The organism is Streptococcus sp. HMSC062B01 (genome assembly GCF_001811085.1).
In the GTDB taxonomy this organism is placed as follows: domain Bacteria; phylum Bacillota; class Bacilli; order Lactobacillales; family Streptococcaceae; genus Streptococcus; species Streptococcus gordonii.
This window is the reverse complement of sequence record NZ_KZ672782.1, coordinates 45,745-136,443: the sequence shown is the minus strand read 5'-3', so window position 1 is coordinate 136,443 and position 90,699 is coordinate 45,745. Positions and strand designations below refer to the sequence as shown.

The window sequence follows — 90,699 nt, the reverse complement described above, 5'->3', positions numbered from 1 at the left end:
ATATTAACTTTAGCCATGAGTTTCCTGACTTGGTAAAGCGTTTAAAGAAAAATAGAATTACAGAAATTCAGTATCGTAGAGGTCTAGTCTCTCCATCGAATTTTTATGAAGATCTTCGTCATTGGTTTGCGCCAGTTGGTCAGGATAAGCTAGATATAATCGCAAAGGATTATGAAACGAACGAAGAAACTCCTTTAAATAATTACCAAGAATTCATTGATTGGTCCAAAGCGGAAGCTAAAAAAGCACAGGAAAGCATAAACGCAAATAGGAAAAAAGAGGCAAATTAATATGCCACAAATTTGCGAAACATCGTTTATCAACAGGCTTTGACTGAAACGGGTAATAAGGATCTAGCACTAGATAGTTTAAAAGCCTTTGATAGCGGAAACTAAAAAATCACAGGAAAGGATAAAAGCAAATGGGGAAAAAGAGACAGATTAATACAGATCAAATTTACGAAACATCAGTTCGCTTAGATGCGGCAGTAGCGTCAGGAGGTCAAAATGATGCTTCAGAGTGGGTTGATGATGAGTCTACAGAATTATTTTCAGACTGCAATACCTTATTGGATGAGGCTTCAGCAGATATTCATACTACGGTAGAGAATCTTAATAACTATTTAAATTCTGTAGCAGCAGAATTTGAGAAAGCTGATTCAAAAATGGCAAAATTAATTTCTGCAAATAATGGATTGGAATCTATCCCAATGGAAGATAAAAATATTGCAGAAAAGAATAAAATTCGCTCGAATGATTATTATAATCAATTGAAAAAGAGCAAATAATCGTTATACTTTTATCCTATTTTATCTTTCATATCGTAATCGGATACAGGAACGATTTCTTTTAGGTTGAGCGATTCTTCTCTAGCGCTTATTGGCTGTGCAGTCAGCTATTCTTCACGAGATGCATACAATGGAAAAAGATAGTCTATCGAAGAAATAGTATGCCTGGGGCTTTTTGTTCAGGCCTATTTCTATTTGAAGTTGCTATTCCACCTGAACATCAATTCAGGTGGTTTTCTTTTACCTACCATATCTCAGTCTCTATCTAGCACCTATTTTTCATTTAGTATATAAAGAAAATTTCAGGTGATGCACTAAGCCTAAAACAAAAAACAAGCTAAAAGGACTTAGTCCTAGCCAATGTAGAACTAAATCCTTAATTCAAATTATTTTGCTGATTTTTAAGGTTGGGGTATCTGAGCCATTTCGCAAACTCAGTCGAGGACATATTCTTTGATAGCTTCTGCGACTCCGTGCTCATTGTTGCTTTTGGTGACAGCATTTGCCTCGGTTTTGACTGTTTCAGGGGCATTGCCCATAGCGACGCCGAGTCCTGCCAGTCGCAACATAGGAAGGTCATTGAAATTGTCTCCGATTGTCATGACCTCTTCTAGTGGCACTTGGTAGTGCTGGGCAATTTCGTACAAGGCTTGCTCCTTGGAGACATGCTTGGCCGTGACTTCCATGTAGTTGTCCTTAGAGAGATAGAAGGCTGTCTTGGGAAAGTCTAAGGTCTGTAGGTAGTCATGGAGTTTCTGGATGACAGGCGCTTCGTCGATAAGAAGTAGCTTATGGATAGGGATTAGCACATCCAGTACTGGCAGAAGAACATTCTGAATGACTGGCTGCTCACCTGTAATAGCTGCCTCTATCTGTACCCACTTATCCAGACGGTCAGCAATCCAATCCTTGCCAGAGTAGAGATTGATGGACACACTAGGAAATTCAGCTTTGACCAGTTCTAGAAAAGTGCGGATCTTTTTCTTGTCTAGAGGGTGCTCGATAATGGTCTCGTAAGCTTGCGGGTCACCCTTGATGACCAGAGCACCGTTGTAGCAGGCCAGCGGATTATCTCCCAGCCCCAGCTCACGGGCAATGGGCTCCATACCCAGAGGTGAGCGGGCAGAAGCCAGTACGAAAGGGATTTGTTCTTGGTTTAGCAGGGGAATGATGTCTTTGAGGTCAGGATCTACTTGGTGCTGGTTGTCTAAAATGGTACCGTCAATGTCGCTGATAATCAGGCGAATCGGTTGGCTTGTCATGGCTCGTCCTCCTTTGTAACGAATGAACTGATTTAATAAATGATCTGAAGCTTGTCTCCTAGCTTATCTTGGACTTCAGGGCTGGGCTCTTGGTCCGTGATCCAGTAGTCAAAGTCGTTGACATTCCCCAGGATGTACTTAGACTCTTTCTGCCACTTGTCTTGCTCGGCCAGCAGAATCTTAGTCTTGGCGTGCTTCAAAGCCAGTCTTTTCAGGTGAGCATCAGCCTCGTCTTCAAAGCTAACCAGACCATCAGAGACACTAGCTGCCCCGATAAAGGCAATGTCAAAGGAAATCTGCTCTAGCAGCTCTGCTTCATTGAGCGCGTAGTAGAATCGGTTTTTTGGATAAAATTTTCCGCCTAAGAGGTGAAAGTCTACTTTGTCCTGACTGCTCAGCATGATCGCATTATCCAGCGAGTGGGAGTAGATTGTCATAGGCTCCTTGATGCGCTGTGCCAGATGGAGAACGATGGTTGAGACATCAAAGAAGGCAATCTGCCCCGGCTTGAGAAAGTCGTGCGCTTTTCGAGCTATAGCCTTTTTTTCTTGGCTCAGCTGTTTGAGACGGTCGTTAAAGGAGGGGATTTGCTGGTTAGTGTCCAGTGGGATAATACCTCCGTGAGTGCGTTGCACAAGCTTACGCTCGCTCAAAATCGAAAAATCTCGTCGGATGGTATCTTTAGAAACCTGAAAATGCTCAATCATATCCTTGGCTGATAGCTGTTTTTTCTCAGCCAAGAGCTCTAAGATTTCAGCCAAGCGTTGTTCTTGGTACATACTAGTCCCTCCCTGTTTGTCTAAAAAGAGTATAGCACAGAGATTAAGTGTTTTCAAGTTTCTTTAATGCTTTGTAAGTCTTTTGGCTCGGAGTATAAAATAAACAATCAAAAAAAACCAAGCAGTGCTTGGCTTTTTGGGTATTATAATGTTCGAAATAGCTTTATGATTATGGAGTTTGGACGTTAACTGTTCCGTCGCTTCCAACTTTAACATCGACACCGCCACCTTGTACGTGAACGCCGTCTTCGTTTACGTTAACATTTCCATTGCTATTAGCATTTTCATTGCCAGCTTCAACAGTAGCTGAGCCATCGCCGTCAGCTTCTACTTTAGCGTCATCAGTTTCTACGTTAACGCTGCCACCGTTTTGGCCTCCGTTAACCTTAACTTTAGCTTTGCCGCTTTCAGAGGATGCTGAGCTGTCTTCTTTGCTTGAAGAGCTGGCCTTAGATGAAGAAGATACGCTTGAGCTTGAGCTTTCTTTTGTATCCTTGTCTGCAGAATTTCCGCAGGCAGCCAAAAAGAAGAGTGAAACTAGTGTAATTAGAGATAAATAAATTGTTGATTTTTTCATCATATCCCTCCTTCTACTTACATAGTATATGATTCAAGCTTTTGACGCAATAAAAAAATGGATATGACATTGAATTATCATACCTGCTTAATAATTTCGTTACATAAAATACAGAGGAAAAACAGATAAAAGACAGCGCTATCAAGGGTTTGACTTGTTTGCTCTTTGTTTGTCTATGTAATATTATTGTAACATATATAAATATTTATCAGAATGTAAAAAAGTTGTTTGGAGCGTTGAGAGATAAGTGTTGGCTGGTAATTTAGTCTACAAATTGTAAAACCGCCTAGGTTAACTAAGCGGTTTTAGATGTTACAAAATCTTATCGAATTTCTCAATATAGAAAAGAGAAGCAGTCATAATCAACGTTAGAATCAAAAGACCAATAATGGCAGGTGTCCAAGATTGGAAGAGGTCAAAGCTGAAACCAAAAAGGCTAGGTCCTAATGCTGCAAGGATATAACCACCTGTTTGAGCCAAACCAGATAATTGAGCTGTTTGTTCAGGAGTGCTGGTCTTAAGAGAGAAGGTTACCATAAGATAAGGGAATAGGGCGCTGACTGCAGCTCCAAGAAGGAGATTGAGGATCAGCCAGTAAAAGAAATTGCTGGTCGGAATTAGGAGCATAGAGACACCAATGAGTCCAGAAGCTGCAACGCAAGATATCATGATGAGGCGTCCACGAGCGGATAAACGAGCTGTGAGACTTGGTATTGTCATAGAAAATGGCAGGCTAATCAAAGAGAAGATCGAAGCGAGAATACCCGTTGCATCTTTTGATAGACCAGCTTGCAAGGCCAAGGTTGGTAACCAGGTCACTGCTGTGTAAAAGAGCAAGGACTGCAAGCCACAAAATACGATGAGGGCCAAGACTTTTTTGTTTTTCAGCAGGGCGCCGATTGGATGATTTTTGCCTTTTCTTGCTAGGAAGTGATTGTGTTTCGTATTAGGGAGCCATACCAAGAGTGCCAAGAGACAAATGGCGCTTAAAGCTAAAATTAATCCTTGCCAAGAGGTGGCACTAACGATAGGAACAACCAGAGCAGAAGCTACTGTAATCGATAGGCTCATAGCGGAGATGTAAAAGGTCGTTAAAAGACCGATGCGTTCGGGCTGATTGGCTTGAATGATGCTAGGCAGCAGAACGTTTAGTAAAGCAATAGCTGCTCCTAGGATAATAGTTCCTACATAAAGGAAGGGGAGATTAATGATCCGGATAAGAGATCCGATTGTCAAGATGATTAGGACCATTGTAAAGAGTTTTTCAAGCCCAAATTTTTGTGCCAAGCGAGGGGAGAAAGAGGAACAAAGGGCAAACATGACTAGAGGTAAACTGGTCAAGAGCCCGAGTGAGCTGAGTGAAACGTGGAGGCCATCAGCTATATCCGATAGGACAATCGGCAAAACGGCAAAAGGTGTCCGTAAAACAAGCCCAACCATGATAATGCCTGGGACAAAAAATGCAGAATGTTTTTTCATAAAATTCTCCTCAAACAATAGTTTTCTAAGTGTTTAATACAAAGTTCTTACTTCATCAAGTCTAAAAAATATTGGCTGATGGTGGCCTCATCGATGGGATTTCTTTGTTGCAGCCACCAGGATACAGTCTCAACAAAGGTAGCTGTTACGTGATTTTTCAAAAAATCTTGTGGCAGACGGGCCTTGTTCATCAAGCCTTTTTCCTGAATTAGAGGGAAGAGGTAATGTTCCAGCTCAATTTTCAGGCGATTGATAAAGTAGGTATTTTTTGCTAGAAGCAGAGTAGCGATTCGATCCTGATTTTTCCGAAAATGATAGAAAATATGGGCGGTCGCTTCAAATAGGTCCTTTCCATCAGGACGCTCAAGAAAGGTGTGCTGGAAGAGCTCTTGACAGAGCTCCTCTAGCAGGGCTTCTTTGGTCTCGAAATGAGCATAAAAAGTCGACCGCCCCACATCGGCCAGGTCGATGATTTCTTGAACAGTGATGGCTTCATAGCTCTTACGATGCAAGAGGCTGAGAAAGGCTTGGTAAATGGCTGCGCGTGATTTTTTTACTCGTCTGTCCATAGTATTTCCGAACAAAATCAGTCTTTTATCTCTTATCTGACAAAGCTGGTGATTTGCTTCTTGTTTCCTTTTCTAAAAAGATGGATAATAGAATCGAACAAAGTGTTTGCTTTTGAATATATTATACTATAAAAATGTCAGATGTCACAGAGGGTTGCCATGAAATCAAGTCAAAAAATGATGATTGCTTTTCTTTTGAATTCGTCCTTCGCCATTATTGAAGTTATTTTCGGTTTGTCCTTCAATTCCAGTGCTGTCTTGGCTGACGCCGTCCATGATACAGGGGATGCATTGGCAATTGGCCTGTCAACGCTTTTAGAAAAGATTTCCAATAAAAAAGAAGACAGCCGTTATACATTGGGCTACAAGCGTTACAGTTTGCTGGGAGCCATTCTGACTTCCATTATTTTGATTATAAGTTCGCTCTTGGTCCTCTGGGAAAATGTTCCCAAGATCTTCGCCCCAGAACCTGTCGATTATAACGGGATGCTGGTCCTAGGAATTGTGGCTATTTTGGTTAACTTGGCAGCCAGCAAGGTGGTCAGCCACGGCCATAGTCACAATGAGTCTATTCTCAGTCTGCATTTTCTAGAGGATATTCTGGGTTGGCTAGCGGTTATTTTAGTGTCTATCGTCTTACGATTTACGGATTGGTATTTCCTAGATCCCTTGCTATCTCTGTTAATTGCTGTCTTTATCCTCAGTCAGGCTCTTCCTAAGTTTTGGGATAATATCAAGATCTTTCTGGATCATGTTCCAAGCGATATTGATCTGGGTCAGCTCTATCAAGAACTGGGGAGTCTAGACAATGTTCAAGCTGTTGCTCAACTCAACGTTTGGACGACAGACGGTATTGACAAATACGCCATGATTCACATTTGTCTAAAAGAAACCGAGAAAAGCCAAGAGACCAGACAGGCAGTTCACCAGCTGGTCAAGTCTTTTGGCATCGTTCGAGCCACTATTGAGTGCGATGAAAGCATGGACGAACATCAGAAACATGGAGAACTTTAGTCTGTCCTTGGCCGAATAAGAAATTCCTTATCCTAGCATTTTAAGAAGGAAGTCCGTCATTTGCTGCGGGCTTTCTTTTTTTCCTCTAGCAATCCACATTTGCACGACGCCAAACAAGGCGTTGGTCAGATATACGGAATTGTATTCTTTTTCAATCTGACTGAATTCCTTATTACTGAAGCGTTCTTGCAACTCTTGGTGAAGCATCATTTGAAACTTGTGTCTTAAAAAGGTTTGGATTTCCCTTGTTCCATTTTCCGACAGAAGGGCAGAGAAAAGGGGTTCGCTTTCCAGGAAGTCGAGGACATTTAAGATGGCCTGCTGTCGGTCATTGTAATATTCCTCAAAAATCGTTTCAAGTTTTTGAAAGAGGCCTTGCTGATAGCGTTCGATCAAGTCGTACTTATCCTTATAATGAGTATAAAAACTGCTTCGGCTGATACCTGCAGTTTTGGCAAGCTCAACGGTTGAAATATATTCAAAGCTTTTTTCTTTCAATAGTTGGACCATAGCTTGTTCAATGGTCATCTTGGTTTTCTTTCTTTTATTACTTTCCATTTTTTTCATCCTTTCGAACAAATTTGTACAGTATGTCTAATTTTAGAATTCTTTAGCTTGTAATAATTTTGGATTGGTGTATAATCTAGTATATCAAAATTTAGACAGTATGTATAATTTTTTTGGAGGTAAATATGTTAAAAGAATGGAAAGCTATTTTTAAAAAACCAAGCTTTATCATTGTAATGTTAGGTGTTTCTTTGATTCCAGCCTTGTACAATGTGATTTTCTTAAGCTCTATGTGGGATCCGTACGGACAAGTAGAGAACTTGCCAGTGGCAGTTGTTAATCAGGATAAGGCTGTGACAAGTTCAGGGAAGACCCTAGCGATTGGTGACGATCTTGTTTCCAGCCTCAAGGAGAATAAAAATCTGGACTTCCACTTTGTCAGTAAAGAGGATGCCAAAAATGGCTTGAAGAAGGGTGACTACTATATGGTAGTCACTCTGCCGAGTAATTTGTCAGAGCGGGCAGCCAGTGTCCTAAGTGGCGAACCTAAGCAAATGAAAATTGATTATCAGATCTCGAGTGGTCGGAGTTTCATTGCTGGTAAGATGAGCGACTCAGCCATGACTTCTTTAAAGCAGACGGTAGCGCAAAACGTGACCAATACTTATACAAGTGCTCTATTTAAAAATATGGGAGAGCTAAAGACGGGAATGGATAAGGCCTCAGATGGAGCCCAGCAATTAGCTTCGGGTAGCCAGCAGTTGGGTGCGGGTAGTCAGACCATTACGGATAACTTAAAAACTCTGAATCAGGCCACAAGCAGTTTGGCAGATGGAGCGGTTCAATTAAACTCAGGTTTAGAAACCTATACAGGAGCCGTTGCACAAGTATCAGCAGGACTGAATCGCTTCTCAGAAGGGTTAACAACTTATGCAAATGGGGTAGCTACTATTGCATCGGGTGCCAATCAGCTATCGGATCGTTCAGCTGATCTAGTAGGAGGTGTCCAACAACTCACTCAATCAAGTGCTGGTGTCCAAGCTTTGGCTAGCGGAGCGTCCAAGCTCAATACTGGTTTAACTGCTCTGAAGGAATCGGTAGATATGAGCCTTACTAGCAATCAGGAAAATGTCAGCAATTTGACAGCTGCTCTGAACCAGTTAAATGCAAGCATTCAGGCGTCTCTCTCAGGAACTTCAGCTTCAACAGAAAATATTGAGGCATCCTTGACGAATATAGCAGCGTCTGCTCAAAACATCATCAATGACAATCAAGCTGTTAAAACAGCTGCCCTAGCCAATGTCCAAGGGACGAGTGCATATCAGAGTCTTTCTGAAGAGGCTAAGGCGGAGATTGATGCGGCGGTTAGTGGTAGTCAAGCGGGTAGTGATCAATCTGCTCAGGCTATTTTATCAGAAGTGATGACCATGAAGACCAGTCTGGAAGCAGGAAAGACTGCCAGCCAAACACAGTTGGCTCAGCTGGGGGCTGTCTCTAATCAGGTATTGCCACAAGCAGCCAACATGATCAATGGTCTCTATGGTGGCTTGTCAACGGTTAGCGCTGGCCTTGAAACAGCTAGCGGGGGAGCTGGTCAAATTGCTTCCGGTGTAGATAGCTTAAATGAAAAATTATCAAGTGGCGCCGGTCAATTGGCTCAAGGAGTGACGGATTATACAAATGCCGTCAATAAACTTTCTGAGGGAGCTAGTGGTTTAGCGGCTAATAATTCTAGCTTACTAACAAACTCAGCAACTCTATCAGCTGGAGCAAGTCAATTGGCCTCTAAATCACCTGAACTGACAGCTAATTTCGGGAAATTAGTAGATGGTGCAAGCCAATTGGCTAATGGATCAGGAAAACTGGTCGATGGTAGCAGTCTGTTGACGAATAAGCTATCATCCTTAACAAGTGGGAGCGAGAACTTGGCTAGTGGTCTGACAGAAGCAGGTGACAAGCTATCAACAGTCACAACTAAGGAGGATAATGCCAAGATTCTAGCAGATCCACTTAGCCTTCACAAGACAGACCGAGATAAGGTTGAGAAAAACGGAATAGGGATGGCTCCTTATATGATTTCTGTAGCCCTCTTTGTAGCTGCTATTTCAACCAATATCATCTTTAGCACACTTCCTTCAGGAAAAGAACCAAAGACCAAATGGGAATGGTTCAAAGCACGCCTAGAAGTAAATGGCGTAATTTCAGTTGTAGCTGGGGTGTTGGTTTACGCTGCTGTCCATTTGATAGGACTATCTGCCAACCATGAATTGGCAACTCTTGGTTTGATTATCTTAACCAGCATGACCTTCATGGCTCTTGTGACTGCCTTGGTAACATGGGATAGCAAACTCGGAGCTTTTGCTTCTCTGATTCTCTTGCTCTTGCAGCTGGCCTCTAGTGCAGGGACCTATCCGCTTGAGTTGACCAATAAGATCTTCCAAGCCATCAATCCTTGGCTACCGATGAGTTACTCGGTATCTGGTCTTCGTCAAACCATTTCTATGGGGGGACAGATTGGGGGACAAGTCGGCTTCCTGATGATAGTCTTAGTGCTATTTATGGCTGCTGGAGTCTTGGTCTATCAAACAGATAACAAAGAAAGAGTCTAGTCTTTTGACGGAATCCTAAGAGGAAAAGAGAGATCTGTCTTTCTTTTCCTTTTTATCTAAGCAACATCTCCTGAAAAGGGAGATGTTTTGTTTTCTTTAAGTTTTTTTTAGATTTCTTTTAAGCTTTGCTACTTAAAATAACCAAGTAAATAATCAAGCAGCTAGAAAGGGAGATGTCCTATGGCTAAAAAAACATTTAAAGATAAATTCCAGCGATTTGAAACAAAATACGTTATTTCAAAGGAGGTTTTAGCAAATTTGCTGACGGAGTTTGAGGAACATATGGTAGAAGAAGACCATGCTTACTCAACTATCAGCAATCTTTACTACGATACTCCTACCTTCCAAATGATTCGTGAATCTCTAGAAAAACCTTATTTTAAAGAAAAATTGCGGGTACGGACTTACGATGAAACACCATCAGAAGACAGCCAGGTTTTCTTGGAAATCAAAAAGAAAGTGCGAAAAATCGTCTATAAGCGCCGGATTTCAACAGACTTGCTGGCGGCGGAGTCCTATCTAGCGGGTAATCGAGGTCAGACAGATGATTCACAGATATGCGAGGAGATTGACTGGCTCATGGCTCGTTATCAAAAGGTTCAGCCCATGATGTATATCTACTATAATCGCTATTCCATGAAAGGCATAGAAGATCCAAATGTTCGGATTACCATTGACTATGATTTGACTTATCGATCAGAGGATTTAAGTTTATTAGATGGCAAGCATGGGGACAAGCTCTTACCAGAAGGCTATGTCATTATGGAAATCAAGGTTTCAGGAGCTTATCCGCTTTGGCTGAGTGAGATTTTGGACCATCATCAGGTCTTTCCAAAATCCTTCTCTAAATATGGCGTAGCCTATAAAAAAACCACAGACCACAAAGGAGTTGTAAACCATGCTAAATCAATTATTTAATGACGTTTTTACCAGTACGGCTGTAAAACCATTGACCATGCTAGAAGCAATTGGAGTTGCCTTAGTCTTAGGTTTGGTTGTGGCCAAGGTCTACCAGTATAAAACGGTCTACAGCAAGTCCTTTGTCATGAGTCTAGCCCTATTGCCGGCCTTGATTGCCGTTGTCATCTTCTTGGTAAATGGTAGTCTGGGTGCTGGGGTTGCTGTGATGGGGGCCTTCAGCTTGATTCGTTTCCGTTCGGCTCCAGGTGGCGCCAAGGAGTTGGTCTCAATTTTCCTGGCTATGACGATCGGGATTGCGATTGGTATGGGCTACCTGGTCTTTGCAGGAGCTTTTACCTTGATTATGTCTGTAGCGATTATCCTTCTTGAAACCATCAACTTTGGTCAAATGAAACACTCTATCCGCCAGCTGACCATTGTTATTCCTGAAAGTTTAGATTATGAATCTATCTTTGATGATATTTTTGATAAAGCGACCAATCATCTGGAATTAGCCTCAGTGAAAACATCAGACATGGGTAGCTTGTTTAAACTCAAGTATATCATCCAACTCAACGGCAAAATGACAGAGAAAGAGTTGATGGATGCTCTGCGGACCCGCAATGGAAATCTAGAGATTGCTATCAGTCGATTCATCACAAAAGAAAATGAATTATAAAAGAAATAGAAAGAGGCCTATCATGAAAACAAGTAAAAAAACAATATTTCGAAAAGTAAAGCTGATGGTCCCACTGGTTCTGTTGACAGCCAGCTTGGGAGCCTGTAGCTTGATTAGTAAGTCCAGCGCTGCTAGCACTAGCACAACTACTAGTTCAACCACTAGTAAAACGTCCTCAAGCAAAGCCTCAACAGCTTCAACGAGTTATTTCACTGATCGGGACCAAGACGCCTCATATGACGAATCTAGTGCTACAAAGGTAAGTCTAAGTGGCTCAACAGCTAAGGTGTCTGGAGACGGTGCGAAAGTATCTGGGTCAACTGTAACAATCACAGCTGCTGGTACCTATGTCCTGTCTGGAAGTAGCGAAAATGTCCAAATCGTGGTGAAAGCAGGAGACCAAGACAAGGTCCAAATCGTCTTGAATGGTGTGACCATGAAAGGGACTGACGCAGCGATTGTTGTTGAAAGTGCGGATAAGACCTTTATCACCCTTGCGGAAGGAAGTAAGAATAGTATTGCCGACTCTGCCAACCACACCAATACAGACTATGATGCAGCCATATACAGTAAGGATGACCTGACTTTCAATGGTTCTGGTAGTTTGACGATTGAAGGAAATTATGGCAATGCAGTCGAGTCGAATGATGATTTGCGTATTACTGGCGGAACCTATACAGTCAAAGGCTATAAAAATGCTCTTTCTGCCAATGACGCGTTGAATATCAAGGATGCGACCTTGAATCTGACGGCAACCGAAGATGCTCTTCACGCTGACAATGATGAAGATACGACACTTGGAAATCTTTATATCCAGTCCGGTACGATTACCATTAATGCTGGTGACGACGGAATGCACGCTTCTAATGCAGCAGTGATTGACGGCAGTACGATTACAGTTGAGTCAAGTGTTGAAGCACTCGAAGGAACCAATGTGACTATTAATGGAGGGAAATTAGATCTTTCTGCCTCTGATGATGGTATCAATGCTTCTAGTAAGGTAACTGGAGCAGAGATCTTTATCAAGATTACGGGAGGTGACATCAAGGTAGAAGTGGGACAAGGTGACACTGATGCTCTTGACTCTAATGGTGATATCATTATGACAGGAGGGAATCTAGACATTACTTCTACAGTCTCTGCCTTTGACTTTGACGGAACAGCTACATACACTGGTGGAACCATTACAGTCAATGGTGAAACTCGATCTGAAATCACAGCTGATGGCCCTGGCGGAGGTGGTGCCCCAGGAGGTAATCAGGGAGGCGGACCTGGTGGACATTAAGGTCAACTATAAAAGTTTCAAATAGAAATAAAAAACTCCTCATTCCAGCTGGAATGAGGAGTTTTTGCTATTCATCAATTCTGATAGACATCGTCTCCGTATCTACTGTCGCCTGAGCACCGATGGTAATGGTAAAGAGTGGCTGAGTATGGGCAAAGTCCAAGTCATAGAGGACGGGAATTTGTTTGAGAATCGGATGTTTGTCCAAGATATAAAGGAGTAGCTCCTCTGTCATCTGACATTCTTTTGGAAAGCGACCGATGAGAAGGGCCTGTGGGTTAGGATAGGCCTGAAGCAGGGCAGCTAGATTGCGTTCAAACTCCACATAATCATCTTCCTCCGCCTCTTCAACAAAGAGGACATAGTTCTCATCTGTCGGGGCATAGGGGGTGCCACGTAGAAGCGAGAAGGTAGAGAGATTACCACCAATAACAGTGGCTTGGGCTTTTCCATGGTTGTAGACTTTCCACTCTGTCTCATGGAAGGTCAGTGGCGCATCGGGCAGATACCAAGCATTGTCGCCCCATTTCTCACTAGGAGTCAATTCATAAGAAGTATGGCTGACGGCCTTGAGCCAGCTCTCGGTCTGATAGTCCTGCAGGGCATCCATTTTAAAGCTGGAGTAGGACGGTCCCATGTAGGTTTTCACGCCGGTCTTACTATAGATAGCGTTGAGCAAGGCTGTTGTGTCCGAGTAGCCGCAGAAAATCTTAGGATTTCTAGCAATCAACTCAAAGTCCAGATAGGGCAAAAGCTCATTGCAGTTGAAACCGCCGATGGTGGCCAGAATGGCATCAACGGAGTCATCCAAAAAGGCAGCATGAATGTCTGCCACCCGGCTTTCGATGGAGGCAGAGTCTAACATATCATTTTCCAGATAATGCTCCGAAAAAGACACGATAAATCCTAGCTTTTCCAAGCGCTCCTTGGCGGCTAGATTGGCCTCAAAGCCACCGATGTGTTCAATTGACGCTGAGGGGCTGACAACCCGAATGTGCATACCAGGTCCGAGTTTTTTCATAGAAAGACCTCCTGTTTAAAATGACTATATTATACAATAGAACGTTCCGAAAGACAAGGCTAGCTAGGACAAGAGGATGGGAAGTAAATCAGTCAGTTTTTCGACAGTCCAGTCAGCTCTTTCTTCAAGATTTTTGACTTGAGCTAAACGACTGAAGCCTTGTTTGATCCAGATAGTTTTCATGCCTATTCTTTTGGCAGGAGCGATATCATTATCCAAGCGGTCACCAATCATAATAGCTTGATGAGGCAAGCAGTTAGTCTTTTGTAAGGCCAGCCTGAAAATAGCGGGGTCGGGCTTGGCCAGCCCAAATTCCGCAGAAGAAAAGATAGCGCTAAAGTAGTCTAAAATCCCAAAATCCTTCAAGCGCTCTTCTAGGCCAGGTAATTGATTAGCGATAATTCCCAATTTATACTCTTGCCCCAGTTGCTCTAATATTTCCTTGGTTTGCGGATAGAGAGTCTCTAAGTCCGTTCTCCAAGCTGGGCGCTCAAGTCCGTAGAAGCTTAAGGCTTCTAAGTCGCCTTTTTTATTTTTTCTAAAATGGCTGAGCATCTTATCATAGAATTCCTGATAAGAAATATCTTTTCCAGTGATGGCGGTTTTTATTCTAGCTTCATAAGCTTTGTCTTCATCGACTAGAGTTGAACCTATATCAAAAAAGAGCCATTGAATCTCTTGATAATCTTGTTTCATAGCCTTATTCTATCACAAAGCCTTTCTTTTCAAGCTAGGAGGCTGTGATTTTTTGAAAAAGAGGCTTTTCAAGGAGAATCAGGGTCATTTTAGAAGCTTTGGCGCATCATTTTTTAAAAGTTATTTATAATGAATGTATAGAAATCCGAAGGCAAGAAAATCTTTTTAGCATTACACAAACTTTTTTGAGAGTATGTCTGTCTCCTGAAAATGCAATCTCTAAACTTCATTCAGTTTCCCCTTTCGATAGCCTTCGGATTCTATTATTTTAGAAGAAATAGAGGGTTAATATGAAAAAGAAAGCAATTTATTTGTACGTGTGTTGGTTGATCTCTGTCTTTGGTGGACTGCTTAGTCTCTGGGACCTTCTTGCAGGAAAAAGACTAGAGAATCCCGCAGAAGTTATGCAGCTAAAAGGTGAGGTAGCCCAGCAGTATAATCGGTTTTATGATGCGGTTTTTGATTTGAATCATAGTATGAGTCAGGTTCTGATTCTATTTGTGGGTCTTCTTTTATTGGCGACAGTACTTGTATTGCTGATCAAGGAGAAGCTACTTCTAGCCAACATCCTATACTCCGCCTACTCGGTCTTTAGCATTCTTGTTATGGCTTATGATTATCTGTCTTCTCAGCCACTCTATCATTATTTTAGTGATCCAGCGATTCGTGAATCAGTCATGATGATCCCTAAGGCTGTAACCATAGTCGGACTCTTACTGAATATCCTCTTTTTAGCTATTGTCCTCTTTTATACCTGGCGTCAGCAGAAGGACTTGGAAGTGAAAAAGGAGCCTATTTAAAATTTGACAAATAAGATTTATCGGCTTACAATTTTAAGAAAAGGATAGATGTTATTTTTAGTTTTAGGAGGATAGAATGGCAAAGGTTTCCTTAGTTTATATTAGTTTAAGTGGGAATACAGCAAGCTTTATCAAGCGTCTGACGGCCTATTTGCAAGAAGGCCACGCGGATCTTGAAGTAGAACAGGTCAATATTAAGGATCTGGTCAAAGAGGGCCAAGATTTCTTTGCTATGGACAATCAGTTTGTAGCCTTCTTGCCTACTTATTTAGAGGGTGGAAATGGAGTTGATTCTGGTGATGTTGAGATTTTAACCAATGATTTAGCAGCCTTTATTGAATATGAAGAAAACTATAAAAAATGTTTCGGTATCGTAGGAAGTGGCAACCGTAATTTCAACAATCAGTATTGTTTAACGGCCAAGCAATATTCTCAACGTTTTGGCTTTCCTCTGCTAGATACTTTTGAGCTTCGTGGTCTGCAAAATGATATCAGCCGTGTTGGTGATAAGATCGCAGAACTCTATCAGCTTTAAATTAGCTCACATCAGAAAAGTAAAAGCACGTCTCTTAGATTGAGACGTGCTTTTTATTTATTTTAGGACTAGGACTTGCTTAGCAGGAACAACATAGCTGTCAGCCAAGGGAGCGATAGCCTTGTGGCTACTAATGGCTGGATAGGATAGAAAGACTTCCTGACCTAGTTCGTTTTGGTAGGTCTGATCTTTTGAACCAAAGTTGATCAAGATGGTCATTTGTTCATCTTGCTGTGAAATCTGATATCTGACAAGTGAATCATTGAGCCATTCAACTTGGCATGCCTCCAAGATTTCTTCTCGGCTTTCGAGACTGAGTAGAGGGTGTTCTTTTCGGAAGCTGATTAATTCACGAATGAAGTCAACATCTTCTTCGTAGTTGAGTAAGCTTTGCCAGTCCAGACGATTAATAGTATCTGGGATGTTGTAGCTATTATCTAGCAAGTCTTTGTGGCGGAAGAATTCTTGCCCACTATGGAGGAAAGGAACTCCCTGAGCAAGCAAGACCAAGTGTAAGGCCAAGCGAGCACTTGCCAAACGTTCTTTTTGACTGATGTTTGGATCTTCCATTTTAAAGTAGTCAAAGACAGTCGCATTGTCATGACACTCAGTGTAGTTAATAGCCTGTTGAGGACTTTGGAAATGGCTTGCTGTTTCTAAGCCGACATTAGCTGTTAGGATATTAGCCATGCTGGAAGTCCATTCAGAGCCAGTCAGCCTTTGCTTGTTTAAGATGGTTTCTTTGATGGTATCACGGAAATTATCGCTGAAAAAGCCATAATCAGTCAATTCTGCCGCCTTATACTGGTGGGCTAGGAGGTCTGATTCCAAACCAGTCGCCATTTTCCAGCCTTCTCCGTAGAGATAGACATTTGGGTAGCTCTCTTTAAGCTCTTCTGCTAGCTCATTCATCGTTTGGATATCTAAGATACCCATGAGGTCAAAACGGAAGCCGTCAAAGCCATAGAGATTCACCCATTGCTTGACCGAATGCTTGATGAAGCGACGGACCATGGCTCTTTCACTAGCAACATCGTTACCACAGAAAGTTCCGTCAGTTCGTTGTTTTTGCTCATCCAAGCGATAGAAATAACCAGGAACTATCTTTTCAAAAGCAAAGCTATCCGCATCATAAACGTGATTGTAAACAACGTCCATGATCAGACTCATATCTGCCTCATGGTAGGCTGCGATAGCTTCCTGCAATTCTAGAATGCGTGCATAAGGATCCTCTGGGTCACTGGCAAAGCTGCCTTCTGGAACATTATACTGAACAGGATCATAGCCCCAGTTGTAGACTTGTTCAGGGTGTTTCTCATCTACACTACCAAAATCATAAACAGGCATGAGCTGGATATGGGTGATTCCCAGATCTAGCAAGTGTTGCATACCAATTTTGCGTTTGCCTAGCTTGGGAGACTCTGTCAGCGCTCGGAATGTGCTAGGTTCTTTAAAACCAGCATCCTTTTGGCTAGAGAAGTCGCGAACACTCATCTCGTAAATGACGGCCTTGGTTGGGCTTAGCTGGGTCTTGGCCCGCTTGACTCCAGTTGTATTGAGTAGTTTCTTTGGATCAATAATAAAGCTAGCACCAGAATTGGCTTCAGAAGAGAGGGCATAAGGGTCGTGTACTTCTAGCCACTGACCATTGACCTTGTGAAGATAGGTGTAGCTAGCTTTCTCCCAATCACCGGGAATCATTGTTTTCCAAACGCCCTTTTCCTGACGAAGGAGAGGCCAGATAGTCTCTTTGCCATCTTTTTTCAACTTGATAAGGACTTGTTCGGAAATAGGAGCCCAAAAGGCAAAAGAAGTAGCCTTCGAGGTATAAGTTGCACCAAGATCATCTTGATCGTAGTCAAAAGTTTGATCAAAAATCTGTTCTTGGACAATATGTCGGAATGCTAGAACAGTTTTATTGCGGTCCTGGTCGTAGACGAGGTAATGCTGTTCCAAATCGATATCTTCTTCCAAAGTCAGGGTGTAGAGGCAATGTTCGGTAGAAGATTTGCATGTTTGAATAGTCAGAGGAATCACCTGGTCGTCAGATTCCAAAGTGAAGGATAGGTCCTTGGCATCATAAATGATGGGTAACTGAAGATTAATCAGTCGTGTGTTATCTAAATAAGCTTGAAAGGTTCTAAAAGACATAAATCTCCTTTATACAAGATAAGATAGCTCCCAAAGCGCGTGCACTATCAGAGGCCACTAGTAAAAATAATTAATAGTAAGTATAAATGATTGACAAACATAAAAATGCAAGGCCAAAGAGAAGTACAACCGTAGTTTAATTTGAATGGAACTACGGTTGTCATTTTTTATTTGGGATTGAGGCCCTATTCTTGTGTTTTTAACATTTCGGTTTACGGTCCGATGAGAATACCAATTTACCGTTCGATAATCTTATGGGAAATCAACTGGCGATAGCAGATTTTCCGATTTTCCTTGCTATCATTGATGATCTGAAGGATGGTTTGGAAGGACACTCTACCCAGTTCTAGGGTATTAATATCAACATAGGCAGCCAAGTCTAACTTTGGCTCCACCGAATCAAAAGAAAGGACTGGGATAGTTAAGTTTTGTGAAGAGAGAAAATCGCAAACACCAGATGCCAGCAAGCTATCTGTAGTGATGATGGCATCAATATTTGGATTTTTTGCTAGCAAGCGCTTGGTAAACTGGTAACCTTTTTCTTCCAAAAATTCTGTGACAAAGGCAGTGCTCTGAGGATCTAATTCCAGCTGATGCTCTTTTAAAGCATTTTCGTAGCCAGTATAACGGTCTTGGGTTACAAAGAGCTTTTTAGTTCCTCCGATAAAAGCAATATGGCGGCAACCTTTTTTAATGAAATATTCAGTTGCATCAAATCCTGCTTGGATGTTATCGTTATCAACCAATGGAATAAAAGGAGAAAGAGATTTTCCTAGGATAAGGAAGGGGAATTGCTCTTCGTAGGCCATCCGAACCAGAGGATCGTTTTCTTCGGCGTAAAGGAAAATAAGTCCGTCCACCCGACGGCCGTGTACCATTTGAGAAATGGCTGTCATCCGTTCTTTCTCATCTTTACCGGTAGCAATCTGAATAGCGTATTGGTGCTGAGAAGCTACTTGTGAGATCCCTCTCAGAACAGATGGAAAAAATGGATTTTGATAGAAAGCATCTGAATCATCTGGTAAGACGAGGCCGATGACCTGAGTATAACTGCTGACCAGACTGCGGGCATTTAGATTTGGATGGTAATTCAGTTCTTTCATAGCCTTGCGAACTCGTTTTTTTGTCTCCTCACTAATCGTAGACTTGTTCTGGATAACACGGGTTACAGTTGAGGGCGAAACCTCAGCTAGTTTGGCAACATCTTTAATAGTAACAGGCATGATGACCTCCTAATTTTCATCACGGAAATGCGTACGATAAAAGGTGATAACAAGGAATAATACAAAGAGAATATTTTGAATCATAATCATGGTAGTCAAAGGCTGACCCAAGATGCCAAAGAAGACGGCAATGAGAGTCGGAAGTCCCAGACAATTTAGAGTGAAATGATAACATTCCTTGAACTTTTTAAATGAAAAGAGTTTAGATTTTTTAGTTAGATAAAGGAAGAGACTGGCTCCAAAGGTCACAATGAAGAAGTTAAAGGTCAAGAGCAGGCCAGACACCAAAAGTAAAAATAGACTGATAATCAAACGGTTTTGCTGGAACCAATCTTTGGAGATGGCCTCGCTCAAGCTTTCCTTATCCTTTAAAGCTTCCTGATTGATAGCCTGGTAACGAATGGCAGCCAATTCTTTCTTGCTTTTACTGATCAGGAGATGATCCTTGTCAAAATAAAGCGTTAACTTGTCTCCTGGTCGGGTATCCTTGTGATGTCCGATAATAACCTGGCCGTCTTTATTTTTTTGTACACCAAAATGACTATCATAAGTTAGTTGGCCGTCTTTGATCTGAACATGATTGCTAAGCTCTCTCATAGCAGACTCATCTAAAGGCTGAAAAACTTGATCGATAAAGGTATCTAATGGATAGCTCTCTTTGGCAGCTGTCTGCAATGCCATAGGAATCAAGGTCAAAGAAATTAAGAAAAGACTAGTAAAAATCAGTTGGAACCAAGACAAAAGCTTGCGGTTAGCAAAAGCTTTTTTAAATTGAAAAATACTTGAAAAATAATTAAAAGGGTAGGGGTACATAGTAGCTCTTTCTAATTTTTATAGTCGTCCGACAAAAAACAGGGTGGGACAAGATTATCCCTTGTCACCACCGCTTGTTAAACCAGATACAAAGTTCTTTTGTAGGAAGAAGAATAAGATACAGATTGGAAGAGCTGTTAAGATAGCTCCTGCGGCAAAGAAGGCGATTTTCATATTTTTAACATCGCTGACAAATGTTCTCAGACCGACTGCAACTGTAAAGAATTCTTTATCCCGAAGGAGGAAACTAGATAAGATATAGTCTCCGAATGGTCCCATGAATGCCCAAAGTGCTTGTACAGCAACCATTGGACGAACCAGAGGAAGGACGATTTGCCAGAAGCGTCGGAAATGACCGGCACCATCTAGTTTAGCTGACTCATCAAGAGAGATTGGAACGGTATCAAAGTAACCTTTCATCAGCCAAGCATTCATTGGAATTCCTCCACCAACATAAAGGAAGATGAGGAACCAGTTTTGGTTCAAAGCATTCAACATCAAAGCCATGACGAAGAAGGCGGTGAGGGCAGCAATGGTTGGTACCATCTGGATAATCAAGAAGAAGACCAAACTTTGCTTGCGGGCGATGAAGTTATAGCGGCTGTATGCGTAACCAGCTAAAACTACTATACTGGTTTGCACAATCATTGTCAAGACGGCAATGATGACCGTATTGAGGTACCAGGTTCCGTAGAGTGTTTCAGAGAAGAGCCTGCTGAAGTTGTCAAAACTCCAATCGATATTAAAATCAAGTTTGAAGGCGACAATGTTACCAGTTTTAAAGGCTGATGTAATCGTAATTAATAGAGGATAAATAATGATTACTGACAGAACTACGAGATACAGGTAAGTCAGAAAATGATTAAAGTGACGTTTTAATTTTACAGAATTATTCATCTTAGACGTCCTCCATGTCAAATGCGTGTAGTTTCTTGAAAGCAATCATTGAAATACCGATAACGATAATTGAGATAATCAAGGTTACGGCTGCGGCCATTGAGTACTGAGGTGCAGTACCAGTAGTTAAACGATAAATCCAAGAAATCAAGATATCTGTTGAACCAGCGCCTCCACCGACACTACCAGGTCCACCCGCATTAAAGAGGTAGATGATAGAGAAGTTATTGAAGTTGAAGGTATACTGACTGATAAGAGTTGGCGCAGCAACAGCTAAAATCATTGGTAGCGTAATGTTGCGGAATTTTTGCCAAGCATTTGCTCCATCAATATAAGCAGCTTCATACAAATCATTTGGAATGGATTGCAGAATTCCCAAAGTTAAGACGTAGATGTATGGGAATCCTAGCCAACCTTGCATCATAATCAAGGCAACCTTGGTCCAAGTAGGATCTGTTTTCCAAGGGATGAGGGTATTGTTCAAGAAAGGCAATACCTTGCTAAGCATAGGAATAACTTGGGTGTTGATGGCACCGATACTATCATTAAACATATTTGAGAAAGTCAAGATTGTAATGAAAGCTGGTACCGCCCAAGGAAGTAGGAAGATAACACCGAAGATGCGTTTTCCTTTGATAAAAGGCTGGTTAGCAATAATAGCTGTGAAAATACCGATAACAATTTGTAAAGTTGAAGCACATAAAGCCCAGATGATGGTCCAAGATAGGACAGAACCAAAGGCTGAACGGAAAGTGCTGAGACTCCAAATATTGCTAAAGTTTGTCAAACCAACCCAGTCAAGCAATTTAGTTGGTGGCAAATGTTTGAAATCATAGTTTGTAAAAGCAATCAGAAGAGTTACCAATACAGGGAAAATGATAGCAAAGGTCATAGCTACATAAGAAGGGATGATCAGCAAGTATGGGAAACCATTCTCATAGATGCTGTGAATCATTTCTTTCAGAGTAGTATGAACCGGAATACCGTTATTCCAGCGTTTAGCTGTTGTGTGAGCGTCCTTTAAGTTGAAGGCATAAAATAGGAAATAAACCAGTACGATAATTAAGTGGAAGGCACCACGGATCAACATAAAGAGGGAGTTGTCGCGTCCGCGCATTTCACCAAGTGTGATAAGATTTCCTAGCTCACCAGAAGCGATCGCAAAGAAATAGATTAGAAAGGCCAGTGTCACACCTAAGAAGATGAACCCCTTGGCTTTCTGTTTGTTATAAATTTGTCCAAGTCCTGGAATCAGGGACAGCAACAAGGCTTTACTTGGGTTCTGTTGTCTAGTCATATTTGTCTCCTGAATAAGATTCAAAGAGGGGCTAAAAATTTTGAAAGCAGAGAATATAAAACTAAATGTTAGAAAATATTTCTCTTTTTTCAAAATTTTTAAGAAACCCGTAGTTGTTTTAATAGATTTTTTAATAAAGAAGGGGTAGGGAAAATTCCCACCCCTAGAGTTCTTTATTATTTGTTAGCGTATTTTTGAGCGATAGTATCTTTGATTAATTTCACTGCATCGTCAGCAGCAGTTTTAACGTCTTTTTTACCGCTTACAGCATCGAACAACATAGTTTTAGCTGGATCCCAAACTGTACTCATTTCAGAGATGTTTGGCATTGGTTGAGCTGATTGGAACTGTTTAACAACTGCGTCTGTCAGTTCATCTTTCTTGCTTACTGCGTACTCGCGAGCTTCTGTGTTAGCAGGTACTTCGTTAGTAGCATCGTAAAATGCTTTTTGTTGATCAGTTGAAGTCAAGAAGTCAACGAATTTTTGAGCAACTTCTGGGTTTTTAGCACCAGTTGGGATAACCCAAGCTTTACCACCACCGAAAGCAGCGTATTCTTTTCCGTTTGGAAGAGTTGGGATAGTTGAAACACCATAGTTTACTTTAGCTTCTTTCAAAGCAGATGCTTTCCATGGTCCATCGATGATAGCAGCAGTTTTACCTTCTTGGAATTGTGATTGGATCAAGTTTCCAGCGCCTTCAGTATCTTGCATTCCTTTAGGCCATTTTGCATACCAAGTTTTAGCGTATTCGATACCTTTAATTGCACCTTCATTAGCAAGACCGATATCTTTAGGATCTTTACCATTGTCACCGAATACATAACCGCCGTTACCAGCTAGAAGTCCGTAAGCGTAGTAGAAGTTTGTCCAGTCAGCAAGGAAGGCAGATGTTTTACCATCTTCACCAGCAAATGCATATTTGCTGTCTTTAGCAAGCTCTTCTAATTCAGCAAAAGTAGTTGGAGCTTTTGAAATCAAGTCCTTGTTGTAGTACATTACAAGAGTTTCGATAACAGCAGGTGCTCCGTATGTTTTACCTTCTGTTGTTACTAGAGATTCAGTAGTTTTATCTGTCTTACTATCTTTGCTTAATTTTACTTCGTTTAATTGTCCATCTGTACCGAGGCTTCCTACGCGGTCGTATGGAGCCATCAAAACGTCTGGAGCTTTACCAGACTGGTTGTCGAGTGAAAGGTTGTCCAATCCACCCATTTGGTCACCAGTTTTAATAGTAACTTTAGAACCAGTTTCTTTTTCAAAAGCTGCTGCAGCTTTCTCCATGTAAGCCTTGTACTGCTCTTCAACATAAACAGTAACGTTTTTATCACCAGATTCAGATGATTTAGTTGAAGAAGCCTTGCTACCACAAGCAGCTAAAATAAAGCTAGCTAAAGCAACAGTACCCAATACAGCAGCACTTTTAAGAGCTTTGTTTTTCATGTTTATTCCTCCTAAGAATAAAAAAAGTAATAATTTACATTTAAGTTTACGCAAACGTTTTCTTAAACTGAAAAAATTATATCACAAAAAGTAACCGTTTGCAAGATATTTTTCCAAAAAATCAAAAAAATATTTTTTATCCGACAAATTATTTGTCAATATTATAGAAGAAAAAAAGAAAAGTTAGATGATTCTCTTGAAGAATTGAAAAAATTTTTATAAAATGGTTGCATAGAAAACTAAAAACAGATATAATCGAACTACGCAAACGTTTTCGTTGAACAAAACGTAGATTTTAACTAAGAAAAATATTGAGGTGACAAGATGAAAGAACGTCAAAGTGGTGTTCTCATGCATATTTCTTCTTTGCCAGGGAAATACGGAATTGGATCTTTTGGGAAAAGTGCGTATGATTTTGTAGATTTCTTGGTAAGAACTAAGCAACGCTATTGGCAGATTTTGCCACTAGGCACGACTAGCTATGGAGACTCTCCTTACCAATCTTTTTCTGCTTTCGCAGGAAATACTCACTTTATTGACTTAGATCTTCTTATAAAAGAAGGTTTGCTTCAAGAAAGTGATTTAGATGGTGTGGATTTTGGAAGTGACCCTAAGGCCGTTGACTATGCTAAGATATTCGAAGCACGTCGTCCACTATTGGAAAAAGCTGTTAAAAATTTCCTTCAAAGTTCTGATTTGAAGACTTATAAAAAATTTGTGGCAGACAATGCCAACTGGTTAGACCTGTATGTTGACTACATGGCAATCAAAGAGCACTTTGATTTGGCGGCGTGGACAGAGTGGTCTGATGAAGACATTCGCCTGCGTAAGCCAGAGGCCTTGGCTGATTACCGTGAGCGCCTGAGCGAACAGATGGAATACCATCGTGTCACTCAATACTTCTTCTTCCAACAATGGCTAGCTTTAAAAGATTATGCGAATAAGCATCATATTGAGATTGTCGGAGATATGCCAATCTATGTAGCGGCAGACAGTGCTGATGTTTGGGCACAACCACATTTCTTTAAAACAGACGCTGTTGGTAAACCAACTTGTGTGGCAGGATGTCCGCCTGATGAATTCTCAGAAACAGGCCAACTTTGGGGGAACCCGATCTATGACTGGAAAGCTATGGATAAAGATGGATATTCTTGGTGGGTTGAGCGCTTGCGCGAGAGCTTTAAGATTTATGACATCGTTCGTATTGACCATTTCCGCGGATTTGAATCTTATTGGGAAATCCCAGCGGATTCAGAAACAGCTGCAACTGGTAAGTGGGTAAAAGGACCTGGCTATGCTCTATTTAAAGCTGTTAAAGAAGCTTTGGGAGAACTGAATATCATTGCGGAAGACCTAGGCTTTATGACTGATGAAGTTATTGAGTTGCGTGAGAAGACTGGTTTCCCAGGAATGAAGATTTTGCAGTTTGCCTTCAATCCAGATGATGAAAGCATCGATAGCCCACACTTGGCGCCTCATAACTCAGTGATGTATACAGGAACTCATGATAATAATACTGTTCTTGGCTGGTATAAAGATGAGATTGATGATCCAACACGGGAATACTTAGCTGTTTATACCAACCGTAAAGAATATGAAACAGTTCCTCATGCAATGCTCCGTACGATCTTTGCTTCTGTCAGCTATATGGCGATTGCAACCATGCAAGATTTACTGGAATTAGATGGTTCTGCAAGAATGAACTTGCCATCCACTATTGGTGGCAACTGGCAATGGCGTATGACAGAAGACGAACTGTCTAAAGAAGTAGAGGCAGAGTTACTCTCTCTAACAACTATTTATCGTCGAATTAATACAAAACTTAAACCCAAAAACAATGTAAATCAGAATTCCAAAGGAGAAAAAAATGTCTAAATTACAGCAATACGTACAAAACGCGTATCAAAAAAACATTGCTGATTGTACCAATGAAGAACTCTATACAGCTCTTTTGAACTATACAAAAGAATACAGTGCAACTAAACCTGTCAATGATTCAAAAAAGAAATTGTACTATATTTCTGCTGAGTTCCTGATTGGTAAACTCTTGTCAAACAACTTGATCAACCTTGGCCTTTATGATGATGTCAAAAAAGAATTGGCTGATGCAGGTAAAGATTTGATTGAAGTAGAAGAAGTAGAATTAGAACCATCTCTTGGTAATGGTGGTTTAGGCCGTTTGGCTGCCTGCTTCCTTGATTCAATCGCAACTCTCGGTTTAAATGGAGACGGTGTAGGTTTGAACTACCACTTTGGTCTCTTCCAACAAGTGTTGAAAAACAATGAGCAAACAACAATCCCTAACTTCTGGTTGAGTGACCAAAATTGGTTGGTAAAATCAACTCGTAGCTACCAAGTGCCTTTTGCAAACTTTACTTTAACTTCTACACTCTATGACATTGATGTACCAGGTTATAAGACAGAAAAGAAAAACCGTTTGCGTCTCTTCGATCTAGATTCTGTGGACTCTAGCTTGATTGAAAAAGGAATTGATTTCGACAAGACAGATATTGCTCGTAACTTGACTCTCTTCCTTTATCCAGACGATAGTGACAAACAAGGTGAACTTCTTCGTATCTTCCAACAATACTTTATGGTTTCAAATGGTGCGCAATTGATCATTGATGAAGCAATCGAAAAAGGAAGCAACTTGCACGACCTTGCGGACTATGCAGTTGTACAAATCAATGATACTCACCCTTCAATGGTTATCCCTGAATTGATCCGTCTCTTGACAGAACGTGGGTTGGAATTTGACGAAGCTGTAAACATTGTCAAGTCAATGACAGCTTATACAAACCACACTATTCTTGCAGAGGCTCTTGAGAAATGGCCACTAGAATTCTTGGAAGAAGTTGTTCCTCATCTTGTTCCGATTATCAAGGAACTTGACAAACGTGTCAAGAAAGTTTACAAAGATCCTGCTGTCCAAATCATTGACGAAAATGACCGTGTTCATATGGCTCATATGGATATCCATTATGGATACAGTGTTAACGGGGTTGCGGCTCTCCACACTGAGATCTTGAAGAACTCTGAGTTGAAAGCTTTCTATGACATCTACCCAGAAAAATTCAACAACAAAACAAACGGTATTACTTTCCGTCGTTGGCTTATGCATGCTAACCCACGCCTTTCTCACTATTTAGATGAGATTCTTGGTCATGGTTGGCACCATGAAGCAGAGGAACTTGAAAATCTTTTGTCTTATGAAGATAAAGCTGCTGTCAAGGAAAAATTGGAAAGCATCAAAGCTCACAACAAACGTAAATTGGCTCGTCACTTGAAAGAACACCAAGGTGTGGAAATCAATCCAAACTCTATCTTTGACATCCAAATCAAGCGTCTTCACGAGTACAAACGCCAACAAATGAACGCTTTGTATGTGATTCACAAATACCTTGACATCAAGGCTGGAAACATTCCTGCTCGTCCAATTACTGTCTTCTTTGGTGGTAAAGCAGCTCCTGCTTACACAATTGCGCAAGATATTATCCACTTGATCCTTTGCTTGTCAGAAGTCATTGCAAACGACCCAGCAGTAGCTCCACACTTGCAAGTAGTCATGGTTGAAAACTACAATGTTACTGCAGCAAGCTTCCTTATCCCAGCGTGTGATATCTCAGAACAAATCTCACTTGCTTCTAAAGAAGCTTCAGGTACTGGTAACATGAAATTCATGTTGAACGGAGCCTTGACTCTTGGTACTATGGATGGTGCAAACGTGGAAATCGCTGAGTTGGTTGGCGACGAAAACATCTACATCTTCGGTGAAGATTCAGAAACTGTTATCGATCTTTATGCGAAATCTGCTTACAAATCAAGTGAATTTTACGCTCGTGAAGCTATCAAACCGTTGGTTGACTTCATCGTTAGTGATGCTGTTCTTGCAGTAGGTAAGAAAGAACGCTTGGAACGTCTTTACAACGAATTGATCAACAAAGACTGGTTCATGACTCTCCTTGACTTGGAAGACTACATCAAAGTCAAAGAGCAAATGCTTGCTGACTATGAAAACCGCGACGCATGGTTGGATAAAGTTATTGTAAACATTGCTAAAGCTGGTTTCTTCTCAGCTGACCGTACGATTCAACAATACAATGATGAAGTGTGGCATTTAGATAAATAAAAAATTCTTTTGGATAGCCCCATCAGTTAGGCCTTGATTCTGACTGATGGTTTTTTGTTTTTCGAAGGATAAAGACATGAGCTTCCTAGTTAAAGGGAGTAGGCATATAGAAAAAGAGGAAGAAATGTCGCATTTTTCTGCTGTTTTATGACCTTATATTTGATTTTATGTATAAAATTTATTTGTCGTGTTTATTATGTATGGATTGCATAAAAATTAGATGAAATATCCTTGACAGTGTTATAGAAGAATATATAATATAAAGTAAGGGATTGTGCCCAAATATAAAGGAGGAAAATGTTGTGAAAAAGATGAATAAAAAGCTCTTTCATGCATTTATGACGCTGTTGTTAATAGTATCGGTATTCATACCTCTACTAAAAACAAGTTACACAGTTAAAGCGGAAGAATTGCCGTCAAACAGCTATACGATGACAACCTCTCCAACCATTAATAATAATCGGTTGGTTGATGGTGCCAAGTATGGTGAAGGAAAGTTCTATCTGAATCCGACCTACAAGTTTGATAATTCTGCAACTTTGAAAAACGGGGACTTTATGGTTTATAAAGTGCCAAAAGAGTTTAAAGTTGAGCGTGACATCACGACAGATATCTATGCCAAGGATGGAGCCACTAAAATTGCAGAACTGCAGACAAATGCTGCAACTAATTCTGCTACAGTGACCATCACTAATGAAGAATACTTCAAAAATCTGACAGAAGATCGTGAATTGACTGCTTTATTCACTGTAGTTTGGGCGGATGATGTCGAGTTAAATAAGGAATACAGCATTGATATTCCTGGTGCCGGGACATACAGATTGACTCGTATCGTACCAGATGATGATCCTACTGGTTATACCAAGTGGGGTGTCCAAGATGCTGATGATCCTAATTATGTTAACTGGCGTATTCGTATCAATCGTTACGTAAAACCTGTTACAGGAGTTAAGATTGAGGATACAATCCCTGAAGGTCAAGTCTTAGCAAGTGAAATTACTGGATATTACTTTACTGAATGGAATAAGGCTGAGGCTCGTCCAAGACTGGATGCTTCACATGTAAATGTTACGGGTACAAATTCTTTCACTATTACTCCAAATGGTAATGGTGACTTGAGTACACAAGGTCTGTATGTTTTGTACCGTACTCGTTTGACTGCTCCAGTTGACAATACCACCAAGAAAGCTTTCAACAATGTGAAAGTGACAACATCAGATGGTGTATATGATGTAGATGGCTTTGCTCCTCTAACAACTACTGAAGGAATTGGATCAGGTGCTCGCCCTTCTGAAGTTGAATTTGAAGTTACAAAGCAACTGAATGGTGGAACATTGAAAGGTGATGAATTCATCTTCCAATTGATTGATCCAGATGGCAAAGTGGTTGAAACTGCCAAAAACAACAAAGACGGACAAGTTAAATTTAAAGCAATTAAATTCTCAAAGGCTGGTACTTTCAAATACCAAATCAAAGAAGTGGATGAGAAAGAACCAGGCTATGTTTATGATAACAAGACCATTAATGCTGAAGTTACAGTAACAGATGTCTTTGGAGAAAAGTTTGCAAGTGTTAAATACGACAACAAAGTATTTGTAAATTCTTACTCTGCTAAACCAACTACAGCAATTATTGAAGCAATTAAAGTTTTGAAAGGCAAAGCCCTTGAAGCTGACAAGTATGAGTTCGAGCTCAAAGAAGGCGATACAGTCGTTGGTGCAGCTAAAAACAAAGCAGATGGTTCGGTAGTTTTCCCAGCAATTGAGTATACTGCTGCAGGCCCTCATACATATACAATTACTGAAAAAGCTGGTAATGAACCAGGTGTGACTTATGATACGGCTTCACACACAGTAACCGTAGATGTTGCGGATAATGGACGTGGTCAGCTTGAAGCAACTGTTCCAGCTGAGAAGCCAGTCTTCACCAATACTTATGCTGCAAAACCAGGTAAAAAAGTAATTGAAGCTAAGAAAGTTCTAAATGGTAAAGAACTTGAGGCCGACAAATATGAGTTCGAGCTCAAAGAAAACGACAAAGTCGTTGGTACAGCTAAGAATACTGCAGATGGTTCGATTAGTTTCCCAGAAATTGAATACACTGAGGCAGGGACTTATACTTACACTATGTCAGAAAAAGCTGGTAATGAACCAGGTGTGACTTATGACAAAACTTCACACACAGTAACTGTAGATGTTGCGGACAATGGTCAAGGTCAGCTTGAAGCGACTGTTACAAGTGAAAAACCAGTCTTTGTAAACGATTATGTTGCAAAACCAGGTAAAAAAGCAATTGAAGCTAAAAAAGTTTTAAACGGTAAAGCCCTTGAAGCAGATAAGTATGAGTTTGAACTGAAAGACTCTGAAGGAAATCTTGTTGACACCGCTAAGAACAAAGCAGATGGTAGCATTACTTTCAAAGAAATTGAGTATAAAGGACCAGGCCTTCATACTTATCTCGTCTCAGAAAAAGCTGGCAAGGAAGAAAACGTTACCTACGATACAAATACTCACGAAGTAACTGTAGAGGTTGCGGATAACGGCCAAGGTCAATTGGTAGCAACTATCACTAGTGAACAACCAGTTTTCACTAACACTTATACAAAACCAGCTCCAGCTGCTGATACCATTACAATTGAAGCAACAAAAACTTTAGTTGGAAAGGAATTAGAAGCAGGTAAATATGAATTTGAATTGAAGGAAGGCGACAAAGTCATCGGCACGGCAACAAATGCTGCAGATGGAAAAGTTGTATTCCCATCAATCACATATACAGAAGCAGGTACACATACCTACACTGTTGCTGAAAAAGCTGGCAATGAAGAGAATGTTACTTACGATACGACAGTCCACACAGTAACCGTAGAGGTTGCAGACAATGGCCAAGGTAAGTTGGTATCTACAATTACTGGTAATAAACCAGCATTTGTGAATAAATACACTGCACCAACTCCACCGCCAACTCCAAATCCGCAACAACCAACTCCAGCCACTGCAACTATTCAAGCAAACAAGGTCTTGACTGGTAAAGAGCTGAAAGATGGTCAGTTTGAATTTGAGTTGACTTATCAAGGTAACGTAGTGGATACTGCTAAGAATAAAGCGGATGGTTCGGTAACCTTTAAATCACAAAGCTTCACTTCACCAGGTAAGTATGAATACACTATTACTGAAAAAGCTGGTAATGAAGCAGGTGTGACTTATGATAAGACAGTTCACAAAGTGACTGTAGAAGTTGCTTATGATACGAATGGTAAACTTGTAGCGACCGTTACTGGTAGCGGACCAACCTTTACCAATACGTATGCTGCCAAAACACCTCCAACATCATCTGAAGAAAAACCAAAACCATCAGGTGATAAGCATGAAGATCCTAAGAAGGAAGAACCTAAAAAAGAAGTGAAGAAAGAATTGCCTAAGACAGGAACAGCTGAGTCCTCAGCCTTCTCTGTTCTTGTTGGCTTCCTGCTTCTTGCAGCTTCAGTCTTCTTATATCGTACTAAAAAGGTTAATTAATCTTTGGGTTTAAAAAGAAAGAGAGCGATGGAAAACCTTCATTAAAAAGGTTTCTCGCTCTCTTTTTTATTTAAAATAGTCCTAAACTATGATATTTTGATATAATGGTGACATGAGTAGAATTTTAGATAATGAACAAATGATGGATGAAGAAATGGTGGAGCGCACGCTTCGACCACAATATCTGCAGGAGTATATTGGTCAAGATAAGGTCAAGAATCAGTTGAAAATTTTTATTGAAGCAGCAAAACTAAGGGATGAGGCTTTGGATCATGCTCTTTTATTTGGCCCTCCTGGACTGGGGAAGACGACCATGGCTTTTGTGATTGCCAATGAGCTGGGTGTGAATATCAAGCAGACTTCGGGGCCGGTTATTGAAAAAGCAGGAGATTTGGTTGCTATTTTAAATGATTTAGAGCCTGGTGACGTTCTTTTTATCGATGAAATACATCGTTTGCCAATGGCAGTAGAAGAAGTCCTCTACAGTGCTATGGAAGATTTTTACATCGATATCATGATTGGTTCAGGGGATGCTAATCGTAGTGTCCATCTTGATTTGCCACCATTTACCCTCATAGGTGCAACAACGCGTGCAGGAATGTTGTCCAATCCTCTGAGAGCTCGCTTTGGTATCACAGGGCACATGGAGTACTATGAAGAAGCTGATTTGACTGAGATTGTTGAGCGAACGGCAGAAATTTTTGAGATGGATATCACTCATGAAGCAGCTAAAGAACTGGCTTTGCGTAGTCGTGGCACCCCTCGAATTGCCAACCGTCTATTGAAGCGCGTCCGGGATTATGCTCAGATTATGGGTAATGGTTTGATTGATGAGACGATCACAGATCAAGCTCTTTCCATGTTAGATGTGGATCATGAAGGTTTGGACTATGTCGATCAAAAAATTCTGAGAACTATGATTGAGATGTATGGTGGTGGTCCAGTCGGTCTAGGTACTTTGTCAGTAAATATTGCTGAGGAGCGTGAAACGGTCGAAGATATGTATGAGCCTTATTTGATTCAAAAAGGCTTTATCATGAGAACGAGAACGGGTCGCGTTGCAACTCGAAAAGCCTATGAACATTTAGGTTATGAATATATGGAGAAATAGGCTTATGGAAATAGAAGAGAAAAATCTTCTAGACCTTTTCTATGCTGATCAACATCTAATGACTATTGTAAAGATTATTCGAGACTTAAATTTACAAGATAGCTGGCTGGCAGCTGGAAGTGTTAGAAATTTCATCTGGAATCATTTATCCGATCGGGAAAAATTTGATTTTGAAACAGATATAGATGTGATATTCTTTGATCCGACAGTCTCTTATGAGGAGACGTTACAAATTGAGAAGCGCTTGAGAGAAGCTTATCCACTCTATAGCTGGGAAGTAAAGAATCAAGTTTATATGCATATTCATAGTCCTAATACTAAGCCTTATACTAGTTCACAGGACGCTATGAGTAGATATCCAGAAACCTGTACCGCTCTTGGTTTACGTTTATTAAAAAATGATGATCTTGAGTTATTCACGGCTTATGGCTTGATTGATCTTGTTAACTTTCAAGTCAAGCCCACACCGCATTTTTTAGCGGATGAGGAAAGGATTAAACTTTATAGAGAACGTTTGGAAAAGAAAAAATGGCAATCTAAGTGGCCTAGGTTGGACATTTATTTGCCAGAAAAAGAAACTTAAAATTGCTTTAAGATAATTTTAAGTTGGCTCGAGTATACTGTAATCATAAGTTAAGGATACTTAGCTTGAACTCCTAAAACTTTTCTTTTTCATAATAATCTCCCTAAAAGACCACCCATCAGGTGGTCTTTTCCTGCTTATTTGGAAAGGAGAAAAATGCTAAATTGGCAGAAAAGCGTCCAGTTTTTTTGGAGGTCAGCAACCTATTTAATGTCATTTTCTGATATAATTAAGAAGAGGTATTTCTATGAAGAAAATTGTATTTGTTTGCTTGGGCAACATCTGTCGGAGTCCGATGGCTGAATTTGTTATGAAAAGTTTGACTGATAAATTTCATATTGAAAGTCGGGCAACTTCTAATTGGGAACATGGAAATCCAATTCACCAAGGAACTCAAGCAGCTTTGAATGAGCATGCGATTATATTTGATGTTGAAAAAACTTCTCTGCAGATGTCTGAAAAGGACTTTGCCTTCTTTGATTATATCGTTGGTATGGATGCTTCCAATGTGGCCGATTTAAAAAAGATGGCCCCTCGGAAATATCAGGATAAGATATATCAGTTTATGGATAAAAGTGTACCAGATCCTTGGTATACTAATGATTTTGATGAAACTTATCGGCTGGTTCAAGCAGGCTGTGAGCGCTGGCTGGAACGTTTGGATGGATAAAAATGGATAAATTAAAAGAATTTTATAATCGTTACCAGCATTATTTGACAAGAACAAATTTTGAGATAGCTGCTGTTACACTAATTGCTTTGTCTGCGATTTTAGTTTTTACTTCTAATATTCCAGATAAAGGGGTGCTTACTCTTGATAAGGGGGCTATTAAGTATGATGGCAGTCTGGTTCATGGAAAGATGGATGGTCAAGGCACTTTGACTTTCAAAAATGGCGATAAGTACGAAGGAGATTTCAAAAATGGAATCTTTGATGGCAAGGGGAAATTTACCTCTAAGAGCGGTTGGAAGTACGAAGGTGAGTTTAGTAAAGGCCAAGCGGACGGCCAAGGCACTCTAACAACCGAGCAAAAGGTCGTTTACAAAGGAAAGTTTAAACAAGGAATTTATCAAAATGCGCATTAAATGGTTTTCATTAGTAAGGATAGCAGGTTTGCTTCTCGTTCTACTCTATCATTTCTTCCAGGGAGTGTTTCCTGGAGGCTTTATTGGGGTGGACGTTTTCTACGCATTTTCTGGATTTTTGATCACCTCACTCCTGATTGATGAATTTGCTAAACGTCAAGAAATTGATATTTTAGGATTTCTAAGACGACGTTTCTATAGGATTTTTCCGCCTCTGGTCTTTATGATTCTGATCACTCTGCCGTTTACCCTCTTCATTCGCAAAGATTTTGTGGCTGGTATTGGAACGCAGATAGCGGGTGCCCTAGGTTTTGTAACAAATTTCTATGAAATTTTATCGGGCGGTAGCTACGAGAGTCAGTTTGTACCTCATTTATTTGTACATACTTGGAGTTTGGCACTTGAGGTGCATTATTATATTTTGTGGGGATTGGCAGTCTGGTTCTTGGCTAAGAAAAGTCGAAGCCTCGGCCAATTTCGAGGGATGATTTTTCTGATTTCGACAGGGATTTTCTTATTTAGTTTTCTGTCCATGTTTGTAAGTAGCTTTTTCACTAAGAATTTTTCTTCACTTTATTTTTCAAGCTGGACACATATCTTCCCCTTCTTTGCTGGGACAGCTTTAGCTACAGTTTCTGGTGTTCAAAATGTAGGGGCAAATTTCAAGAAACTAGAACAGTCTTGGAGCATGAAGCAGACGATAGCCACTATTGGTGGTGGTTTTGTTGTCTTAATTCTTCTAACCTTCCTGCTTCGTTTTGATAATATCTTCACTTATTTAGTTGGCTTTCTCCTCGCAACGATAGCTGCCTTGGTTATGATTTTGGGTGCTCGTGTTCTCCATGAAAAGACACCTAAGCTGGAAGAGCCGATCTGGGTCACATTTATTGCTGATACGAGTTACGGTGTTTATCTCTTCCATTGGCCTTTTTACATTATTTTCAGTCAGCTGATGGGGAATGCAGGAGCGGTAGTATTAACTACTCTTCTATCCTTTGCCTTTGCAGCAGTCTCTTTCTATATTTTAGAGCCTGTATTAGCAGGAAGAAAACCAGATTTGTTTGGTATTAAGCTCGATGTAAAATCAATTGCGAGACCGATTTTTTATAGTCTGATCCCTTTGGGGCTCATCTGCTTCTTTATCATCTTTACTTCCCCTAAAGTTGGAGCTTTTGAGGAAGACTTAATGATTAATGCCTTAAATCAAGCGGATAGTAAGATGCAATTAACTCGTAGCCAAGCGGATCAAACAACAGCTACTGATTACAATGTGGCGCCTGGAACGACCTTGATAGGTGATTCTGTAGCTTTGCGAGCTAATGACTGGTTACAAGAAGCTATTCCTGGTGTGCAATTGGATGCAGCTGTCAGCCGAAATCTGGAATCAGGTTTAGAGGTTTATCAAACAGATATTAGCAACAAGGTTCTTCTACAAAATGTAGTCCTTGCTTTAGGTGCTAATACAGTTCCTAATTACGAAGAAGTGCTTAATAAACTGGTTGAAAAACTTCCAAAAGGACACCGTTTAATCTTAGTGACTCCGTATGATGGACGAGTTGCTGGAGATGAAAATAGCGATCTAGTAAAAACTCGGCAGTACCAATTGGAATTGGCGAAGAAATATGATTATGTCTACGTAGCAGATTGGTATCAAGCAGCTATTGATAATCCTGCTATCTGGTATGGAACAGATTACGTTCACTTTGGCACTGAGGCACAAAGCATTGCTGCAGGTGGTCAATTATATGCTCAAACAATCAAGGCTACACTTGATGAAGCTAATCAAGGTCCTGTCAAACCTTAATTTAATGATGAATATAAAGGCCCGAGCTTCGGGTTCTTTATATATAATATATGAAAGCGCTTACCTAATTTTTACAAGCTTCTGTGAAAACATGTAAATGAATCTATGTGAAATAAAATTATTATAAAATTTGATTTCACAAAAAAATAGAGGTAGTCGCAGCAATAAATGGAGATTGAAATACATTTCACAAACAATAATAAAAAAGTTTGTGAAATGTAAGCGAAAGTGTTTACAAAGGAAAGCAAATGGGTTATAATGAAATTGTGAAAAAATTAACAAAGGATAAATTCCTTGAAAGCTATGGAGGAAAATATGGCTGATAAAAAAACTGTGACACCTGAGGAAAAGAAACTCGCAGCTGAAAAGCATGTAGATGAGTTAGTACAAAAAGCCTTGGTTGCTCTTGATGAAATGCGCAAATTGGACCAAGAACAAGTCGACTACATTGTAGCTAAAGCTTCTGTTGCAGCACTTGATGCCCATGGAGAATTGGCACTTCATGCTTATGAAGAAACAGGTCGTGGAGTCTTTGAAGATAAGGCAACAAAAAACCTATTCGCCTGTGAACACGTGGTAAACAACATGCGTCACACGAAGACTGTTGGTGTTATCGAAGAAGATGATGTAACAGGTTTAACTTTGATTGCTGAGCCGGTTGGTGTTGTCTGCGGGATTACTCCTACAACAAACCCAACTTCAACTGCAATCTTTAAGTCTTTGATTTCATTGAAGACTCGTAACCCAATTGTCTTTGCTTTCCACCCATCTGCTCAAGAATCATCTGCTCATGCAGCTCAAATCGTTCGTGATGCAGCAATCGCAGCGGGTGCTCCTGAAAACTGTATTCAATGGATTACGCAACCGTCTATGGAAGCAACTAGCGCTCTTATGAACCATGAAGGAGTGGCAACAATCCTTGCAACTGGTGGTAATGCAATGGTGAAGGCTGCCTATTCATGTGGAAAACCTGCCCTTGGGGTAGGTGCCGGAAACGTACCAGCTTATGTTGAAAAATCCGCTAATATCCGTCAGGCAGCTCATGATATCGTTATGTCTAAGTCCTTTGATAATGGTATGGTCTGTGCCTCTGAGCAAGCTGTTATCATTGACAAAGAAATTTACGATGAATTTGTAGAAGAATTCAAGTCTTACCATACTTACTTTGTAAATAAGAAAGAAAAAGCTCTGTTGGAAGAATTCTGCTTCGGTGCTAAGGCAAACAGTAAGAACTGTGCTGGTGCGAAGCTTAATGCAGATATCGTAGGTAAGCCAGCAGCTTGGATTGCAGAACAAGCAGGATTTACAGTTCCAGAAGGAACCAATATCCTTGCTGCAGAATGTAAAGAAGTTGGCGAAAAAGAGCCGTTAACTCGTGAAAAATTATCTCCAGTTATCGCAGTTTTGAAATCTGATAGCCGTGAAGACGGAATTAACAAGGCTCGTCAAATGGTTGAATTTAACGGTCTTGGTCACTCAGCTGCCATCCATACTGCAGATGAAGAATTGACTAAAGAATTTGGTAAAGCAGTTAAAGCTATTCGTGTTATCTGTAACTCACCTTCTACTTTCGGTGGTATCGGGGACGTTTATAATGCCTTTTTGCCATCATTGACACTTGGATGTGGTTCTTACGGACGCAACTCAGTTGGAGATAACGTCAGCGCCATCAACCTCTTGAACATCAAAAAAGTCGGAAGACGGAGAAATAACATGCAATGGATGAAACTTCCTTCAAAAACATACTTTGAACGTGACTCAATTCAATACCTTCAAAAATGTCGTGACGTAGAGCGTGTCATGATCGTTACAGACCATGCTATGGTAGAGCTTGGTTTCCTAGATCGCATCATCGAACAACTCGATCTTCGTCGTAATAAGGTTGTTTATCAAATCTTTGCTGACGTAGAACCAGATCCAGATATCACAACAGTTGAACGTGGTACAGAGATCATGCGTTCCTTCAAACCTGATACAATCATTGCACTTGGTGGTGGTTCACCAATGGACGCAGCTAAAGTAATGTGGCTCTTCTATGAACAACCAGAAGTTGACTTCCGTGACCTTGTTCAAAAATTCATGGATATCCGTAAACGTGCCTTCAAGTTCCCATTGCTTGGTAAGAAGACTAAGTTTATCGCAATCCCAACAACATCTGGTACAGGATCTGAAGTAACACCGTTTGCCGTTATCTCTGATAAGGCTAACAACCGTAAATACCCAATCGCTGACTACTCATTGACTCCTACTGTAGCCATCGTAGACCCTGCTTTGGTATTAACGGTTCCAGGATTTGTTGCTGCTGATACTGGTATGGACGTATTGACTCACGCAACAGAAGCATACGTATCTCAAATGGCCAGCGACTACACCGATGGTCTTGCCCTTCAAGCAATCAAACTTGTTTTTGAAAATCTTGAAAGCTCTGTGAAGAATGCAGATTTCCATTCACGTGAAAAGATGCATAATGCTTCAACTATTGCTGGTATGGCTTTCGCCAATGCTTTCTTGGGTATTTCTCACTCAATGGCTCATAAGATCGGTGCGCAATTCCACACTATCCACGGTCGTACAAATGCTATCTTGCTTCCATACGTAATCCGCTACAATGGTACACGTCCAGCTAAGACAGCGACATGGCCTAAATACAACTACTACCGTGCTGATGAAAAATACCAAGATATTGCTCGTATGCTTGGCTTACCAGCTTCTACTCCAGAAGAAGGTGTAGAAGCTTACGCAAAAGCAGTCTACGAACTTGGTGAGCGCGTTGGTATCCAAATGAACTTTAAGGCTCAAGGAATCGACGAAAAAGAATGGAAGAAACATTCACGTGAATTAGCCTTCCTTGCCTATGAAGACCAATGTTCTCCAGCTAACCCACGTCTTCCAATGGTTGACCATATGCAAGAAATCATTGAAGATTCTTACTACGGTTACAAAGAACGTCCAGGACGTCGTAAATAAGTACATGGCTGAAGGAGTGAAAAACTCCTGTAAAGATCATAAAAAAATCCCTCGCTCGCATGAGTGAGGGATTTTCGTATATTGATCAGCAAAAGAGTTTCAATATTCCCCAAAAGGGCTTTATGGAATGATAACAATAAGCAGATCTTATCTAGATTTTGGCCCCTTGTTTGGTAGTTTGTAGACAGTTTTGCTTGTTGAAAAGTTGAGAATAGGATGATTTTATCTGAATGGAGTAACTTCTTTTATCCTGGTTAATGAATTTAAAAACCAGATGAGTTCATATTGCTCATCTGGTTTGTTTAGATTAATAGGCTGGCTTTTGATTGGCAAACATCAACTGAAATGGTGTTTGGATCAAATCCAGCAGTAGTTTACTGTATGTCTTTGGACACAGGCTTTCTTTTATGTTCCCTATTTCGTCTGAATTCGTACCTTAGACAGAAAAATAGGATAGTTGGAACTAATAGATTAGGAAGGTTGCCAATTTTCAGAACATGCATATCGTTTAATACATAAAAAATGACATAGACAAGATACAAGACAGTTATAACTATTTCTTTTTTAGATAACATAATGGTCTATTTTTTTCGTCTAGCTAAGTCACTACCAATAACATATGCAGCAGCGAAAATTCCGACTAAAACTCCTAAATCACCACCTTGGATTTCTGCCAAGCTTGTCTCAGTTAGTGTTTCATATTTATCAATGCTATTGAAATTACTCATGTTATTCTCCTTTTATATAAGTATAGGGTTTTAGCGGTTAATTAAATAACCTAGGCTTAGTCCAGATAGAGCTGCTACTCCAATTTTCCATACAGCAATACCCGCAATAGTAGCAGTGAAGAATTCTCCCCCTTCCACATTCATCAATTCATCTTCAGTTAGGGCTAGGTAGTGGTTTTCAATTGTTGTCATATTTTCCATTGTATATTCTCCTTTATTATATAGGTTGCCAACTGTTAAGTTGGTAGAAGTGAAGCTAGCTTTAGGACTAGCGGTTGAGCCTTATCTCATCTATGGTCTAGAGAATGAGAAGTGCAAATCTAGAGGACCGTCGATTTCCTGAAGGGGCTTGGCGTCTAAAAAACCATAAGGCAGGCATGGCAACTCCGCCACTTGTTTCTTCTAACTCTTGTTTGGTTAGTTCTTTGAATTCTTTCATTATTATCTCCAATCTTTTAGATTTTGAAAAATAGAGGCCAGAAAAGTGGTAATAAAAACATCTTGCTACTCCTTTACAGTTTGTTAAGCGATTTTGCTTACACTTAACTATTCGCAGGAAGATGAGAAAAATGAAAAAGAAAGTAAAAAAATTTAAATATCTTATGAGAGCTTTGTTATGTATAGAAAGTAAGGCAAGAAGATAAACATAAAAATTTTCAAGTAGCCTCAAAGAATAGATGTTATCAACCATGCTACTATATAGGATTTTACGATTATCAGGTTCTTTTCGTTTTTCCAAAAAATATTGAAATGTTTAAAGGGATTTATGAATATGTGGTTTGGGTTCTGATGAATTAGTCATTAAATGGTAATACAGAAGGATTGAAGAGAAAGTACTTTCTAAAAATAAAAACATATTGAAACTAATTGCAATAAATGTTAAGATAATGAATGTAAAGGCTTACAAATAATGAGTAAGGAGGATAGGAATCAAATGGAAGAGTTGAGACATAAGTTAATTGTGTCGTGTCAGGCTCTACCAAACGAACCATTACATAGCGACTTTATCATGGCTCGTATGGCAGTGGCGGCCAAAGAAGGAGGTGCTAGCGGAATTCGGGCTAACTCGGTTATAGACATCAAGGCGATTAAAGAAGCGGTGGATTTGCCAGTTATTGGGATTATCAAGAGAGATTATCCAGACGCTCAAGCTTTTATTACACCAACTATGGTGGAAGTAGATGAGCTGATGGAAGCCCATCCGGAGATTATCGCTTTAGATGCGACAAATTCTAGTAGACCTCAAGGAGAGAGTTTAAAAGCATTTTTCCAGAAAGTGAAAGAAAAATATCCTCAGCAGCTTTTGATGGCTGATTGTTCAACTCTTGACGAGATGCTGGAAGCTGATCGAATGGGATTTGATTTTATCGGAACAACCTTGGTGGGCTATACTAGTCAGAGCCAGGGAGATAAGATTGAAGCCAATGACTTTGAAATCATCCGAAAAGCTTTAGCTGAGATTCAGCACCCTCTGATTGCTGAGGGGAATATTGATAGCCCTGAAAAGGTGAAAAGGGTTCTAGAGCTGGGAGCCTTTAGTGTGGTAGTTGGATCTGCCATTACACGGCCGCAGCTGATTACAAGGAAGTTTGCAGACGCAACGAAAGAATAGAAAAGAGGAAGAATATGTCAAAATTAGAAAAATATGAAGGTGTCATTCCAGCTTTTTATGCTTGTTATGATGAAGCAGGGGAAGTAAGCCCAGAACGTGTTCGCGCTTTGACTCAGTACTTTATTGATAAGGGAGTTAAGGGTGTCTATGTTAATGGTTCTTCTGGTGAGTGTATTTACCTCAGTGTAGCAGACCGGAAATTAATTTTAGAAAATGTCATGGAAGTGGCTAAGGGTAAACTGACAGTTATCGCCCATGTGGCTTGCAACAACACTAAGGACAGTGTAGAACTGGCTAAGCACGCTGAAAGTTTGGGTGTTGATGCCATCGCTGCTATTCCTCCTATTTACTTCCGTTTGCCGGACTATTCTATCGCTAAGTACTGGAACGATATGAGTGCAGCGGCTCCGAATACTGACTTTGTCATCTACAATATTCCACAGCTGTCTGGGACAACCCTGACACCAGCCCTCTATGCAGAAATGCGTAAAAATCCACGAGTTATTGGGGTTAAAAACTCTTCTATGCCGACTCAAGACATTCAAATCTTTGTCGCAGAAGGTGGGGAAGATCATATTGTCTTTAATGGACCAGATGAACAGTTCATCAGTGGTCGTGTTATTGGCGCAAAAGCTGGAATTGGTGGGACTTATGGGGTGATGCCTGATTTGTTCTTGAAATTGAATGAATTAATCAAACAATCCGATTTTGAAACAGCTAAAGAATTGCAATATGCAATCAATGATGTCATTTATAAAATGGTCAGTGGTCGAGCAAATCTTTATGCAGTGATCAAAGAAATTCTACGTCTAAATGAAAAATTAGATCTTGGTTCTGTAAGAGAACCACTAGAACCTTTGCATGAAGAAGATCTGGTAATTGCAAAAGAAGCAGCAGAACTTATTCAACACGCACGAAAAGAATTTTTATAATAAATATGGAGATATGTTATGGGTACAACAGGATTTACAATAATTGACTTAATTATCTTGATTGTTTATTTACTTGTGGTGTTGGTTGCAGGTATCTATTTCTCTAAAAAAGAGATGAAAGGAAAAGAGTTCTTTAAAGGAGATGGTTCGGTTCCTTGGTATGTTACTTCGGTATCCATTTTTGCCACAATGCTAAGTCCGATTTCCTTCTTGGGACTCGCTGGTAACTCTTATGCAGGTAGCTGGATTTTATGGTTTGCTCAATTAGGGATGGTAGTAGCTATTCCACTGACAATTCGTTTTATCTTACCTATCTTTGCACGGATAGACATCGATACGGCATATGATTACTTGGATAAACGTTTTAATTCTAAAGCACTTCGTATTATTTCAGCACTCTTGTTTATTATTTATCAATTGGGACGTATGTCTATCATTATGTACCTCCCATCAGCTGGTTTATCAGTATTGACAGGAATTGACATCAATATTTTGATTATTTTGATGGGGGCAGTTGCAATTGTTTATTCTTATACTGGTGGTCTAAAATCCGTATTATGGACAGACTTTATTCAAGGTGTGGTTCTGATTAGTGGTGTCGTTGTAGCTTTATTTGTACTGATGGCTAATATTAAAGGTGGCTTTGGTGCAGTAGCAGAAACATTAGCAAACGGGAAATTCCTTGCTGCAAATGAAAAACTTTTCGATCCTAACTTGCTTTCAAACTCCATCTTCTTAATTGTGATGGGTTCAGGCTTTACAATCTTGTCTTCCTATGCTTCATCTCAAGATTTGGTTCAACGTTTTACTACAACACAAAATATTAAAAAACTTAATAAGATGTTGTTCACAAACGGTGTCTTGTCACTTGCAACTGCAACAGTCTTTTACTTGATTGGTACAGGCTTGTACGTATTCTATCAAGTACAAAATGCAGGTAGTGCAGCTAGCAATATCCCTCAAGACCAAATCTTTATGTACTTTATTGCATACCAGTTACCAGTAGGTATCACAGGTTTGATCTTGGCAGCGATTTATGCAGCAGCTCAATCAACTATTTCAACAGGTTTGAACTCTGTTGCAACTTCATGGACATTGGATATTCAAGATGTCATTTCTAAAAATATGTCAGATGATCGTCGTACGAAAATTGCACAATTCGTATCTCTAGCAGTAGGTTTATTCTCAATTGGTGTTTCCATTGTCATGGCTCACTCAGATATTAAATCTGCATACGAATGGTTCAATAGTTTCATGGGACTTGTACTTGGTCTACTTGGTGGTGTATTTATTCTTGGATTTGTTTCTAAAAAAGCAAATAAACAAGGTGCTTATGCAGCGCTGATTGTATCAACCATCGTCATGGTATTTATTAAATACTTCCTTCCTCCAACAGCTGTTAGCTACTGGGCATATTCATTGATTTCAATCTCTGTATCAGTAGTTTCAGGTTATATTGTATCTGTTCTTACTGGAAATAAAGTATCTGCACCTAAATATACAACGATTCATGATATTCCAGAAATTAAAGCGGATTCAAGTTGGGAAGTTCGTCACTAATAGAAAAGAGAAAATAATATGATTATTTCCGAACAATCTGATTTTAGACGATATGCTTCTGTAAATAAACATTTTTCAAAAGTCTGTGATTTTTTAGAAAATACAAATTTGACAGATTTAGTTGATGGAAAAATTGATATTGACGGAGAAAATGTTTTTGCAAATTGTATGATCTATCTAGCTGATGGAGTTCCAGGAGCTATTTTTGAAACTCATAAGAAATATTTAGATATTCATATTGTTATTGAAAATACTGAAAAAATGGCAGTAACTTCCCCAGTTCGTGCCCAGTCACGTGTACCTTTTAGCGAAGAAAAGGATATTGCTTTTTACGATAGCAAAGACTATCAAATTGTTGAATTGCTTCCAGGGAATATGTTGGTGACTTTTGAAGAAGATCTTCACCAACCAAAAATTCATTGTAATGATGAACCTGTTAAAAAACTTGTTATCAAAGTTTTAAACGAGGAAAAATAAAAATGAAAAAAATATTTAACAAGTACAGACGCAGGTACTACCTGGAGTGTACCGGAATATTTGAAATTTGATTCAAATCCAAGTTATGAAACACAATTATCAATCATCAATTATAGTCAATTGATTGATGGGAAAAGGCTGTCATTTTAAGTACTCCAAACTCCACAAATGTTCGTAAACACGGACAAATTTGGATTGGTCTAATTAATGATGATAATACAATTGATTGGCGTTATCATCACGATGTTGATTATAGTAACTATGGATACTCATATTCAACATTGACAGAGTTACCGAATCATGAAATTGGATTGATGTTTGAAAAATTTGATTCATGGTCTCGTAATGAACTTCATATGAAAAATGTTGTACCATATATAACATTTAAAATTGAAGATTTGAAAAAGAATTAAAGCTGAAATTTAAAAATATATAGAAAGAGGATAAAAATTATGGTAAATTACGGTATTGTTGGAGCTGGATATTTTGGCGCTGATTTGGCTCGCTCAATGAACAAAATTGAAGATGCAAAAGTGGTTGCGGTATTTGACCCAAATCACGGAGAAGAAGTTGCTCAAGAGTTGGGATCAGATGTTTGTGCAAGTTTAGATGAACTTGTAGCACGTGAAGATATTGATTGTGTGATCGTAGCTTCACCTAGCTACCTTCACCGTGAACCGGTTGTGAAAGCTGCTCAACATGGCAAACACGTATTTTGTGAAAAGCCAATTGCATTGTCTTATGAAGATTGTAAAGCCATGGTTGACGCATGTAAAGAAAATAATGTTATCTTTATGGCTGGTCACATCATGAACTTCTTTAACGGTGTACACCATGCTAAAGAATTGATTACTCAAGGAAAAATCGGTAAAGTTCTTTATTGCCATGCCGCTCGTACAGGTTGGGAAGAACAACAACCAACTGTATCATGGAAGAAACTTCGTTCTCAATCTGGAGGACATTTGTACCACCATATTCATGAATTAGATTGCATTCAGTTTATCATGGGAGGACTTCCTGAAAAAGCGACAATGGTAGGAGGCAATGTATATCATAAAGGTGAAAACTTTGGTGATGAAGATGATATGCTCATTGTAAACTTAGAATACTCTGATGATCGTTATGCTGTTTTGGAATATGGTAATGCTTTCCGTTGGGGTGAACACTACGTCTTGATTCAAGGAACTGAAGGAGCTATCAAACTTGACTTGTTCAATACTGGCGGTACTCTTCGTGTTAAAGGTGAAGGAGAATCACACTTCTTAGTTCATGAAACTCAAGAGGAAGATGATGACCGTACAGCTATCTATACCGGTCGTGGTATGGATGGAGCAATTGCGTACGGTAAACCAGGAGTACGTTGCCCATTATGGTTGCAAACATGTATTGATAAAGAAATGGAATATCTACATGACATCATTAAAGGTGGAGAAATTACAGAAGAATATGAAAAACTTCTCAATGGTGTAGCTGCTTTAGAATCAATCGCTACCGCTGATGCATGTACTTTATCAGTTAAAGAAGATCGAAAAGTAAGGCTTTCAGAAATCACAAATGCTTAACTTTTGTAAAACAGAATAGTAAATTCTTGTAATTATATACTTTCTAAAGTTCTGTGATACAACCCATTGAATAAAGAAATAGAGATGAGGCTGGGACAAAAGTCTAACTTAATTTGACAATTTAGGATTTAAAAACACATGATGTCAGTCAAGAGGAAAAGGGGACGCATACAGTCTCTAATGATTTCTTTTACAATGTGATTGAAATGGAAACAACAGATGAAGAACACCGCGTGTGGGAAAGCCACCGAGCCTACTATGACGTTTATGTTCTATTTGAAGGAAAAGAACGCATCTCATATAATTTTTTGTCCAATATGGAAGAAGGGGATTATGATGCGGAGGGAGACTGGCAGCAGATGTCTGGGCAAGCCTTGTTTGACCTGATATTCACTCCTGGCAGCCTGCTCTTGCTGGATCCTAATGACGCCCATAAGACTGGACTGATCGCTGAAGAAGCCGGCCCCATCCGTAAGGTTGTCTTTAAAGTAAAAATTGTATAACAGGCTGCGGGCGGGATGAGAAAGACAGATTGTTCTCAACATGCTGCCCCAGCTTTTTTAGTCAGTTTTGAGCTTTGTTTTTTGCTGCAAGTCTCTAAGGGAGACTGAGCTAGCAAGTGTTGGAATTACTTTTGAGAAAGTGGTAGAATAAAGAAAATAGTTGCAGGAGGAGAAAGTCTGATGGTTTCTTTGGAAAAAAACATTTTGCCAGTGATTGAGTCTGTATACGGCAGTCTGACACACCTGGAAAAGAAGATTGCAGATTATTTTCTGTCTGATGAGGCGCTGACAGCTAATCTATCGGCTCAGGCTGTGTCTCAGAAGCTCTATGTCTCTGTGCCTTCTCTGACTCGCTTCGCTAAAAAATGTGGCTTTTCAGGTTATCGGCAGTTTATCTTTGAATTTCAGGAATCCAGCTCAGAAAGTAAAAATGTCAGTCGGGATTTGACCAGAAATGTCTTGTCTGATTATGGCGAATTGCTTAATAAGACTTTTTCCTTGATTGACGAAGAACAGTTCCTGCGCGTAGGGGATATGCTTAACAATGCTGGGCGAGTCTATATCTACGGGCAGGGGAGTTCAGGCTTAGTGGCTCGGGAAATGGAGTTTCGCTTCATGCGGTTGGGAATGGTTTGTAAGGCCATTACGGATGATCACATGATTCGGGTGAATAGGGTTATGCTGGATCCGGACTGTCTGGTTATTAGCATTTCCATATCTGGTGAGACTAAAATTATCACGCAGGCTATTCAGAATGCCAAAAAAGTTGGAGCCAAGACTGTGCTGGTAACTTCCAATAATAGCGACGACTTGAGGCAGCAGTGTGATGAACTGGTCCTAGTAGCCGTCAAGAAGCACTTAGCACAGGGCAATAATATCTCTCCTCAGTTTCCGGTTTTAGTCGTGATGGACATTTTCTATGCCTATTATATGGATTTAGACCGAGATCATCGTAGCCAAATCTTTACAAATACACTTTCAGCTTTAGAAGAAAATCAAGAAGAGAAGGAGCATGAATCGTGAATATTGTTGGAATAGATATCGGTGGGACAACGATTAAAGCAGATCTCTATCAGTCTGATGGACATAGTCTAAATCAATTTCGAGAAGTTACTACTGAGATCGATTTTGAAAAGAAAACGAATCAGATTTTAGAGCAGGTTTGCCAGTTAATAGCATTTTATAAGGAGAAGTTTGAGCTAGATGGAGTAGCGATTTCATCTGCTGGTGTAGTTGACAGCCAAGCTGGGAAAATCAGTTACGCAGGCTATACCATTCCAGGCTATATTGGAACGGATTTCCGTAGTCGGATTTTAAAAGAATTTGGTTTGCCGATTGCGATTGAAAATGACGTTAATTGTGCTACTCTGGGAGAGGCTTGGCTAGGTGCTGCCAAAGGTCATGCTTCTGCAGTTATGATTACTGTCGGTACAGGCATTGGTGGTGGCGTTATCTATGATGGAAAGATTGTCAATGGTTCCACCTATACCGCTGGTGAGGTAGGCTATCTGCCCATGGAAGATGGACAGGACTGGCAATCCTTGGCATCAACAACTGCCTTGTTAGCATTATACAGCCAAAAGACAGGCGAGCAAGGCCATACTGGGCGTAGTTTTTTTGCGGCGGTAGATCAAGGAGATAAGCTGGCGCAGGAAACACTTGATATATTCTTGGGTCGTCTAGCTAAAGGTCTCTTAACGCTATCCTATATTCTAAATCCAGAGGTGTTGATTGTCGGCGGTGGCATATTAGCCCGATCAGAGCTTATTCTGCCACGTCTTGAAAGTCTGATGAAGCAACAAGTAGTAGATCCACGCTTTTTGCCTAGAGAGTTGGTGGCAGCAGCTCTAGGGAATGAAGCCGGACGATTAGGTGCTGTTCGACATTTTCTGAATCAGGAGAGTACTCTGGTTGAAAAAGATGTTTTCAGAAAGAATGTGTTATAATTTATGCAAGTACGAAGCTGTATTCCAAAAGATGAGTTTACCAGATGCGGGATAGTCAGCTAGGAATGCAGATTTTAAAATCCGTTTTCGAGTTTTTTGAAAACGAGGGGGTGAATAGATGGCCAATGAAACACTTGAAAAAATGCAGGAAATTGAGACTGCTGCAGAAGAAGTTTTGATGGGCTACAGGAAGCAAGCTCAGGAGCTGCGACAGCAAGTAGATGAAAATCTCAGACGACTGGGTCTGACCTATGACGATGAAACGCAGAAGCTGGCAGAGGAATTAACAGCGAGTTCCCAGCAAAAGTTGGTGCTCCTGCAGCAAGACTTGGAGCAGACAACCCAGCAAAATGAGGACAAGGTTGAGGCTGCGCTGACGGACAAAAAAGCAGACTTGGCGCGAGCCATTGTAGAGAAGGTGGTAGAAGCCTATGGCCATTAGTAAAATGCGGCAACTGTCTCTGCTCCTGCCCAAGGAACTGCTAGACCAGCTTCTCTTTTACCTACAGGGTTTAGAGTCGGTTCAGATTCATGATTTGCGACAGGAAGAGGACTGGCAGGCAGCCTTTGAACAGTCTTTAGTCGGCCAGCCGGATCGGCAGCTATCTCGGCAGGATTTGCTCAGTCGTCAGGAAAAACTGGAGAGACTGATTGCAGATCTGGAGCCCTTTATGCCCAAAAAGAAACTGCTGGAAGCCTTAAAAGAAGAGCCTTTGGAGCTATCCTTTGCTGCTTTAGAGCAGGCAGGGAAGTCTCGCGATGAGGGGGCGTTGCTGGAAGGAATCAGTAAGCAACTCAAGGTCTTGCAAGAGGCCAAAGATCAGATAGGAGCTGACCGCTTGGAAGTGGCTGCGTTGGAGAAGTGGGAGCCTTTGGAGCTAACACCGCAAGCAGCAGCGACTTTCAGCCATCTGGGAGCTTTGATTGGGACGATTCCCAATACCGATGACGACGCTCTGCGTCTGACTCTGGGAGCACATCCTGACCTGAAGTTTCAGGAAGTCTTTACCGATGATACGGAGCATGGGGTTCTTATTTTTTACAAGGCAGGCTCTCTGGAAGAAGTTCGCAAAGTATTGAAAGAGTACGGTTTTAAGCCCTTTGAGTACGACCATGCGGAACTGCCTGCTGAGCGAGTAGCCCAGCTCAAGGCTAATATTCGACAGCAGAAGGCAGTGGCAGATGCTATGACCAAGAGTCTGGCAGCTTCCAAGAATGAGTTGGACCAGCTCAAGGTTCAGCTGGACTATCTCTGCAATCTCTCCTCTCGCCAAGAAAGTAAGAACCAGTTAGCAAGTACGCAAAACCTGGCAGCCTTGGAAGGCTGGATTGAAAGCAATCAAGTTCAAGCTCTTGAGGCTTGCTTGACAGAGCAGTTTGGCCAGAGCATTCTCATCCAGACCAGAGAGGTTCGACAGGATGAGGAAGATAAGGTTCCGACCAAGCTTAAAAACAATGCCTTGGTGGAACCCTTCGAGCTAGTGACGGAGATGTATTCCCTGCCTAAGTATGGTGACAAGGATCCAACCCCTATCGTTTCCCTCTTCTATTTTGTATTCTTTGGCATGATGGTCGCTGACATCGGCTACGGCCTTTTGCTCTTTGTAGGCACCAGTCTGGCGCTGCACTTCTTGCATGTTAAGCCAGGACTGGCTAAGAATCTACGATTCTTCCGCCTGTTGGGCGTAGCAGTCATCATCTGGGGACTGGTTTATGGCTCTTTCTTTGGCTTTGAACTGCCCTTCGCTCTGATTAGTACCAGCTCCGACGCCATGACGATTCTAGTTATTTCGGTCGTCTTTGGCTTTGTTACAGTGCTGGCGGGCCTCTTCCTCAGCGGTCTGAAAAATATCCGCCTCAAGGATTATGCAGAAGCTTATAATGCGGGCTTTGCTTGGGTGCTGATTTTGCTGGGGCTGCTACTCTTGGCCTTGGGAAATTTCTTCCCATCCTTGGCCTTTGCAGCAACGATTGGTCAGTGGCTGGCTATCATCAATGCTCTGGGCATACTGGCAGTGTCTATTGTCAGTGCTAAGAGCTTGGCAGGATTGGGGTCAGGTCTCTTTAATCTCTACAATGTCAGCGGCTATGTAGGAGACCTTGTCAGTTTTACTCGGCTGATGGCTCTGGGGCTTTCGGGAGCCAGCATTGGCTCGGCTTTTAACTTGATTGTCAGCCTTTTTCCACCTGTCGCTCGCTTTAGCATCGGCATTCTGCTCTTTATTGCCCTTCATTTGGTTAATATGTTTCTATCTTTTCTGTCCGGTTATGTGCACGGAGCGCGTTTGATTTTCGTTGAATTCTTCGGAAAATTCTACGACGGTGGCGGCAAGCCTTTCACTCCGCTCAAGCCTAGTGAGAAATACGTCCAGCAAAGCAAGAAATAAAGATTAGGAACTAGGGTAAGAGATGAGAAACTCGTCTTTATAAAAACACTTTCTACAACATCAAAACAAGCAACATTCATTCAACTAGCTGTTGATTTTACGACGGTTACAGCATTTTCATAGGAGTAAATCATGGAACATTTAGCATCATATTTTGGAACTTATGGCGGCGCCTTTTTTGCAGGTCTGGGAGTAGCTTTGGCGGTCTTTCTCAGCGGGATGGGCTCAGCTCTGGGTGTTGGAAGCACTGGTCAGGCAGCGGCAGCCCTCTTGAAAGAGCAACCGGAAAAGTTTGCTCAAGCTCTGATTCTGCAGCTTTTGCCAGGTACCCAAGGTCTATACGGCTTTGTTATCGGGATTACAGTCTTCTTTAATATCAAGCCAGAATTGGCTCTGCAATCAGGTGTGGCTTATTTCCTAGCTGCTTTGCCAGTTGCCATTGTTGGTTACTTTTCAGCCAAGCATCAAGGACGAGTGGCGACAGCTGGTATTCAGATTTTGGCCAAGCGTCCGGAAGAGGTCATGAAAGGGGTAATACTCGCGGCCATGGTTGAAACCTACGCCATCTTGGCTTTCGTTGTTTCCTTCATCATGGTTCTGAATGTGAAGTAAGGAGGCTTTTATGTCTGACATATCAGATCTCAAAGCTTCTGTCTTGGAGCAGGCTCACGAGAAGGGGCGTCTGCTTTTGGCCGAGGCTACTGAGAAAATAGAACAGGAAGCCAAGGAACGTGAGGCCCAGCTGGTTCGGCAAAAGCTTGGACAGCGGGAGCAGCAGCTGAAAGAAATCAGCCGGCGTAGTCAGCGCGATATTCAGCAGCTGGAAAATCAAAAGCGCCAGTCTACTCTGGTCATCAAGCAGCGGGTTCTCAGAGAGCTTTTTGAGGAAGCCTATGCTCAGATGTCGGCTTGGTCACCAGCTGAAGAAGAGCATTTTCTGAAGAGTGTCCTGGCTAAATACCCAGAGAAAGAGTTGACACTGACTTTTGGTGCTCTATCAGCTGAGAAATTCAGCTCCATCCAGTTGGAAGATTTGAAAAAATCCTTTCCGCAAGTACACTTTTCAGACCAGTCCATAGCCGGTCAGGCAGGTTTTGTGCTGAGTCAAGGACGAGTGGATGATAGTTATCTCTATCGTGACTTGCTGGACTCTGTCTGGCAGGAGGAAAGCTACCGACTGGCTCAGGATATTTTCAAAGACCAGGCAGAATAGGAGGCGGACCATGAGTGAAACAAGCTTCTCTCAAGTCAATACAGCCATTAGCGTGCAGGAGGCTTCCTTTTTGACGCCCCAGCAATATGATCAGTTGCTGCAGACTGACGATGCTGCCAGCCGTTCGGCTCTTCTGCAGGGAACGGTCTATGCCATGGATGCTGAAGCTATCAAGGATCTCAATTCCATTGAGCAAGTACTGATGAAGCATTTGTATTCCGTTTATAATTGGGCGCTTGAGATCAGTCCAAGTAAGGAGTTAGTGGAGATTTTCACGCTCCGCTATACCTACCACAATCTCAAAGTTTTTCTTAAAGGTCGGGCGACAGGTCAGTCCTTAGAGCATTTTCTGATGCCGGTGGGGACCTATTCGCTGGAGGTTTTAGAGCACCTAGTTATGGCCTTTTCGGCTGAGTATTGTCCAGATTTCATGCTGGACGAGGTGCTTGCGACCTGGCAGGAATACCAGGATTATCAAGATGTACGCGTGCTGGAGATTGGTATGGACATGGCCTACTTCCAGCATCTTAAGCGCCTGACACAGGAGTTGAAAGATGACCGTCTGCTGCAGCTGGTGAATCTGACTATTGATTTTTACAATGCTATCACCGTCAAGCGGGCTGTTGGATTGGAGAAACCGCATAGCTTTATGAGGCAGCTCCTGTCTGATGAAGGGAGTCTTTCTGCTGCCAATTGGATTGCGATGGCAGAGCAGGGAGATTTCTTGACTTGGTTTAGCCAGGTCAATCCCTGTGGTTACGATCTGGATCTGCGCGCCTATGAGGAGAAAATGCGGAACCAGACCTTGACGACAGTAGAGTTAGAATATCTAGCGGACCTCTTGCAGGCTAAGTTGCTGGCGGCTGGTCAGTTTGAGACAGATGGACCGCTTCCTCTTGCTCGCTATTTGCTGGGTAAGGAGCTAGAAGTAAAGAATCTGCGGCTGATTTTGACCGGTATGGACAATCAGCTGCCAGTAGAGCTTATCAGAGAAAGGATGCGACCGATTTATGGACAAGATTAGCTACAAGATTGCTGTCGTGGGGAATCGCGACACCATTCTCCCATTTAAGCTGATTGGTTTTCAGACTTTTCCGGTGAAGGAAGCTCAGGAGACGGTCAATACCCTGCGTCGGCTAGCCCGTGAAGATTTCGGCATTATCTATCTGACGGAGGATATGGCTGCTGATATTCCAGAAACCCTGGCCTACTATGACCAGCTGGAGATTCCTGCTCTTGTGCTCATTCCTACCCATAAGGGGAGCACGGGACTGGCCCTTTCGCGGATTCATGAAAATGTCGAAAAGGCTGTCGGACAGGATATATTGTGAGGTTTTTATGCGAATGAATGAACTAGGCCAACCCATTGGGGATGCTCTACCGGATTTTCAGCCGGGGGACTTGCCCAATCTGGAGCGAATCGAAGGCCAGTATGTTATTATCGAGCGTTTGTCAAAGGACAAGCATGGAGCGGATTTGTATGAAGTGTATGGTCCGGATTCTCCTGTGGATATGTGGACCTATCTCTTTCAAACTCCTGCCCAAAATCAGGCAGAATGGTCCCAGAAGCTAGATCAGATGCTGGCAGCACAGGATCGTTTCCACTATGCGATTGTGGACAAGGAGAGCGGTAAGGCTCTAGGAACTTTTGCCTTGATGAGGATTGACCGGGGCAACCGCGTTATCGAAGTGGGAGCTGTGACCTATTCGCCTAAGCTGAAGCGCACTAGGCTGGCTACAGAAGCCCAGTACTTACTAGCACGCTATGTCTTTGAAGGGCTGGAGTATCGCCGCTATGAATGGAAATGCGACTCCCTCAATCAGCCTTCAAGGCGAGCAGCAGAGCGGCTTGGTTTCACTTATGAAGGTAGGTTTCGTCAGGCTATTGTCTATAAGGGGCGCAACCGAGATACGGACTGGCTGTCTATGATTGACACGGATTGGCCGGCCGTCAAGAGTCGTCTAGAAAAATGGCTTAGCCCAGACAATTTTGACGTAAACGGTCAGCAAATAAAAGTCTTATCTGATTTTTAAAATAAAAAGAAACAATCCTTGCCATAGAGCGAGCTAAGAAAGATTTCAAACTCGCGGCAAGAATCAAAAAATACTCTTTGGAAATGAAATCCAAACTCTTGCTTAGTTTGAGCTTTGATTTTCATTGAGAAACAACAAAAATCTCCCAAGAATGGAGGAAGATTGTGAGTCAAGGAAAGATTATCAAAGTTTCTGGTCCTCTGGTGCTGGCATCAGGGATGCAGGAAGCGAATATTCAGGATATCTGCCGGGTTGGCGATTTGGGGCTGATCGGTGAAATTATTGAAATGCGGCGGGACCAAGCCTCTATTCAGGTTTATGAGGAAACTTCTGGCTTGGGTCCGGGAGAGCCAGTCATCACGACTGGAAGCCCTCTGTCTGTTGAACTGGGTCCAGGTCTGATTTCTCAGATGTTTGACGGAATTCAGCGGCCTTTGGAGCGTTTCCAAACCATCACGAAGAGTGACTTCCTCGTCCGCGGTGTCCAACTGCCAAATCTAGACCGAGAGACTAAATGGGACTTTGTTCCAAGTCTGTCTGTCGGAGATACAGTTGAGGCTGGCGATATTCTGGGAACAGTGCAGGAGACCAATCTGGTGGAGCACCGCATCATGGTGCCGGTCGGCGTCAGTGGACGCTTGGCTAATATCTCAGCTGGCAGTTTCACTGTTGAAGAAACTGTTTACGAGATTGAGCAGGCGGACAGTTCTGTCTTTAAAGGGACTCTGATGCAAAAATGGCCGGTCCGTCGTGGGCGTCCTTTTGCTCAGAAGCTGATTCCAGTTGAGCCTTTGGTGACTGGTCAGCGGGTCATTGATACTTTCTTCCCAGTAACCAAGGGCGGAGCAGCAGCCGTACCAGGACCTTTCGGGGCTGGTAAGACTGTGGTTCAGCACCAGGTGGCCAAGTTTGCCAATGTTGACATTGTTATCTATGTCGGCTGCGGTGAGCGTGGCAATGAGATGACCGACGTACTCAATGAATTTCCAGAACTAATTGACCCAGCAACTGGCCAGTCCATCATGCAGCGGACGGTGCTGATTGCCAACACATCCAATATGCCGGTAGCGGCTCGGGAAGCGTCAATTTACACAGGGATTACGATCGCAGAATACTTCCGTGACATGGGCTATTCCGTGGCCATCATGGCGGACTCTACCTCTCGCTGGGCAGAAGCCCTGCGGGAAATGTCCGGCCGTCTGGAAGAGATGCCGGGTGACGAAGGCTATCCAGCCTATCTTGGTAGTCGGATTGCTGAGTATTACGAGCGGGCTGGCCGGGTCAAGACGCTCGGTTCAACTGCGCGCGAAGGCTCTATAACCGCTATCGGAGCCGTATCACCTCCAGGTGGAGATATTTCTGAGCCAGTAACGCAAAATACCCTGCGGATTGTCAAGGTCTTCTGGGGCTTGGATGCACAGCTGGCTCAACGCCGGCATTTCCCAGCTATCAACTGGTTGAGCTCTTACTCGCTCTATCTAGACGAAGTGGGAGCATATATCGACCAGCATGAGAAGATTGCTTGGGCAGAAAAGGTGACCAAGGCCATGAATATCCTGCAAAAGGAAAGTGAACTGCAGGAAATCGTGCGTTTGGTGGGCCTAGATTCCTTGTCTGAAAAGGACCGGCTGACCATGAATGCAGCCAAGATGATTCGTGAGGACTACCTGCAGCAGAATGCCTTTGATGATGTTGACACCTATACTTCTTTCAAAAAACAGGTGGCTTTATTGAGCAATATCCTGACCTTCGATGCGGAGGCCAATCGTGCCTTGGAGCTGGGAGCTTATTTCCGGGAAATCATGGAAGGAACAGTGGAGCTGCGTGATCGAATTGCCCGCAGCAAGTTTATCCATGAAGACCAGTTGGAAAAAATTCAGGCTCTCAGTCAGACTATCGAGGAAACCCTACACCAGATTCTTGCCCAAGGAGGACTAGACAATGAGCGTCATTAAAGAATACCGCACCGTCAGTGAAGTTGTCGGCCCTCTGATGATTGTCGACCAAGTCGCTGGCGTGCATTTCAATGAATTGGTAGAAATCCAGTTGCATGACGGCAGCAAGCGCCAGGGCCAGGTTCTGGAAGTCCAAGAAGACAAGGCTATGGTCCAGCTTTTTGAAGGTTCTAGCGGAATCAATCTGGAAAAAGCCAAGGTCCGCTTTACCGGTCGTCCGCTAGAGCTGCCAGTGTCAGAAGACATGGTAGGCCGGATTTTCAATGGCATGGGCAAGCCAATTGATGGCGGTCCAGCTATCTTGCCAGAAAAATATCTGGATATTGATGGTCAAGCTATCAATCCAGTAGCTCGCGATTATCCGGATGAGTTTATTCAGACTGGAGTTTCGGCCATCGACCACCTCAATACCTTGGTTCGGGGACAAAAATTGCCAGTATTCTCTGGCTCTGGTCTGCCCCACAAGGAATTGGCCGCTCAAATCGCCCGTCAGGCCACAGTGCTTAACTCTGATGAAAACTTCGCCGTGGTCTTTGCGGCCATGGGGATTACCTTTGAGGAAGCTGAGTTCTTCATGAATGACCTCCGGGAGACAGGAGCCATTGATCGCTCGGTGCTCTTTATCAATCTGGCTAATGACCCAGCTATCGAGCGGATTGCGACGCCACGGATTGCCCTGACAGCAGCCGAGTACCTGGCTTATGAAAAGGACATGCACGTTCTGGTTATCATGACGGACATGACCAACTACTGTGAAGCCCTGCGGGAAGTTTCCGCAGCTCGTCGTGAAGTGCCGGGTCGTCGTGGGTATCCGGGTTACCTCTATACTAACCTGTCAACCCTCTATGAGCGGGCTGGACGTCTGGTAGGTAAGAAGGGCTCTGTGACGCAGATTCCGATCCTGTCCATGCCAGAGGATGACATTACCCATCCGATTCCAGACTTGACGGGTTATATTACGGAAGGTCAGATTATCCTTTCACGCGACCTTTACAACAGCGGCTATCGTCCGCCCATCAATGTCCTGCCATCTCTGTCTCGTCTTAAGGACAAGGGTTCAGGTGAGGGTAAGACCAGAGGAGACCATGCTGCAACTATGAACCAGCTTTTTGCTGCCTATGCGCAAGGCAAGCAGGCCAAGGAGTTGGCTGTCGTTCTGGGAGAATCCGCCCTGTCCGAAACGGACAAGCTCTATGTGCGCTTTACCGACCGCTTTGAGCAGGAATACATCAATCAAGGTTTCCAGACCAACCGAACCATCGAGGAAAGCTTGGATCTGGGCTGGGAACTCCTGTCCATTTTACCAAGAACGGAACTCAAGCGGATCAAGGACGATATGATTGACCAATACCTGCCGCAGACCAAGGAGGAAGAAGGATGACGAGACTCAATGTCAAGCCGACTCGGATGGAGCTGAATAACTTAAAAGCCCGTCTCAAAACGGCTGTCCGTGGGCATAAACTGCTCAAGGATAAGCGGGATGAGCTGATGCGGCGCTTCATTGAGTCTGTTCGTGAGAACAATCAGCTTCGCCAAAAGGTCGAATCCGCTCTGGTTGGTCACCTGCAGGATTTTGTCATGGCCAAGGCGCTGGAGAGCGACCTCATGGTTGAGGAGATTTTCGCTGTGCCCACGCGGGAGGTCAATCTGCATGTGGAAACAGAGAATATCATGAGTGTGCGCGTGCCCAAGATGCATGCCCATATTGACAATCCCTACGGTGATGACGAGGGAGACGTGGTGTATAGCTATGTGGCTTCTAACAGCCAGATGGATGAAACAATTGAAAGCATGAGCGATCTGCTTCCTGACCTGCTGCGATTGGCTGAAATTGAGAAAAGCTGCCAGCTTATGGCGGATGAAATCGAGAAAACCCGCCGCCGGGTCAACGGACTAGAGTATGCTACCATCCCTGACCTCAAAGAAACCATCTACTACATCGAAATGAAGCTGGAAGAAGCCGAACGGGCCAGCCTCGTCCGAATGATGAAGGTGAAATAAGATACCAAGACCGTTAAGAGCTCACAGCAAAAATAGGAAAATAGACGAAGAAGCGATAGCTTCTAGGAGATTTTCTCTTTTTTGCCCAGAGCTTAGGTCGGGTTCAGTTTTAGCAGAATACAGATAAGAAATAGGAACTAGACGATGGATTCGATGAATCCAAGCCTAGTTTTTTTAAACCTTATTTTAGCCTTTCTTTGACTATGTGAAAATCTGAAATAAAAAGCTATAAATCATTTTCAATGCTTTGATATGCCAATGTATAATCGCCTTTTATTAAGAAGTAAAGCTATCCTGTTTCCTGTATATTTATTACTAACTATTGAAGATATGTTACAAGTACGTCTCTATATTACAAAGGTCAGACAGTTCGATTAAATCGGATGAAAAAGGGTTTATTCTTGGGGAAATTATGTTAAGATGGGATTTGTAGTATGAATGAAGAAAGGTGTACTTTACTTATGAAAATCAATAAGAAAATGCTATTCGCTTCAACAGTAGCTTTGTCAGTGTTCCCATTGATTACAGCCAATGCTGAAGAGGAATCACAAAATTGGACAGCTAGAACAGTTGATCAAATCAAAGCTGATATTACTAGTAGCGAAAATCAACAGACTTATACAGTTCAATATGGCGATACTCTTGGAACAATTGCGGAAGCATTTGACTTGGATGTAAATGTTCTGGCTCATATTAACGCGATTGCTAATATTGATCTAATTTATCCAAATACAGTTTTAAATATTACGACAAATGATAAAAACGAAATAACTGGTGTAGAAATTACGAGTCCACAAGCGTCAAGAGCTGTAACAGAACCAGCTTCTGAGCTAGCTCCGGCAACTCCAGTTCAGTCTGAGGCAGCTCCGGCAGAAACTTCGGCTCCTTCAACTGAAGTAAATGCTGAAGCTCCAGCAGCCCCAGTGACTGAAGCTCCAGTGGCTCCAGCCCCTGCAGAAGGACCAGTATCTCCTGAGGCTCCAGCAGTTCAAGCAGAAGTCCAATCAGCTCCAGAAGTTGCTTCAAATGAAGTGGCACCTGCTGCGGAAGTGAGTGAACCACAGTCTGCTGAGCCTATCACTGCCCCAGCTGCTCCGGCAACCCCAGCTCAGCCTGAGGCAACTCAAGCAGAAGCTGTAACTCAAGCGGCCCCTCAATTAGACCAAGAGCAAGTTAACCAAGATGTTACTAATATTGAGTCACCAACCTACACTGCCCCAGCTGTAGCAACTCAAACAAGCAATAATGCTGCTAATGAAGGTTTGCGACCACAGACTGCTGCTTTGAAAGAAGAAATAGCAGCTAAATATGGCATTACAGAATTTAGTCTCTACCGTCCAGGCGATAGCGGAGATCATGGTAAGGGCTTGGCAGCTGACTTTATCGTTGGCAACAATACGGAGTTAGGAAATCAGGTTGCAGCTGATGTTACTTCTAACATGACCGGAAGAGGAATCTCTTATGTTATCTGGCAACAGAAATTCTATGCACCATTTGATAGCATTTACGGTCCAGCCAATACTTGGAACGAAATGCCAGACCGTGGTAGCGTAACTGAAAACCATTACGACCACGTGCATGTATCTATGAATGAATAAATAAGACAATTAAAAGCCCAGAAATGGGCTTTTTCTGATATTCTCTGTGAAAAAGCGAGAATTTTCTGATAAATTTTGGTATAATAAAGCGAACTATAGATAAAGGATGAGAGAGAATGACCTTAGTTTATCAATCAACACGCGACGAAAAGAATAGAGTAACAGCCAGCCAGGCGATTCTGCAAGGCTTGGCGACAGATGGTGGGCTCTTTACGCCCATTACCTATCCGCAGGTCGATTTGGACTTTGCCAAGCTCAAAGACGCTTCTTATCAGGAAGTAGCCAAGCTGGTTTTGTCTGCTTTTTTGGACGATTTTTCTGAAGAAGAGCTGGACTACTGTATCAACCATGCCTATGACAGCAAGTTTGATGATGCGGCGATTGCTCCCTTGGTCAAGCTGGATGGTCAGTACAATCTAGAGCTTTTCCACGGAGCGACCATTGCCTTCAAGGACATGGCTTTGTCTATCCTGCCTCACTTGATGACAACTGCAGCTAAAAAGCACGGCTTGGAAAACAAAATTGTCATTTTGACGGCAACTTCTGGTGACACAGGCAAGGCGGCTATGGCAGGCTTTGCGGACGTTCCAGGGACTGAAATTATTGTCTTTTATCCCAAAGACGGTGTCAGCAAGGTTCAAGAGCTGCAAATGACAACGCAGACAGGTGCCAATACGCATGTGGTGGCCATTGACGGCAACTTTGACGATGCCCAGACCAATGTCAAGCATATGTTCAATGACACAGACCTACGAGCTCGTCTCTTGGAGCACAAACTCCAGTTTTCATCAGCTAACTCTATGAATATCGGCCGCTTGGTGCCTCAGATTGTTTACTATGTCTATGCTTATGCTCAGCTAGTGAAGACGGGAGAAATCACATCGGGCGACCAGGTTAACTTTACAGTTCCGACAGGGAACTTTGGTAATATCTTGGCGGCCTACTATGCCAAGCAAATCGGTCTGCCAGTTGGCAAGCTAATCTGTGCTTCGAATGAGAACAATGTCCTGACGGACTTCTTCAAGACTCAGGTTTATGACAAGAAACGGAGCTTCAAGGTGACGTCTAGTCCGTCCATGGATATTCTGGTTTCCTCTAACTTGGAGCGTTTGATTTTCCATCTGTCTGGTAATAGCGCTGAGAAAACAGCTGCCCTGATGGCTGCCCTAAATGAGCATGGACAGTATGAACTGACAGACTTTGACGCTGAGATTTTAGAGCTCTTTGCGGCTGATTATGCGACAGAGCAAGAAACAGCTGCTGAAATCAAGCGGGTCTATCAAGCATCTGACTACATTGAAGACCCTCATACTGCCGTTGCGTCTGCTGTCTATCAAAAATACTTGGCAGAGACAGGTGATCAGCGCAAGACTGTTATCGCGTCTACCGCTAGTCCTTACAAGTTCCCAGTTGTGGCTGTTGAGGCTGTGACTGGCCAAACAGGACTTAGTGACTTCGAGGCTTTGGACCAACTGCACGAACTTTCTGGCGTAGCACTTCCACCAGCTGTGGATGGCTTAGAAACAGCACCGGTTCGCCACAAAACGACGGTTGCTGCAGACCAAATGCAAACAGCAGTCGAGGATTACTTAGGATTATAAAGTTTGCTTAGAAAGCCTAAAATCAGCTAGATATCTGGCTGATTTTTTCTTGAGATGTCCTATGGAAAAGTGAAGTAGCTTATGCTTAAAAGGAAGAATTTTCTTTATGACGACTTATAAAAAAATCATGAATATAGCCATGCCAGCTATGGCGGAGAACTTTTTGCAAATGCTCATGGGTATGGTAGACAACTATCTGGTAGCCAGTCTTGGGCTAATTGCAATCTCTGGTGTCTCGGTGGCCAGCAATATTATTACTATTTATCAAGCAATTTTTATCGCTTTAGGGGCTGCTATTTCTAGTCTCATTTCCAAGACTCTGGCTCAGGGAGACAAGGAAAATCTAGCTTTTCATACAACCGAGGCTATCAAGCTGACCTTGCTTTTGAGCCTTCTGTTGGGGCTGATTTCTCTACTCTTTGGCAGGCAGATGCTGGATCTTCTGGGGACAGAAAAGGCAGTGGCTGAAGCTGGGGGTCTTTATCTGGCTCTGGTTGGTGGGACTATTGTCCTGCTAGGCTTGATGACTTCTTTTGGAGCTTTAGTGCGGGTCACGCGCAATCCAAGATTTCCCATGTATGTCAGTCTTCTGACAAATGTGCTCAATGCTCTCTTGTCCGGTCTAGGGATCTACGTCTTTCAGCTTGGTATTGTCGGTGTAGCACTGGGAACCGTGCTGGCTCGATTGGTCGGTGTAGTCATTCTTTGGCGAGAGCTGGATTTTTTCACGATTCGCTGGAGCTGGGGCTTAGATGGAGAACTCTTGCGCTTGTCTCTGCCGGCTGCAGGAGAGCGTCTCATGATGCGGGCGGGTGACGTGGTGATTATCGCTATTGTGGTCGCCTTTGGTACGGAAGCAGTAGCGGGAAATGCTATCGGTGAAGTTCTGACTCAGTTTAACTATATGCCAATCTTCGGGGTCGCAACAGCAACAGTCATGCTGGTCGCCCATGCGGTTGGTGAGGGAGATTTGCAAGCGGTCAGTCTGATTCGCAAGCGTACCTTCTGGCTATCTTTTGCTTGTATGCTACCCGTGGCTCTAGGGATTTTTGCTTTTGGTCGGCCGTTGACCTCGCTCTATACGAACAATAGCGGAGCTATCACAGCCAGTCTGTTAGTCATCCTCTTCTCCCTACTGGGGACTCCCATGGCAGTGGGAACCGTGATTTACACAGCTCTCTGGCAGGGGCTGGGCAATGCTAGACTGCCCTTTTATGCCACAACTATTGGTATGTGGCTGATTCGCATCATATCAGGCTATTTGTTGGGTGTGACCCTTGGCTTGGGCCTTCCGGGGGTCTGGGCTGGGACACTCTTGGACAATGGCTTCCGCTGGCTATTTTTAAAGGTTTTATTTGACAGAAAAATGAGGGAAATCACATGACAACAGCGTTTATTTGGGATTTGGACGGCACCTTGCTGGACTCCTATGATGCTATTTTGGCAGGGATTGAGGAAACCTATGCTCACTATGATCTAGACTTTGACAGAGAAGGCATCCACAGCTATATCCTAAAGCACTCTGTCCAGAAGCTCTTGGAAAAAGTAGCGTCTGAGAAAGGTCTGGACGCTGCCGAGATGAATGTCTTCCGTGGAGCAAGCCTAAAGGAGAAAAATGCTCAGGTTCATCTGATGGAAGGAGCTGAGGAGATACTGGCTTGGGCTGAAGAGCAGGGCATTACCCAGTTCGTCTATACCCACAAGGGACTCAATGCCCATCAAATTTTACAAGACTTGGGTATTCATGACTATTTTACAGAAATCATCACAACAGCCAACGGCTTTGAGCGCAAGCCCCACCCAGAAGGTGTCGATTATCTGCTCGCGAAATATGGCCTGGATAAGAAGAAGACCTACTATATCGGCGATCGGACTCTGGATGTGGATGTCGCCGTCAACAGTGGCATCCAGAGCATTAACTTCTGTGACTACCGACCAGAAATCAATCAGAAAATAGAGAAGTTGTTGAATATCAAGCAACTATTTACAAGATAAAAAGCAGACTAAAACTGATCTACTATCAGTCTAGCCTGCTTTTTCTTTTACATATTTTCAATGTGAAGTTCTAACAAGAACTCAAGAGCTTCGGGAGTGCAGTTCTTTTTTTCAATTGCAAAACCAGTGTTCTCCCCTATCAAGATATAAAAATCTTGCTTTGTCATAATGACTTTGACAATATCATCATAGGTATAGTGAAATTCTCCACGTTTATTCTGAGCAACAAAAGACTCTCTGTCAAATATCAGAGTGACCTCCATGTTCTGAAATAAAGGATTTTTTTGATAGGCTCTCTTTATCTGATAATTCATGCCAAAATAGTACATAGAGGCGCAAATAGGGGGAGCCAATATGATAGATATTATCTTTTTCTCTAACGGACTGAACATTACGTAGGTGAACAGTCCGATTATCAGTATGATTATGTATAATACAAATCCTTTTCGTCGCACGAGAATAGCCCAAGAAAATCTTTTATAAACTTCTTCAGTCATAAGAGTTGTAATACGGATTGGAAACATCTCTTACCTCCTAGTTTTTATTATTATAACACAGAGGAGTAGTTAAAATCACTTTCTATTTTCCACACCGCCTTTTCTGTCTTTGTCCGCCTTTCGTGTTATAATAAACCTATGGAAAAAAAGAACAAATTATTATTAATCGACGGTTCGTCCGTTGCTTTTCGCGCTTTTTTTGCGCTTTACAATCAAATTGACCGTTTCAAGAGTCCATCGGGCCTGCATACCAATGCCATTTATGGCTTCCACCTTATGCTCAATCATCTCTTGGAGCGCGTGCAGCCGACCCATGTCCTAGTAGCTTTTGATGCTGGCAAGACGACCTTCCGGACCGAGATGTACGCCGATTATAAGGCAGGTCGGGCCAAGACACCGGATGAATTTCGTGAGCAGCTACCTTTTATCCGTGAAATGCTGAGCCACCTAGGCATTCACTACTACGACTTGGCTCAGTACGAGGCGGATGACATCATCGGAACCTTGGACAAGATGGCTGAAAAGACAGCTGTGCCTTACGATGTGACCATTGTCAGCGGCGATAAAGACTTGATTCAGCTGACGGATGATAATACAGTGGTGGAGATTTCCAAGAAAGGTGTGGCCGAGTTCGAAGAATTTACCCCAGCCTACCTCATGGAAAAGATGGGCATCACACCAGAGCAGTTTATTGACCTCAAGGCGTTGATGGGCGATCAGTCGGATAATATCCCTGGCGTGACCAAGATCGGTGAGAAGACTGGCCTCAAGCTCCTTTTGGAGTATGGCTCTTTGGAAAATCTCTATGAAAACATCGACCAGCTCAAGGCTTCCAAGATGAAGGAAAATCTGATTAATGACAAGGACAAGGCCTTCTTATCTAAGACCCTCGCAACCATCAATACTCAGGCTCCGATCGAAATCGGACTGGATGATTTGGTTTACAAGGGGCCACAGGTAGAGACCCTGAGCAAGTTCTACGACGAGATGGGCTTCAAGCAGCTCAAGGCTCAGCTAGGAACTGGTCAGGAACCAGTAGAAGTCAAACCAATTGAATTTACCAAAGTGACTGAGGTGACAGCGGATATGCTGGCACCAGAGCAATTCTTCTATTTTGAAATTTTGGGCGACAACTACCATAAGGAAGAGATTGTCGGTCTTGCCTGGGGCGATAGTCGTCAGATTTATGTCGGTTCCAGCGATTTACTGCAGCAGCCTCTCTTTCAAGAATTTTTGGCAAAAACAGCTCTAAAAACCTACGACCTCAAGCGGACCAAGGTACTGCTCAGTCATTACGGCATTGAACTACCAGCAGCCTCCTTTGATGCGCGCCTAGCCAAGTATTTGCTTTCGACGGTCGAGGATAATGAGCTGGCGACTATTGCTCGCCTCTACGGCCAAACAATTCTGCCGACTGATGACGAGGTTTATGGCAAGGGAGCCAAGCGAGCTTTGCCGGAGCAAGAGCAGCTCTTTGAGCATCTAGCTCGTAAGGTTCAAGTGTTGTTGGAAACAGAAGAGCCAATGAAAGACCAGCTCCGTTCCCACGATCAGCTGGATTTGTTGCTTGAAATGGAGCAACCGCTGGCCTTTGTCCTAGCTAAGATGGAGATTGCAGGGATCAAGGTTGAGCGGGAAACCCTGCAAGGCATGCAGGTGGAAAATGAAAAGACACTGGAAAGTCTAACGCAGGAGATTTATGATCTGGCTGGTCAGGAGTTTAATATTAACTCGCCCAAACAGCTGGGAACCATTCTCTTTGAAGATATGGGGTTGTCGCTGGAATACACCAAAAAGACCAAGACGGGCTACTCGACAGCGGTTGACGTACTGGAGCGTTTAGCACCGATAGCACCGATTGTGTCTAAGATTCTGGAATACCGTCAAATCAGCAAGCTCCAGTCCACTTATATCATCGGATTGCAGGAGGCGATAGCGGCTGACGGTAAGATTCACACTCGCTATGTTCAGGATTTGACTCAGACGGGCCGCCTGTCCTCGGTTGACCCGAACCTGCAGAATATCCCCGTTCGCCTGGAGCAGGGGCGCCTCATTCGCAAGGCCTTTGTGCCAGAGTGGGCAGACAGCGTGTTACTCAGCTCGGATTATTCCCAGATTGAGCTGCGGGTGCTGGCTCACATTTCGCAGGATGAGCATCTGATTGCTGCCTTTCAGCATGGAGAAGACATTCACACCGCTACAGCCATGCGGGTCTTTGGTATTGAAAAGGCAGAGGATGTGACGCCTAATGACCGCCGTAATGCCAAGGCTGTCAACTTCGGAGTAGTCTATGGCATTTCCGACTTTGGACTGGCCAATAATTTGGGAATTTCCCGCAAGGCTGCCAAGGACTACATTGAGACCTATTTTGAGCGTTTCCCAGGAATCAAAAATTATATGGAAACGATTGTTCGCGAAGCGCGTGATAAGGGCTATGTAGAGACTATTTACCATCGTCGTCGTTCTTTACCGGACATCAATTCCCGCAACTTTAACATCCGAAATTTTGCGGAGCGCACAGCCATTAACAGCCCCATCCAAGGATCGGCCGCAGACATTCTCAAAGTCGCCATGATTAATCTGGATCGAGCTCTGACAGAGAAGAATTTCAAGTCGCGCATGCTCTTGCAGGTACACGATGAAATCGTGCTGGAAGTGCCCAATGACGAGCTAACAGCCGTCCGCCAGCTAGTCAAAGAAACCATGGAAGCCGCGATTGAGCTAGCCGTTCCACTAGTGGCTGATGAAAATGCCGGCCAAACTTGGTACGAGGCAAAATAAGATATCAAGGGCGTAAAACACAAAGTGAAAAGAGAAAGCTGACGCAGCATTCGATGAATGCGAGGAAGCTTGTCTTTTTCACACAGTGTTTAGCCCGGATTAAATTAAGCATACAAAATTAACAGAACAACTAAATGGTAACGGTATCAGGAGAATATATCTATTTTCCAAGGTTTTAGCTCGTGTTCAGTTTAAGATATCAAGGGCGTAAAACACAAAGTGAAAATAGAAAGCTGACATAGCATTCGATGAATGCAAGGAAGCTTGTCTTTTTCACACGGTGTTTAGCCCGGATTCAGTTAAGACGCAAATACTGTAAAACTATCTAGCTTTATTATGAATGAGGAGGAAGTCTATGACTTATCATTTTCAAAATCCCAGTGATGCCATTGTCAAGCATTATCTGGAAAACAGCAAGGTGATTGCTGTTGTTGGTCTGTCAGACCGTGAGGAAACGACCAGCAACCGCGTGTCCAAGGAGATGCAGGAGCGAGGTTATCGCATTATCCCAATCAATCCTCGGGCAGCAGGCAATCGGATTTTTGGTGAAACTGTTTATGCCAGTCTCAAAGACATTCCTTTCCCGGTGGATATTGTCGATGTATACCGTCGCAGTGAGTTTTTGCCAGATGTAGCGCGTGATTTTCTGGAAGCAGATGCCAAGATTTTCTGGGCACAGTTGGGCTTGGAGAGTGAGGAAGCTGAGCAGATTTTGCGGGCTGCCGGTCGAGACGATATTGTCATGGACCGTTGTATTAAACGCGAGCATACCCGCTTGATTCTGGGCGAATAAGATGGCCAAGTTAGTCATCATTCGTGGAAATTCCGGCTCTGGCAAGTCTAGCCTAACCAAGAAACTACAGGCTCACTACGGTCGAGGTACTCTCTTGATTGCGCAGGATACGATTAGACGGGACATGCTCAAGGAAAAAGTCGAGCCGGGAAATTTGTCTATTGACCTGACGGAGACACTGGCCCACTTCGGCTACGAGCATGATTTGCTGGTTCTGGTTGAAGGGTTTTATGAGACAGACATTTACGGACAGATGCTAGAACGGTTGAAAAAAATCTTCGCTCCGCAGGTCTTTGCTTACTACTATGACCTATCCTTTGAAGAAACTGTCCGCCGCCATCAGACCAGAGCTAAACAAGAAGAATTTACCCCAGCCGACATGAAGCGCTGGTGGAAAGACCGAGACTTCTTAGCCTGGGAAGAGGAAGTCTTTTTCACAGATGAGGATTCGCTTGAGACAGCTTTTCAGCGAATTTGTCAAGATTTAGACGGATTTTAATCTTTACCCAATTTTAAAAGTGACATTTCAGTTTAAGTGTCACTTTTTTTGTAGTCTCCTATTTAAATTTAAAATATAATCAAAAAACTATTGACATATATATTACAAAAGATTACAATTAAATTACAAAATATTTCTTTTGTTACAAAAAGGAGAATATGTGATGAAAACTATAAAATTTACTCTTTTAGTTGTTATGTCTTTAGCGACTTGCTTCTTTCTCAGTGCTTGTGGGAATAAGCAAGAAAGTGCAACCAGTAGCTCAAGCAAGGTTACTCAGACTACCAAATCCAGCGAAAAATCGGAAACATCATCCACAAAGGAAAAGGCTACGGCCAACTCAAGTAGCCAGGATTCTAAAGCTAATCAAATAGATACGGGCAACTCAAGCAAGCAAGATGCCAATACTAATCAAAAAGAAGCTACTACAACTCAGATGGCTACAGCAAGCATGGATATTCAGGCTATTGCTGGTGGTGATTTTTCCAGTGTAGCAGGAACTTGGACCAATGATTTGGGTGATCAACTGACTTTTAAGGCAGATGGCACTAGTATCTTTAAGAAAAACGATGGTAAGGAAATTGCAAATAATACATTGTATGACGGGAAGATCCAAGATGGGAAATATGTAGTTGGTTTTGGCTATGCGAGCGCGGGTAGTAGTGATCCCTTATTCTTTATTCCTAAAGGTGCGCCTATGCCTGTCACAGGGAATGAATGTCCGAAAGAACAGCTACAACTAGGTAGTGATTCTACCTATGCAGCCCAACATCCATACTACCGAGTGGCAAATTAGTAAATGATGTGTATCTGTGAAAACAACTAATTGCCTGCAAAATGATCCTATTCATAGATGCAAAGACAAAGAAGGTTGAACATTGATTCAGCCTTCTTTTTTCTGGTTCATTTTTTGAGTTCCTCTTATAAATGAGTCTTTTGGAAATAGAGTTTTTTGCTCAAAACATCAAATATCATAGTGACATTCATGTCCTGTTTTGAGCAAGGGGAAGTCGGTATAATCTCAGTAGAAGGAGGAAAAACAATGCTTCCAAAAAAACTAGCAGAAACACCACTAGGTCTTACAACGATCGCTTTATATGATCATCAAGGCCAGTTATTAGCACGTTTTCAACGTTTGATATCAGAGGGGCAGGAAGGTATTTTTATTGAAAATATGACAGAGGGCATGATTTTTTATCGTGTTTGCAAAAATGGAAAACCGATTATGATCCCGCTTTTTTATGCAGGAGAAAAAAAGGTTCTCTATTTTCAAGATTACCATCATGTCAAGCAAGAGGATGAGATAACCCTACTACCTCATACGGAAGAGTATATTTTTGATGGCAGTGAATATGATGGATAAGCAAATCTAGAATCATTTTTGCTAAAATAATCTGTTTAATTTCCAAAAAACTGGTAGAATAAAAGAAAGCGTTTTAAAAGAAACTAATGAGGCAGTAGTAATGAAGATTAGCTTAGAAGAAATCAAAAAAGTTGCCAATCAAGGGCCTTTCTATCCAGACTGGGATTCTCTTGCGACCTATCAGGTGCCCAACTGGTTCAAAGGAGCTAAGTTTGGGATTTTTATCCATTGGGGGCTTTATAGTCTACCGGCTTTTGGGAGTGAGTGGTATTCTCGAAATATGTACATCCAAGGTACTGCCGAGTTTGAACATCACGTCAAAACCTATGGGTCCCACAAGGATTTTGGTTATAAGGATTTTATCCCTCTATTTACTGCTGAAAAATTTCAGGCAGAGGAGTGGGTACAGGTATTTAAAGAGGCTGGGGCGCGCTACATCTTTCCAGTAGCTGAGCATCATGATGGTTTCCAGCTTTATGAAAGTCAGCTCTCACCTTTTAATAGTGTGGAAATGGGGCCAAATCGGGATATCTTACAGGAGTTAAAGCAGGCAGCAGATCAAGCCCATCTTCATTTTTGTACTTCTTCCCATCGGGCTGAGCATCATTTTTTCTTTTCACATGGGAAAGAATTCGATAGTGACATTGCTAAGGAAGTCAGCCGAGATGAACTTTATTGGCCAGCCATGCCAGAGCCAGATCACCATGATTTATTTGGTCAGCCCTATCCTGATCAAGAATTTTTAGATGATTGGCTCTTGCGGACCTGTGAGCTTGTCCGAGACTATCAGCCAGAGATTTTGTACTTTGACTGGTGGATTCAACATACAGCCTTTAAAGAACATTTGAAACTTTTTGCGGCTTATTATTATAATTTGGGAGCTGCGACCGGTAAGCCGGCTAGTATTTGCTACAAGCACGACGCCCTGGCTTTTGGCTCTGGGATTGTCGAGATGGAACGCGGTGGCTTTGCGGAGATACAGCCTTTCACTTGGCAGACAGATACAGCTATCGCACGCAATTCTTGGGGCTACACAGAGCAGCTGGATTATAAATCTGCTAAAGAAATCATCCAAACCTTGATCGATGTAGTTTCTAAAAATGGGAATCTCCTGCTCAATATCGGACCTAAAGGAGACGGTTCGATTCCTGAGAGAGATCAGGCTATCTTAAAGGAAATAGGGACTTGGCTGGAGGTGAATGGGCCAGCGATATATGACTCCTATGCTTGGAGACAATTTGGAGAAGGGCCGACACAGCCGGCTAGTGGACCATTTTCTGATGGTGATACCGTAACCTATACTCATCAAGATTTCCGTTTTACAGCCAAGGAAGGTTCTGTTTATGTATTTGCAATGGAGCCGGCTATGGATCACTGGCTGACAGTAGAAGCCTTGGCAGATGAAAGGGAAAATCCCGCCTCTCGTTTACACGGTATTATAAAAAGTGTCTTCTTGCTGGGCTATGAAAAAGCACTGAAATGGGAGCAAACTTCTCAAGGTTTACGGATATTCTTGTCTGAAGTTGAGACTAATCTGCCATTGGTCTTTAAAGTCGAGCTGGCTTAAAATAGCGTACAAACAAAAAGCACTTCTGCCTTATGAACTACCCCCAATCGGTTAGATTTACTGTCTAACTTTTTGGGGTCAGTACACTCAAGCAGAGGCGCTTTTATTTTTTCAGGGCTTTTAATTGCTCATAAAAGAGGACGGAGCTGGTATGGATATAGGGAATAACATAGATTCCAGCAAGACCAAGGGTCAGAAACATTAAAATCTGCCAGCCGATAAAGCTCACATCCAGCATAAAACGTTTGTCTTTGTATCCCTTCATCATAAGCCGGCTTTGACGAAGGACTTGAAGCGGACCTTGGTAAGTTCCTTCTTTAAGTTGATCGTAAAGAATAAACTCAGCTTGCGAATAAGCATAACGCTGAGGAAGGGAGATAATCAAGCCTAGAGTAACGAGAAGCAAGCCCAGAAACAGAGAAGGCGAGTAGTTGCTAATCTGCTGAATAGCTTGATCAGACAGTTGATTATTAGGAGCTTGATTGTAGATATAGAGGATGCGGTAGCTCGTAAATATAGAAATGACAGAGCCAACCCAAAGTAAAATACTCCAACAAAATAAAATCAGGCGCTTGCAAAACAAAGTAAGTACAAGGGGAGTAAAGATTTGATTGGAAAAAGCACGCAGAGAGTCCGAAAACTTCAACTGTTCAGTTTGTCTGCGCAACAAATCAATTAAAGCATAGGACGCTGAAATGATAAAAAGAGAGATGACGAAATTGATAACTTGAGAGAAAAGACCGCGACTAACTTCAAGATAGAAAGCCTGTTTTAGATCAACTGACGCGAAATACTCCATCAAATCCTCTTGCGAATCACCCAAAAAATTGCTAAGCAACAAGATCATAATCGGGATGAAAAAGAGAAAGAGAATTCCTGGTATTTTTCTCTGTAGGAGACGGGCTTCAGCCCTTAGTTGACGTAAATTCATAAAAACCTCCAGTAATGCTATCTATTATATCATACCCCGTGACAGACGGGGCTTTTTTTGATAAAATCATACAGTATCTTGTGGAATCTTCCACAAAAAATAAGATCTGGGACTGTCTTTCCCAGCATCGGAGGTAAAAATGTCAGATTCACCGATTCAATATCGATTGATCAAAAAAGAAAAACACACAGGTGCCCGTTTGGGAGAGATTATCACACCTCACGGGACCTTCCCAACGCCTATGTTTATGCCGGTTGGCACTCAGGCGACAGTCAAGACCCAGTCCCCTGAAGAGCTCAAGCAAATGGGGTCGGGTATTATCTTGGCCAATACTTACCATCTCTGGCTACGGCCGGGAGATGAGCTGATTGCCCGTGCAGGTGGTCTACACAAGTTCATGAACTGGGACCAACCTATTCTGACCGATAGTGGTGGTTTCCAGGTCTATTCTCTAGCTGATAGTCGCAACATCACAGAAGAAGGGGTGACCTTCAAGAACCACCTCAACGGTTCCAAGATGTTCCTCTCACCAGAAAAGGCCATCTCCATCCAGAACAATCTGGGGAGTGATATCATGATGTCCTTTGATGAGTGCCCGCAGTTCTACCAGCCTTATGATTATGTCAAGAAGTCCATTGAGCGGACCAGCCGTTGGGCAGAGCGTGGACTAGAGGCCCATAGTCGTCCGCATGACCAAGGCCTCTTTGGTATTGTTCAGGGTGCTGGCTTTGAAGATTTGCGCCGCCAGTCTGCTCAAGACTTGATCAGCATGGATTTCCCAGGCTACTCTATCGGAGGACTGGCTGTTGGTGAGTCTCACGAAGAGATGAATGCGGTGCTGGACTTCACAACACCAATGCTACCTGAAAATAAGCCTCGCTATCTCATGGGAGTGGGAGCTCCAGATAGCTTGATCGATGGTGTTATCCGTGGTGTGGATATGTTTGACTGTGTTCTACCAACTCGCATTGCCCGAAATGGTACCTGTATGACTAGCGAAGGACGATTAGTCGTTAAAAATGCTCAGTTTGAAGAAGATTTCACGCCATTGGATCATAACTGTGATTGCTACACTTGTACCAATTACACGCGGGCCTATATCCGACATTTGCTCAAGGCTGACGAGACCTTTGGACTTCGCTTGACAAGTTACCACAATCTTTACTTCTTAGTAAATCTTATGAAGAAAGTTCGCCAAGCTATTATGGATGATAACTTGTTAGAATTCCGTGAAGATTTTATGGAGCGCTACGGCTATAATCGATCCAATCGGAATTTCTAAAAAACTTTAAGTTTTCTTTAAGTAAGGGAGTTTATGATATACCTATCCTAAAATTTTTCATAATCTCCTAAAAAGTCGCCAAGATTCTTGGTGGCTTTTTTTGGCTCTAAACATTATAATAGAGCAGAAGAGAATTTGAAAGATAACAGAAAATCTATGAACTATAGTCAAGAAGAAAAAGAATATTTTATGCAGGAGGCTTTGAAAGAGGCCAAAATTGCTTTAGAAAATGACGAGATTCCTATCGGTTGTGTCGTCGTAAAAGACGGTCAGATTATTGGTCGTGGGCATAATGCACGTGAGGAGTTGCAGCGGGCGGTTATGCATGCGGAAATTATGGCAATAGAAGAGGCGAATCAGCATGAGAATGGTTGGCGCTTGCTGGATACAACACTTTTTGTGACCATTGAACCCTGTGTCATGTGTAGCGGAGCAATCGGTTTAGCGCGCATTCCCCATGTTGTCTACGGAGCAGCAAATAAAAAGTTTGGAGCAGCTGGCAGCCTTTATGATATTTTGACAGATGAGCGTCTTAACCACCGAGTAGAGGTGGAGACAGGTGTTCTCCAAGAAGAGTGCGCTCAAATCATGCAAGATTTTTTCAGAAATCGTCGCCAAAAGTAAAAAAATATGATATACTATTCATGGAGCAACAGTTTTGCGTGAAGCGGGTCAGGGGAGGAATCCAGCAGCCCTAAGCGATGTAAACTGTGTGCTCTTTTCTATTGCTCTTAATGAGTCAAGCCTGCAAGGCGCAGATGAATCTTAGAGCAATGGATGCAGTTTTTCCCGTAAGGGAAAAATCTGTAAACCGTATAAAAATCCTTAACGAATCAACTCCGAAGGAGGAAGATGAGTTTAGAGACATTGACGCAGTTTGAGCGAAGCGAGAACTACGTTCCGAAATGCGGTGAATCAAGTCCAAAGGACGCAGATGAACTTAGGTAGATTGATGAAGTTCGAGCCAAGCGAGAACTAGGTTCCGATGTTGAATGAGTCAAGCCTGCAAGGCGCAGATGAATCTTAGAGCAATGGATGGGAGTGGAACAGAACTTATGTTCGTAGTTCCACCCCCGCAAGGCTGATTAGGCTTTCTTCTAAACTTATAAAGTGAAAGAAGAGCCAATCAGCTACTGCGTTAAATTGCTGGACTAATATTTAGTTAAGATGGAAGTAAGTCAATACTTGTAAACCCTATAAAGATTCTTAGTGAATCAAGTACAAAGGACGCAGATGAACTTAGGTAGATTGATGCAGTTTGAGCTAAGCGAGAACTAGGTTCTGATTAGAAAGCCTTATTTGTGAATTTTTCAGATAAGAAAATATACAAGAAATGTTCTGGTCTAGGAGAGGATCCTAGGCTTTTTTCTAGGAAGAGGAATTCTAAGCGGAGCAGGAGAAATTCAGGCATTTACGCAAACGATTGCCTTGAAGTGCCTATTAGGTTTTGCTAATTTGTAAAAAAATAAATTGGAAGCGTTTTAAAATAAGGTTTTGCTTGCTAAAAAAGTCGTAAAGCGTTATCATATTAAAGAAAAGAAATTGGAGGAATATCATGTCACATATTAAATTTGATTATTCAAAAGTTTTGGACAAATTTGTTGCCCCACATGAAGTGGAATACATGCAATCACAAGTAACAGCAGCAGATGAATTAATCCGTAAAGGAACTGGTGCTGGAAGCGACTTTTTAGGTTGGTTGGACCTTCCTGAAAATTACGACCGCGAAGAATTCGACCGCATCTTAAAAGCTGCTGAGCAAATCAAATCAGACAGCGATGTCTTGGTTGTGATCGGTATCGGTGGATCTTACCTTGGTGCCAAAGCTGCCATCGACTTCTTAAACCACCATTTTGCAAACTTGCAAACAAATGAAGAACGCAAAGCCCCACAAATCCTTTACGCTGGGAACTCAATTTCATCTACTTACCTTGCTGACTTGGTAGAGTACGTAGCTGACAAAGACTTCTCAGTAAACGTGATTTCTAAATCAGGTACAACAACAGAACCAGCTATCGCTTTCCGTGTCTTTAAAGAACTCTTGGTTAAGAAATACGGTCAAGAAGAAGCTAACAAACGTATCTACGCTACAACTGACCGCCAAAAAGGTGCTGTTAAGGTTGAAGCAGATGCCAACGGTTGGGAAACATTTGTGGTTCCAGATGACATCGGTGGACGCTTCTCAGTATTGACAGCAGTTGGATTGCTTCCAATCGCTGCATCAGGTGCAGACATCAAAGCCCTTATGGAAGGTGCGAATGCAGCTCGTAAAGACTACACTTCAGACAAACTTTCAGAAAATGAAGCTTACCAATACGCAGCCGTTCGTAACATCCTTTACCGTAAAGGCTACGCTACTGAAATCTTGGTAAACTACGAGCCATCACTTCAATACTTCTCAGAATGGTGGAAACAATTGGCTGGTGAGTCAGAAGGAAAAGACCAAAAAGGGATTTACCCAACTTCAGCAAACTTCTCAACTGACTTGCACTCATTGGGCCAATTTATCCAAGAAGGAACTCGTATCATGTTTGAAACAGTTGTCCGTGTTGACAAACCACGTAAGAACGTGATCATTCCTACTTTGGAAGAAGACCTTGACGGACTTGGTTACCTTCAAGGAAAAGACGTTGACTTTGTAAACAAAAAAGCGACTGACGGTGTTCTTCTTGCCCACACTGACGGTGATGTGCCAAACATGTACGTGACACTTCCAGAGCAAGACGCTTTCACTCTTGGTTACACTATCTACTTCTTCGAATTGGCAATTGCCCTTTCAGGTTACTTGAATGCCATCAACCCATTTGACCAACCAGGTGTTGAAGCCTACAAACGTAACATGTTTGCCCTTCTTGGTAAACCAGGATTTGAAGAATTGAGCAAAGAATTGAATGCTCGCCTTTAATAGACAAACGAAAGGACCTCGAAAGAGGTCTTTTTTGTATAGGACCCTTTATCTTTTGGGGCGTTGGCCAATCTTTTGATTTTATGATATATTAGAACTATTATATTTAAATTTTGCGCGTCAGACTTTATTCACGAAAGTGAGGAGAGTGGTGGGTGAAAGTTGCTAGTAAAGGAGATGTTATGACAACAGAAGATAAAAAGCCTCTTAAATCGCAAGAAGGACAAACCAATCAAGAGCCTGATCAGAAAGAAAACGATTTAGTTTCTCAAGAGGAGAATCATCAAGAACTTCAATCGGAAGCTAAACGCGGTTGGATTAAGTTAATCACTTTCTCAGTCCTTGCTGCTTTTGTTGCTGGTCTGATTGGTGGAGGTGTTGGCTATCTTTGGGGACAATCATTCAAGTCCGAAGCTGATACTCGACGATATAAACGTATAGAACGAGCCAAGGCTGAAGCTAAAGATACAGAAACTGGCTTTATCACAGAGAAAGACAGGGTTGTCTTTACTTTTTCTCTAAAAGATCTTGGCTTGTTGAAGTATAACAATAAAGATGGTCATGGATTAACTGCAGATCAAATTGTTAATACCTATGGATTAGCTTCTGGTGTAGATTATGAAAAGAAGGGGATTAAACTTTCTTGGGATAGATCGAAGTCTTCAAAAAGTCAAAGCGTCACTATGTATTTTGAAAAATCAGGTGACAATTATTATTTAAAGCATGTACAAGCTTATGCGCTAGGCGAATTCTATGATAAGCAGAAACTAGAAGATGAAGACGAAGATGAAAAGGATACTGACAATTCAAAAGATTATAAATTGACAAATGAAGAGTTTAAAAGTCTGAAAAAAGGAGATTCAAAAACAGGCAAGGGAGGGACTCCTTTATCAGAATTATTGAAAAAACATGGACAATCTATCCAAATTGAAACGGAAAACGATATTACTGCTAATGGAGAAAAGTATATCTCTAATCGAGTGATTGCAAAGGTATTCTATGAAGTTGATGATGACTATAAGACATTACGATTCCTAGCACAACCGAATGGGGAATTCTTATACATTGGCACAGAACGAGATTAAGATAGAGGAGATAGATGAAAGATGAATATAAATCAATCACAGATACCATTTGACGTGCCTGAAAATCGTGATCAAGAGAAAGCCGGAAAAAGGCGAATGCTTATTTGTATCACAGGTTTTGCGGTTTTGGGGCTGATAGTTGGTCTAATTTTTGGTTATTCTACAGGGGATATGAATCTGACCAAACGCCTCTATCCAATCATCAATTTAAAAGCTGATACGGGTAAATCGAAAAGAGATGTGGCAGCTGAATACATCAACCCCAAAGAGTCAGACTTTAGTTGGGATATCAATAATCTCACTGCTCTTAAGTTTGGTTATTACGATAAGCCAGATTTAGGAACTCCCATAGAAGATATTCTTGATGAGTATGGTAAGGCTATAAAAGGTTCGTTTCGAGGAGATAGAATTGATTTAGAGTGGGGCGAGTTAGATGATTATGACCAGGATGAAGATAGTTTCTACTATCGCTCAATTCGTGAAATGGAGCTTGCCTTTAAGAAGGAAGGCGATCGCTACTACTTACAAAATATTTCTTATTCAGGTGATTACAGAAAGGCTAAAGTCGCTTATATGCCCTCTGATTATTATGATAAGCTGAAAGTGGGAGATCCAAAAACAGGTAAAGGTGGGGTCTCCTATAAGGAAGTCATTGGGGATAATGCAGTCTTATATCTGACGATGTCTGCAGGGGAAGATATTGAAACAGATGAAGTAATTACCAAAATGAGGATTCAATTCAACTCATCGGGTTCGGATGAGTACAAGTTGACCTTTGTTAAACAGGCAGATGGAGATTTCCTTTTAGCTAAAAAGGGAGCCGATTGAGAAGCGACTTAGTCTCGTTTACTTTGGAGGTTCCTGATAAGTATGAAGAGCGAGTAGCTTAAAGTTTGAATAAAATTTTTTGAAAGATCTGGAATGGAAATTCCAGGTCTTTATCTGTTTAGTTGAAATTGATTCACTAATCTGCTCAGTAAATCTAAGAAGTGGAAGTTTTCCTTTCCTTGATTATATGTTACAATCAGGGGAGATGTAGCACTATTGGGATAGATTTTATATATTGATAACGAAGCGGGAGTTTACTTGAAGCATCTGAAAAGGCCTAGAATGTATATGAGATAGGTAAATGGATAGCAGGACATTGATTTGTCTTAGGGAGAAAAAAAGGTAAGAGAATGGAAAAAAGAGACTTAGAGAAATTACGAAGAGAACATAAGGATCGATTTGGCAAGGCGAAAGAATCTTCAAGAAGAAATTCTAATGAAGTGTCTAGTCCTACGCCTCTAGCAAAGCGTAATGAGGAAGCCAAACCAACAAATGAAGCCATTTCGGAGAAGCCAGCTACACCAATATCGGAATTGAATACCAAGGACGTACAAAAACCGAAACTGAAACAAAATTTAGCTTCTAGGAATTTAGATCATCAATCAAAGGCTAAAGAAGCAAGAACACAAAGGATTAAACCGACTTCTCGTTTCTCTTCAAAGTTAATTGCTGTAGCAGTATTAACGCTTGTTATAGGACTCTTTATCTTAATTGGGAAGGGACTCAATTCTCATAAAGATGATCAGGCAATGGGAGCAGAGTCAAAGTATAGTTCTCCAAATGCTAAGGCTTTGGATTGGGAGAGGATTGACTTTGTAAAGTATAAGATTGAAAATGATGGGACTAGAAACCTTCACGTCTCTGATTTTGTTCGTCAATATGGTTTAGCCCAAACTAGCAACGAAATGAAAGTGGGCAAAAAGGACAAATTGCTATCACTGACTTATAATTTAAAAGGCGGAGGCGTGGCTGTTATTCAATTCTGGAACAGAGGTTCTGGTCCACATCTTGTCAGTGTTTCTTATGATACTACTCAAAAAGAATATCTGACGGATGAGAGACTTGCCTTTCTTAGAGGGATTGGCCCAGATGAAGAAAAAGGCATCACGGATATAGAGATAGTTGATCAAGTGGGAGTTCCCAAAAGGTATTATAAATCGAACATTGAAGGCTACTCTATTTTGAACATGGCCTACCAAACAAAGGATAAAACCTTCGTCCTTTTGGAATTTGCAAGGGACAAGGATGGAAAGTTTCATTTAAAAAAGGTCCAAGAATCCAAAAACGATTTCGATGTCTAGTAAAGTTCAAACTGACTGCCCGAATTGTGTTATAATAGAAAACATTAGATAGCTAGGAGAGATTTGCCTCTTTCCTAGATCAAAAAATAGAAAGAACAAAGAGGTGAAGCTATGTCTGCTACCAAAATGAATGCTCAAGAAATCATCAAATTTATCGCTGACGCCAAGAAAAAAACTCCTGTCAAGGTGACCTTTAATGGAGAATTGCACGGTACCATTCCTTGGTCTGTTGTGAAGTTAGGCAATGTTCTTTTTGGGGACTGGGAAGAAATCAAGCCCCTCCTAGTGAACTTAGAAGAGAACAAGACCTATGTCGTAGAGCAGGATGCCCGCAACTCAGCGGTTCCGCTTCTGGATAAGCGCGACATCAATGCCCGCATTGAGCCGGGCGCTATTATCCGTGACCAAGTAGAAATTGGGGATAATGCTGTTATCATGATGGGAGCAGTCATTAATATTGGTGCAGAGATTGGCGCTGGTACTATGATTGATATGGGTGCCATTCTGGGAGGCCGAGCTATTGTCGGCAAAAATAGCCATGTTGGTGCCGGTGCAGTTTTAGCAGGCGTGATTGAGCCAGCTAGCGCTGAGCCAGTTCGGGTTGGAGATAATGTGCTAATTGGTGCCAATGCGGTTGTGATTGAAGGTGTACAAATTGGCAATGGTTCCGTTGTTGCGGCTGGTGCGATTGTGACTCAGGATGTTCCGGAAAACGTAGTGGTTGCTGGTGTTCCAGCTCGAGTTATCAAGAACATTGATGAGAAGACCCAGCAGAAGACAGCTCTAGAAGATGCTCTTCGCACACTTTAATATTGCATAAATAACAGTGCCGCGCCCGAAGTTGATTGGGTGCGGTCAGATTTTATCTGGTTTGACAAGACAATAAAGGAAAGAAATGATGCTTGATTATCTAAAAATTCGCCGAGATTTACACCAAATACCAGAAATCGGTCTGGAAGAATACAAGACACATGACTACCTCATGCGGGTCATTGAGGGAATAACGGCTGATCTAGACTTTGTGGAAATTCGGACTTGGCGGACGGGTATTTTGGTCTTTATCAAGGGAAGTTCACCAGATAAGACGATTGGCTGGCGAACAGATATCGATGGTCTTCCGATTGTGGAGGAGACAGGTCTGGACTTTGCCAGTACCCATGAAGGTCGTATGCATGCCTGCGGACACGATATGCATATGACGGTCGCTCTAGGCCTGCTGGAACAAGCTGTGAGCGCTCAGCCTACCCATAATCTACTCTTTCTCTTTCAGCCTGCAGAGGAAAATGAAGCTGGTGGAATGCTCATGTACGAAGACGGTGCTTTTGGTGACTGGCTGCCAGATGAGTTTTACGGTCTCCATGTGCGACCGGATCTCAAGGTTGGCGATATTGCGACCAACAGAGGAACGCTTTTTGCTGGTACCTGTGAAGTCAAGCTGACCTTTAAGGGAAAGGGGGGGCATGCGGCTTTTCCTCATGAGGCCAACGATGCTTTGGTGGCGGCTAGCTACTTTATCACTCAGGTGCAGACCATTGTCAGCCGCAATGTCGATCCTATCGAGGGAGCGGTTGTGACCTTTGGTTCGCTCCATGCTGGCACGACCAACAATGTCATTGCAGAAACGGCCTTTTTGCATGGTACCATTCGGACTCTGACTCAGGAGATGAACCTCTTGACCCAGAAACGCTTACGAGAAATAGCAGAGGGCATAGCCCAAGGTTTCGGTCTGGAATTGGACTTGGAGCTCAAGCAAGGTGGTTATCTGCCTGTAGAAAATCATCCTGATCTGGCAGGTGAACTGATGGACTTTTTCCAGAAGGAAGAAGGAGTGGAGCTGATTGATATTGCGCCGGCGATGACAGGTGAGGATTTCGGCTATCTGCTCAGCAAGGTCAAGGGCGTCATGTTCTGGTTGGGAGTGGATAGTCCCTATGCCCTCCATCATCCTAAGATGACACCGGATGAGGCAGCACTGCCCTTTGCTATTGAAAAGATTGGGAAATTCCTAGATTATAAAATCAACGAAAGATAAGGAAAGGGTGGACGAGCTGCATGAAAAAAGAGCTGAGACAAACTGTACTGAACCAGATGAAGAGTCTTTCAGAAAAAGAAAAAGAGCAGGCAGATGGCTGGCTGACCCAGTACATGCTCCAGTCAAGAGCTTATCAAGAAGCTAAAGTCATCGCAACTTATCTTTCTATGCCACATGAGGTCTCTACCGCAGCCTTTATCAAGCAGGCTCAGTTGGACGGCAAGCGGGTTTTAGTGCCCAAAACCTATGGCCAGGGGCGGATGATATTTGTGGATTATGATGAAAGTCGCCTACAAAAAAGTTCCTTTGGTCTTATGGAGCCGATAAGTGAAGAGGCTGTGGATAAGACAGAAATTGATCTGATTCATGTGCCAGGTGTGGTCTTCAATTCTCAAGGATTTCGGATCGGTTACGGCGGTGGCTACTATGACCGTTATCTGGCTGATTTTTCTGGGGCTAGTGTCAGTACGCTTTATCAAATTCAGCTAGCGAATTTTAAACCGGATCTGCATGATGTCTCGGTAAAGGAGTTAATTATATATGAAACAAATCTACGATAGAAACTATCCAATGACAAGTATTTTATTGATCATAACGAGCCTTGTCTTTGCTTTAATGTTTCTTTTCTACGGTTTCCAATATAGTAGTACGGAAGCCTTGTATCGCTTTGGGGCAGTACATGGCTATACAATCCAAGAGATACCTATAGAGTTTTGGCGAGTTTTTGCTGCTATTTTTGTCCATATTGGTTTAGAGCATTTTGTGGTCAATATGCTCACTCTGTATTTCCTTGGCCGTCAGATAGAAGATATTTTCGGACCATGGAAATTCTTATTGCTCTATCTCATGTCTGGGGTGATGGGGAATCTATTCGTCGTATATTTTTCACCAAACAGTTTGGCTGCAGGAGCCTCCACATCGCTTTTCGGTCTCTTTGCGTCAGTCGTCGTTCTGCGCTATGCCACACGAAACCACTATCTTCAACAGTTGGGGCAATCCTATATGAGCCTACTGGCTGTCAATCTAATCATGAGTTTCTTACCAGGAATCAGTCTTTCTGGTCACTTAGGTGGTCTTGTTGGTGGAGCTTTAGGTGCGGTGATTCTACCAGTTTCAGGCGAACGCAATGCTTTTAGTAAGGCACAAAGAATTTTAGCCCTAGTAGCTTATCTGGGATTAGCGGCTATTTTGATATTCATGACTTTTCAAAGACCAATTTTTTAAGAAAATTAAGCTAAGTACCGCTTTAAATAGCGGTGTTTTTTTATAATTATAACTTTTGATGAAATAAGGAATTTCAATAATTTGATGTATCAATATTTTATAAAATGGACTCTTAATTAGTTTTAGCAGAAATAAATTAGTAAACTTCTAAAATGTTTATATTTCTAGGTGTATGTTTTCCCTATTTTACATCTGTAAAACGTATAAATAAACAATTTTGAAAGCGCTTGCAAATACGGGATCAAAGGAGTATACTATGGTTGTAAATATAGGGAGTCTAGGACTTTCAAAAAAAATAAAAAGGAGTTAGCGATGAAGAAGTTAACATTCAAAGTTGTCATTGCTGTGATGGCGATCCTCATGTTGCCTATCCAAGCGGTTCAAGCTTGTTGTGGTTTTATTTTTGGTCGCCAGTTGACAGCTGACGGTTCAACCATGTTTGGCCGTACGGAAGACTATCCTTACTATCCCAATGGTGGGAAACACAATAAAAACTATGTTGTTGTGGAAGGAAAGAACTATAAGGAAGGAGACCAGATTGTAGATGAATCTAATGGTTTCACATATCCACATGCAGCCAACGAAATGAAGTATACTGCAACTTATGATTCTGCTCGTGGCGATGGTAGTAATGGTGCTTTCGGGGAACATGGCTTTAATGAAGCAGGTGTTTCAATGACATCTACAGTTACAGCAATTCCAAATAAAAAAGTACTTGCAAAAGATCCTCTGAAGTCAGATGGTCTTCCAGAAGCTGCGATGTTGGATGTTATTTTGCCTCGTGCAAAATCAGCTCGTGAAGCAATTGAGCTACTTGCAAAAGTCATCGAAGAAAAGGGATCTACTGAAGGAAATACTGTTGTTGTTGCAGACCAAAAAGAAACTTGGTACATGGAAATCTTATCTGGCCACCAATATGTAGCGGTGAAGGTGCCAGAAGATAAATACGCAGTTTTTGCTAACACCTATTACCTTGGCCATGTCGATTTGAATGACAAAGAAAATGTTATTGCTTCTAAAGATGTAGAAAAAGTAGCCAAAGAAGCAGGAAACTACAAGACAGATAAAGATGGTAATTTCCACATTGCTAAATCATATGGACCTGAAAAATACGCAGAAGGGGATCGTTCTCGTACATATGCAGGGATTACACTTCTTGATCCTAAATCTAAAATTACTTATGAAGATGATGAGTATGAACTCTTCCGCTCTCCAACTGATCCAAACAAGAAATTTACTCTTGAAGATGCCTTTGCTTTGCAACGGAACCGCTTTGAACACTTGAATGGTCGTTTTATACCTGATGATCAAATTGGGGTCAAGAAACAAGGCGACAATGGGGCAAATGATGCTGTTCGGAAAGATCAATACAAATATGCTCTTGGTAATGAAAATGTTATCGATGCCCATGTTTATCAAATTGATCCGAAGTTGCCAAAATCTTTTGGTGGTAAAGTATGGCTCGGTTTAGGACCATCACGTAACACACCATATGTACCTTTCTATGGTAACGTTCAAGATACTTATCAAGCCTTTAAACCTCAAACTGCTACTTATGATCCAAACTCATGGTACTGGACAGTATGGCACATTGACCAAATGGCAATTAAGAACCAAGATATTTTCGGTAAGACTGTTCAAGATCATTGGAAGATGCTTGAAAAACAATTCATCATTGATCAAGAGAAGAAGGATATTGAGTATTATTCACTGAAAGATCAACCAGAAGCTGCTAAAGCTGCTGAACATAAAGTGACAAAAGATGCACTTGATTTATCAGATCGTCTTTTCCAACACTTCAAGGACTATGAAAAGTTGATGGAAAAACAATTAGAAGCTGCTGGACGTAAGTCTGATCCTTATCGGGCTTCACAACCAGATGATAAACAAGACCCATCAACACCTGAAAAACCAGATACTCCAAAAACTCCGGAAAAACCAAAAGCAACTGAAGAAGTAAATAAAAACGTACTTCCTGCTGAATACTATGTTGCAGCACCTCCGACTCATGATATTCCTGCTAATGCAGAAGGTAATCCAAACAATCGTTTTGGCTATGCAGCTACAGCAAATGTGCAAGTATTCGGACAAACATCTACTCGCACTGAAGCTCCTCAGGTACAAAGCCAAGCTTCTCAAGAGCCAAGTCAAGCTTCACAAACAACAGTTGCCAATGCAGAAGGCAATCCAAACAACCGCTTTGGTTTTGCAGGAAATTATGAAGGCGGAAAAGATTTCAAGAATATTGGAACATTCTCTAACTGAAACTAATTTTTCTGTTGAGAAAGCTAGTCATTGGATATAAGAAAACACCTAGTTAAATCTAGGTGTTTTTGTATTTTTGGTAATAGAAAAGGCATGAGACCAATCGGTCTTAATTCATTCTTAGTTTTGCTTTTTAGTTTTCTCTTCTAGCTTTTTACCAAGTTCAATAATATATTGTTCCAAATCATCTTTGACCTGCGGATGTTTGAGAGCGTAATCGATAGATGTTTTCATGAAACCAAACTTGTCACCAACATCGTAGCGGTCACCCTTGAATTCACGGGCAAATACGCGCTGGGTCTTGTTAAGAGTATCAATGGCATCTGTCAGTTGGATTTCATTTCCAGCACCAGGAGCTTGATTTTCCAAGATTTCAAAGATTTCTGGAGTAAGCAAATAGCGACCAATAATTGCTAAATTACTTGGAGCTTCCTCCGGACTTGGTTTTTCAACAAATTTTTCAACACTATAAAGGCCATTGACGCCTTCGCCTTGCGGAGCGATGACACCATATGAAGAAACTTCTTCATGAGGGACCTCCATAACCGCAATAGTAGAAGCGTGGGTTGCTTCATAGTCGTTCATCAGCTGTTTAGTAAGTGGCATAGCTTTATCATTAGTGATATCCATAAGGTCATCACCTAACATGACAACAAAAGGTTCGTTGCCGACAAAAGCCTTAGCTTGAAGCACAGCATCTCCCAGCCCACGCGGATGACTTTGTCGAATGAAGTGTAGGCCAATACCAGTGGTTTCATCAACTAATTTCAAAAGGTCGTCTTTGCCTTTTTCTTTGAGATTGTATTCAAGTTCAAAGTTGGAATCGAAATGGTCCTCAATCGAACGTTTTGACTTACCAGTTACGACTAAAATATCTTCAATTCCAGACTTGAGAGCTTCTTCGACAATAAATTGAATGGTAGGCTTGTCCACGATAGGTAACATTTCTTTAGCAAGCGCCTTAGTAGCAGGTAGGAAACGAGTTCCAAGGCCAGCTGCTGGAATGACAGCTTTCTTAACTTTTGACATTAGTAAATCCCTTCTAGATGCAGATTTGGTTATGACCATTCGTTCTCGGCCTTGAATTCATTGTTCATGATTTCGAAGATAGCCTCTTTTATGTCATGGTCTTGATAAATGACTTTATAAATGGCTTGGGTAATAGGCATATAGACATCCAATTCCTGAGCAAGTTCATAAGCAGCCTTGGTGGTGGAAATTCCTTCAATCACCATGCCCATGTTAGCTTCAATATCCGCTAATTTTTCTCCACGTCCAAGAGCATCCCCAGCCCGCCAGTTGCGAGAGTGGATAGAAGTCCCAGTAACAATAAGGTCACCGACTCCAGATAAACCGCTATAGGTCAAAGGACTAGCGCCAAGTTTTACTCCTAAGCGAGTGATTTCAGCCAGTCCACGCGTGATAATGGCAGCCTTGGCATTGTCGCCATAGCCTAGGCCGTGTAGAGCCCCAGCTCCGACAGCGATAATATTTTTAAGGGCACCTGCTGTCTCGACTCCAACCACATCTGTATTGGTATAGAGGCGGAAATAGTGGTTGCTGAAAAGCTTCTGTACATATTTGGCAGCTTCTAGGTCCTTAGAAGCCGCTGTAATGAGAGTGATATCGCGAACAATGGTTTCCTCAGCATGGCTAGGACCTGAAACAACGACAATTTCACTACGCAATTCACTCGGGATTTCCTCTTCTAAGATTGTAGAAATGCGTTCATGGCTGTCGGGTTCCAAACCTTTGGAAGCATGCATAACCTTAACCTTGTGGTCTAGGATTTGAGCGACTTGTTTTGCGACCAGTCTTGTGACCTTGGTTGGCACCACAAATAGAACCGCATCAGCACCATCCAAGGCTTCTGCTAGACTATGGTAGGCTTTGATTTTTTCATCGAGGACAGTATCTTTAAAATAACGTGTGTTTGTATGCGCTTGGTTGATTTCATCGATCTGTTCAGCAATGTTACCCCAAATACGTACTTCGTGACCATTATCATTTAGCACTTGTGACAAAGCTGTACCCCAAGAGCCAGGACCGATTACAGCAACTCGTTGTTTATCCATCTTTCTTATTTCCATTTCTAACTAGAGTATTCTACTCTATTCTATCATATTAAAAGAAAAAAATCGTTTTCAAGCTTAAATGTTCTCATTTTCTTATAGTCATTTTAAAGCTAAGTTTAATAAGCTTGACATTGATTTTTTCTGTGATATAGTAAGAAAACAAAGGAAAAAGAGAAAACTAGTAGAGGGAAGATGATGTTTGTAAAAACCTTATTAAAGTACAAATGGTTTGTTGTGTGTTCGATTGTAATGACTGGCTTGATGATTGCTAGTTCGTTGTTGCAACCGTGGCTCCTTAAGCAGGTCCTGGATGCTTTGCAGATGAGTGATAGTAAAGCTATTTATCAAGCCGGGGCTTGGCTGATTGGTATGGGGATTGTTGGCTTGCTTGCTGGTGGTATTAATGTAACGACAGCAGCTTATATCGCCCAAGCGGTGTCATCTGATTTGCGGGAGAAGACTTTTCGAAAGATCCAGACTTTCTCTTATGCCAATATTGAGCAGTTCAATGCCGGAAATCTGGTTGTTCGGATGACCAATGATATTAATCAAATTCAAAATCTGGTTATGATGATGTTTCAAATCTTGCTTCGCCTGCCAATCCTATTCATTGGTTCGGTTGTCTTGGCCATCGTGACTGTTCCAGAACTCTGGTGGATTATTGCCCTTCTAATTTTACTTGTAGCTGGACTGACAGCTATGATGATGGGGCTTATGGGGCCGCGCTTTCAAAAATTTCAAATCTTATTAGAGCGCATGAACGCCATTGCCAAAGAAAATCTTCGAGGAGTTCGGGTGGTGAAGTCCTTTGTGCAAGAAAGGGCACAATTTGATAAGTTCAGTCAGGTTTCTGATGAGCTCTTGGATCAAAATCTATTTATCGGTTACGCTTTTTCAATTGTTGAACCAATGATGATGTTTGTCGGTTACGGGGCTATTTATCTGGCAATTTGGACCTTATCAGGCATGGTTGCTACAGACGCGGGAGTGGTCAGTTCGATTGCTTCTTTCATTGGCTACTTGAATCAAATTATCTTTACCATTATCATGGTTGGCTTTTTAGGAAATGGTGTGACGCGGGCTATTATATCAATGAGACGTCTCAATGAGGTTTTAGATACAGAGCCTGCCATGACCTTCCCAGATATAGCAGATGAAGACTTAGAAGGCAGTATTCGTTTTGATCATGTGACCTTTACCTATCCAACAGATGAAAGCCCAATTCTAAAAGATATTAGTTTTGAAGTTGCTCCGGGGCAGATGGTTGGCGTTGTCGGTGCAACGGGTGCTGGTAAGTCTACCTTGGCTCAGTTGATTCCCCGTCTTTTTGACCCTCAGGAAGGTTCTATTTCAATTGGCGGTAAGGATCTACGAGAAGTCAGTCAGGGAAGTCTTCGTAAAAATGTTTCCATTGTCTTGCAACGGGCTATTCTTTTTAGCGGGACCATTGCGGACAATCTTCGCCAAGGCAAACTCGATGCTTCCCTACCCGAGATGGAATGGGCAGCAGGAATTGCCCAAGCCAGTGAGTTTATCGGCCGTATGGCGGATAGCTTTGATAGTCAGGTAGAAGAACGTGGGAATAACTTCTCAGGTGGCCAGAAGCAAAGGATGTCCATTGCGCGTGGAGTCGTCAACCATCCCAAGATCCTAATTTTAGATGATTCGACCTCAGCTTTAGATGCCAAATCAGAAAAATTGGTTCAAGAAGCCTTAAACAAAGATTTGAAGGGCACAACCACCATTGTCATTGCCCAAAAGATTAGCTCGGTTGTCCATGCAGATAAGATTTTGGTCTTAGACCAAGGCCGTTTAATCGGACAAGGAACGCATAAAGAGCTAGTCGCAACAAATGAAGTCTATCGTGAGATATACGAGACACAGAAAGGAAAGGAGGATTAAGATGCGGACCGTAAAATTTTTCTGGCAATATTTTAAAGACTATACATTATCTTTTATCATTGTGATCGTGATGATGATAGCTTCCACTATTTTACAAGTGCTCTTTCCGATTTATGTTGGTCAGGCTGTTCAACATCTAGTTGAATTAGGCAATGCCTTGGCCAATGGCGGAGAAAAAAATCAGCTTTTAGTTGCTTTTGCATCCCTTATGACCAAGCTGTTTCTAACCTTTCTCTGTCTGTCAATTTCTAGCTTGATTTATATGGTTTTGATGAGCCGAGTGATTTCGCATTCGACCAATGAGATGCGCAAGGGTCTCTTTGGAAAACTAGCTAAATTAACCGTATCCTTTTTTGATCGTCATCAGGACGGGGATATCTTGTCACGCTTTACCAGTGACTTGGACAATATTCTTCAGGCCTTGAACGAAAGTATGATTCAAGTTTTAAGCAATATTCTTCTCTACCTTGTCCTTGTGATCATCATGTTCCGGCAGAATGCTCGCTTGGCTTGGATTACTGTTGCCAGCACTCCCCTAGCTATTGTGGTTTTAGTCGTGATTGTTAGACTAGCTAGAAAATATACCAACCTCCAGCAAAAAGAAGTTGGTCAACTTAATGCTTATATGGATGAGACCATTTCCGGTCAGAAGGCTGTTATTGTTCAGGGCATGCAAGAAGAAGTCATCAAAGGCTTCCTTGAGCAAAATGATCGAGTCCGTTCAGCTACTTTTAAGGGCAGAGCTTTCTCAGGACTTCTCTTCCCCATCATGAACGGAATGAGTCTGATCAATACAGCCATTGTGATTTTTGTTGGTTCAGCTGTCTTACTGAGCGATCCTAATGTCGAAACGGCTGTTGCAGTTGGTTTGATTACGACTTATGCCCAGTTTTCTCAGCAATATTATCAGCCTATTATTCAGATTGCAGCTAGCTGGGGCAGCCTACAATTAGCCTTTACAGGGGCTGACCGGATTCAGGAGATGTTTGATGCGTCCGAGGAAGTTCGGCCAGAGAATGCACCTGCTTTCACAGAGCTCACCGACTCAGTAGAGATCAAGCATGTGGACTTCTCATATGTAGAAGGCAAGCCCATCCTCAAAGATGTGTCTATCTCTGCTCCTAAGGGTAAGATGACGGCTGTTGTTGGACCGACTGGATCAGGTAAGACGACTATTATGAACCTGCTCAACCGTTTTTACGATGTGGATAGTGGTAGCATTGAGTTTGACGGTCGTGACATTCGAGATTATGAGCTGGACAGCTTACGGAGCCATGTGGGGATTGTCTTGCAGGATTCAGTGCTCTTTAGTGGCACGATTCGGGACAATATCCGCTTTGGTGTGCCGGATGCTAGTCAGGAGATGGTCGAAACGGCTGCGCGTGCGACTCATATCCATGATTATATAGAAAGTCTGCCAGACAAATACGATACCATCGTGGATGATGACCAGAATATCTTTTCAACTGGGCAGAAACAGTTGATTTCTATTGCTAGAACTTTGCTGACTGACCCGCAAGTCTTGATCTTGGATGAAGCCACGTCTAATGTCGATACGGTGACAGAAAGCAAGATTCAGCAGGCTATGGAAGCCATCGTGGCTGGCCGGACTAGCTTTGTTATTGCTCACCGTCTCAAGACAATCCTCAATGCAGACCAGATTATTGTCTTAAAAGATGGAGAAGTGATTGAGCAAGGGGACCACCATCAACTTCTTCAACTCGGAGGATTCTATTCAGAACTCTATCATAATCAATTTGTCTTTGAGTAAAGAATTGATTCATATTTTACAACTCTCGTTTGAATTTCAATTTCATTCGGGAGTTTTTTCTTAAAATTCTCTAGCAAGTACTTGATAAAAAATTTTTATAAGTAGCTTTAAAAAAATTTATTGGACTTGAAATGGCAGTCGTGGTAAGATATAGTATATCTTGAGAAAGGAGTCTCCTATGTGCAGAACAATTGTTGGAATTTCGGCTAATCTTTGCCCGGTTGATGAAGACGGAAAAAATATTCACACCTCTGTTTCACGAAAGTTTGTGGACGGCGTACGAATGGCTGGTGGTCTGCCAATGGTGATTCCTCTTGGCGATAAAAGCCTGGTCGAGGATTATGTAGAAACCATAGACAAGCTGATTTTATCTGGTGGGCAGAATGTCCATCCAAAATTCTATGGAGAAGAAAAAACTATTGATAGTGACGATTATAATATCGCCCGTGATGAATTTGAATTAGCACTTTTAAAAGAAGCCTTACGCCAGAACAAGCCTGTTATGGCCATTTGTCGTGGTTTACAACTGGTAAATGTTGCTTTCGGGGGTACCTTAAATCAGCAGATTGATAATCATTGGCAAGGCCAGCCTTTTGGAACTTCGCATTCGATTCGTACGGAAAAAGGAAGTGTTGTAGAGCGTTTATTTGGTCAAGCTAGTCGGATTAACTCAGTCCACCGTCAAAGTATCAAGGACTTGGCTCCTAATTTTCGCGCGACGGCTTTTGACCCAAGAGACAATACTATCGAAGCTATCGAGTCAATTGATAACCATCGGATTATTGGTCTTCAATGGCATCCGGAGTTTTTGATCGGCGAAGAAAAGGGAAATTTAGAGCTATTTCACTATCTTTTGCAGGAATTATAAAAAATTTTAAACCTTTCAGTTTGCTTTTAGGAAAGTTTAAGGTAAGAGATTTATACTAAGAACATAAACAAAGACCTCCTAACTTTGTTTAGAAATCCTAAAACTTTTC

78 protein-coding genes, 1 other RNA gene and 3 pseudogenes are annotated in these 90,699 nt (G+C 42.0%); 62 read left to right on the top strand and 20 right to left on the bottom strand.

Annotated features, from left to right (window positions below):
* Nucleotides 1-290: pseudogene (locus HMPREF2780_RS05915) on the top strand (hypothetical protein); the annotation flags it as partial.
* Between the two features lie 131 nt (nucleotides 291-421).
* Nucleotides 422-787, top strand: coding sequence for a hypothetical protein (locus HMPREF2780_RS05910; protein ID WP_061594266.1), 366 nt, complete (start codon nucleotides 422-424; stop codon nucleotides 785-787).
* 434 nt (nucleotides 788-1,221) lie between these two features.
* Here HMPREF2780_RS05910 and HMPREF2780_RS05905 read toward each other — a convergent pair whose 3' ends face one another.
* From HMPREF2780_RS05905 to HMPREF2780_RS05885, 5 genes are all read right to left on the bottom strand, one after another.
* Nucleotides 1,222-2,049: a Cof-type HAD-IIB family hydrolase gene (locus HMPREF2780_RS05905; protein ID WP_105026362.1), complete on the bottom strand. Its 828-nt coding sequence runs from the start codon at nucleotides 2,047-2,049 to the stop codon at nucleotides 1,222-1,224.
* Between the two features lie 32 nt (nucleotides 2,050-2,081).
* Nucleotides 2,082-2,828 carry a DeoR/GlpR family DNA-binding transcription regulator gene (locus HMPREF2780_RS05900; RefSeq protein WP_045634511.1) on the bottom strand — a complete coding sequence of 249 codons (747 nt, stop codon included), beginning with the start codon at nucleotides 2,826-2,828 and terminating at the stop codon, nucleotides 2,082-2,084.
* Nucleotides 2,829-2,997: 169 nt separating this feature from the next.
* Nucleotides 2,998-3,408, bottom strand: coding sequence for a hypothetical protein (locus tag HMPREF2780_RS05895; protein ID WP_105026361.1), 411 nt, complete (start codon nucleotides 3,406-3,408; stop codon nucleotides 2,998-3,000).
* Between the two features lie 309 nt (nucleotides 3,409-3,717).
* On the bottom strand, nucleotides 3,718-4,884 hold the full coding sequence (locus HMPREF2780_RS05890) for an MFS transporter (RefSeq protein ID WP_045634510.1): 1,167 nt from the start codon (nucleotides 4,882-4,884) through the stop codon (nucleotides 3,718-3,720).
* A gap of 47 nt (nucleotides 4,885-4,931) precedes the next feature.
* A complete protein-coding gene (locus tag HMPREF2780_RS05885) occupies nucleotides 4,932-5,453 on the bottom strand; it encodes a TetR/AcrR family transcriptional regulator (RefSeq protein ID WP_011999637.1) in 522 nt (173 codons plus the stop codon).
* Between the two features lie 159 nt (nucleotides 5,454-5,612).
* Between HMPREF2780_RS05885 and HMPREF2780_RS05880 the strand changes: the two genes are divergently transcribed.
* Complete coding sequence (locus HMPREF2780_RS05880; protein ID WP_105026360.1) at nucleotides 5,613-6,467, top strand: cation diffusion facilitator family transporter; 855 nt, start codon at nucleotides 5,613-5,615, stop codon at nucleotides 6,465-6,467.
* A gap of 27 nt (nucleotides 6,468-6,494) precedes the next feature.
* On the opposite strand, the gene HMPREF2780_RS05875 is transcribed toward HMPREF2780_RS05880, so the two are convergent.
* A complete protein-coding gene (locus HMPREF2780_RS05875; protein ID WP_061600727.1) occupies nucleotides 6,495-7,025 on the bottom strand; it encodes a TetR/AcrR family transcriptional regulator in 531 nt (176 codons plus the stop codon).
* Between the two features lie 134 nt (nucleotides 7,026-7,159).
* Between HMPREF2780_RS05875 and HMPREF2780_RS05870 the strand changes: the two genes are divergently transcribed.
* From HMPREF2780_RS05870 to HMPREF2780_RS05855, 4 genes are all read left to right on the top strand, one after another.
* Nucleotides 7,160-9,583 carry a YhgE/Pip domain-containing protein gene (locus HMPREF2780_RS05870; RefSeq protein ID WP_105026359.1) on the top strand — a complete coding sequence of 808 codons (2,424 nt, stop codon included), beginning with the start codon at nucleotides 7,160-7,162 and terminating at the stop codon, nucleotides 9,581-9,583.
* A 180-nt stretch (nucleotides 9,584-9,763) separates the two neighbouring features.
* Nucleotides 9,764-10,501, top strand: a complete 738-nt coding sequence (locus HMPREF2780_RS05865) for a polyphosphate polymerase domain-containing protein (RefSeq protein ID WP_105026358.1) — start codon at nucleotides 9,764-9,766, stop codon at nucleotides 10,499-10,501.
* Nucleotides 10,482-11,162: a DUF4956 domain-containing protein gene (locus tag HMPREF2780_RS05860; protein WP_061582611.1), complete on the top strand. Its 681-nt coding sequence runs from the start codon at nucleotides 10,482-10,484 to the stop codon at nucleotides 11,160-11,162. Before HMPREF2780_RS05865 ends, HMPREF2780_RS05860 begins: the two co-directional genes overlap by 20 nt.
* Before the next feature lie 22 nt (nucleotides 11,163-11,184).
* Complete coding sequence (locus tag HMPREF2780_RS05855) at nucleotides 11,185-12,447, top strand: carbohydrate-binding domain-containing protein (protein WP_061596309.1); 1,263 nt, start codon at nucleotides 11,185-11,187, stop codon at nucleotides 12,445-12,447.
* A gap of 67 nt (nucleotides 12,448-12,514) precedes the next feature.
* Here the strand turns inward: HMPREF2780_RS05855 and HMPREF2780_RS05850 are convergent, their stop codons facing one another.
* Nucleotides 12,515-13,468, bottom strand: a complete 954-nt coding sequence (locus HMPREF2780_RS05850) for a S66 family peptidase (RefSeq protein ID WP_105026357.1) — start codon at nucleotides 13,466-13,468, stop codon at nucleotides 12,515-12,517.
* 63 nt (nucleotides 13,469-13,531) lie between these two features.
* Entirely contained in the window at nucleotides 13,532-14,164 is a 633-nt protein-coding gene (locus tag HMPREF2780_RS05845; RefSeq protein WP_105026356.1) for an HAD family hydrolase, read from the bottom strand.
* Nucleotides 14,165-14,454: 290 nt separating this feature from the next.
* Here HMPREF2780_RS05845 and HMPREF2780_RS05840 point away from each other — a divergent pair, with 290 nt between their 5' ends.
* The gene (locus HMPREF2780_RS05840) at nucleotides 14,455-14,964 is read left to right on the top strand and encodes an ABC transporter permease (protein ID WP_105026355.1); all 510 of its coding nucleotides are present in this window, start codon (nucleotides 14,455-14,457) and stop codon (nucleotides 14,962-14,964) included.
* Nucleotides 14,965-15,040: 76 nt separating this feature from the next.
* Nucleotides 15,041-15,499, top strand: a complete 459-nt coding sequence (gene nrdI, locus HMPREF2780_RS05835; protein WP_105026354.1) for a class Ib ribonucleoside-diphosphate reductase assembly flavoprotein NrdI — start codon at nucleotides 15,041-15,043, stop codon at nucleotides 15,497-15,499.
* A 57-nt stretch (nucleotides 15,500-15,556) separates the two neighbouring features.
* On the opposite strand, the gene pulA is transcribed toward nrdI, so the two are convergent.
* The 6 genes from pulA to HMPREF2780_RS05805 all read right to left on the bottom strand — a co-directional run bounded on the left by pulA (nucleotide 15,557) and on the right by HMPREF2780_RS05805 (nucleotide 23,322).
* Entirely contained in the window at nucleotides 15,557-17,650 is a 2,094-nt protein-coding gene (gene pulA, locus HMPREF2780_RS05830; protein WP_105026353.1) for a type I pullulanase, read from the bottom strand.
* Nucleotides 17,651-17,886: 236 nt separating this feature from the next.
* A complete protein-coding gene (locus tag HMPREF2780_RS05825; protein WP_105026352.1) occupies nucleotides 17,887-18,873 on the bottom strand; it encodes a LacI family DNA-binding transcriptional regulator in 987 nt (328 codons plus the stop codon).
* A 9-nt stretch (nucleotides 18,874-18,882) separates the two neighbouring features.
* Complete coding sequence (locus HMPREF2780_RS05820; protein WP_105026351.1) at nucleotides 18,883-19,686, bottom strand: DUF1189 family protein; 804 nt, start codon at nucleotides 19,684-19,686, stop codon at nucleotides 18,883-18,885.
* 54 nt (nucleotides 19,687-19,740) lie between these two features.
* Nucleotides 19,741-20,583: a sugar ABC transporter permease gene (locus HMPREF2780_RS05815; protein ID WP_011999651.1), complete on the bottom strand. Its 843-nt coding sequence runs from the start codon at nucleotides 20,581-20,583 to the stop codon at nucleotides 19,741-19,743.
* Nucleotide 20,584: 1 nt separating this feature from the next.
* Nucleotides 20,585-21,880, bottom strand: a complete 1,296-nt coding sequence (locus HMPREF2780_RS05810; protein ID WP_105026350.1) for a sugar ABC transporter permease — start codon at nucleotides 21,878-21,880, stop codon at nucleotides 20,585-20,587.
* Nucleotides 21,881-22,056: 176 nt separating this feature from the next.
* A complete protein-coding gene (locus HMPREF2780_RS05805) occupies nucleotides 22,057-23,322 on the bottom strand; it encodes an extracellular solute-binding protein (RefSeq protein ID WP_045634496.1) in 1,266 nt (421 codons plus the stop codon).
* Between the two features lie 324 nt (nucleotides 23,323-23,646).
* On the opposite strand from HMPREF2780_RS05805, the gene malQ reads away from it, so the two are divergent.
* The 9 genes from malQ (at nucleotide 23,647) to adhE (ending at nucleotide 38,517) form a co-directional block, all read left to right on the top strand.
* Nucleotides 23,647-25,197, top strand: a complete 1,551-nt coding sequence (malQ, locus tag HMPREF2780_RS05800; RefSeq protein WP_105026349.1) for a 4-alpha-glucanotransferase — start codon at nucleotides 23,647-23,649, stop codon at nucleotides 25,195-25,197.
* Nucleotides 25,190-27,451 (top strand): glycogen/starch/alpha-glucan family phosphorylase, encoded by a 2,262-nt coding sequence (gene glgP / locus HMPREF2780_RS05795; RefSeq protein WP_105026348.1) that lies wholly within the window; start codon nucleotides 25,190-25,192, stop codon nucleotides 27,449-27,451. Before malQ ends, glgP begins: the two co-directional genes overlap by 8 nt.
* A gap of 302 nt (nucleotides 27,452-27,753) precedes the next feature.
* Entirely contained in the window at nucleotides 27,754-30,966 is a 3,213-nt protein-coding gene (locus HMPREF2780_RS05790) for an SGO_0107 family LPXTG-anchored pilin-like protein (RefSeq protein ID WP_105026347.1), read from the top strand.
* Between the two features lie 112 nt (nucleotides 30,967-31,078).
* Nucleotides 31,079-32,077, top strand: coding sequence for a Holliday junction branch migration DNA helicase RuvB (gene ruvB / locus HMPREF2780_RS05785; RefSeq protein ID WP_008808138.1), 999 nt, complete (start codon nucleotides 31,079-31,081; stop codon nucleotides 32,075-32,077).
* 4 nt (nucleotides 32,078-32,081) lie between these two features.
* Nucleotides 32,082-32,660: a nucleotidyltransferase family protein gene (locus HMPREF2780_RS05780; RefSeq protein WP_061582621.1), complete on the top strand. Its 579-nt coding sequence runs from the start codon at nucleotides 32,082-32,084 to the stop codon at nucleotides 32,658-32,660.
* Between the two features lie 247 nt (nucleotides 32,661-32,907).
* Complete coding sequence (locus HMPREF2780_RS05775; protein ID WP_008808140.1) at nucleotides 32,908-33,330, top strand: low molecular weight protein-tyrosine-phosphatase; 423 nt, start codon at nucleotides 32,908-32,910, stop codon at nucleotides 33,328-33,330.
* Between the two features lie 2 nt (nucleotides 33,331-33,332).
* The gene (locus tag HMPREF2780_RS05770) at nucleotides 33,333-33,746 is read left to right on the top strand and encodes an MORN repeat-containing protein (RefSeq protein WP_008808141.1); all 414 of its coding nucleotides are present in this window, start codon (nucleotides 33,333-33,335) and stop codon (nucleotides 33,744-33,746) included.
* Nucleotides 33,736-35,550: an acyltransferase family protein gene (locus tag HMPREF2780_RS05765; RefSeq protein WP_105026346.1), complete on the top strand. Its 1,815-nt coding sequence runs from the start codon at nucleotides 33,736-33,738 to the stop codon at nucleotides 35,548-35,550. The genes HMPREF2780_RS05770 and HMPREF2780_RS05765 overlap by 11 nt, the downstream gene beginning before the upstream one ends.
* A gap of 315 nt (nucleotides 35,551-35,865) precedes the next feature.
* Complete coding sequence (gene adhE / locus HMPREF2780_RS05760) at nucleotides 35,866-38,517, top strand: bifunctional acetaldehyde-CoA/alcohol dehydrogenase (protein WP_105026345.1); 2,652 nt, start codon at nucleotides 35,866-35,868, stop codon at nucleotides 38,515-38,517.
* Between the two features lie 581 nt (nucleotides 38,518-39,098).
* On the opposite strand, the gene HMPREF2780_RS11590 is transcribed toward adhE, so the two are convergent.
* Both HMPREF2780_RS11590 and HMPREF2780_RS05755 read right to left on the bottom strand, forming a co-directional pair.
* On the bottom strand, nucleotides 39,099-39,245 hold the full coding sequence (locus HMPREF2780_RS11590; RefSeq protein WP_020992837.1) for a hypothetical protein: 147 nt from the start codon (nucleotides 39,243-39,245) through the stop codon (nucleotides 39,099-39,101).
* 30 nt (nucleotides 39,246-39,275) lie between these two features.
* Entirely contained in the window at nucleotides 39,276-39,446 is a 171-nt protein-coding gene (locus tag HMPREF2780_RS05755; RefSeq protein WP_008808145.1) for a hypothetical protein, read from the bottom strand.
* 709 nt (nucleotides 39,447-40,155) lie between these two features.
* On the opposite strand from HMPREF2780_RS05755, the gene HMPREF2780_RS05745 reads away from it, so the two are divergent.
* The 23 genes and pseudogenes from HMPREF2780_RS05745 to HMPREF2780_RS05635 all read left to right on the top strand — a co-directional run bounded on the left by HMPREF2780_RS05745 (nucleotide 40,156) and on the right by HMPREF2780_RS05635 (nucleotide 62,621).
* The gene (locus HMPREF2780_RS05745; protein WP_008808147.1) at nucleotides 40,156-40,857 is read left to right on the top strand and encodes an N-acetylmannosamine-6-phosphate 2-epimerase; all 702 of its coding nucleotides are present in this window, start codon (nucleotides 40,156-40,158) and stop codon (nucleotides 40,855-40,857) included.
* Between the two features lie 14 nt (nucleotides 40,858-40,871).
* A complete protein-coding gene (locus HMPREF2780_RS05740; protein ID WP_061582623.1) occupies nucleotides 40,872-41,789 on the top strand; it encodes a dihydrodipicolinate synthase family protein in 918 nt (305 codons plus the stop codon).
* 18 nt (nucleotides 41,790-41,807) lie between these two features.
* Nucleotides 41,808-43,349: a sodium:solute symporter family protein gene (locus HMPREF2780_RS05735; RefSeq protein ID WP_048779164.1), complete on the top strand. Its 1,542-nt coding sequence runs from the start codon at nucleotides 41,808-41,810 to the stop codon at nucleotides 43,347-43,349.
* Between the two features lie 18 nt (nucleotides 43,350-43,367).
* Nucleotides 43,368-43,826: a NanQ anomerase/TabA/YiaL family protein gene (locus tag HMPREF2780_RS05730; RefSeq protein ID WP_002917878.1), complete on the top strand. Its 459-nt coding sequence runs from the start codon at nucleotides 43,368-43,370 to the stop codon at nucleotides 43,824-43,826.
* A gap of 12 nt (nucleotides 43,827-43,838) precedes the next feature.
* Nucleotides 43,839-44,239 (top strand): annotated as a pseudogene (locus tag HMPREF2780_RS11765) (sialidase); the annotation flags it as partial.
* Nucleotides 44,240-44,278: 39 nt separating this feature from the next.
* Nucleotides 44,279-45,388, top strand: coding sequence for a Gfo/Idh/MocA family protein (locus HMPREF2780_RS05720; RefSeq protein ID WP_002917876.1), 1,110 nt, complete (start codon nucleotides 44,279-44,281; stop codon nucleotides 45,386-45,388).
* 128 nt (nucleotides 45,389-45,516) lie between these two features.
* Nucleotides 45,517-45,891 (top strand): annotated as a pseudogene (locus HMPREF2780_RS05715) (YhcH/YjgK/YiaL family protein); the annotation flags it as partial.
* A gap of 180 nt (nucleotides 45,892-46,071) precedes the next feature.
* Nucleotides 46,072-46,914, top strand: a complete 843-nt coding sequence (locus tag HMPREF2780_RS05710; RefSeq protein WP_061582624.1) for a MurR/RpiR family transcriptional regulator — start codon at nucleotides 46,072-46,074, stop codon at nucleotides 46,912-46,914.
* Nucleotides 46,911-47,837: an ROK family protein gene (locus HMPREF2780_RS05705; protein ID WP_061582625.1), complete on the top strand. Its 927-nt coding sequence runs from the start codon at nucleotides 46,911-46,913 to the stop codon at nucleotides 47,835-47,837. The genes HMPREF2780_RS05710 and HMPREF2780_RS05705 overlap by 4 nt, the downstream gene beginning before the upstream one ends.
* A 118-nt stretch (nucleotides 47,838-47,955) precedes the next feature.
* Nucleotides 47,956-48,279, top strand: coding sequence for a hypothetical protein (locus HMPREF2780_RS05700; protein ID WP_008808152.1), 324 nt, complete (start codon nucleotides 47,956-47,958; stop codon nucleotides 48,277-48,279).
* Nucleotides 48,269-50,224 (top strand): V-type ATP synthase subunit I, encoded by a 1,956-nt coding sequence (locus HMPREF2780_RS05695; protein ID WP_105026344.1) that lies wholly within the window; start codon nucleotides 48,269-48,271, stop codon nucleotides 50,222-50,224. Before HMPREF2780_RS05700 ends, HMPREF2780_RS05695 begins: the two co-directional genes overlap by 11 nt.
* A 132-nt stretch (nucleotides 50,225-50,356) precedes the next feature.
* Nucleotides 50,357-50,836, top strand: a complete 480-nt coding sequence (locus tag HMPREF2780_RS05690) for a V-type ATP synthase subunit K (RefSeq protein ID WP_002898768.1) — start codon at nucleotides 50,357-50,359, stop codon at nucleotides 50,834-50,836.
* 10 nt (nucleotides 50,837-50,846) lie between these two features.
* A complete protein-coding gene (locus HMPREF2780_RS05685; RefSeq protein ID WP_096754889.1) occupies nucleotides 50,847-51,437 on the top strand; it encodes a hypothetical protein in 591 nt (196 codons plus the stop codon).
* A 10-nt stretch (nucleotides 51,438-51,447) separates the two neighbouring features.
* Nucleotides 51,448-52,461, top strand: a complete 1,014-nt coding sequence (locus HMPREF2780_RS05680) for a V-type ATPase subunit (protein WP_096754888.1) — start codon at nucleotides 51,448-51,450, stop codon at nucleotides 52,459-52,461.
* Nucleotides 52,448-52,768 carry a V-type ATP synthase subunit F gene (locus tag HMPREF2780_RS05675; RefSeq protein ID WP_096754887.1) on the top strand — a complete coding sequence of 107 codons (321 nt, stop codon included), beginning with the start codon at nucleotides 52,448-52,450 and terminating at the stop codon, nucleotides 52,766-52,768. Before HMPREF2780_RS05680 ends, HMPREF2780_RS05675 begins: the two co-directional genes overlap by 14 nt.
* 7 nt (nucleotides 52,769-52,775) lie before the next feature.
* Entirely contained in the window at nucleotides 52,776-53,471 is a 696-nt protein-coding gene (locus HMPREF2780_RS05670; protein ID WP_096754886.1) for a GNAT family N-acetyltransferase, read from the top strand.
* A 164-nt stretch (nucleotides 53,472-53,635) separates the two neighbouring features.
* Nucleotides 53,636-55,426, top strand: a complete 1,791-nt coding sequence (locus HMPREF2780_RS05665) for a V-type ATP synthase subunit A (protein WP_096754885.1) — start codon at nucleotides 53,636-53,638, stop codon at nucleotides 55,424-55,426.
* Nucleotides 55,413-56,807, top strand: coding sequence for a V-type ATP synthase subunit B (locus HMPREF2780_RS05660; RefSeq protein WP_096754884.1), 1,395 nt, complete (start codon nucleotides 55,413-55,415; stop codon nucleotides 56,805-56,807). Before HMPREF2780_RS05665 ends, HMPREF2780_RS05660 begins: the two co-directional genes overlap by 14 nt.
* Nucleotides 56,804-57,427, top strand: coding sequence for a V-type ATP synthase subunit D (locus tag HMPREF2780_RS05655; RefSeq protein WP_045772662.1), 624 nt, complete (start codon nucleotides 56,804-56,806; stop codon nucleotides 57,425-57,427). The genes HMPREF2780_RS05660 and HMPREF2780_RS05655 overlap by 4 nt, the downstream gene beginning before the upstream one ends.
* 461 nt (nucleotides 57,428-57,888) lie before the next feature.
* On the top strand, nucleotides 57,889-59,025 hold the full coding sequence (locus HMPREF2780_RS05650; RefSeq protein ID WP_096754883.1) for a LysM peptidoglycan-binding domain-containing protein: 1,137 nt from the start codon (nucleotides 57,889-57,891) through the stop codon (nucleotides 59,023-59,025).
* A gap of 116 nt (nucleotides 59,026-59,141) precedes the next feature.
* Nucleotides 59,142-60,626, top strand: coding sequence for a threonine synthase (gene thrC / locus HMPREF2780_RS05645; protein ID WP_105026343.1), 1,485 nt, complete (start codon nucleotides 59,142-59,144; stop codon nucleotides 60,624-60,626).
* 106 nt (nucleotides 60,627-60,732) lie between these two features.
* A complete protein-coding gene (locus HMPREF2780_RS05640) occupies nucleotides 60,733-62,010 on the top strand; it encodes an MATE family efflux transporter (protein WP_105026342.1) in 1,278 nt (425 codons plus the stop codon).
* Entirely contained in the window at nucleotides 62,007-62,621 is a 615-nt protein-coding gene (locus HMPREF2780_RS05635) for an HAD-IA family hydrolase (RefSeq protein ID WP_105026341.1), read from the top strand. The genes HMPREF2780_RS05640 and HMPREF2780_RS05635 overlap by 4 nt, the downstream gene beginning before the upstream one ends.
* A gap of 47 nt (nucleotides 62,622-62,668) precedes the next feature.
* Here the strand turns inward: HMPREF2780_RS05635 and HMPREF2780_RS05630 are convergent, their stop codons facing one another.
* A complete protein-coding gene (locus tag HMPREF2780_RS05630) occupies nucleotides 62,669-63,145 on the bottom strand; it encodes a YcxB family protein (protein WP_060553222.1) in 477 nt (158 codons plus the stop codon).
* 111 nt (nucleotides 63,146-63,256) lie between these two features.
* Between HMPREF2780_RS05630 and polA the strand changes: the two genes are divergently transcribed.
* The 6 genes from polA (at nucleotide 63,257) to HMPREF2780_RS05600 (ending at nucleotide 70,121) form a co-directional block, all read left to right on the top strand.
* The gene (polA, locus tag HMPREF2780_RS05625) at nucleotides 63,257-65,899 is read left to right on the top strand and encodes a DNA polymerase I (protein WP_061599074.1); all 2,643 of its coding nucleotides are present in this window, start codon (nucleotides 63,257-63,259) and stop codon (nucleotides 65,897-65,899) included.
* Nucleotides 65,900-66,254: 355 nt separating this feature from the next.
* Nucleotides 66,255-66,692, top strand: coding sequence for a CoA-binding protein (locus HMPREF2780_RS05620; RefSeq protein ID WP_061599072.1), 438 nt, complete (start codon nucleotides 66,255-66,257; stop codon nucleotides 66,690-66,692).
* Nucleotide 66,693: 1 nt separating this feature from the next.
* The gene (locus tag HMPREF2780_RS05615; RefSeq protein WP_061599070.1) at nucleotides 66,694-67,191 is read left to right on the top strand and encodes a kinase; all 498 of its coding nucleotides are present in this window, start codon (nucleotides 66,694-66,696) and stop codon (nucleotides 67,189-67,191) included.
* A gap of 163 nt (nucleotides 67,192-67,354) precedes the next feature.
* Entirely contained in the window at nucleotides 67,355-67,987 is a 633-nt protein-coding gene (locus HMPREF2780_RS05610) for a DUF6287 domain-containing protein (protein ID WP_105026340.1), read from the top strand.
* 246 nt (nucleotides 67,988-68,233) lie between these two features.
* Nucleotides 68,234-68,554, top strand: a complete 321-nt coding sequence (locus HMPREF2780_RS05605) for a hypothetical protein (RefSeq protein ID WP_105026339.1) — start codon at nucleotides 68,234-68,236, stop codon at nucleotides 68,552-68,554.
* Nucleotides 68,555-68,654: 100 nt separating this feature from the next.
* Entirely contained in the window at nucleotides 68,655-70,121 is a 1,467-nt protein-coding gene (locus HMPREF2780_RS05600) for an alpha-L-fucosidase (protein WP_105026338.1), read from the top strand.
* A gap of 103 nt (nucleotides 70,122-70,224) precedes the next feature.
* On the opposite strand, the gene HMPREF2780_RS05595 is transcribed toward HMPREF2780_RS05600, so the two are convergent.
* Nucleotides 70,225-71,052 carry a DUF975 family protein gene (locus HMPREF2780_RS05595; RefSeq protein WP_060553214.1) on the bottom strand — a complete coding sequence of 276 codons (828 nt, stop codon included), beginning with the start codon at nucleotides 71,050-71,052 and terminating at the stop codon, nucleotides 70,225-70,227.
* 139 nt (nucleotides 71,053-71,191) lie between these two features.
* On the opposite strand from HMPREF2780_RS05595, the gene tgt reads away from it, so the two are divergent.
* The 12 genes from tgt (at nucleotide 71,192) to abpB (ending at nucleotide 83,974) form a co-directional block, all read left to right on the top strand.
* Nucleotides 71,192-72,334, top strand: a complete 1,143-nt coding sequence (gene tgt, locus HMPREF2780_RS05590; RefSeq protein ID WP_060553213.1) for a tRNA guanosine(34) transglycosylase Tgt — start codon at nucleotides 71,192-71,194, stop codon at nucleotides 72,332-72,334.
* A gap of 156 nt (nucleotides 72,335-72,490) precedes the next feature.
* Nucleotides 72,491-72,958, top strand: a complete 468-nt coding sequence (gene tadA, locus HMPREF2780_RS05585) for a tRNA adenosine(34) deaminase TadA (protein ID WP_061584821.1) — start codon at nucleotides 72,491-72,493, stop codon at nucleotides 72,956-72,958.
* Nucleotides 72,959-72,970: 12 nt separating this feature from the next.
* An RNA gene (gene ffs, locus HMPREF2780_RS05580) (signal recognition particle sRNA small type) lies at nucleotides 72,971-73,068 on the top strand.
* Between the two features lie 821 nt (nucleotides 73,069-73,889).
* Nucleotides 73,890-75,239: a glucose-6-phosphate isomerase gene (locus HMPREF2780_RS05570; RefSeq protein ID WP_105026337.1), complete on the top strand. Its 1,350-nt coding sequence runs from the start codon at nucleotides 73,890-73,892 to the stop codon at nucleotides 75,237-75,239.
* 182 nt (nucleotides 75,240-75,421) lie between these two features.
* On the top strand, nucleotides 75,422-76,324 hold the full coding sequence (locus HMPREF2780_RS05565; RefSeq protein ID WP_105026389.1) for a flagellar basal body-associated FliL family protein: 903 nt from the start codon (nucleotides 75,422-75,424) through the stop codon (nucleotides 76,322-76,324).
* Nucleotides 76,325-76,345: 21 nt separating this feature from the next.
* Nucleotides 76,346-77,152 (top strand): hypothetical protein, encoded by an 807-nt coding sequence (locus HMPREF2780_RS05560; RefSeq protein WP_105026336.1) that lies wholly within the window; start codon nucleotides 76,346-76,348, stop codon nucleotides 77,150-77,152.
* 350 nt (nucleotides 77,153-77,502) lie between these two features.
* Entirely contained in the window at nucleotides 77,503-78,453 is a 951-nt protein-coding gene (locus HMPREF2780_RS05555) for a hypothetical protein (protein WP_105026335.1), read from the top strand.
* Nucleotides 78,454-78,564: 111 nt separating this feature from the next.
* Complete coding sequence (gene dapD / locus HMPREF2780_RS05550) at nucleotides 78,565-79,263, top strand: 2,3,4,5-tetrahydropyridine-2,6-dicarboxylate N-acetyltransferase (protein ID WP_061596276.1); 699 nt, start codon at nucleotides 78,565-78,567, stop codon at nucleotides 79,261-79,263.
* Nucleotides 79,264-79,351: 88 nt separating this feature from the next.
* Entirely contained in the window at nucleotides 79,352-80,485 is a 1,134-nt protein-coding gene (locus HMPREF2780_RS05545; protein WP_105026334.1) for an N-acetyldiaminopimelate deacetylase, read from the top strand.
* A 20-nt stretch (nucleotides 80,486-80,505) separates the two neighbouring features.
* Nucleotides 80,506-81,045 carry a 5-formyltetrahydrofolate cyclo-ligase gene (locus HMPREF2780_RS05540; RefSeq protein WP_105026333.1) on the top strand — a complete coding sequence of 180 codons (540 nt, stop codon included), beginning with the start codon at nucleotides 80,506-80,508 and terminating at the stop codon, nucleotides 81,043-81,045.
* On the top strand, nucleotides 81,026-81,709 hold the full coding sequence (locus HMPREF2780_RS05535; RefSeq protein ID WP_105026332.1) for a rhomboid family intramembrane serine protease: 684 nt from the start codon (nucleotides 81,026-81,028) through the stop codon (nucleotides 81,707-81,709). The genes HMPREF2780_RS05540 and HMPREF2780_RS05535 overlap by 20 nt, the downstream gene beginning before the upstream one ends.
* A 312-nt stretch (nucleotides 81,710-82,021) precedes the next feature.
* The gene (gene abpB / locus HMPREF2780_RS05530; protein WP_105026331.1) at nucleotides 82,022-83,974 is read left to right on the top strand and encodes a C69 family dipeptidase AbpB; all 1,953 of its coding nucleotides are present in this window, start codon (nucleotides 82,022-82,024) and stop codon (nucleotides 83,972-83,974) included.
* Between the two features lie 120 nt (nucleotides 83,975-84,094).
* Here abpB and galU read toward each other — a convergent pair whose 3' ends face one another.
* Together galU and HMPREF2780_RS05520 are read right to left on the bottom strand one after the other, a co-directional pair.
* Entirely contained in the window at nucleotides 84,095-85,003 is a 909-nt protein-coding gene (galU, locus tag HMPREF2780_RS05525) for a UTP--glucose-1-phosphate uridylyltransferase GalU (RefSeq protein ID WP_105026330.1), read from the bottom strand.
* A gap of 29 nt (nucleotides 85,004-85,032) precedes the next feature.
* Nucleotides 85,033-86,049: an NAD(P)H-dependent glycerol-3-phosphate dehydrogenase gene (locus tag HMPREF2780_RS05520; RefSeq protein ID WP_045505249.1), complete on the bottom strand. Its 1,017-nt coding sequence runs from the start codon at nucleotides 86,047-86,049 to the stop codon at nucleotides 85,033-85,035.
* Between the two features lie 195 nt (nucleotides 86,050-86,244).
* On the opposite strand from HMPREF2780_RS05520, the gene HMPREF2780_RS05515 reads away from it, so the two are divergent.
* The 3 genes from HMPREF2780_RS05515 (at nucleotide 86,245) to HMPREF2780_RS05505 (ending at nucleotide 90,590) form a co-directional block, all read left to right on the top strand.
* Nucleotides 86,245-87,951 (top strand): ABC transporter ATP-binding protein, encoded by a 1,707-nt coding sequence (locus HMPREF2780_RS05515; RefSeq protein WP_046164876.1) that lies wholly within the window; start codon nucleotides 86,245-86,247, stop codon nucleotides 87,949-87,951.
* Nucleotides 87,902-89,722, top strand: coding sequence for an ABC transporter ATP-binding protein (locus HMPREF2780_RS05510; RefSeq protein WP_404827000.1), 1,821 nt, complete (start codon nucleotides 87,902-87,904; stop codon nucleotides 89,720-89,722). The genes HMPREF2780_RS05515 and HMPREF2780_RS05510 overlap by 50 nt, the downstream gene beginning before the upstream one ends.
* 178 nt (nucleotides 89,723-89,900) lie before the next feature.
* Nucleotides 89,901-90,590, top strand: coding sequence for a gamma-glutamyl-gamma-aminobutyrate hydrolase family protein (locus tag HMPREF2780_RS05505; protein WP_045634457.1), 690 nt, complete (start codon nucleotides 89,901-89,903; stop codon nucleotides 90,588-90,590).
* Nucleotides 90,591-90,699: the final 109 nt, after the last annotated feature.

Bases quoted from the DNA above. Each gene is read 5' to 3' on its own strand.
- HMPREF2780_RS05910 (WP_061594266.1), top strand. From the start codon at position 422: ATGGGGAAAAAGAGACAGATTAATACAGATCAAATTTACGAAACATCA.
- HMPREF2780_RS05905 (WP_105026362.1), bottom strand. From the start codon at position 2,049: ATGACAAGCCAACCGATTCGCCTGATTATCAGCGACATTGACGGTACC.
- HMPREF2780_RS05900 (WP_045634511.1), bottom strand. From the start codon at position 2,828: ATGTACCAAGAACAACGCTTGGCTGAAATCTTAGAGCTCTTGGCTGAG.
- HMPREF2780_RS05895 (WP_105026361.1), bottom strand. From the start codon at position 3,408: ATGATGAAAAAATCAACAATTTATTTATCTCTAATTACACTAGTTTCA.
- HMPREF2780_RS05890 (WP_045634510.1), bottom strand. From the start codon at position 4,884: ATGAAAAAACATTCTGCATTTTTTGTCCCAGGCATTATCATGGTTGGG.
- HMPREF2780_RS05885 (WP_011999637.1), bottom strand. From the start codon at position 5,453: ATGGACAGACGAGTAAAAAAATCACGCGCAGCCATTTACCAAGCCTTT.
- HMPREF2780_RS05880 (WP_105026360.1), top strand. From the start codon at position 5,613: ATGAAATCAAGTCAAAAAATGATGATTGCTTTTCTTTTGAATTCGTCC.
- HMPREF2780_RS05875 (WP_061600727.1), bottom strand. From the start codon at position 7,025: ATGGAAAGTAATAAAAGAAAGAAAACCAAGATGACCATTGAACAAGCT.
- HMPREF2780_RS05870 (WP_105026359.1), top strand. From the start codon at position 7,160: ATGTTAAAAGAATGGAAAGCTATTTTTAAAAAACCAAGCTTTATCATT.
- HMPREF2780_RS05865 (WP_105026358.1), top strand. From the start codon at position 9,764: ATGGCTAAAAAAACATTTAAAGATAAATTCCAGCGATTTGAAACAAAA.
- HMPREF2780_RS05860 (WP_061582611.1), top strand. From the start codon at position 10,482: ATGCTAAATCAATTATTTAATGACGTTTTTACCAGTACGGCTGTAAAA.
- HMPREF2780_RS05855 (WP_061596309.1), top strand. From the start codon at position 11,185: ATGAAAACAAGTAAAAAAACAATATTTCGAAAAGTAAAGCTGATGGTC.
- HMPREF2780_RS05850 (WP_105026357.1), bottom strand. From the start codon at position 13,468: ATGAAAAAACTCGGACCTGGTATGCACATTCGGGTTGTCAGCCCCTCA.
- HMPREF2780_RS05845 (WP_105026356.1), bottom strand. From the start codon at position 14,164: ATGAAACAAGATTATCAAGAGATTCAATGGCTCTTTTTTGATATAGGT.
- HMPREF2780_RS05840 (WP_105026355.1), top strand. From the start codon at position 14,455: ATGAAAAAGAAAGCAATTTATTTGTACGTGTGTTGGTTGATCTCTGTC.
- nrdI (WP_105026354.1), top strand. From the start codon at position 15,041: ATGGCAAAGGTTTCCTTAGTTTATATTAGTTTAAGTGGGAATACAGCA.
- pulA (WP_105026353.1), bottom strand. From the start codon at position 17,650: ATGTCTTTTAGAACCTTTCAAGCTTATTTAGATAACACACGACTGATT.
- HMPREF2780_RS05825 (WP_105026352.1), bottom strand. From the start codon at position 18,873: ATGCCTGTTACTATTAAAGATGTTGCCAAACTAGCTGAGGTTTCGCCC.
- HMPREF2780_RS05820 (WP_105026351.1), bottom strand. From the start codon at position 19,686: ATGTACCCCTACCCTTTTAATTATTTTTCAAGTATTTTTCAATTTAAA.
- HMPREF2780_RS05815 (WP_011999651.1), bottom strand. From the start codon at position 20,583: ATGAATAATTCTGTAAAATTAAAACGTCACTTTAATCATTTTCTGACT.
- HMPREF2780_RS05810 (WP_105026350.1), bottom strand. From the start codon at position 21,880: ATGACTAGACAACAGAACCCAAGTAAAGCCTTGTTGCTGTCCCTGATT.
- HMPREF2780_RS05805 (WP_045634496.1), bottom strand. From the start codon at position 23,322: ATGAAAAACAAAGCTCTTAAAAGTGCTGCTGTATTGGGTACTGTTGCT.
- malQ (WP_105026349.1), top strand. From the start codon at position 23,647: ATGAAAGAACGTCAAAGTGGTGTTCTCATGCATATTTCTTCTTTGCCA.
- glgP (WP_105026348.1), top strand. From the start codon at position 25,190: ATGTCTAAATTACAGCAATACGTACAAAACGCGTATCAAAAAAACATT.
- ruvB (WP_008808138.1), top strand. From the start codon at position 31,079: ATGAGTAGAATTTTAGATAATGAACAAATGATGGATGAAGAAATGGTG.
- HMPREF2780_RS05780 (WP_061582621.1), top strand. From the start codon at position 32,082: ATGGAAATAGAAGAGAAAAATCTTCTAGACCTTTTCTATGCTGATCAA.
- HMPREF2780_RS05775 (WP_008808140.1), top strand. From the start codon at position 32,908: ATGAAGAAAATTGTATTTGTTTGCTTGGGCAACATCTGTCGGAGTCCG.
- HMPREF2780_RS05770 (WP_008808141.1), top strand. From the start codon at position 33,333: ATGGATAAATTAAAAGAATTTTATAATCGTTACCAGCATTATTTGACA.
- HMPREF2780_RS05765 (WP_105026346.1), top strand. From the start codon at position 33,736: ATGCGCATTAAATGGTTTTCATTAGTAAGGATAGCAGGTTTGCTTCTC.
- adhE (WP_105026345.1), top strand. From the start codon at position 35,866: ATGGCTGATAAAAAAACTGTGACACCTGAGGAAAAGAAACTCGCAGCT.
- HMPREF2780_RS11590 (WP_020992837.1), bottom strand. From the start codon at position 39,245: ATGAGTAATTTCAATAGCATTGATAAATATGAAACACTAACTGAGACA.
- HMPREF2780_RS05755 (WP_008808145.1), bottom strand. From the start codon at position 39,446: ATGGAAAATATGACAACAATTGAAAACCACTACCTAGCCCTAACTGAA.
- HMPREF2780_RS05745 (WP_008808147.1), top strand. From the start codon at position 40,156: ATGAGTAAGGAGGATAGGAATCAAATGGAAGAGTTGAGACATAAGTTA.
- HMPREF2780_RS05740 (WP_061582623.1), top strand. From the start codon at position 40,872: ATGTCAAAATTAGAAAAATATGAAGGTGTCATTCCAGCTTTTTATGCT.
- HMPREF2780_RS05735 (WP_048779164.1), top strand. From the start codon at position 41,808: ATGGGTACAACAGGATTTACAATAATTGACTTAATTATCTTGATTGTT.
- HMPREF2780_RS05730 (WP_002917878.1), top strand. From the start codon at position 43,368: ATGATTATTTCCGAACAATCTGATTTTAGACGATATGCTTCTGTAAAT.
- HMPREF2780_RS05720 (WP_002917876.1), top strand. From the start codon at position 44,279: ATGGTAAATTACGGTATTGTTGGAGCTGGATATTTTGGCGCTGATTTG.
- HMPREF2780_RS05710 (WP_061582624.1), top strand. From the start codon at position 46,072: ATGGTTTCTTTGGAAAAAAACATTTTGCCAGTGATTGAGTCTGTATAC.
- HMPREF2780_RS05700 (WP_008808152.1), top strand. From the start codon at position 47,956: ATGGCCAATGAAACACTTGAAAAAATGCAGGAAATTGAGACTGCTGCA.
- HMPREF2780_RS05695 (WP_105026344.1), top strand. From the start codon at position 48,269: ATGGCCATTAGTAAAATGCGGCAACTGTCTCTGCTCCTGCCCAAGGAA.
- HMPREF2780_RS05690 (WP_002898768.1), top strand. From the start codon at position 50,357: ATGGAACATTTAGCATCATATTTTGGAACTTATGGCGGCGCCTTTTTT.
- HMPREF2780_RS05685 (WP_096754889.1), top strand. From the start codon at position 50,847: ATGTCTGACATATCAGATCTCAAAGCTTCTGTCTTGGAGCAGGCTCAC.
- HMPREF2780_RS05680 (WP_096754888.1), top strand. From the start codon at position 51,448: ATGAGTGAAACAAGCTTCTCTCAAGTCAATACAGCCATTAGCGTGCAG.
- HMPREF2780_RS05675 (WP_096754887.1), top strand. From the start codon at position 52,448: ATGGACAAGATTAGCTACAAGATTGCTGTCGTGGGGAATCGCGACACC.
- HMPREF2780_RS05670 (WP_096754886.1), top strand. From the start codon at position 52,776: ATGCGAATGAATGAACTAGGCCAACCCATTGGGGATGCTCTACCGGAT.
- HMPREF2780_RS05660 (WP_096754884.1), top strand. From the start codon at position 55,413: ATGAGCGTCATTAAAGAATACCGCACCGTCAGTGAAGTTGTCGGCCCT.
- HMPREF2780_RS05655 (WP_045772662.1), top strand. From the start codon at position 56,804: ATGACGAGACTCAATGTCAAGCCGACTCGGATGGAGCTGAATAACTTA.
- HMPREF2780_RS05650 (WP_096754883.1), top strand. From the start codon at position 57,889: ATGAAAATCAATAAGAAAATGCTATTCGCTTCAACAGTAGCTTTGTCA.
- thrC (WP_105026343.1), top strand. From the start codon at position 59,142: ATGACCTTAGTTTATCAATCAACACGCGACGAAAAGAATAGAGTAACA.
- HMPREF2780_RS05640 (WP_105026342.1), top strand. From the start codon at position 60,733: ATGACGACTTATAAAAAAATCATGAATATAGCCATGCCAGCTATGGCG.
- HMPREF2780_RS05635 (WP_105026341.1), top strand. From the start codon at position 62,007: ATGACAACAGCGTTTATTTGGGATTTGGACGGCACCTTGCTGGACTCC.
- HMPREF2780_RS05630 (WP_060553222.1), bottom strand. From the start codon at position 63,145: ATGTTTCCAATCCGTATTACAACTCTTATGACTGAAGAAGTTTATAAA.
- polA (WP_061599074.1), top strand. From the start codon at position 63,257: ATGGAAAAAAAGAACAAATTATTATTAATCGACGGTTCGTCCGTTGCT.
- HMPREF2780_RS05620 (WP_061599072.1), top strand. From the start codon at position 66,255: ATGACTTATCATTTTCAAAATCCCAGTGATGCCATTGTCAAGCATTAT.
- HMPREF2780_RS05615 (WP_061599070.1), top strand. From the start codon at position 66,694: ATGGCCAAGTTAGTCATCATTCGTGGAAATTCCGGCTCTGGCAAGTCT.
- HMPREF2780_RS05610 (WP_105026340.1), top strand. From the start codon at position 67,355: ATGAAAACTATAAAATTTACTCTTTTAGTTGTTATGTCTTTAGCGACT.
- HMPREF2780_RS05605 (WP_105026339.1), top strand. From the start codon at position 68,234: ATGCTTCCAAAAAAACTAGCAGAAACACCACTAGGTCTTACAACGATC.
- HMPREF2780_RS05600 (WP_105026338.1), top strand. From the start codon at position 68,655: ATGAAGATTAGCTTAGAAGAAATCAAAAAAGTTGCCAATCAAGGGCCT.
- HMPREF2780_RS05595 (WP_060553214.1), bottom strand. From the start codon at position 71,052: ATGAATTTACGTCAACTAAGGGCTGAAGCCCGTCTCCTACAGAGAAAA.
- tgt (WP_060553213.1), top strand. From the start codon at position 71,192: ATGTCAGATTCACCGATTCAATATCGATTGATCAAAAAAGAAAAACAC.
- tadA (WP_061584821.1), top strand. From the start codon at position 72,491: ATGAACTATAGTCAAGAAGAAAAAGAATATTTTATGCAGGAGGCTTTG.
- HMPREF2780_RS05570 (WP_105026337.1), top strand. From the start codon at position 73,890: ATGTCACATATTAAATTTGATTATTCAAAAGTTTTGGACAAATTTGTT.
- HMPREF2780_RS05565 (WP_105026389.1), top strand. From the start codon at position 75,422: ATGACAACAGAAGATAAAAAGCCTCTTAAATCGCAAGAAGGACAAACC.
- HMPREF2780_RS05560 (WP_105026336.1), top strand. From the start codon at position 76,346: ATGAATATAAATCAATCACAGATACCATTTGACGTGCCTGAAAATCGT.
- HMPREF2780_RS05555 (WP_105026335.1), top strand. From the start codon at position 77,503: ATGGAAAAAAGAGACTTAGAGAAATTACGAAGAGAACATAAGGATCGA.
- dapD (WP_061596276.1), top strand. From the start codon at position 78,565: ATGTCTGCTACCAAAATGAATGCTCAAGAAATCATCAAATTTATCGCT.
- HMPREF2780_RS05545 (WP_105026334.1), top strand. From the start codon at position 79,352: ATGCTTGATTATCTAAAAATTCGCCGAGATTTACACCAAATACCAGAA.
- HMPREF2780_RS05540 (WP_105026333.1), top strand. From the start codon at position 80,506: ATGAAAAAAGAGCTGAGACAAACTGTACTGAACCAGATGAAGAGTCTT.
- HMPREF2780_RS05535 (WP_105026332.1), top strand. From the start codon at position 81,026: ATGAAACAAATCTACGATAGAAACTATCCAATGACAAGTATTTTATTG.
- abpB (WP_105026331.1), top strand. From the start codon at position 82,022: ATGAAGAAGTTAACATTCAAAGTTGTCATTGCTGTGATGGCGATCCTC.
- galU (WP_105026330.1), bottom strand. From the start codon at position 85,003: ATGTCAAAAGTTAAGAAAGCTGTCATTCCAGCAGCTGGCCTTGGAACT.
- HMPREF2780_RS05520 (WP_045505249.1), bottom strand. From the start codon at position 86,049: ATGGATAAACAACGAGTTGCTGTAATCGGTCCTGGCTCTTGGGGTACA.
- HMPREF2780_RS05515 (WP_046164876.1), top strand. From the start codon at position 86,245: ATGTTTGTAAAAACCTTATTAAAGTACAAATGGTTTGTTGTGTGTTCG.
- HMPREF2780_RS05510 (WP_404827000.1), top strand. From the start codon at position 87,902: ATGAAGTCTATCGTGAGATATACGAGACACAGAAAGGAAAGGAGGATT.
- HMPREF2780_RS05505 (WP_045634457.1), top strand. From the start codon at position 89,901: ATGTGCAGAACAATTGTTGGAATTTCGGCTAATCTTTGCCCGGTTGAT.